The 115343-nt window shown below is 61.3% G+C and carries 103 protein-coding genes (1 of these 103 running past the window's edge); 40 read left to right on the forward strand and 63 right to left on the reverse strand.

Translation table 11 applies throughout. The features are described 5' to 3' along the window. The first annotated feature begins 227 nt into the window (after positions 1-227). The 4 genes from EV286_RS15625 to EV286_RS15635 all read left to right on the forward strand — a co-directional run bounded on the left by EV286_RS15625 (position 228) and on the right by EV286_RS15635 (position 3428). Positions 228-515, forward strand: a complete 288-nt coding sequence (locus EV286_RS15625; protein ID WP_132958077.1) for a DUF1330 domain-containing protein — start codon at positions 228-230, stop codon at positions 513-515. A gap of 57 nt (positions 516-572) precedes the next feature. Then, the gene (locus tag EV286_RS31985) at positions 573-743 is read left to right on the forward strand and encodes a hypothetical protein (protein WP_165932859.1); all 171 of its coding nucleotides are present in this window, start codon (positions 573-575) and stop codon (positions 741-743) included. 15 nt (positions 744-758) lie between these two features. Next, positions 759-1601, forward strand: a complete 843-nt coding sequence (locus EV286_RS15630) for a GNAT family N-acetyltransferase (protein WP_132958078.1) — start codon at positions 759-761, stop codon at positions 1599-1601. A gap of 354 nt (positions 1602-1955) precedes the next feature. Then, positions 1956-3428: a sugar porter family MFS transporter gene (locus EV286_RS15635; RefSeq protein WP_132958079.1), complete on the forward strand. Its 1473-nt coding sequence runs from the start codon at positions 1956-1958 to the stop codon at positions 3426-3428. Between the two features lie 67 nt (positions 3429-3495). Here EV286_RS15635 and EV286_RS15640 read toward each other — a convergent pair whose 3' ends face one another. The 12 genes from EV286_RS15640 to EV286_RS15695 all read right to left on the reverse strand — a co-directional run bounded on the left by EV286_RS15640 (position 3496) and on the right by EV286_RS15695 (position 14527). After that, positions 3496-4476 carry a zincin-like metallopeptidase domain-containing protein gene (locus tag EV286_RS15640; protein WP_132958080.1) on the reverse strand — a complete coding sequence of 327 codons (981 nt, stop codon included), beginning with the start codon at positions 4474-4476 and terminating at the stop codon, positions 3496-3498. A 649-nt stretch (positions 4477-5125) separates the two neighbouring features. Continuing rightward, positions 5126-6028, reverse strand: coding sequence for a PD40 domain-containing protein (locus EV286_RS15645; RefSeq protein ID WP_132958081.1), 903 nt, complete (start codon positions 6026-6028; stop codon positions 5126-5128). Positions 6029-6049: 21 nt separating this feature from the next. After that, complete coding sequence (locus EV286_RS15650; protein ID WP_207909846.1) at positions 6050-6631, reverse strand: sugar phosphate isomerase/epimerase; 582 nt, start codon at positions 6629-6631, stop codon at positions 6050-6052. A gap of 178 nt (positions 6632-6809) precedes the next feature. Continuing rightward, positions 6810-7568, reverse strand: coding sequence for a sugar phosphate isomerase/epimerase (locus EV286_RS15655; RefSeq protein ID WP_132958083.1), 759 nt, complete (start codon positions 7566-7568; stop codon positions 6810-6812). 14 nt (positions 7569-7582) lie between these two features. Then, positions 7583-8407 (reverse strand): DUF1080 domain-containing protein, encoded by an 825-nt coding sequence (locus EV286_RS15660; protein WP_132958501.1) that lies wholly within the window; start codon positions 8405-8407, stop codon positions 7583-7585. Between the two features lie 11 nt (positions 8408-8418). Beyond that, positions 8419-9237, reverse strand: coding sequence for an aldo/keto reductase (locus EV286_RS15665; RefSeq protein WP_207909850.1), 819 nt, complete (start codon positions 9235-9237; stop codon positions 8419-8421). 60 nt (positions 9238-9297) lie between these two features. Beyond that, complete coding sequence (locus tag EV286_RS15670; protein ID WP_132958084.1) at positions 9298-9774, reverse strand: VOC family protein; 477 nt, start codon at positions 9772-9774, stop codon at positions 9298-9300. 25 nt (positions 9775-9799) lie between these two features. Further along, the gene (locus EV286_RS15675) at positions 9800-10279 is read right to left on the reverse strand and encodes a VOC family protein (RefSeq protein WP_132958085.1); all 480 of its coding nucleotides are present in this window, start codon (positions 10277-10279) and stop codon (positions 9800-9802) included. A gap of 54 nt (positions 10280-10333) precedes the next feature. After that, on the reverse strand, positions 10334-11584 hold the full coding sequence (locus EV286_RS15680; protein WP_132958086.1) for an ABC transporter substrate-binding protein: 1251 nt from the start codon (positions 11582-11584) through the stop codon (positions 10334-10336). 31 nt (positions 11585-11615) lie between these two features. Then, a complete protein-coding gene (locus EV286_RS15685; protein ID WP_132958087.1) occupies positions 11616-12728 on the reverse strand; it encodes an ATP-binding cassette domain-containing protein in 1113 nt (370 codons plus the stop codon). A gap of 3 nt (positions 12729-12731) precedes the next feature. Further along, positions 12732-13664 carry a carbohydrate ABC transporter permease gene (locus EV286_RS15690; RefSeq protein WP_207909851.1) on the reverse strand — a complete coding sequence of 311 codons (933 nt, stop codon included), beginning with the start codon at positions 13662-13664 and terminating at the stop codon, positions 12732-12734. Next, complete coding sequence (locus tag EV286_RS15695) at positions 13661-14527, reverse strand: sugar ABC transporter permease (protein ID WP_132958088.1); 867 nt, start codon at positions 14525-14527, stop codon at positions 13661-13663. Before EV286_RS15695 ends, EV286_RS15690 begins: the two co-directional genes overlap by 4 nt. A gap of 132 nt (positions 14528-14659) precedes the next feature. Between EV286_RS15695 and EV286_RS15700 the strand changes: the two genes are divergently transcribed. Both EV286_RS15700 and EV286_RS15705 read left to right on the forward strand, forming a co-directional pair. Then, entirely contained in the window at positions 14660-15679 is a 1020-nt protein-coding gene (locus EV286_RS15700; protein ID WP_245500719.1) for a LacI family DNA-binding transcriptional regulator, read from the forward strand. A 114-nt stretch (positions 15680-15793) separates the two neighbouring features. Further along, entirely contained in the window at positions 15794-16015 is a 222-nt protein-coding gene (locus EV286_RS15705; RefSeq protein ID WP_132958089.1) for a hypothetical protein, read from the forward strand. Positions 16016-16246: 231 nt separating this feature from the next. Here EV286_RS15705 and EV286_RS15710 read toward each other — a convergent pair whose 3' ends face one another. Continuing rightward, entirely contained in the window at positions 16247-17137 is an 891-nt protein-coding gene (locus EV286_RS15710) for a LysR family transcriptional regulator (protein ID WP_132958090.1), read from the reverse strand. Positions 17138-17421: 284 nt separating this feature from the next. Between EV286_RS15710 and EV286_RS15715 the strand changes: the two genes are divergently transcribed. After that, positions 17422-17658 carry an Arc family DNA-binding protein gene (locus tag EV286_RS15715; protein ID WP_132958091.1) on the forward strand — a complete coding sequence of 79 codons (237 nt, stop codon included), beginning with the start codon at positions 17422-17424 and terminating at the stop codon, positions 17656-17658. 270 nt (positions 17659-17928) lie between these two features. Here the strand turns inward: EV286_RS15715 and EV286_RS15720 are convergent, their stop codons facing one another. After that, on the reverse strand, positions 17929-19197 hold the full coding sequence (locus EV286_RS15720) for an ATP-dependent helicase (protein ID WP_132958092.1): 1269 nt from the start codon (positions 19195-19197) through the stop codon (positions 17929-17931). After that, positions 19194-21008 carry an AAA family ATPase gene (locus EV286_RS15725; protein ID WP_132958093.1) on the reverse strand — a complete coding sequence of 605 codons (1815 nt, stop codon included), beginning with the start codon at positions 21006-21008 and terminating at the stop codon, positions 19194-19196. Before EV286_RS15725 ends, EV286_RS15720 begins: the two co-directional genes overlap by 4 nt. A 573-nt stretch (positions 21009-21581) precedes the next feature. On the opposite strand from EV286_RS15725, the gene EV286_RS15730 reads away from it, so the two are divergent. Beyond that, positions 21582-22472: a hypothetical protein gene (locus EV286_RS15730; protein ID WP_132958094.1), complete on the forward strand. Its 891-nt coding sequence runs from the start codon at positions 21582-21584 to the stop codon at positions 22470-22472. Further along, complete coding sequence (locus EV286_RS15735; protein ID WP_132958095.1) at positions 22469-23347, forward strand: hypothetical protein; 879 nt, start codon at positions 22469-22471, stop codon at positions 23345-23347. Before EV286_RS15730 ends, EV286_RS15735 begins: the two co-directional genes overlap by 4 nt. A 564-nt stretch (positions 23348-23911) precedes the next feature. Here the strand turns inward: EV286_RS15735 and lpdA are convergent. The 8 genes from lpdA to repA form a co-directional block, all read right to left on the reverse strand. Further along, positions 23912-25309, reverse strand: coding sequence for a dihydrolipoyl dehydrogenase (lpdA, locus tag EV286_RS15740; protein ID WP_132958096.1), 1398 nt, complete (start codon positions 25307-25309; stop codon positions 23912-23914). A 4-nt stretch (positions 25310-25313) separates the two neighbouring features. Continuing rightward, complete coding sequence (locus EV286_RS15745) at positions 25314-26585, reverse strand: dihydrolipoamide acetyltransferase family protein (protein WP_132958097.1); 1272 nt, start codon at positions 26583-26585, stop codon at positions 25314-25316. Between the two features lie 3 nt (positions 26586-26588). Beyond that, a complete protein-coding gene (locus EV286_RS15750; protein WP_132958098.1) occupies positions 26589-27602 on the reverse strand; it encodes an alpha-ketoacid dehydrogenase subunit beta in 1014 nt (337 codons plus the stop codon). A 1-nt stretch (position 27603) separates the two neighbouring features. Continuing rightward, on the reverse strand, positions 27604-28836 hold the full coding sequence (locus EV286_RS15755) for a 3-methyl-2-oxobutanoate dehydrogenase (2-methylpropanoyl-transferring) subunit alpha (RefSeq protein ID WP_132958099.1): 1233 nt from the start codon (positions 28834-28836) through the stop codon (positions 27604-27606). 70 nt (positions 28837-28906) lie between these two features. Further along, the gene (locus EV286_RS15760) at positions 28907-30034 is read right to left on the reverse strand and encodes an acyl-CoA dehydrogenase family protein (protein WP_132958100.1); all 1128 of its coding nucleotides are present in this window, start codon (positions 30032-30034) and stop codon (positions 28907-28909) included. Between the two features lie 304 nt (positions 30035-30338). Further along, positions 30339-31106 carry a 3-hydroxyacyl-CoA dehydrogenase gene (locus EV286_RS15765; protein WP_132958101.1) on the reverse strand — a complete coding sequence of 256 codons (768 nt, stop codon included), beginning with the start codon at positions 31104-31106 and terminating at the stop codon, positions 30339-30341. A 981-nt stretch (positions 31107-32087) separates the two neighbouring features. Then, positions 32088-33077 carry a plasmid partitioning protein RepB gene (repB, locus tag EV286_RS15770; RefSeq protein WP_132958102.1) on the reverse strand — a complete coding sequence of 330 codons (990 nt, stop codon included), beginning with the start codon at positions 33075-33077 and terminating at the stop codon, positions 32088-32090. 235 nt (positions 33078-33312) lie between these two features. Then, positions 33313-34536, reverse strand: a complete 1224-nt coding sequence (repA, locus tag EV286_RS15775) for a plasmid partitioning protein RepA (protein WP_281041090.1) — start codon at positions 34534-34536, stop codon at positions 33313-33315. A 579-nt stretch (positions 34537-35115) separates the two neighbouring features. Between repA and EV286_RS15780 the strand changes: the two genes are divergently transcribed. Beyond that, positions 35116-35691, forward strand: a complete 576-nt coding sequence (locus EV286_RS15780) for a DedA family protein (RefSeq protein ID WP_132958103.1) — start codon at positions 35116-35118, stop codon at positions 35689-35691. Positions 35692-35769: 78 nt separating this feature from the next. Here the strand turns inward: EV286_RS15780 and EV286_RS15785 are convergent, their stop codons facing one another. Further along, positions 35770-37353 (reverse strand): DHA2 family efflux MFS transporter permease subunit, encoded by a 1584-nt coding sequence (locus EV286_RS15785; RefSeq protein ID WP_132958104.1) that lies wholly within the window; start codon positions 37351-37353, stop codon positions 35770-35772. Between the two features lie 23 nt (positions 37354-37376). Continuing rightward, complete coding sequence (locus EV286_RS15790) at positions 37377-38573, reverse strand: HlyD family secretion protein (protein WP_132958105.1); 1197 nt, start codon at positions 38571-38573, stop codon at positions 37377-37379. A 121-nt stretch (positions 38574-38694) separates the two neighbouring features. On the opposite strand from EV286_RS15790, the gene EV286_RS15795 reads away from it, so the two are divergent. The 4 genes from EV286_RS15795 (at position 38695) to EV286_RS15810 (ending at position 41113) form a co-directional block, all read left to right on the forward strand. Continuing rightward, entirely contained in the window at positions 38695-39342 is a 648-nt protein-coding gene (locus EV286_RS15795; protein ID WP_132958106.1) for a TetR/AcrR family transcriptional regulator, read from the forward strand. Between the two features lie 164 nt (positions 39343-39506). Continuing rightward, positions 39507-39932 (forward strand): transcriptional regulator, encoded by a 426-nt coding sequence (locus EV286_RS15800; RefSeq protein ID WP_132958107.1) that lies wholly within the window; start codon positions 39507-39509, stop codon positions 39930-39932. Positions 39933-40195: 263 nt separating this feature from the next. Beyond that, positions 40196-40342: a DUF1127 domain-containing protein gene (locus tag EV286_RS15805; RefSeq protein WP_132958108.1), complete on the forward strand. Its 147-nt coding sequence runs from the start codon at positions 40196-40198 to the stop codon at positions 40340-40342. Positions 40343-40873: 531 nt separating this feature from the next. Then, positions 40874-41113: a hypothetical protein gene (locus tag EV286_RS15810; protein WP_132958109.1), complete on the forward strand. Its 240-nt coding sequence runs from the start codon at positions 40874-40876 to the stop codon at positions 41111-41113. Positions 41114-41212: 99 nt separating this feature from the next. Here the strand turns inward: EV286_RS15810 and EV286_RS15815 are convergent, their stop codons facing one another. The 15 genes from EV286_RS15815 to EV286_RS15885 all read right to left on the reverse strand — a co-directional run bounded on the left by EV286_RS15815 (position 41213) and on the right by EV286_RS15885 (position 55370). Further along, a complete protein-coding gene (locus EV286_RS15815) occupies positions 41213-41416 on the reverse strand; it encodes a hypothetical protein (RefSeq protein WP_132958110.1) in 204 nt (67 codons plus the stop codon). A gap of 259 nt (positions 41417-41675) precedes the next feature. Continuing rightward, positions 41676-42224, reverse strand: a complete 549-nt coding sequence (locus EV286_RS15820; protein ID WP_132958111.1) for a nuclear transport factor 2 family protein — start codon at positions 42222-42224, stop codon at positions 41676-41678. A gap of 71 nt (positions 42225-42295) precedes the next feature. After that, positions 42296-43099 (reverse strand): SDR family oxidoreductase, encoded by an 804-nt coding sequence (locus tag EV286_RS15825; protein WP_132958112.1) that lies wholly within the window; start codon positions 43097-43099, stop codon positions 42296-42298. A 63-nt stretch (positions 43100-43162) separates the two neighbouring features. Continuing rightward, on the reverse strand, positions 43163-43558 hold the full coding sequence (locus EV286_RS15830) for a heme-binding protein (protein WP_132958113.1): 396 nt from the start codon (positions 43556-43558) through the stop codon (positions 43163-43165). Positions 43559-43723: 165 nt separating this feature from the next. Then, positions 43724-44614 (reverse strand): AraC family transcriptional regulator, encoded by an 891-nt coding sequence (locus EV286_RS15835; protein WP_132958114.1) that lies wholly within the window; start codon positions 44612-44614, stop codon positions 43724-43726. Positions 44615-45170: 556 nt separating this feature from the next. Continuing rightward, positions 45171-46187 carry an SIS domain-containing protein gene (locus EV286_RS15840; protein ID WP_132958115.1) on the reverse strand — a complete coding sequence of 339 codons (1017 nt, stop codon included), beginning with the start codon at positions 46185-46187 and terminating at the stop codon, positions 45171-45173. A 2-nt stretch (positions 46188-46189) separates the two neighbouring features. Further along, positions 46190-47170 (reverse strand): hypothetical protein, encoded by a 981-nt coding sequence (locus tag EV286_RS15845; RefSeq protein WP_132958116.1) that lies wholly within the window; start codon positions 47168-47170, stop codon positions 46190-46192. Further along, on the reverse strand, positions 47170-48123 hold the full coding sequence (locus EV286_RS15850; RefSeq protein ID WP_165932860.1) for a carbohydrate kinase family protein: 954 nt from the start codon (positions 48121-48123) through the stop codon (positions 47170-47172). Before EV286_RS15850 ends, EV286_RS15845 begins: the two co-directional genes overlap by 1 nt. Continuing rightward, complete coding sequence (locus EV286_RS15855) at positions 48120-49097, reverse strand: ABC transporter permease (RefSeq protein ID WP_132958117.1); 978 nt, start codon at positions 49095-49097, stop codon at positions 48120-48122. Before EV286_RS15855 ends, EV286_RS15850 begins: the two co-directional genes overlap by 4 nt. Further along, positions 49097-50077: an ABC transporter permease gene (locus EV286_RS15860; protein ID WP_132958118.1), complete on the reverse strand. Its 981-nt coding sequence runs from the start codon at positions 50075-50077 to the stop codon at positions 49097-49099. Before EV286_RS15860 ends, EV286_RS15855 begins: the two co-directional genes overlap by 1 nt. A 64-nt stretch (positions 50078-50141) precedes the next feature. Beyond that, complete coding sequence (locus EV286_RS15865) at positions 50142-51125, reverse strand: autoinducer 2 ABC transporter substrate-binding protein (protein WP_132958119.1); 984 nt, start codon at positions 51123-51125, stop codon at positions 50142-50144. A gap of 61 nt (positions 51126-51186) precedes the next feature. After that, positions 51187-51939 (reverse strand): ATP-binding cassette domain-containing protein, encoded by a 753-nt coding sequence (locus EV286_RS15870; RefSeq protein ID WP_132958120.1) that lies wholly within the window; start codon positions 51937-51939, stop codon positions 51187-51189. 2 nt (positions 51940-51941) lie between these two features. After that, positions 51942-53141 carry a PfkB family carbohydrate kinase gene (locus tag EV286_RS15875; protein ID WP_132958121.1) on the reverse strand — a complete coding sequence of 400 codons (1200 nt, stop codon included), beginning with the start codon at positions 53139-53141 and terminating at the stop codon, positions 51942-51944. A 498-nt stretch (positions 53142-53639) separates the two neighbouring features. Further along, positions 53640-53969, reverse strand: a complete 330-nt coding sequence (locus EV286_RS15880) for a hypothetical protein (protein WP_132958122.1) — start codon at positions 53967-53969, stop codon at positions 53640-53642. Between the two features lie 354 nt (positions 53970-54323). After that, a complete protein-coding gene (locus EV286_RS15885) occupies positions 54324-55370 on the reverse strand; it encodes a hypothetical protein (RefSeq protein ID WP_132958123.1) in 1047 nt (348 codons plus the stop codon). Positions 55371-55995: 625 nt separating this feature from the next. On the opposite strand from EV286_RS15885, the gene EV286_RS15890 reads away from it, so the two are divergent. Then, positions 55996-57471, forward strand: a complete 1476-nt coding sequence (locus EV286_RS15890) for an ATP-binding protein (RefSeq protein ID WP_165932861.1) — start codon at positions 55996-55998, stop codon at positions 57469-57471. Between the two features lie 59 nt (positions 57472-57530). After that, positions 57531-57740: a cold-shock protein gene (locus tag EV286_RS15895; protein ID WP_132958125.1), complete on the forward strand. Its 210-nt coding sequence runs from the start codon at positions 57531-57533 to the stop codon at positions 57738-57740. A 733-nt stretch (positions 57741-58473) separates the two neighbouring features. Here the strand turns inward: EV286_RS15895 and EV286_RS15900 are convergent. From EV286_RS15900 to EV286_RS15915, 4 genes are all read right to left on the reverse strand, one after another. After that, positions 58474-59619 carry an FAD-dependent oxidoreductase gene (locus EV286_RS15900; protein WP_132958126.1) on the reverse strand — a complete coding sequence of 382 codons (1146 nt, stop codon included), beginning with the start codon at positions 59617-59619 and terminating at the stop codon, positions 58474-58476. 212 nt (positions 59620-59831) lie between these two features. Next, the gene (locus tag EV286_RS15905) at positions 59832-61151 is read right to left on the reverse strand and encodes a nucleotide disphospho-sugar-binding domain-containing protein (RefSeq protein ID WP_132958127.1); all 1320 of its coding nucleotides are present in this window, start codon (positions 61149-61151) and stop codon (positions 59832-59834) included. A gap of 580 nt (positions 61152-61731) precedes the next feature. Further along, positions 61732-61869 (reverse strand): hypothetical protein, encoded by a 138-nt coding sequence (locus tag EV286_RS32500; RefSeq protein WP_245500722.1) that lies wholly within the window; start codon positions 61867-61869, stop codon positions 61732-61734. A gap of 250 nt (positions 61870-62119) precedes the next feature. Continuing rightward, positions 62120-62590 (reverse strand): MEKHLA domain-containing protein, encoded by a 471-nt coding sequence (locus EV286_RS15915; protein ID WP_132958128.1) that lies wholly within the window; start codon positions 62588-62590, stop codon positions 62120-62122. A gap of 265 nt (positions 62591-62855) precedes the next feature. Here EV286_RS15915 and EV286_RS15920 point away from each other — a divergent pair, with 265 nt between their 5' ends. Then, the gene (locus EV286_RS15920) at positions 62856-64373 is read left to right on the forward strand and encodes a cyclic nucleotide-binding domain-containing protein (protein ID WP_132958129.1); all 1518 of its coding nucleotides are present in this window, start codon (positions 62856-62858) and stop codon (positions 64371-64373) included. Positions 64374-64441: 68 nt separating this feature from the next. Here EV286_RS15920 and EV286_RS15925 read toward each other — a convergent pair whose 3' ends face one another. The 6 genes from EV286_RS15925 to EV286_RS15950 all read right to left on the reverse strand — a co-directional run bounded on the left by EV286_RS15925 (position 64442) and on the right by EV286_RS15950 (position 71400). After that, complete coding sequence (locus tag EV286_RS15925) at positions 64442-65011, reverse strand: SRPBCC family protein (RefSeq protein ID WP_132958130.1); 570 nt, start codon at positions 65009-65011, stop codon at positions 64442-64444. A 309-nt stretch (positions 65012-65320) separates the two neighbouring features. Beyond that, on the reverse strand, positions 65321-66817 hold the full coding sequence (locus EV286_RS15930; RefSeq protein WP_132958131.1) for an MDR family MFS transporter: 1497 nt from the start codon (positions 66815-66817) through the stop codon (positions 65321-65323). 247 nt (positions 66818-67064) lie between these two features. Beyond that, a complete protein-coding gene (locus EV286_RS15935; RefSeq protein ID WP_132958132.1) occupies positions 67065-68459 on the reverse strand; it encodes a PLP-dependent aminotransferase family protein in 1395 nt (464 codons plus the stop codon). Positions 68460-68604: 145 nt separating this feature from the next. Continuing rightward, complete coding sequence (locus EV286_RS15940; protein ID WP_132958133.1) at positions 68605-69078, reverse strand: nuclear transport factor 2 family protein; 474 nt, start codon at positions 69076-69078, stop codon at positions 68605-68607. Positions 69079-69322: 244 nt separating this feature from the next. After that, a complete protein-coding gene (locus tag EV286_RS15945) occupies positions 69323-70798 on the reverse strand; it encodes a carboxypeptidase (protein WP_245500745.1) in 1476 nt (491 codons plus the stop codon). A 212-nt stretch (positions 70799-71010) separates the two neighbouring features. Beyond that, on the reverse strand, positions 71011-71400 hold the full coding sequence (locus EV286_RS15950) for a phasin family protein (RefSeq protein WP_132958135.1): 390 nt from the start codon (positions 71398-71400) through the stop codon (positions 71011-71013). 396 nt (positions 71401-71796) lie between these two features. Between EV286_RS15950 and EV286_RS15955 the strand changes: the two genes are divergently transcribed. Further along, entirely contained in the window at positions 71797-72981 is a 1185-nt protein-coding gene (locus EV286_RS15955) for an acetate/propionate family kinase (RefSeq protein WP_132958136.1), read from the forward strand. 23 nt (positions 72982-73004) lie between these two features. Here the strand turns inward: EV286_RS15955 and EV286_RS15960 are convergent, their stop codons facing one another. Continuing rightward, positions 73005-73988 carry a zinc-dependent alcohol dehydrogenase family protein gene (locus EV286_RS15960; protein ID WP_132958137.1) on the reverse strand — a complete coding sequence of 328 codons (984 nt, stop codon included), beginning with the start codon at positions 73986-73988 and terminating at the stop codon, positions 73005-73007. A gap of 158 nt (positions 73989-74146) precedes the next feature. Here EV286_RS15960 and EV286_RS15965 point away from each other — a divergent pair, with 158 nt between their 5' ends. Both EV286_RS15965 and EV286_RS15970 read left to right on the forward strand, forming a co-directional pair. Next, positions 74147-74608: an NUDIX domain-containing protein gene (locus EV286_RS15965; protein ID WP_132958138.1), complete on the forward strand. Its 462-nt coding sequence runs from the start codon at positions 74147-74149 to the stop codon at positions 74606-74608. Between the two features lie 230 nt (positions 74609-74838). Then, a complete protein-coding gene (locus EV286_RS15970; protein ID WP_132958139.1) occupies positions 74839-75735 on the forward strand; it encodes an NAD(P)-dependent oxidoreductase in 897 nt (298 codons plus the stop codon). 51 nt (positions 75736-75786) lie between these two features. Here EV286_RS15970 and EV286_RS15975 read toward each other — a convergent pair whose 3' ends face one another. From EV286_RS15975 to EV286_RS15985, 3 genes are read right to left on the reverse strand one after another with little or no spacing between them, the layout of a single operon-like run. Beyond that, a complete protein-coding gene (locus tag EV286_RS15975; RefSeq protein ID WP_132958140.1) occupies positions 75787-76896 on the reverse strand; it encodes a DSD1 family PLP-dependent enzyme in 1110 nt (369 codons plus the stop codon). A gap of 20 nt (positions 76897-76916) precedes the next feature. After that, entirely contained in the window at positions 76917-78050 is a 1134-nt protein-coding gene (locus tag EV286_RS15980) for an amidohydrolase/deacetylase family metallohydrolase (RefSeq protein WP_132958141.1), read from the reverse strand. Positions 78051-78077: 27 nt separating this feature from the next. After that, complete coding sequence (locus EV286_RS15985; RefSeq protein WP_245500723.1) at positions 78078-79049, reverse strand: LysR substrate-binding domain-containing protein; 972 nt, start codon at positions 79047-79049, stop codon at positions 78078-78080. Positions 79050-79175: 126 nt separating this feature from the next. Here EV286_RS15985 and EV286_RS15990 point away from each other — a divergent pair, with 126 nt between their 5' ends. Together EV286_RS15990 and EV286_RS15995 are read left to right on the forward strand one after the other, a co-directional pair. Then, positions 79176-80054 carry an NAD(P)-dependent oxidoreductase gene (locus tag EV286_RS15990; RefSeq protein ID WP_132958142.1) on the forward strand — a complete coding sequence of 293 codons (879 nt, stop codon included), beginning with the start codon at positions 79176-79178 and terminating at the stop codon, positions 80052-80054. A gap of 121 nt (positions 80055-80175) precedes the next feature. Beyond that, complete coding sequence (locus EV286_RS15995; RefSeq protein ID WP_132958143.1) at positions 80176-80595, forward strand: heme-binding protein; 420 nt, start codon at positions 80176-80178, stop codon at positions 80593-80595. A gap of 1 nt (position 80596) precedes the next feature. Here EV286_RS15995 and EV286_RS16000 read toward each other — a convergent pair whose 3' ends face one another. Continuing rightward, the gene (locus EV286_RS16000; protein WP_165932862.1) at positions 80597-81709 is read right to left on the reverse strand and encodes a lactonase family protein; all 1113 of its coding nucleotides are present in this window, start codon (positions 81707-81709) and stop codon (positions 80597-80599) included. A 123-nt stretch (positions 81710-81832) separates the two neighbouring features. After that, entirely contained in the window at positions 81833-82888 is a 1056-nt protein-coding gene (locus tag EV286_RS16005; protein WP_132958145.1) for an L-idonate 5-dehydrogenase, read from the reverse strand. A 341-nt stretch (positions 82889-83229) separates the two neighbouring features. Here EV286_RS16005 and uxaC point away from each other — a divergent pair, with 341 nt between their 5' ends. Further along, positions 83230-84645, forward strand: coding sequence for a glucuronate isomerase (gene uxaC / locus EV286_RS16010; RefSeq protein ID WP_132958146.1), 1416 nt, complete (start codon positions 83230-83232; stop codon positions 84643-84645). Then, on the forward strand, positions 84642-86111 hold the full coding sequence (locus tag EV286_RS16015; protein WP_132958147.1) for a mannitol dehydrogenase family protein: 1470 nt from the start codon (positions 84642-84644) through the stop codon (positions 86109-86111). Before uxaC ends, EV286_RS16015 begins: the two co-directional genes overlap by 4 nt. Before the next feature lie 207 nt (positions 86112-86318). Here EV286_RS16015 and EV286_RS16020 read toward each other — a convergent pair whose 3' ends face one another. The 4 genes from EV286_RS16020 to EV286_RS16035 form a co-directional block, all read right to left on the reverse strand. Then, a complete protein-coding gene (locus EV286_RS16020) occupies positions 86319-87320 on the reverse strand; it encodes an acyltransferase (protein ID WP_132958148.1) in 1002 nt (333 codons plus the stop codon). A gap of 86 nt (positions 87321-87406) precedes the next feature. Beyond that, positions 87407-88669 (reverse strand): O-antigen ligase, encoded by a 1263-nt coding sequence (locus EV286_RS16025; protein WP_132958149.1) that lies wholly within the window; start codon positions 88667-88669, stop codon positions 87407-87409. Positions 88670-88679: 10 nt separating this feature from the next. Further along, the gene (locus tag EV286_RS16030) at positions 88680-89951 is read right to left on the reverse strand and encodes a polysaccharide biosynthesis/export family protein (protein WP_132958150.1); all 1272 of its coding nucleotides are present in this window, start codon (positions 89949-89951) and stop codon (positions 88680-88682) included. A 95-nt stretch (positions 89952-90046) separates the two neighbouring features. Next, the gene (locus EV286_RS16035) at positions 90047-90727 is read right to left on the reverse strand and encodes a sugar transferase (RefSeq protein ID WP_132958151.1); all 681 of its coding nucleotides are present in this window, start codon (positions 90725-90727) and stop codon (positions 90047-90049) included. Between the two features lie 837 nt (positions 90728-91564). On the opposite strand from EV286_RS16035, the gene EV286_RS16040 reads away from it, so the two are divergent. Together EV286_RS16040 and EV286_RS16045 are read left to right on the forward strand one after the other, a co-directional pair. Further along, positions 91565-91861: an exopolysaccharide production repressor protein gene (locus EV286_RS16040; RefSeq protein WP_132958152.1), complete on the forward strand. Its 297-nt coding sequence runs from the start codon at positions 91565-91567 to the stop codon at positions 91859-91861. Between the two features lie 156 nt (positions 91862-92017). Next, positions 92018-93031 carry a glycosyltransferase family 2 protein gene (locus EV286_RS16045; RefSeq protein WP_132958153.1) on the forward strand — a complete coding sequence of 338 codons (1014 nt, stop codon included), beginning with the start codon at positions 92018-92020 and terminating at the stop codon, positions 93029-93031. A gap of 55 nt (positions 93032-93086) precedes the next feature. Here the strand turns inward: EV286_RS16045 and EV286_RS16050 are convergent, their stop codons facing one another. Then, positions 93087-94034, reverse strand: coding sequence for a polysaccharide pyruvyl transferase family protein (locus tag EV286_RS16050; RefSeq protein WP_132958154.1), 948 nt, complete (start codon positions 94032-94034; stop codon positions 93087-93089). A 104-nt stretch (positions 94035-94138) separates the two neighbouring features. Next, positions 94139-95098, reverse strand: coding sequence for a glycosyltransferase family 2 protein (locus EV286_RS16055; protein ID WP_132958155.1), 960 nt, complete (start codon positions 95096-95098; stop codon positions 94139-94141). A gap of 120 nt (positions 95099-95218) precedes the next feature. Here EV286_RS16055 and EV286_RS16060 point away from each other — a divergent pair, with 120 nt between their 5' ends. The 9 genes from EV286_RS16060 (at position 95219) to EV286_RS16100 (ending at position 106652) form a co-directional block, all read left to right on the forward strand. Next, a complete protein-coding gene (locus tag EV286_RS16060) occupies positions 95219-96703 on the forward strand; it encodes a lipopolysaccharide biosynthesis protein (RefSeq protein WP_132958156.1) in 1485 nt (494 codons plus the stop codon). Between the two features lie 438 nt (positions 96704-97141). Next, entirely contained in the window at positions 97142-98236 is a 1095-nt protein-coding gene (locus EV286_RS16065; RefSeq protein WP_132958157.1) for an acyltransferase, read from the forward strand. A 3-nt stretch (positions 98237-98239) separates the two neighbouring features. Beyond that, positions 98240-99037 carry a glycoside hydrolase family 16 protein gene (locus EV286_RS16070; RefSeq protein ID WP_132958158.1) on the forward strand — a complete coding sequence of 266 codons (798 nt, stop codon included), beginning with the start codon at positions 98240-98242 and terminating at the stop codon, positions 99035-99037. A gap of 109 nt (positions 99038-99146) precedes the next feature. Next, the gene (locus EV286_RS16075; RefSeq protein WP_132958159.1) at positions 99147-100352 is read left to right on the forward strand and encodes a glycosyl transferase family 1; all 1206 of its coding nucleotides are present in this window, start codon (positions 99147-99149) and stop codon (positions 100350-100352) included. Next, positions 100349-101347 carry a glycosyltransferase family 2 protein gene (locus EV286_RS16080; RefSeq protein ID WP_132958160.1) on the forward strand — a complete coding sequence of 333 codons (999 nt, stop codon included), beginning with the start codon at positions 100349-100351 and terminating at the stop codon, positions 101345-101347. Before EV286_RS16075 ends, EV286_RS16080 begins: the two co-directional genes overlap by 4 nt. Continuing rightward, positions 101344-102285 carry a glycosyltransferase family 2 protein gene (locus EV286_RS16085; RefSeq protein ID WP_132958161.1) on the forward strand — a complete coding sequence of 314 codons (942 nt, stop codon included), beginning with the start codon at positions 101344-101346 and terminating at the stop codon, positions 102283-102285. The genes EV286_RS16080 and EV286_RS16085 overlap by 4 nt, the downstream gene beginning before the upstream one ends. Further along, complete coding sequence (locus EV286_RS16090) at positions 102282-103304, forward strand: glycosyltransferase family 2 protein (RefSeq protein WP_132958162.1); 1023 nt, start codon at positions 102282-102284, stop codon at positions 103302-103304. The genes EV286_RS16085 and EV286_RS16090 overlap by 4 nt, the downstream gene beginning before the upstream one ends. A gap of 4 nt (positions 103305-103308) precedes the next feature. Next, entirely contained in the window at positions 103309-104214 is a 906-nt protein-coding gene (locus EV286_RS16095) for a UTP--glucose-1-phosphate uridylyltransferase (protein ID WP_132958163.1), read from the forward strand. A gap of 89 nt (positions 104215-104303) precedes the next feature. After that, on the forward strand, positions 104304-106652 hold the full coding sequence (locus EV286_RS16100; protein WP_132958164.1) for a polysaccharide biosynthesis tyrosine autokinase: 2349 nt from the start codon (positions 104304-104306) through the stop codon (positions 106650-106652). 21 nt (positions 106653-106673) lie between these two features. On the opposite strand, the gene EV286_RS16105 is transcribed toward EV286_RS16100, so the two are convergent. After that, positions 106674-107675, reverse strand: a complete 1002-nt coding sequence (locus EV286_RS16105; protein WP_132958165.1) for a LacI family DNA-binding transcriptional regulator — start codon at positions 107673-107675, stop codon at positions 106674-106676. 185 nt (positions 107676-107860) lie between these two features. On the opposite strand from EV286_RS16105, the gene EV286_RS16110 reads away from it, so the two are divergent. The 5 genes from EV286_RS16110 to EV286_RS16130 all read left to right on the forward strand — a co-directional run. Continuing rightward, positions 107861-109786 carry an ABC transporter substrate-binding protein gene (locus tag EV286_RS16110; RefSeq protein WP_132958166.1) on the forward strand — a complete coding sequence of 642 codons (1926 nt, stop codon included), beginning with the start codon at positions 107861-107863 and terminating at the stop codon, positions 109784-109786. Positions 109787-109871: 85 nt separating this feature from the next. Continuing rightward, the gene (locus EV286_RS16115; protein WP_132958167.1) at positions 109872-111980 is read left to right on the forward strand and encodes an alpha-amylase family protein; all 2109 of its coding nucleotides are present in this window, start codon (positions 109872-109874) and stop codon (positions 111978-111980) included. A gap of 102 nt (positions 111981-112082) precedes the next feature. After that, complete coding sequence (locus tag EV286_RS16120; protein WP_132958168.1) at positions 112083-113069, forward strand: ABC transporter permease; 987 nt, start codon at positions 112083-112085, stop codon at positions 113067-113069. A 9-nt stretch (positions 113070-113078) separates the two neighbouring features. Further along, complete coding sequence (locus EV286_RS16125; protein ID WP_132958169.1) at positions 113079-114269, forward strand: ABC transporter permease; 1191 nt, start codon at positions 113079-113081, stop codon at positions 114267-114269. 10 nt (positions 114270-114279) lie between these two features. After that, positions 114280-115343 carry the 5' portion of an ABC transporter ATP-binding protein gene (locus EV286_RS16130; protein ID WP_132958170.1) on the forward strand. It continues 646 nt past the right edge of the window, so the window shows 1064 of its 1710 coding nt (coding positions 1-1064); its start codon is at positions 114280-114282; its stop codon lies beyond the right edge, outside the window.

The following is a 115343-nucleotide window of genomic DNA, read 5'->3' on the forward strand; positions in this document are numbered from 1 at the left end:
GGGCTTGCCGGAACAAGCTTCAAGCACGAGCATCTCGCCGCGATTACCGCGGAAGGCCCGCAGCGCGGCTTCTTCGAAGTCCATGCCGAAAACTAACGCCGCCTGTCTGCAGCAAAGCAACGGACAAGTGTGTCCGATCTCGCATGACCGGCCACAGCTGCCGGCGCCCTCAATGAAATAAAGTCAACGGAGTGCTGAACTCCATCTGCCCAACGAAGGGATTTATCATGACCGCATTTGTTGTGTTTACCAGGGAAGAGATACTCGATCAGAGAGAGCTTGATGAATACTCCGCGAAGGTCGGAAAGACATTCGATGGTCATCAGGTGAAGGCCCACGCAGCCTATGGGACGCTCGAAGTGCTGGAAGGTCCGCAGATCCTGGGCGCGGTCATTCTCGAGTTCCCCGATATGGACGCCGCACGGAATTGGTACCACAGTCCATCGTATCAGGAGGTCGTGCAGCATCGATTTCAGGGTGCAAACTACCGCAGCTTTATCGTCCAGGCCCTGTGATTGCGGGATCACCGAAAATGTCGTCACGCCACTTTATTGTCGGCCCCGACGGTGATCGTGGCGGCCGACCAGATCAAGTTGGCGGCGATCCCACAGATCGAACTCGACGATCCGGATGCCTTCAACGCCATAGCCGCGCATCCCATAGACCAATCGCTGCTGCCCAGGCGATCGTCACAAATCTCGGACCTCTGTGCCAAGCCGCTCGCGCGCGGGGATTATCGTTAAATTGAGAGGAATATTATGCCAAGAAAGCACGTCATTGGTCCCTCGCCTTCCGCCGTGGAGTGGATCGAGCGGGAAGCATGGATCGACATATATGAGGCGGCTCCTGCAGCGGTGAACACGGCGCTCAAGTTGCACTCGACCCTAATTGGAGAGACGCCGGTTTTCGCCTGCCTCGGCATACCAATATCGGAGCTCAATCGGGCGTTTATGCTGGACGATCTAGCTAAGCCGAAAATTGACGACGCGGCCCAGTGGCTCGAGGACATTGCAGCTCCCAATTTTGCACTGCAAATCGCAGCAAACGACACGACTGCCGAGTTGCAGGCGTGGGCCAGGCGAAATCATTTTGAACCCTTCGGCAATGGCTGGTCGAAACTCACGAAAAATATCGCTTTTGACGAAGAAGGCGATCTTGTCCAAAATGAGCGGATCTCTTTTACGACAGATCCGGATCCGGCTTTGTATGGCCGCCTCGTCGTCAGTGCGATGGGCCTGCCAGAGGCGGCACAAGCGTGGTTTTCCGCCTTGGTCGGTCGACCAAATTGGACAACGATAGTTGCTATGCTGGACGGCGAGCCCGTGGGATCGGGAGCGCTTTTCGTCAAGGATACGTGGGCTTGGTTCGGTATCGACGGGACGATTGATAGTGCTCGCAGACAGGGGGTCCAGGCAGCGTTGATTCAATTTCGTATTCGGTCTGCGCGAAAGTTAGGGGCATTTTATCTGACGGCGGAAACCGGCCGCCCCGAAAAGGCTGATGGCAAGCATACCTCACGTCAAAACTATATACGCAATGGTTTCTCCGAGGCCTACCACAGGCTTAATTTCAAAACGAAGACGGAGGATGGAGCGTCCTGAGGACGACAGCGTCTGCGAGGCCTGCAGCGCGCCACCGTGATTGCCCAAGCACTAGCTGAGTTGGGAGTCGATCCAGGTCTCGTAGAAGTCGGAAGCCTTGGGGCAGAGCGTCCAATGCCAGATCGAGATCCGGACAGCCCCTAAAACGATTGAGTAGAGATATCGGTGGAATAGTGCCGGCGAGACATATCGCCGGACGATTTTAGCTGGCAGCTATACTCAGCTGCTCCAGGAATTTCGGCTCCTCTGAACGCCGCTGTTGCCCGAGGCTCTCGCGCCGTTCAAGATGCTGGGAATCCGAACAGGGGATGGATGTTCGGCTCTCTACCAGCACCGAATGGCTGATCCATAACAGTGGACAGTCAAATTGCCGTCGCATGTCGTCGCGCTCTGGAGGAAACACCGATGAATTTGGAACCAACCGACTCAACCGGAGATTCGGCGCCACCGGCGGAGAGCCTGACATTCTGGCTTGCCGTCGTGATCGTGGTCGTCATCTTTGCCGGCGGCCTGTTTGGCTACGACCAGGGTGTAATTTCCGGCGCGCTGCCTGGGATCAAGGAAACGTTCTCGCTCAGCGTCTTTATGCTGCAGGTAGTGACCAGTTGGGTGACGTTGGGCGCGCTCGCCGGATCACTCATGGCTGGCAGCCTCGGTGATGCGGTCGGACGCAAGCGCACCATGCTCCTTGCGGGCGCGCTGTTCACGCTGGGCGCAGTTGTACAATCCTTGGCGCCCGGAGAGCTAGTACTGGTTGCCGGACGCCTCGTTGTTGGCATCGGTGTCGGCGTCGCCGCCGTTGCGGCGCCGCTCTACGCGGCAGAACTCGCACCGGCGAGCTTTCGCGGCCGCTTTATCTCGAGCTACCAGCTTGCGATCACGGTCGGAATTTTCCTAGCCTATCTCGTCAATGCACATCTTTCGGAGAGCGGCAACTGGCGAATGATGCTCGGAGCGACAGCCGTCCCTGGGCTCGTACTGTTTCTGGTCGCCCTGGTAGCACCCGAATCTCCTCGCTGGTTGATGATGAAGATTCGCCGCGCCGAGGCGCGCGCGGAAGCCCACAAGGTCTATTCTGACATCGACGTGGAGACACATCTGAATGCCATCGAGGTCGCTCTTCGCACCGAGGATAAGCCCGCCCCGTGGAGCGAACTATTTCATCGCGAGTGGCGAAATCCGCTGGTCGTGGCGATCGGGCTGGCGATCTTTCAACAGATCACCGGCATCAATGCGATTATATACTATGCCAATCAGATATTTGCGTCTGCGGGATTTGCATCGCCAGAGTCTCAGGCGATCGTAACCACTTGGGCGATCGGCGGCGTCAACGTGGTCGCAACCTTGTTCGCCATCGCCTTCATCGACAACGTCGGGCGTCGCAAATTACTGCTGACCGGCCTCGTGGGGATGGGCGTGAGCTTGATTGCGGTCGGCGTTGCCTTCCAGTTCATTGGCGTCCAAGGTCAAGCTCCGGCAGCGGTCGGCCCGACGCTGGCGGGTATTGCCACGGTCGCCGCCCTCATCGTCTTCATCGCCAGTTTCGCCTTTTCGCTGGGTCCCGTAGTTTGGACCGTGATCAACGAAGTGTTTCCTGCGCGCGTGCGCGGTCGTGGCGTCGCGCTGGCAACCGCCGTCAACTGGGGCTCAGCCTATCTCGTGAGCCAGTTCTTCCTCTCGCTCGTCAATGCCATCGGTAGCTCTTTGACGTTCTGGCTGTTCGCCTTGTTCTGTGGGATCGCCTGGCTTTGGATCTATCGCACTGTCCCGGAGACAAAGCGGCAATCGCTCGAAGACATTCAGCGGATGTGGTCGCCGCAAGAATGATCTGTCCCACGAGTTCAGGGTTCTGCATAGTCGCCCTGGATCGGGACCGGAGGCGCGATCCGGCGGCTTACGCCGCCACCTCCCCGTGGTTATGGTCGCCATCATCCTCGCCATGATCAGCGTCGAGATCCGGCTGCAGATGATGCAGGTAGTCGACAGCGCGCTGTGCGTGGGCGGCAGCGGTGAAGATGGCGCGCCTGTCGCGGCCGAGGACCTCGAGCCAGCTGGCGAGATAGCTCGCATGATCCGGGCGTGGCTGAAGTTCAGGGACGATGCCGAGATCGGCGCAGAGGAAGCAGCTGCCGAGTTCGGCAATCAGCTCCTCGCGGGCGCGTTCGCTCCTGTCTTTGGCATAGCGGCTGAGATCGCGATCGAGCCGATGCGGCGATGCCGTCCAGTGGGTCATCTCGTGACTGAGTACTGCGACATAGGAACCGTCATCCGTGAACGCATCGAAGGCTGGCATCTGGATATAGTCGCGGGCCGGCACGTAATAGGCTGCCGTTCCCCCATGGCGGATCATCGCCCCGGTATTGGCAAAGAAGCGGCCGGCGTCGCCGATGCGGATCAGCGGATCCTCAACCGGAACCGGGGCATTGGCGATGTCGTCATACCGGTCGTCGAGGCCGGCGATCTGGTCGCGGTTGAAGACGGTGTAGCTCTTCAGGAACGGAATATCCTGTTCCAGCTCCTCGCCGGTCTCGGACGTTTCCTTGCGCATGAACGAACTGGCGAAGAGGACGGTCGTCCCGGTCTCGCCCTTGCGGACCGCGCCGCCAAGTTCGATCGCCTGGCGGAAGGTCATCCAGGTCGACGAGGCAAAGCCGCGGGCGATCGCCTCGGACCAGAGAAGCAGGACATTGATGCCCGAATAGGGCTGGCCATTGTGGCGCAGTGGCCGGGTGATCGCGCCGGTCGCGGAACCAGAGTTCCATGGCCTGGTCCATGGTCTGACCCAGGGCCGCACGCCCTGCTCGAGCTCGGCGATGATCGTGTCGGTGATGCGGCTGTAGAGATCGGCGCGTTGATTGGACTGCTGCCTGCCCATGTTGGAACCTCCGTTTTGCGGTCGCGGCCATCGCGACCTGCTACGGCGGTCCCGAAGCCAGGCGGCAAGCAGCGCCCGCACCCGAAGGGCCGCAACGCAGTGGAGGACGGCAAGGCCGTTGCGAGCGATGCGCGCCTGGCAGGACCAGAGCCGCAGCAGGGCGCGATGGCGGCAGTCGCACGGAGATGATCGGCAAGGCAGGATGCGGCAGGGGCAGAGACGTTGAACGATTGTACGGCGGACGCAGACAGCAGCAGCCGCCTCCCCTCACCTCACCTTCCCGACCGTGGGAATGAACTGTTTTCGGGCACCAGGGCGAACATTGCCGCGAATGGCGGACTCTGTGAACGTTGCGCAGAGACTAGAGTCACTCAACAAGCAGTACGGGACGAGTTGCCTGGTGAGCGGCGAGACGGCGACGACCGTTGGCAATAGTTCACGCCTAAAATACTTGGGATCGACGATCCGTTCGCAACAGGCAGAAACAGGTCGACCTGCATGTGTTGGCGGATTGACTTCATCTGCTGAAATGCTCTTTGCACAGCCAGTCACGTGGGCATCTGGTTTTGCGCTCGGTGCTGCGGCCAGGAACAGGCCAAAAACCCGCTCTGGCCGCAATGCGAACGATAGCGCGTCACCTATCGGTTTCCTATTTGGGTTTCCCAGACGGATACCGGACATAGGCGAACGACTTCGAGTCCGGCGACCACGATGCGACATTGATGCTTCCTTGCCCACCGTTGAAGCGATCGATGTCGACTGTCGCGCCGCCTTCGGGCCTCATGGTCCGGATGATTACATCCTTGTCAGCGGGATGACCGACCGTCCCTTGCGGGAACGCGATATAGGCGACGATGCTGCCGTCCGGCGACAAGTGCGGGAACCAGTTGACCAGCTCATCATGTGTCAATTGCTGTAGGTCCGACCCATCGGGCCGCATCCGGAAGACCTGTGCATGTCCAGGCACCTTCGCGGCCGCTTCCGAGTTGAAGTAGATCCAGGCACCGTCCGGGCTATATTCCGGCCCATCGACCGGGCAGGCTCCATCTGTCAGAACGGTGTCCGGTCCGCCGGCCGAGGGAATGGTGCATACACGCGTGATCACCTTGCCGCCTTCGAGCTCGAGACCGACATAGGCGAGAGTTTCCCCGTCCGGCGAAATGCCGTGAAGATAGTATCGAAATCCACGGGACGGATCCTGTTCGTTCGACACACGCTCTGGCGTGCCGCCATCGATACCGACCCGATAGAGGTGGCCGTCGTTAGCGCTGATATAAAGGTGCTTCCCGTCGGGCGACACGACATGGTCATTGTTCAGATCTTCGATCGGCGCGGTGTTGATGCGGGAAGGACCGACTGTGCCATCCGGAGATATCCGGAAGAGGCGGCCGTCACCGTTGTAGACGAGCCACTTCCCGTCCGGCATCCAATTCGGTGCTTCGATGAGCTCGGTCGTTTCGTAGATGACTTCGACACGGCTGCCGTCGCGCGAGGCGACAACGAGCTGGCTGATCTGGCCGTCATGCAAACGGCGCGGCGACTTGGGGCGCATGGGTTGCCTTTCTTTCTAGGTTTACGCGATGGCGGCCGATGTCATCCAGCCGTCGAGAAAATCGATTGATCGGTTGAGGAAGCCCGAAACGTCCTGAGCGTGGTCGTGCTCCATGACCAACAGGTCTACGCGGGTCTGGTTCAGCGATGCGCGGATCGCTTTCCATTCGAGCACGCCGGATCCAATGTCGGCACCGCCTTTTTGTTTCGGATCACCTTCCGGACCGGAAACGTCCCGCATATGGAGGGCGGTAATTCGGCGTCCGTTGGTCCTCAGCTCTGCGGCCGGATCAACGCCAGCCGATGCGAGCCAACCGAGATCGCACTCCCACTCGAGCTCCGGAACCGACTCAAGGAGGAGATCGATCGGACGCTCCCTCGCAGCGATCGGTACAAGCTCTGCACCGCCGTTGTGCCAACCGAGCCGTAGCCCTTCGGCCTTCATCTGATGCGAAAGTTCGAGGAGCTCGCGTCCGACATCCAGGCATCCGCCCCGACTTGATATTCTGTCGGCCTCGATGCCCGGAACAATGAAGCGGCGAACCTCGAACGCCCTGGCAACCTTTTGGCGGCGATCCCTGTCTTTCAAGTGCGCTAAAGACATATGGGCGCTCGGCATCGTCATATTCCGCGAGGACAGACTGTTGGCGAGCCCTTCTATTTCATAGATCGCGTCCCAGCCTTCAACGCGAGATACACCTCGCCGAACCAATAGATCTAAAAGAGGGTCAAGCTGGGCGACATCGCGCGCTGTATAGAGTTGGAACGACAGGTGCATGAATTTAGTCCTTCATGCTCTTGATGAACTCGATCGAACGCTTGGCCGTCTCGAACCAATCCTTGGGATCGTCGTGTTCGACGACGACGTGATCGGTGCGCGTCGTCGAAAACAGCGGCCAGAGCCGGGACCAGTCGATAATGCCGTCGCCCATCGCAGCCCATCCGGCCTCTTCGGTCACGCCGGCAGCCTTTGTGTCTTTGACTTGAATCGCCAGAATTCGGTCAGCGTGACGTTGAAGGGCTTCGACCGGATCGACGCCGGCCCGGGTCACCCAAGCAAAGTCGGCTTCGAAACCGACACCCGGTCCGGCCGCCTCAAGCAGATGGTCGATCGGGTAGGCACCGTCAGGAAGTGCAACGTACTCGAAGTCATGATTGTGCCAAGCGAGCCGTAGCCCCTGCCCCGCCAGACTGTCCGCGACCTTACGGAGACTGGCGCCGATGCGACGCCAGCCGTCGGCGTCCTGCGGTCGCTGCTCCGGTGCCAGCCATGGCGGTATCAGGAGATCGGAGCCAAGAGTGTGGGCAATATCGGCGAAGCGTGCCGGATCGGCAACGAGCTCGTCGTAGGGGAGATGAAAGCCAAAGCACTTCAATCCCACATTGTCGAGTTGCGCGCGAAACCCCGAGGGATCAGCCTCGTAGTTTGGAAGGAAGGGTTCGACGCCGTCATGGCCAAGCGCCGCCAGCTTTTCGAGCTGTGGTTCAACCGGTGGAAAATTGCGGGAGGAATAGAGTTGAAACGCGATCTTGTAGGTCAATTCAGTTCTCCTGATCAGAGCGTGCGGATGCGGATGTTGCGCCATCTGCACGCTGCCGCCCGTCCCCATCGCTCGTCGCCGATGTTGGGGTCGTTGTCGTGGACTTCGAAGGCTATGTGTCCGGATCTGCCGAGGAGCGCCTTGGTGGCTTCTGGATCGAAAACCGAGGGAGGAAATGCCGCAGCGTCCATCTCGGCGATGCGCGTGCCGTTGATCACCGTAGTGATCATAGGAAGTTCACCCCTGACCGTGACACGGAACTCGTTCCAGGCATCCCATTTCCATATGCGCATGAACTCCCCGCCAGTCGCAGCGCAAGACAGAAGCGAGCGCTTGAGATCGCTGATCGGCTCGATAGTCGTCTCCGGATCCTCCAGCTTGATGCCGATAGGATTGCCCGCGGCGTCTCGATCGACGTCGACCTGGAAATTGATCGCGTGGAACCTGCCGATCCCGTTCCCGTAGAAGCCGCCGATGTTGCCGGATTTCCGGTGATCCAGGAGGATCTGATAGCCCTGCGAGCCAATCGCGCTTGCCCGCACCATGATCCCAGTATCTGCGGGCCAGTCGGGTCGGGCTTCGAAGATCAGTTCGAAATCCTCGTAGGTTTCATCGCTGACGAGATATGCACCAAGGCCGCAACCCGGCGGATCCTGCCGTCCGACGATTGCGCCGTCCTCGATCGTCCACCGACCAGAGTGCGCCTTGATCCGGCTGGCCTCAGGCTCCGAAATGTCGGGCATCGGTTGCGTGGGCCATTGCGGCGCCACGGTGCGCGGAACCGCATGCCAGCCCGCGATCGTCCTTCCATCGAAAAGTGAGCGTTCAGAATTTGTCATCATGCTTCCTGTCAGTCCCAGTCCGGAGCGATTGCCTCGGGATCAATGATGCGGTGGCCGCGATCCAGCGCGGCAATCGCCTGGAGCTCGTCGGGGTCGAGGCGCAACTCTCCTGCTGCCAGGTTTTCCACGAGGTGTTGCCGGCTGCGAGAGGACGGAATGACGGTCAGTCCTTCGTGGACCGCCCAGGCAATGGCAACCTGTGAAGGCGTTACTCCGCGGCTTGTTGCTATGCTGCGGATCGTCTCATCATCGGCAACAGCCCCGCCTGCAACGGGCATGTAGCCTGTAATGCCAATGCCGTTGTCTCCACAGAACGAACGAAGTGCTCTGTTCTGGAGAAAGGGGTGAACCTCGACCTGATTGTCGAAGATCACATCGGATCCAAGGATCTCGATAGAGCGCTTGAGCAGTGCGATGCTGAAGTTCGACACTCCAATCTCGCGCGCCATGCCTTTATCCTTCGCCGACCGCAGGGCTTCGAGATAAATTGGCATCGCCTCATGATCTCGATGGGGCCAGTGGATCAACACCAGATCAGCGTAGTCCGTGCCGAGCGCTTCGAGACTTTTCTCCAGGCTCTCTGCAACGCGTTCAGGCTTCAGGTTCTGATAGTCGATCTTCGTCGTAAGATGGACATCGGAGCGCCGCAGCCCGCCTTCTCGCACTGCCCTTCCGACGTTGGACTCGTTGCCATAGCCCTGAGCCGTGTCGATCCGGCGGTAACCCGCCTCAAGGGCGGAAAGCATCGCCTCGCAGCCGATGTCACCGCTCTTGCCAAAGGTTCCCAAGCCAATCCTTGGCATGGGATTGCGTCTTCCGTAGTCCATTATCTCCCTCCTCAGGCAATGAGGGGCCGACAGGCCCCGCACGGGTAAGCGAACTCGACCTCACGCCATCTCCGCATGGAGCCTGCGGATCGCCTTGTACTGAATGCAATCCTCGTTCATCTCCATGAGCTCTATGCGGTTGCCATCGGGATCCTCAAGCCAGGAACCGCGATTGCCATCGAGGCCGTGGCCGATCTGCGGCTCATCGACGGTGACCAGTGCGCCGTCCTTCCAAGCGACCAGCCGACCACCGTTTTCCTTGACGCGCGCGAGCATCGGCTCAAGCTTGTCGACAGTCAGGCAAAGGTGATGAACGCCATTGGCCGAAAGACCGGGCGCGCGGTCGGTCTCAGCACCGGGGAAGATTTCAAGGAATGCGTGGTCGGTGATCCTGATGTAGATCAGGAAGAGGCTGCCGTCGTCGTGATGCAGCCGAAGCATCTCGGGCAGCTCGAGAACCTTGTTGTAGAAATTCATGGACGCGTCGACGTCCTTCACCTTGATCGCAATGTGGCCCAGGCCATTGATGTGTTTCATTTGAATTCCCTTTCGGATTGCTGTTTTAGACGGATTGAGTGGGGGTGCGGTCAAACTCGAGGAGTTCGATCAATGCGCCGAGCTGCGAGTTCGTGTCGAAGTAGGCATAGCGCCCTCCTCCGCCGTCGAATTCGCCGCTTTGAATGAGCGGATGACCTTTGCCTGTCAGGTAGGCTGCCTTGCCTGTCATGTCGCTGGTGCGGAAAGCGATGTGATGTAGGCCGGGTCCGCGCTGCCCGAGAAGATCGCGCCACGCGCTTGGCTCGGGTCCCGGCTCGAGGAATTCGAGGTCGATATTTCCGAAGCGCATGAACTTGATCTTGCACGACACGACCGCGTCCTTGCCGAGGTATTTCGCCTTGGCGACTGCAGGATCTGCTGCCTTTGCGGTCGTGATATCGCTCCGGCCGATGAGATCACCAAACCATGCAGCAGTCCGCTCGACGTCGTCGGTGACAAAGCATAGCTGCATGATCGCGTCTTCTTCGAGAAACGCGTTCTCCATGTCAGGTCCTCTTTCAGTGATGGCGATGCGCCTTGCGCGCATCGCCGAAGGATCTCAGAAGATCGAGCTATACTGATTGCGCAGCTCTTCGATCGCCTGCTCCGAAGTCATGTTCGGATCGTTCCAGAAGTGGTCGATCACCTGCCCCGTCGCCTGATACCAGTCTGCGTCGGCGGTATTGTTCGGGTTCGGATGCTGCTTGGCCGGATCCGCAAGTTGCTCGAGCACCACCTTGTTGCACTGATCGAGCTTGTCGGTCGGTGCATTGAGAACTACAGGTGTCGAGCCCTTCGCAGCGGCGAAATCTGCATTCACCTTCGGATCGACCTGCGTCGCAGCCATTACCTCTTGAGCCTTGGTCACCGCCTCGTCCTTCGACTTGACGAAGCCCCAGGCATCAACGGTGACTGCGACACCCGTTGCGCCGGGGATCATGATGCAGCCGAAGTCCTTGCCTGCGACCTTGCCAGCGTTGCGGAACTCGCCCTTGATCCAGTCTCCGTGGATCTGCATCAGTGCCTTGCCCGTGATCACGAGGTTCGTCGTATCATTCCAGGGACGATTGGTGGCGGCAGGATCGGCATGCTGCTGGAACTGACGGACGAGATCGATCGTCTGCTTCAGGCCGGGATCGTCGAAGACGGTTTCATCGGGCTTTTCCGCATAGAACTTGTCGTAGACATCGCCATGGAACCCAGCCATGAGCGCGTGCAGCAGATAGCGCTCCTGCCATTCCTGGGCGCCGATTGCCAACGGAATGAAGCCTGCGGCCTTCACCTTGTCGAAGTCCTTCCAGACATCGTCCATCGACGTCCACTTCGTCGGGTCAACACCCGCCTTCTGCGCGACATCGAGATTGTAGTAGAGCATGCCATCGATCTGGACGCCGATGGGAACCTTGACCATCTTGCCATCGACGGTGATCGCCGACTTCACTGCAGGCGGGAAGTTCGCGGTCGCCCCGGATTTGTTGAAGACGTCGTCCATTGGTACGCCCAGCCCCATCCCCGCCAGATCGCGATACAGGCCAGGAATTGAATCCATGAACGCGTCAGGTGGCGTCCCACCGGAGACCATGTTCACCACGGTCACGTTCGCCCCGGTATCGTGGGCAATGACGTTGAAGTCGGACCACTTGATGCCTTTGGGCTTGAGAGCGTCAATCAGCACCTTGATTGCCGCCGTTTCGGACGGAGAGGTCCAGGTGTAGTTGACCTTGAGCTCAGTTTCCTGAGCCACGACGGGCGAAGCCAATGCGGTCGTCAAAGCGAGCGCTGCGGCAATTCCATAGGACTTTGCTTTCATTACGTCTCCTCCTCCACAAGGTGGGCGCCGCTCAAAGTCGGCGACCAGTTTCACGATTGAATAGATTGAGCACGCCTGCCGGAACGTGCACGGTGGGCGTCTGCGAACCGTTCAGGCGGCCCATGACACCGGGATCCGACCGCACAGCGATTGTCTCCTTGGGTGAGAATGTCAGGAACGCCGTCGACTCCGCGCCGGAGCGCTCGACCATCTGCAATGGCAGCGTCAGCGCAGTGCCTTGGCCCCGCGCGCCTGCCTCCCCAGGCTCGACTGAAATCGATTCTGGCCGGAAACCCAGGGTTACGCGTGCGCCGTCTCCCGGCGTCTCGCTCCAGCCGTAGGACGACAGATCAAAGCGCGCGTCCGCGTGATCGGCTGCGGCGACCGGGCGTCCTTGATCGAGCTTGATCGTGCAGTCCAAGAAGTTCATGCCCGGCGAGCCAACAAAACCTGCAACGAAGACACTTTCCGGACGATCGTAGATTTCGGTCGGTGTGCCGATCTGCTCGACGAGTCCCTTGTTCATCACGGCGATCCGGGTGGCCATCGTCATCGCCTCCACCTGGTCGTGCGTGACGTAGACGATGGTGTTTTTGAGTTCGTTGTGCAGCTTCTTGATCTCAATACGCATCTCGTTGCGAAGCTTCGCGTCGAGGTTCGAGAGCGGTTCGTCAAAGAGGAAGAGCCCAACCTGCCGCACCAGTGCACGCCCGATGGCCACGCGCTGCCTCTGGCCGCCGGACAACTGCGCGGGCTTGCGGTCGAGCAGGTGTTCGAGCTGCAGCATCTTTGCGGCCCAGGCAATCCGGCGGTCGATCTCGTCGGCAGGAAGACCACGTGCAGTCAGCGCGAACCGCATGTTCCCGCGCACCGTCTTGGTGGGGTATAGCGCGTAGGACTGGAACACCATCGCCAGGCCGCGGTCTCTCGGATCAAGATCCGTCACGTCGCGACCGTCAATTATGATCTCGCCATCCTGAGGCTCGATCAGTCCAGCAAGAAGGTTGAGAAGCGTAGTCTTTCCGCAGCCTGAAGGGCCGAGGAGAACAAGGAATTCCCCGTCATCGACTTTGAGGTTGAGGTCCTGCAGAATGACCAGTGCACCGTAGGTCTTGAGGATATTTCTGAATTGAACGACGGACATGTTTCAGCCTTTCAAAGCGCCGGCAGTGATGCCCTGCACGAAGAGTTTGCCCAAGAGGAAGTAGATCAGCAGCGGTGGCGCGGCGGTCAGAAGCGCGCCTGCCATGATGACGTTGTAGACGGCGCCCGAAGTCGTCGTTGAACTCATGTTGTTCAGCATGACCGTCATGGGCTGCCCCGTAGCGCCGCCGAAAGTTGCGCCGACGAGAAAGTCATTCCAGATACCCGTCACCTGCATGATCAGAACGACGATCAGGATATTGCCGGACATCGGCAGGATCACTTCGCGCAGGATGACCCAGAACGAGCCTGAATCGATCATCGCGGCCGACATCAGGTCCGACGGCAGGCCGCGGAAGTAGTTGGTGAAAATCAGCGTGAGGATCGGCAAGGCCAGTGCGGCGTGTACCAGTGCGACACCCCATACGGATCCAAATACGCCGAGTGTCGACGCGATCTTGATCAGCGGGAACATGATGACCTGGAACGGAACGAAAGCGCATACGAACATTGTGAAGAGGAGACCGTTGGCCCACTTCACCTTCCAGACCGCCATGGCATATCCGGTAACCAGGGCGACCCCGATCGACAGGATCAGGCTTGGCGCCAGGATGTAGAGGGAGTTGAAGAAGCCCATAGACAGCCCGGTGCAAACGGTACCCGAGCAGGCTTCGAACATCGCGTAGTGCCAGCCTTCGAAAGTCCATGTCTGCGGAAGAGAGAAGATGTTTCCGAGCCGGATTTCGTCCATCGATTTGAATGCGGTGACGATGATCACGTAGAGCGGCACGCAGAAGAAGGCGGCTGACATCAATAGGAAGGCGAAAATTGCCAGCTTTGGGCCAAAACCCTTTCTCCTTCGGCGTCGTGCTGTGGGTGCTACCGTCGCCTTCGAGACAGTCGTGGCCTGTGTCATTGTTTCGATCCCAGCACTCATGATGCGGACCTCCGACGCAGGAGAACGAATGGCAGGAACAGCAGGCAAGTGATGACCAGCAGGGATGTTGCCGCGGCACTCGCGTATCCCAGGTTCTGTCTTTGCCAGTAGCTGTAGATCGCAAAAAAGGCCGGCACGAACGAACCGCCACCGGGCCCGCCGTTCGTCATCGCCACGATCACCTCGTATGCTTTGACGACACCGATCGACAGGAGAAGAATCGATGTGATGAAGGTCAGCTTCATCATCGGAATGATCACTTCGATGTAGAGACGCCACATCGGGATGCCGTCGATGCGAGCGGCCTGCCATATCTCACTGTTGATATTCTTCAGCCCGGACAGCATCAGCGCCATATAGAAGCCCGTGCTTTGCCAGATGGAGGCGATGATGATGCCGTACATCACCGTTTCCTTGGAGGAGAGCCAATCGAGGTTGAGGCCTACGAGCCCGAACGATTCAGCGGCGTGCTGCAGACCGAGAGACGGATTGAAAAGCCACTTCCAGACGATCCCGGTTACGATGAGCGAGACGGCCAGCGGATAGAGGAAAATCGTCCGGAATAACGATCGGCCCAGAACCTCCTTGTCGACGAGAACGGCCAGAACGAAGCCTATGAGAATGGACAGCAGGCTGCCGATCCCCAAGATCACCATGTTCTGAAGAGACAGCGCCCACGCGCTGTCTCTGAACAGACGTGCGTACTGAACGAGGCCGCTGAACTCGTAGCTGGGAAATCGGCGGCTGTTGGTGAACGACAACATGATCGTCCAACCGACGGATCCGACAAACGCGAAAGCAGTTACGGCAACAGCAGGCGTAAGGGCGAGCTGGGGCGTAATGCGACTCCAACGGGTCGACATTCGGAAATCCTCCACTTTCTTCGCTGCAAGAGCCCTCCTCGGCCCTGTAGTAACGCTGCGACACTTGCTGTAGTAACGTTACTCCTGCATTGATGCAAGGGGAATTTTGGAAAACTTACGAGATCGGACCGCATGTCGATGACACCACGGAAAGTCACACTGGCCGACATAGCCGCCAAGACGGGCTATGGAACCAACACGGTGTCACTGGCGCTGCGCGGCAGCACGCGCATCTCTCAGCCTGCCAGAGACCTAATCCGTCGTGTCGCTGCGGAAATGGACTACGTCCCGAACCAAATCGCGCAGTCGCTGGTATTGAACCGAAGCAATACGATCGGACTGATCCTTCACGAAATCACGAACCCGGTCCTCACCAGCGTCGCGCATATGGTTCAAAAAACTCTTGGGAAGCATGGCTATAGCGTCCTGTTCGCGTCCTCAAATGGCGACCCAGAAGAGGAACTACGCGCGATTGCAGCGTTCCGTGCGCGAATGGTTGACGGTCTTCTCATTTATCCGATCGACCATTCGAAGCTCGATCATCTCAAGGCACTACGCCGGAATCACTTTCCGACCGTTCTTCTCATCCATACCGACGCTGATGACATCGATGCAGTCGGCATCGATGAACGACGTGGCGCATTCGATGCCACGATGCACCTGATCGAGCGCGGTCACCGCCGTATTGGAACGCTCGGCCCGGGCTTCACCGCATCGATTGGCAATGTCGGAAAGCTTCAGGGGTATCGCGACGCCATAGAGAAGGCCGGGCTCACCTATGAAGCCGAACTGGTAGCAACCCCATTCGATCACTCGATCGCGGCTGGAGTCCGGGCGATGGAGGAACTGATGGGACTCGAAAACAGACCCACTGCGGTATTTGCAACAAGCGACCTGACCGCTCTGGCAGCGTTGCGCTGGGCCGCCAGGACCCACACCAAAATCCCGGATGAACTCGCAATCGTCGGCTTCGATGACACCGATTATGTCGCTCAGGCATCTATTCCGATTTCGTCGATTCACAACGACGTAGAGAAACTCGCAACTGAAGCTGTGGATCGACTTCTCCACCTTATCGATAACAAGGAAACGTTGCCCCCTGCTCGCTCCTTGCCCACGCCCGGACAACTGATCGTCCGGGAGAGCTCGTGATATTCCGTTGCCTCCAACACGCACTTAGTCCCAGATGCGGGGATATCGGTAAGCCGAGTATGGCCAATATTCCAGTTTCTGGTATCGTCCCGCTACTTGTGGGGAGTAGGCGTTATGAAGAGTTTGGTGCCTGAGGCTTTCTATTGGGCAAGATCGGACAATCACACGTCCGGGAGGATGACCATCGTTCAGATCTCGACGATCTTCGGTGATAGTCCGGATTACTGGACGATCGCGGTTCCCGGTTCCGATCAGCATCATATGATCGGCGACTTTGAACTGATTGCCTTGGTCGAACCGCTCGATGGCTACCCCCTTCGTCAGGCAGCCGAGTAATCACGTTCCAAAGCCGGCTGTTCGCCTGTTGTCAAAGAATCAACTCATGATTTGCGGCTCGCGGTGAACCTCGCAGCTGACAGCTGAAATGCGCGCGATCTCTGCATTAGGCAATGCGGCCCACTAGGAGCTTGTACTCTCCGGCTTCGAACGCCCAGCAGGATCTGCCCCCGGGAGGTTTCCCCTATTGATGTAGATTTGCGTCGCGGCAACAACCAGAGCGTTGTCCCCTCACCTTCCCGGCCGTGCCAGCGAGCGGGCGATGTCGATGATGTCGTCGCGGGCGGCCGTCGGGTCTTCCTTGTTCCAGGCAACGCCGAGCCCGATCTTCAGATCGATGCCCCTGACCTTCTTCAGCTCGAAATTGCGCTCGGGAAGATTGGCCGTCCATTCCGGCGCAAAGCCGATGCCGAGCCCGGCAGAGACCAGCGACACCAGCGAGAAGGTGTCGTCGCAGCTATAGGCGATGTTGCCGCTCAGATCATGCTCGTCGAACAGCGAGGCGAAGTAGCGCTCGGTATAGGACAGGTTCGCCCGTGAGAAGGCGATGATCTTCTGGTCCTTCAGGTCCTCGACCGAGATCTCCTCCATCTTCGACAGCGGATTGCTCCTGGCGACGGCCAAGAGATAGTGCTCCTGGGCGATCGAGAAGAAGCGCAAGGTGCCGATGTTCTCGACCGGGCGGATGAAGCCCAAATTGATGCGGCCGGTCTCCAGCTGGCGGATGATATCGTCGCTGGTGCCGCTGGTGATGTGCAGGCGGATATCGGGATACTTGCGGGCGATCCTCGCCAGGAAGGCCGGCAGCACGCTTCTGGTTGCCGGATGCACCGTGCCGATCTTGATCTGGCGGATACTCTTTCCCGCCGCCGAGCGGGTCACCTCGGCCGACAGATCGATCTCGCTGAGGATCCGGACGCAGCGGTCGTAGAACACCGCCCCTGCCCTGGTCAGTTCCACCCGCCTCGTCGAGCGGTTGAACAGCTGCACGCCAAGATGCCGCTCGAGCGCCTGCACCTGGTTGGAGAGTGCCGGCTGGGCGATGTTGACCCGCATCGCGGCACGGCCGAAGTGGAGCTCCTCGGCGACCGCGACGAAGTAGGAAAGCTGGCGCAGTTCCATTGGAAACCTTCATTTTATGAGGCTCTGTGTACTTGCCGACTAGGCGCGGGTTTGCAATCCGGGGTAATCCTCGGCTATGCTTCTCGTGACTCATTTTCATAGAACGGAAATGCCGGCTCTAGCGTGCCAGCAGCAAGTTCCCATCGATGCCGAAAACCCTTGAATACTGATCCTCTGAAGTCTGATCCTCGTGCCAACGCGAAAATTGAGATGACGCACCGTGCGTCATTTCTCTGCGTAGCACACCGTGCGTCATATTTTCAAGCAAAAAGTGTGGTGACCCGATGAGTAGAGACGATCCTCATTTCAGGTTGCGCATTCCGGAACATCTCAAAAAGGAGATCGAGGCGTCGGCTCGTGAGAATTCGAGGTCAATCACGGCAGAAATAGTGCATCGCCTCGAGCACTCATTTCTTCTGAGCGATTCCGACAAGAAGAACCTTCTCGACGAAATTGAGCATCTCCGGACGAGGCTTGCCCAGCTGAAAACTCATATCGTCGACCGCGGGTTGGACGTCTGACCCTAAAGGCGCAGCCACTCTGCTTTTATTTGCTCTTGAAGGGATTCGAACTCGCGGCCCCCCCATTTGTCTGGAATTCTCTCGCCAAACACCAACTTGCCCGGCTGGAATGACTGATTTGGGGCCGTCTGCGGACGGGCAGCTATCGGCATCAGATCGCGGATAGCGGACATAAGCCTAGTTCGGCGGTCGAATCGCTAAGACCCAACCACGGAGGTCAGTCCATTCTCGCCCATTCTGACGACCGGACCGTCGTTCGGGGTCCAGCCATCAGGCAAACGGCGCGGCAGCGAGAATATTCTGGCTCTGGACGATGACATTACACCATCGCTTCGCCCGGGTGATCGCGTTGTAGAGCAGGCGGCGCTTGTGTTCAGCATCACCGCCAACCTGATAGGGCCAAATGACCACGACGCCCTCGAACTCCCTGTTCTTGGCCTGCTGTACCGTCATCGCCGTTAGTTGATGCGACGCACCCGCACCATGCTGCCGTCGCAGAGAAACCTGCCGCGCAATGACAATCTCAATCTCCGCACGGGTAAAATTGGCCCGTCCGCAGGCGTGAACCTGGTTTTCGATCCATGAAAGTGTCGCACGCACGGGCCCGGTCCGCGGCAATGCCCGCAACGCTGCGCAGGCCGCCGCCGCTGGCGCATCGGCCGCAAGATCGAGACCGGCGATGATCGCCTGCGCCTCATCGTGGTCATTTCCTTCCCAATGGACGGTGTAAGGCCCGTTGTTATGTTTGCCGCACGGCCCTTGAGCAAGACGGGCGACCACTGAGGCGGCAAAGCCGCCTTGCAGCGCAGGTGTAATCACCGCAACATCGCCGCCCTGCCGCCAGGCTATAGCATTCGCGAGCAAGGTCGTGGCCAGCGGCACGCTGGCGCCCGGTGGCAGCAGCTTGAATCCGACGCTGTTGACCGGTGCATTACCCGCGCGGATCGCGGTCGCTGCCGCTAGTAGACCCGGTGAATTTGTGCGGCGGACCTGCACCAACGTTTCTGGCTCGGCGTCCTGTTGCAGCCAGGCGACCAGCGGGTTGGGGCGAAGCGTCTGGTCGAGACACTGGAACTCGTCAGCGGCGACCAACGCATGGACGGCGCCCGCGAGCGCCTTGAGCATGCGCAGGCGCTCGGGCTTAAGATCCTGACCTTCGTCGACAAGCACGATCGGGAAACTCGACGCAGCCCAGGAGCAAACCTGTGGGTGCTCCAGCATCAATCCGGCTGCCTCGCACACGCGATCGAACTCGCCCTCGGTCGCAGGAGCGATAGCGAGCGCTCCTGCGAGTCCCCGCCACCGGCGATAGATCCGCCACGCAAAGGCATCAATCGTGCAGCAATCCACTCGACCACGCAGGTTGGCGACCGAGCGCAGCCGCTCGGACAGGCGCCGCCGCGACCCGTGCATAAAGGTCAGGGCGAGGACGCGCTGTCCGTCGTTCAGCGGATGGGTTTCCAGTCGTTCCGCCAGCATCTCCATTAGCCGGTACGTCTTCCCGCACCCGGCACCGCCCTCGACGGCCTGAACGGTCACGGCGTGAAGACCTTGATCGTCGGATGGTCCAGATCCGCCACGAAAAGCGGATTATCGATGCCCTGGGCGGCCTCCGTGATGGCGTTGAGGAGCGTCCGCGCGCGTGCGCAACACGCCTCGTTCGCGCCAATCGCGCCTGCAATCGCCTCGTAGCTCGAACTGTCCTTCTTGAGCCCGCCTGTCGCCCGTACCTCGTCCTTGAGGCGCGCGACGAGATTGGCGACATTTCCGGGAGGATTATCGATCGAGATGGCCGGCAGGCAGGCGGCCGAATCGGCATCGATGATCCAGCCGATTACATCCTCGAGCATCTGGCCGTCGGCCCAGCGCAGGATGATCCCCGAATTCGGGGCGCCGACCGTAGCGAGAATATTGGCGTAGCCGATGCCCTCGGGATCGCCATCGACCAGCGCGACCACGCGCGGGTGAAGCGGCGACATCGCTGCAACCGTGCGCACGACAGAGCCGTCGTGGGTCGGAATGACGCCGACAAAAGCGTCGAACCGGCATTCATCGGCGGCGGCCCAGCTCTGATGGAGGTCGACGGCTCGGACGAGCAGACCGAGCCATTCATGATCGGTGCGGCCCTCGGGGATCAGCACAAAGTCATGCATTACCGCCGCTATCGTCTCGACGCGATTCACCTGGAACAGCTTGCGGATGCTGTTGGGTGTGTCAGCCGGCAAGGTCGATTGCAGCAGCGGCACCGAGGTCAGAGTGCCGCCCTCGTTGCGCAGGACCGCAACGCCGGCGGGGTCCGCCAGCGCCGCTACCATTGGCGAGTGGGTTGAAACCAAGGTCTGACGGGAAAGCGACTGGATGCGGTGCACCAGCCGCCGCTGCAACGCCGGCGGGACATGCAGTTCGGGCTCCTCCAGCGCCATCCAGAAATTCTCGTCGGCTTCCACTCGCAGTCGACCGAATTGCAGGAGCAGCAACAGATGCTGGAGTGACAGCAGCCCACTGCCATGTCGCTTCGCCGGGAGCGGCACGTCTGCGCCGTCATGGGCATAGTGCGACACGACGGATTCGAGCAGCCCGTCGGAATCGGTGGGCGTAACTCGCAAATGCAGTGTGGGGTTCGTCCGGAAAAAACCGCGCAGCTCCTGATTGAGCCGGGCAACGATCGGTGACAGACGTTCGTCCTGCTCGAGCATCGCCTCCGGCGCGCGCAAGCGGTCGCGTTCGGCGAGAACCGATTCCGAGGGCTGTCCGTCGCCCGCCGCCACAACGCGGCGGAAAAGCTCGGAACCAAACGATACAGTGCGGTCCCAGGTCCGCGCAGCAGGCACGAAGAAGAAACCGAGTTCGCGGATCAGACGGGCGGGAAGTGGTGTCACCGTCTCATCGTCGAACACGTCGCCGACACTGTCGTCGTCGTGGAAATAGCGTAGCGTCTCGACTTCGAGCGAAGGTCGATGGAACCTTGCCGAAAAGGCAATCTGGCAGGCCAGCTTCCATTGTGGTTCTGTACGTGCTGGATGCACGGTTCCGGTCGTCGGATTCCACCATTTGACGATGCCCCGGTCGTCGCGAAACCAGTCCGGGTGCTGGGACGGATCGTCCTCATGGAAGCCGATCACTGTTGCGGCTAGGCAAATACGATCGGGTGGCTGCGGATTGCTGCCGTGAAAATCATGTTCCGTGAGTTGGCGTATCATCCGATCGCGACCGAACAGCAGCGCCAGCGCCTCGATCACGGTTGTCTTACCGCAATTGTTTGCACCAACCAGCACCGTATGCGGCGAGAAGCGGACCATGCCGTCTCGCACACCCCGGAAATTCTCGATCTTTAGGCTGGCAATCTCCATTCCATCCCCCGTCCTCTATTGGATAGCTATCGGAAACAACTAAGGCTGTCAGCAAGAGATCGGTCTGTTCAGGTCGCGTTGGTCGTCTGTTCCTCAGGAACAGTGTAGGTACGATGGTTGACGGTCGTGCAGCGGATCAGGGGTCGCCTTCCTCTGCATGGCCATAAGCATCGCCTTGCCATTCGGGATCGGAGATTGGCCTCGTGTCTATCCCCCAGATACGCGCAATCCATTGGCGCCGTCGGTCGCGTCGAGCAAGCGCGCGCGCCCGCCAATGCTGTCACACCAGCGCTCCGCAATAACTGCGACCACGTGCCCGGGCTTGGAAATCGGAGAGCGCACAAGACCCGGCAATCCGCGCTCGATCCTCACCATGATCAGACGGACGCCTCAATCGACATTACGCGGTGTCCCGTGCTCGCCACCAAAGTCGATCACGCGCGGGAACATAACTACGCTATCTCGACAAATCACGTGACACATTATATTTACGTTCTTCAATCACTTCACGTAAGGCCAATCTCAATGGAATTCCGCTCCCCCACGGTCGCCCTACAGCAGAATGCTAAGGCGATGACTTACCTTACCAAAAGCCTGACCAATCCGGATGCCGGCCGTGCGATGGTCGAGCAACTCATCGAAGAACTCGGCAATGCGGTCGACTATTATCCCGACTGGCACCCAATTCTGACCGCGCCGCCGCGCAACGGCGCCGAGCACATCAGCAGTCTGTCGCAGCTAAAAACCTACGAGGAGCTCGATCACACGACCGAGTTCGTTCGTGGGTTCGTCACCTGCCCCTATTCGGATGTTGGGGCTGACAAGCTGGTGTCGGCGGTAAATCAGGTGCCGGGCCTGTACGCGTATCGCCTCGAACAGCCGCTTTACGCAGAAAGAGCGCATCCCGTTGTTGTCGTCGCTAACGCCGTCGAACTCGAGGCCGATGGCACCATCCGCAGCCGCGATGCCCTCGCCTGGTTCGTGCAGCAGGCGGCACAAGAAGCGAGGAGCGCCCAGGTGGCCGAGAGCTGGTGGAATATTCGTTCGAACCTGCTCGGTGGCCCGCATGGCTCGCGCTCGTCGCTGTTCGCCAACCAGCATACTGGCAAGCACATGCGCAAGATTCTTGAGGCGATGAACGCCAGCGGGATGTTCGGACCGGTCAAGGAGTCCTCGCTCGATATGCTGTCACAGAAAAAGCGGGACATGATCAGCGAGACGCTTATCCGCACCGCCGTGGCCGAATGGGAGAAGGAAAAGCGTGAATCTTTCTCGTTCGAGATGCGCGGGGAAACATGTCAGGCGTCGGTGCGCGATACCTGGGATGACAATCACGAGCTGTCGGTGCGGGTGCAGATTCGCGAGTTCGATCTCTACATCACCGGCTTCTACTATCCCGAGGATCGCAGGATGACGCATTCTGATCCCCGCGGGAAGCGCGAGCTGGCGGAGAAGTTCTTGTGACGAAAGCCATCGACAAGGAGTTCGTGCGCCAGCGCGACGACGAACTGATCGCGCAGGGCTTGAAGCTGCACCAGCGGCCGTTTCACGTCGCGATGGCCTGGATTAAGGCCGAGGGCATTTCCGGCGACCTCTTCGACAAGGCGGTGTGGGACCCGCTAATGGTGATCTACCATGGGCTCTATCCCGCGGGTGATTTCTCGACGCCGGCGATGCTTAGGGGCGGCGTGGCGCTGCGTGACCAGATGTACCCAGTTCGAGTCGCCGTCGCTTTCGGCACCGTCTCCGTGAATCCGATTGACTGCATAGAGATACCACGCGAGGAGCTGGAGCTTATCTTCAAGCACTATCCGGAACAGGGTTGGCGCGCCTTTTACAGCGTCGCTGACCTGTGGGATTTCGCCTATGGCGTCAGTGATCTGTCGCATGGCAGCGGAGATGCGCCGCAGCTTTTCGCCAACGCGCGCTCGTCTCTCGCGGCAACCGCTCGTATCCTCGCCGGTGACATCGATATTGACTCGGCCGTACAGACGATCTGCCTGACGGCCGAGCTGGCGCTCAAAGGGGCACTTGCCGCGCGCGGCTGGCGTGAGTCGCAATACCGCAAACTGTCGCACCACCTTGACAAGCTCGCCGAGGCGTTGATCGGCGAGGTCTCGACTGCGCGCGACGATCACCTGCGGGGCGCAGTTGCGCACTTCCCTGACTATGTCGGTACCCGCTATGCATCGCACGGCATGACCCGGGCCGAACTGATGGTGCTCGCGATGCGCGCCCAGTTTGTAGCAGCCGAGGCATTGCGCCGTGTATCTGATCGCGATCTCGCGTCGAAGTTGGAAGCTGATCCGAACACCTGGCCGCGACCACCCCTTTGGTAGCGGCGAGGTTGTGCGCAGCTTGCAGATGGCAGCGGTCAAGCTACAGCTTATCTGAACGAACGTCCGCTTTTGGGGGAACCCCGAACAGCGGGGAAGGCCGATGCGAGGGCGCAAAGCAGCCGGTTCTCGCCAGTCAATGCGCGAGATTTGTACCGCCGGCGCTGTGAGAAAACGGCGATGCATCGAACCCGCAGTTCAGGTGACGTTCACAAGGCCAGGCCTGCCCTCAAGCCGGCTCGTGCCGGCGAGGGCAAAGTCGCCGCACCACGAGCAAATTCAACTTCCTATCTGGAGGCACCGCCGCCGAAAACGAAATAGGACGGCCGGCCTTTACCGCTCACAAATGCAGAACGCCCGCTGGCCGTTCTATCTGGCTGAGACGGTGTTTGTGACCGCTTCGACAATTTCGGTCGCGATCTCGAATTCCGGATTCGCATGGCTGAGCTGGCCGGATCGGCTACCTTTGCGCAAAGCGTCGCAGTTGTAACCGGCGGTTCGAAAGGTATCGGCGCTGCGATCTCCAGCGGTTCGAAGGCGATGGAGGGTAGCGTGGGGGACAAAGGCTCAGATATGGAGGGCATGGCCAAGCGCTTTCAACGCGGCTTCCTGGAAGCCTTCGCCGCGCGTCGGATGGGCGTGGATCGTTGCGGCGATGTCTTCGAGACGGGCGCCCATTTCGATGGCCAGCGCAAAGGCGCTCGACAGTTCCGAAACGCCTGCGCCGACGGCCTGCACGCCGAGAACGAGGTTGGTATCCGTTCGCGCGACGATGCGAACGAAACCATCTTCGGAGAGCATGGTCATTGCGCGGCCGTTGGCGCTGAAAGGAAAAATCCCGACCCGGATCTCGTACCCTTGGGCTCGCGCCTCGTCCGGCGAAAGGCCGGCAGTGACGATTTCCGGGTCGGTGAAGCAGACGGCCGGAATGCAGCGCTTATCCCATGTCCGCTTCTTTCCGGCGACGATCTCGGCCACCATCTCCCCCTGCGCCATGGCGCGATGGGCAAGCATCGGTTCGCCGGTGATGTCACCAATGGCATAGACGCCGCGCATCGATGTCCGGCACCGCTCGTCTATACGCAGGAATTTGCCAGTGCGGTCGAGATCGAGCTCGTCCAGTCCCCATCCTTCGGTGCGCGGCTTGCGGCCGACCGTCACGAGAATCTCGTCGGCTGGAAGCCGCTGCTCCTCGCCTTCGTCGGTTTCGATCATGAGGGCCAGCCCCTCCTCTGAAAGCCCCTTGGCCTTGGCGCCAGTCAAGACGCGAATGCCCAGCTCTCCGAGCCGTTTGGCGACGGGCCGGACCAATTCAGCATCATATTGCGGAAGGATCTGCTGCATCGCTTCGACGACAGTTACCTCCGAGCCCATCTTGGCAAAGGCGGTTCCGAGTTCCAAACCGATATAGCCGCCGCCGACAACCACCAGATTCTGCGGCACCGTCTTCAGCGACAGCGCTTCGGTGGAGGAGATGACAGGTCCGCCGAAAGGCAGAAACGGCAGTTCCACGGGCTCGGAGCCGGTAGCGATCACCACGGTCTCGGCGCGGATGACCTGCATTCCTGTTTCCGTCTCAACCTCCACAGTCTTGCCGTCGCGGAATTTCGCTTTGCCATGCACGATCTTGACCTTGGCCTTGCGCAACAGGCCGAGCACGCCGCTGTTCAGGCGGCCGACGATGCTGTCTTTCCAGGCAACAGTCTTTCCAAGATCGAGCTTCGGCGCCTCGACCGTGATGCCGAGCGGGCTCTTGGCGCTCGCCATATGGCTGACCTTCTCGAATTCCTCGGCCGCATGGATCAGCGCCTTCGAAGGAATGCATCCGACATTGAGGCACGTGCCGCCCGCCTTGACGGCCTCGACGATGACGGTATCGACCCCGAGTTGTCCGGCGCGGATGGCGCAGATATAACCACCGGGTCCAGCGCCGATGACGAGAAGTTTGCAGACGATCTCTTTCATGCGGTCAGCCTTCGATAAAAATCAACGCAGGGGTTTCAAGCAGGGTCTTGATCCGCTGGATGAACGTTGCTGCGTCCCACCCATCCACGACTCGATGATCGAAGCTCGACGACAGGTTCATCATCTTGCGCGGGATGAACTGGCTGCCATCCCAGACCGGCCGCGTCATGATCTTGTTGACGCCGACGATCGCCACTTCCGGATGGTTGATGATCGGCGTCGTCGCGATCCCGCCCATCGCGCCGAGCGAGGTGATGGTAATGGTCGAGCCGGAGAGTTCCTCCCGCAACGCTGAGCCCGAGCGGGCCGCTTCCGACAGCCGCACCAGTTCGGCCGCACAATCCCAGATGCCACGTGCTTCCGCATGGCGCACCACCGGCACGGTCAGGCCGGCGGGCGTCTGGGTGGCGATGCCGATATGAACGGCCGCGTGGCGGCTGATGATGCCGGCGTCGTCGTCGAAGGTGGCATTGATGCCGGGCTGTTCGTCAATTGTCTTGACCAATGCCCGCATCAGGAAGGGCAGGATCGTCAGCTTCGTTTGGTCCGGCTTGCGGCTGGCATTCATGGTCGCCCGCAGGTCTTCCAGATCGGTGACGTCAATCTCCTCGACATAGGTGATATGTGGAATGCGCGAGGTGGCGAGTACCATTTTTTCAGAGATCCGACGGCGAAGGCCGGTGACCTTGATTTCCTCGACAGCGGTTTTCCTGGCAAGACCGGTGGGCGACGGTTGCGGTTGCGCGCCACGGGCCAGAAACTGGTCGAGGTCGTCATGCGTGATGCGCCCGGCCGGTCCGGTGCCCGCCACTTGGCGCAGGTCGATGCCACTTTCCTGTGCCTGGAGACGGACGGCCGGCGACGCGAGCGGCTTGTCCGCAGCAGGCTGTGCGGGAGCTTTGGCAACCGGTGCGGGCCCGATGGATTTCTTGGTTTCGGCCGGAGGCGGACTCGCCATCTTTTCAACGGGGTATTCGACAGGCTCGATCGTCACCGTTTCCGCCATCGGGACTGCGGAGTCTTCCCCCCGGTCGCCTTCCACCTCTATACGCACCAGCGGCGCCTTGACGGCAACCGTGTCACCGATCTCGGCACCCAGCCAGAGGACAGTGCCCGTAACCGGAGATGGAATCTCGACCGTCACCTTGTCGGTCATGACGGCGGCGAGCACCATGTCCTCCCGCACCGGGTCGCCCGGCTTCACATGCCATTCGACCAGTTCAGCTTCCGCCACGCCTTCGCCGACATCCGGCATCCTGATAACAAATTCGCCCAATGGTCAGGCCTCCATCACTTCGGCAAGCGCGCGGCCCACGCGGCCGGGTCCGGGGAAGTAGTCCCACTCCTGCGCATGCGGGTAAGGCGTGTCCCAGCCCGTGACCCGAGCCACGGGAGCCTCCAAATGATAGAAGCAATGCTCCTGCACCAGTGCCGCGAGCTCTGCGCCATAACCGGAGGTCAGGGTCGCCTCGTGCACGACGACACAGCGGCCGGTCTTGCTGACGGATTGCACGATCGTGTCGAGATCGAGCGGCAGCAGACTTCGCAGGTCGATCACCTCGGCATCGATGCCGATCTCCTCGGCGGCCGCGAGCGCGACATGAACCATGGTTCCGTAAGCGACAACTGTCACAGCAGAGCCTTGGCGGCGGATTTCGGCCTTGCCGATCGGAATGCTGTAATGGCCTTCCGGCACCTCGCCCAGTTCATGTTGGGACCAGGGCGTGACCGGCTTTTCATGATGCCCGTCAAAGGGACCGTTGTAGAGCCGTTTTGGCTCGAGGAACATCACCGGGTCAGGGTCTTCAATGGAGGCAATCAGCAGGCCCTTGGCGTCATAGGGATTCGAGGGTACGACCACTTTCAGGCCGCAAACATGGGTGAACAGCGCCTCCGGGCTCTGGCTGTGCGTCTGCCCACCGAAAATGCCGCCGCCTGTTGGCATGCGCAGCACGATCGGGCAGGTGAAGTCGCCGTTCGAGCGATAGCGAATGCGGGCGGCCTCTTGGGTGATCTGGTCGTACGCCGGGTACATATAGTCGGCGAACTGGATCTCGACGCAGGGCTTCAAGCCGTAGGCGGCCATACCGATCGCTGTGCCGACGATACCGCTCTCGCTGATCGGCGCGTCGAAACACCGCGTCTTGCCGTACTTTGCCTGAAGCCCCTGAGTGCAGCGAAAGACGCCGCCGAAATAGCCGACATCCTCCCCGAAGACGACGACGTCGTCGTCGCGCGCCATCGCGACGTCCATGGCGCTACGCACGGCCTCGATCATTGTCATTCTGGCCATGTCAGTATCCTGCGTTCTGCCGCTGGCGACGAATATGGGGCGGCATCTCGGCATAGACGCCTTCGAAAATGTCGCGCACGGAAGGCTTGCCGCCGGCATGCAATGTGCCGTGCGCTTCCGCCTGCTTCTGCGCCTGGATCACCTCGTCGAGGATTTCGGCTTCAGCCTGAACATGCCGTTCCTCGGACCATGCACCCTTGAGGATCAGGTGCTTTTTCAGGCGAAGGACTGGGTCGCCGAGCGGCCAGGCCTCGGATTCGGTCTTCGGGCGATAGGCACTCGGATCATCCGAGGTCGAATGCGCGCCGACGCGATAAGTGACATATTCAATCAGTGTCGGCCCGAGATTGCGCCGAGCGCGTTCGGCCGCCCAACGCGAGACGGCATAGACGGCGAGATAGTCGTTGCCGTCGACGCGTAGTGCCGGGATGCCGAAGCCGAGGCCGCGCGCTGCAAACGTGCCGGAGCCGCCGCGGGCGATGCCCTGAAAGGTGGAGATCGCCCACTGATTATTGACGATATTGAGAATGACCGGCGCCTTGTACGTCGAGGCAAAAACGAGAGCCGAATGAAAATCGGATTCCGCCGTGGAGCCGTCGCCGATCCACGCGGCGGCGATCTTGGTGTCGTTCTTGATGGCGGACGCCATGGCCCAGCCGACAGCCTGGACATATTGGGTGGCGAGATTGCCGGAAATGGTGAAGAAGCCATGCTCCTTGGAGGAATACATGACCGGCAATTGCCGACCACGCAGCGGGTCGCGCTCGTTCGAGAAGATCTGGTTCATCATCTCGACCATCGGATAGTCGTCGGCGATCAGAAGGCCCGCCTGCCGGTAGGTCGGGAAGTTCATGTCGCCCTTCCTGAGCGCCTTGCGGAAGGCGCAGCTGACGGCCTCTTCGCCCAGATGCTGCATGTAAAACGAGGTTTTCCCCTGCCGTTGCGCCATGAGCATGCGCGCGTCGAAGGCGCGCAGCTTCATCATGTTCCGCAGGCCCATCAGCAATTCCTCATCCGACAGCAGACCCGCCCACGGGCCGACGGCTTCGCCTTCACGGTTCAATACGCGAATGATTGAATAGGCAAGATCGCGGATGTCTTCCGGCGCGGCATCGACCGCGGGGCGCGGCACCGAGCCGGCCTTGGCAATATTGACGTTGGAAAAATCCGGCTGTCCACCGGGCCGAACGGCCGGCTCCGGAACATGCAGACTCAATTGCGGGAACTCGGTCATGCCGTGCTCGTCCTCCCCGTTTGGACCCAAACTCTCCTTGCTCACTCCCGGAAAGTGGGGGTCTCTTGCCCTATAGACTACGCGCAATGACGATGCGCTGCACGTCGCTTGTTCCCTCATAGATCTGGCAGATGCGGACATCGCGATAGATGCGCTCGACCGGGTAGTCCACCATGTATCCGTAGCCGCCATGGATCTGGATCGCGTCCGAGCAGACCTTCTCGGCCATTTCCGAAGCGAAGAGTTTTGCCATGGAGGCTTCCGTCAGGCAGGGTTCTCCCGCCTCTTTCAGTTCGGCGGCATGCAACACCATCTGCCGCGCCGCCTCGATCTGCGTCGCCATGTCGGCAAGACGGAATGCGACCGCCTGATGTTCGATGATCGGCTTGCCGAAAGCGATGCGCTCGCGGGCATAGTCGCGGGCCGCATCGAAGGCAGCGCGGGCCATGCCGATCGCCTGCGACGCAATGCCGATGCGCCCACCTTCGAGATTGGCAAGCGCGATCTTGTAGCCTTCGCCTTCTTGCCCGAGCCGCAGATCGGCGGGGATGCGCATGTTGGTGAAGGCGATTTGGCAGGTGTCGGACGAATGCAGCCCAAGTTTATGCTCAACGCGGACAACCTCGTAGCCGGGCGTGTCGGTCGGCACGATGAAGGCCGTAATACCCTTCTTCCCAGCGTCGGGAGCGGTCACGGCAAAGACGATGATCACATTGCCGTTCTTGCCCGAGGTAATGAACTGCTTGGCGCCGTCCAGCACATAGTGGTCGCCGTCACGCCGTGCGCGGGTGCGGAGGTTCGACGCGTCGGATCCCGCCTGCGGCTCGGTCAGCGCGAAGCCGCCGATCCACTCGCCTGAGGCCAGTTTCGGCAGAAACCGCTGTTTTTGCTCTTCCGTCCCAAATGTCAGGATCGGAACGCAACCGACCGAACTGTGCACGCTCATGATGGTCGAGCAGGGTCCGTCTCCGGCAGCAATCTCCTCCAGCGCGACGGCATAGGCGGCGGTGCCGGTGTCGGAGCCGCCATAGGCCTCCGGTACGAGCATGCCGAGAAAGCCGAGCTGCCCCATTTCCTTCAGTTGGTCCTTCGGAAAGGCATGGGAAACGTCGCGCTCGGCGGCACCTGGTGCCAGGCGCTCGCGTGCGAACTCACGAGCCATGTCACGAATCTGGATTTGCTGTTCAGTCAGGATCATCTTTCGGTCTCCTCCCCTGCCCGGTCAATGCCGCTCGACCGCGAGGGCCGTCGCCTCGCCGCCGCCGATGCAAAGTGAGGCCATGCCGCGCTTCAATCCATAGCGTTCGAGGGCCAAACACGTGGCCAAAGACTACCTTCGCGACGGAATCAGTGGGAGCCGTGGCTCGCTCCAAGGCGGCGCGGATCGCCGTGGCCCCGAGCTCGGATGCGGCCGCATCCTTCAAGTCGCCCCTGGCCATGCAGGCGGAACCGACAATGACGATTGGATCATGCAGTATCATTTCGGCCACCCGCAACCAGCCTCAACGCGGACCCATGCGGAGGGCGCCGTCCAGTCGTATCACCTCACCGTTGAGCATGCTGTTTTCGCAGATGTGCCGCACCAGTGCGGCGAATTCGGCCGGGCGCCCCAGTCGCGGCGGAAAGGGCACACTCTTGCCGAGTGCTTCCTGTGTCTCGGGCGGCATGCCTGCCATCATTGGCGTTTCGAAGATGCCCGGGGCAATTGAAACGACGCGGATGCCCAAACGGGCGAGTTCGCGCGCGATCGGAAGTGTCATGGCCACCACGCCGCCTTTCGACGCCGCGTAGGCAGCCTGGCCGATCTGTCCGTCGAAAGCGGCAACCGACGCCGTGTTGATGATCACGCCCCTTTCTCCTTCACTATCCGGCTCCTCATTCTGGATAGCGGCGGCGGCAAGGCGGATCATGTTGAAAGTGCCAATGAGATTGATAGCCACCGCTCTGCTAAAACTCTCAAGGCGATGCGGGCCGTCGCGTCCGAGCACTCTTTCGCCCGGCGCAATCCCGGCACAGTTCACCAAGCCTTGAAGATGGCCGAATGCCTCGACAGCCTTAGCAACGGCAGCGGCGCCTTCCACTTCGCTTGTAACGTCGGTGCGCACGAAACGTGCCGATTCACCAAGATCGTACGCGACCGCTTCACCTGCGTCGACATTGACATCTGCGATAACGACGCGAGCACTTTCTGCTGCGAGCATGCGCGAAACTGCGGCGCCAAGGCCAGAGCCCCCACCTGTGACAACGAAGACCTTGTCGCGAACCAGCATAATGATCTCTCCTCGATTGCGGCAACTGCCCCGTGACGCTTCGATGCACCGCAGAAGCCCTCACCAGGAGCATTTTCCAACCTGTCGTCTCGCAGAACTTAATTCTGCCGCCACATGCCCATGGCGCAATAGTTCTTCGGACTGTTTTGCCACATAAGGACGCGACGTGACGGCGGAAACCGACCGACAAATGACACGCCGATCCGTCAGTTTTACGGTGTCAGCTAAGCACTTCCATGCCAGTACGGATCGATGGCCGTGCGGTAAAATGCGACATTCGCATCAAAAACCGCACCGCTCGTCGCTAGCAGACCATGTCCGATAATTGGCTTATCGGACATTATCCATTTGTTCACGCAAGTCAGCGAACAAATGGGCTGGATGTCCAGTATCAGCAGGCCTCGCATGCCGGTCGTATTTCTCGGTCCATTGACGGCCAGCCTTTATCGCACAGCCTGATTATCTCGAAGTAAACACCCAGTGCCAGCCAACATTGAGTACTTGTCGCCCCGGATACCAGCACACTTTTCGCTTCTCTTCAATAAGCCCTCCCCTACTGGCTACATGGCGCACGCGATGTGTCAGCAACTCTCCTGGCAAACGTTCAATTTCTCGGCCGTGCCCGTGGGCCTCAGTCCTCCAAATCTTAATGGGGCCTGTGAAGACCCATGCGGACGTCACCTGCCTCAGACGCGGTGGCTTCAGTCGTCCCGCGTCGTCGGATCGAAGCTGCGCCGGAATACCGAGTGAGAAGTCGAGTTTGTCTCCAACGACCACCTCTGCAGGCTGCCAGCTTTCAGACCCGCAGTTGTCGAACAGAACGCGTGAGCACCCTCCCCGCCGCAAGGCCCAACTTGCGACACGTGCCGCCTTACCGGGGCTCGCATCATATCGCCGTCAGAGGTCGGGTATGCCATCTCGTATCCTTCGAACGTGGTTCCTGCATCACCTCCCGGACCACTGGAGCGAAGGCTCTGCACGTTACCGATCCTTGCCACCAAACTCCTCAAAGAGTTCACCGAGCCTAGAAGCCAAGTAGGACGCGAAGTCTGGCACGATGCGCTCGTCGAACACGATGCGCGTCGTCTTTCCCGACTGCTCGATCTGGGCTGCCTTGCGCCCCCTCGGATCCTTCCAGACCTGTGGAGCGCGCGGCTTCGCCTGTTTCTCGGTCACGGACGCTAGCACTTTCTGAAGCCGCTCGTCGCTCGCAAGCGACGGGAAGCTCTGGTCAGCGACAGCCTTCCTCATCTTTGCCCCAGCGCTTTCCGCGCGATCGGCAAGGGCAAGCCACCGCGCCCGGCCCGCTCGCGGTGCCGGTCCGATTGCCCGGATGATCTCCTCCGGAATGCGCCTTGCCACAGATATGTAGCGACTGAGATCCGCCTTCTCCGTGGAAAGCGCGGCGCAGATGATATCCCTCTGATAACCCGCCTCCTCTAGCCGCCAGGCGAAAAGCGCCTTTTCGACGAAAGAAAGATCCTGCCGGTCAAGGTTTTCCTTGCCTTGAGCGATCACCAGTTCGTCGTCGGTCAGACTGCGGACAATCGCCTTGACCTTGCGACCGAGCTTGGCAACCGCCCTTAGTCGGCGGCGACCGTAAGCAATCTGGTAGCGATCCTGACGCTCGCCGCTTGCGGGCCGCACCAGGATCGGAACCTGCTGGCCGTGCTTTGCGATGCTGGCCACAAGCTCGTCGAAAACCGGATCGTTCTCAATCGCGATGCGATCGCTGACGGATGAATCGACGATCTGATCCGGGTCGAGTTCGATGACCACGTTCCCGGCTGCCAGTTGCTCCTGCAGCCTCGATGCGACCTTTGCGTTCTCGCTCATTTCCTGCAGCGATGCGCCCATCGCCGAAACGGCACCCGACCGGACACGCTCCGGGTTTTTCTCGGCGCCGGCGGCCGGGTTGGGAGCTCCCAACTTGTTAAAGAATAGCGAGTTGACCGTATCTTTTCTGCTCACTTGAATTCTCCTGCAGATGCCGCACGCAAGTCCCGCCGATGGCCGTGATCAAGCCTATGTGAATCGGCCACTACACATCTGCCACCGGCAGAGGCCGATTTGATGGCGCCCATCGAATCGCGTGGCGCCGCGGCATCATCGCCGCACGCCGCTTCTATCCGCGCGATCAGCTTTGCGCCAGCGGGCGTTCGGCATTCGGTTGGGAGCTCCCAACAAGAGGCGTCCAGGCGCAGGCTCATGTCCGCCCCCAGGCCTGCTTGATCAGGGATTCGATCTCCGCGTTCACGGCGTCCAGCGACTCCATCGCACGGTCGTAGGTGGAGCGCGTCAGGTTCTCCCGGCCGATCTCGTAGAGCGTCTGTTTCGTCAGGCCGGCATCCGACACGGCTGCAGATTTCACCATCGGATTTGTCATCACGTGGTCGTCGAAGAGGTTTCGCAGCAACGCTGCCACCTTCGTCTGTGGCGCATCCTGTGGTTCGAACCGCGTGAGCAGGTAGCGGATGAAGTCGTACCGAAGTTCGCCGCCGGCATCGCGGACCACCGCGAGCAGATCATGCGTCATCAGCAGGAACTGGCTCATGGAGGCAATGTCTAGCATCTGCGGATGAACGGTCACGACCATCGACGTCGCCGCGCAGAGACCGCTCAAGGTGAGGTAGCCGAGCTGGGGAGGGCAGTCGATAACGACCACGTCATAGTCCTCGGCGACCTCGTCCAGCGCCTTCGCAACCCGCGTGAAGAATATGCTCTCGCCGCTCCGCGCGCCGCCCATCATTGCCCTGGGCGTCGTGTGCTCGAACTCCATAAGCTCCAGATTACCAGGGACAAGATCAAGGCCATAGAAGTAGGTCTTGCGCACCACGTCAGACAAAGGCCGGCGCTCCTCGTCGTATCGGATTGCCGCATAGAGCGTTTCGTTCGACCGCACATCCGTCTCGGGCAACACGCCAAGAAGCGCCGAGAGGCTCGCCTGCGGGTCGAGGTCAACCGCGAGGACCCGGTAGCCATGCAGGGCGAGGTATTGCGCCAGATGGACCGAAGTCGTGGTTTTCCCCGAGCCCCCCTTGAAGTTGGTTACCGCGATCACCTGAAGATGGTCGTCGCCCTGGCGCCGGGGGAGGATGTCATGCGAGCCACGACCACGCGTGGATGTCGCGAGGCGATGGCGCAATTCATTGATCTGCGACAGCGTATACAGCCGCCGCCCGTTCGAGGTGATCTCCGGTTGCGGGCCTTCGCCTGCCAGCGTCATCTTCCTGAGCGTCGAATCCGAAACGCCGATGAGCTTTGCCGCCTCGCCAGAGGTGAATCGGCGCAAAATCTTGCTGGCGGAAGGGGGAAAGATCGCCTCACTGATCGCCTGCAGCTGAGAACTGATAATTGAGGCGTGCTCGCCAATCATCTGATCGACGGTCTTCGCCGACGGGGGAGGGGAGGCGCGTTCTACCTTGCTCACGTTCAAATCTCTCGTCACGGAAAAAAGCTGCTTTCAGCCAACTAACCGTGACGATTGCGGAAACAAGCGATTCGGGCAAGGATTTAATGGTTAACGACCAGCTACTCGCGGGACGAGACCGGTGCGGAGGGCGGGACGCCGTCCCGATCATTCTCCATTCGTTACAATGTGTTAACCGAGTGGATAGCGATCGCCGCGGTACCAAACGTCGATAGGCCTGCGACCGAAAAATTGTCTTTCCGCAGCCAGTGTTTAGGCAAATGGCGCAGATCGATCGTTCTCTACACCCCGACCCGTCCGTGGTCGCCAGCGCAGAGGCAATGGCAGCCTAAGCGGAGGGGAGGGGAGGGGAGGGGGCTGCGTTGGTAGCCAATGCAGCCGCCGTCACCGTCAATTCAGTTCCACTCCCACTATCAGCGACGCGGCCGACAACGATTTCCCAACATGAGCCGAATAGGGCAGGGGGCCCGCGGCACCGGGGGAGTCTGACCGATATCTGACAGAAAGCGCCATCCCGCGGTTGACGATAGGCATCCACCTCTCCAGATTTGTCGCAACCGAGCGCGGGGTCAGCCACTTTTGTCATTAGAAGAATTGATCGCACATTATGGGGCCTGGGCCGTCTTCTTCGGCGCAGCCATCGAGGGAGAAACCGCTGCGTTTCTCGGAGGCATCCTCGCCCACCGTCAGCTGCTATCCTACCCGGCTGTGGCTGTGGCAGCGGTTCTAGGCTCCTTCGTGGCGGACCAGGCGTGCTTCTTCGCTGGACGGCATGCCGCGCATCTCAAGTTTGTTCAGAGGCTGATCGCCGGGGCGGCCGCCACGAGGGTCAAGGAACTGTTGGAGCGCCATCCCACGGGGTTCATTCTGGCCTTCCGGTTCATATATGGCATCCGCACGATCGGGCCGATCGCGATCGGGCTGTCCAATGTCAGCGCTCTCAAATTCGCCTGCCTCAATGCGGCTGCAGCAACTGTTTGGGGCGTTGCCTTCACGGCAGCGGGATATCTCTTCGGAAATGCCGTCGAAATGCTCTTCGGACACCTGTCCGTTCACAGGCATCTCGCGATCGGCATCGCTATCGCTGTTGTCGCGGTGGTCATCCTGGCCACCGCCTGCCGCCGGATGCTGAAGCTTGGCATCCGGGGCGGCTGACAAGTCTGATGAGCACGACAGGCGCGAGGTAGCGGGGAATAGGTACCCGGCCGCGCTTCGTGTGCCGGCGGTCCGAACTCAATGTGCCCCGGCGCCACCGCCAGCACTCGGCCTTTGCGTAAAGAGCAGCGCGACGGCCGCAATGGCGAGGACCACGCCGATGACGGCGAAGGTGTCGCTAAAGCCCATGATGAGTGCCTGACGCTTGACGACCTGGCCGAGGGCAACCACGGCCTTCTGCGCGGCTACGGCGTGATCCGAGATGCCGTGCGACATGAAGTAACCGGTCATCTGGTTCAGGCGGTCGCGCACTTCGTCGCGCGACAGCGTCACCGATTGCCCGATGATATTCGAATGGAACTGCTCGCGCTTGGTGAGGATCGTACCGAGCGATGCCGTGCCGACAGCGCCGCCAAGGTTGCGCAGCATATTGGTCAATCCCGAGGCTGCAGCAGCGTCGACGGGCGCGATGCCCGCGGTGGTGATGGCCGTAATCGGAGTGATGACCAGGGCCTGGCCAATGGCGCGCACGATGTTCGGGATCCAGAACTGGTCGCCGGCATTGTCGAACGATAGCGTGATGTTCATGAAGCAGCTGATTGCAAAGATCGATATACCCAGGAAGCCGATGTAGCGGACGTCGAAACGCTTCATCATCATCGGAACGAGCGGGATCAGGAGCAGTTGCGGCAAGCCCGTCCAGGCGAGCACGTTGCCGATCTGCTCGGCGTTGTAGCGCTGCACCTGGCCGAGATATTGCGGCAGGATGTAGACGCTACCGAAGAGCGCAACGCCGATCAGGACATTCACGCCGACGCCGATGCCAAAATTGCGTTGAGTCAAGAGGCGCAGCTTGACGAGGGGCTTCTTGACGGTGAGCTCGATCCAGATGAAGGCAACGAGGAATACGAAGGCGACGATGCTGAGCTTGACGATGAAGGGGGAGGAGAACCAGTCGTCCTTGTTGCCTTCTTCCAATACGGTCTGAAGCGCCGAGAGGCCGATTGCCATCGTGACGATGCCCGCCCAATCGCCTTCCCTCAGCAGACGCAACTGCATCGGCTGCTTCTCCAGCGTCAGGGCCAGCGCGACGGCCATGACCGCGCTCGGCAGAGCATTGATGAAGAAGATGGTCTGCCAGCCGTAATTCTCGGTGAGATAGCCGCCGATCGTCGGCCCGATAGCCGGCGCAAAGGTGACGGAGAGGGCAAAGATGGCGAGGCCGAGCGGCTGTTGGGCTTTTGGCAGCTTGGTCAACACCATGGTGAAGGCCATGGGTATCAGCACGCCGCCGGCGAAACCCTGCAGGCCACGCAGTACGATCATCGTGCCGAGGTCATGGGCGAATGCGCAGGCGATGGAGAAGATCGGAAAGAGGATCGAGTTGACCAGAATATAGCGGCGGAAGGAGAAGACGTTGCTGAAATAGGCCGTCAGCGGAATGACGACGATCTCGCCGATCAGGTAGGAAGTGGAAATCCAGGCCCCGTTGTCGACACCCGTTCCGATGCCGCCCTCGATGTCGAGGAGGGAGGCATTGGTGATCTGGATGTTGAGGATCGCCATGAAGGCGCCGATCATGCCGGCGAGAACAGCGATCCATTCCTTGGTGCCGGCGCGCGGTTGCGGGATGGCGACAGCAGTTGCGGCAATGCTGGACATGACGAAATCTCCTCGCTCCGCGCCTAGTTGCGAATTGCATCGGCCTTGGTGTCGATGCTCGGCTGGACGGACATGCCTGGGCGGAGGTCGCCGTTGGCAGCGTCACCGTCGAGCATGATCTTGACCGGGATACGCTGCACCACCTTGGTGAAATTGCCGGTGGCGTTGTCCGGCGGCAGCAGGGCGAACTCCTGTCCGCTGGCCGGGGCAAGGCTGTCCACGTGACCGTGGTATGTGCGACCGGGGAACATGTCGACCTCGAGATCGACCGGCTGGCCGGCATGGACGTCGGTAAGCTGCGTTTCCTTGTAATTGGCAATCACGTATACGGCCTGCACCGGCACGACCGACATCAGCTGCGTGCCGGCCTGGACATATTGGCCCGTGCGCAGCGTGCGATTGCCGATTGTGCCGTCGACCGGAGCGGTGATCGTCGCATAGGACAAGTTGAGTTCAGCCTGGTGCTCGACCGCCTGGTCATGGGCAAGAGTTGCCTTGGCCTGCGCCACTTCGGCGTTCAACAGATCGACCTGCTTGCTGGCCGCGTCGAGGGCCGCGCTATCCCGCACGATGGTGGCTTGGGCGGCGGCGATCTGCGAAGCGGCCTGCTGTGCCGTCTGGACCGGGGCATAGCCGTTGGTCGCGAGGTTCGCATAACGCTTGTTGTTCTGCTCGGCAAAGGTCTCATTGGCCTTGTCGACCTCGACCGTCGCGCGGGCCGCAGCGATGGTCGACTGCTGGATGTCCAGAGCGGCCTGCTTGGCCTTCAGCATCGCCTCGGCGGCAGCAACATCGGCCTTTGCCTGGTCGAGGGCGGCGCGGAAGTCACGGTCGTCGATACGGGCCAGCGGCTGGCCTGCCTTGACGGCCTCGTTGTCACCGACGAGCACTTCGGAAATATAACCTGAAACCTTGGGGGCGATCGTGCTGCTGTCCGCCTTGACATAGGCATCGTCGGTCGAGACTTGGAAGCGGCCGACTGTCCAGTAGTCGTGGCCGTAGTAGGCGCCAGCCGCGATCAATACGAGCGCCGAGGCTCCCAACAGCAGGGAGCGGCCCGTGCGCCTGCGAGCGGGCTGTCCCGCGGCGGCAGCTGGCGCTGCCTCCGCGACACGCAGAGGCTTGCCGGCTTCGAGCGTTTCCGGAACCTGCCCCTCGGCCACTTCAGTGGCTGGAGCGACATTGTTGTTATTCAGGGCATGCAGCTTCTTGATAGTCATTGTTGTCTCCGGATCGTGGTCGCGGTCCCTAGGCTGCGGCCTCTGTGCATAAATAGGAAATTTGACGTTTTCCAAAATATTCCTTATAAAATGGATGTCAATAAGAATTTGGAAAATGGAAATGGTCCAAAAGCAAGCAATCGAGAAAAGGCCGCGCGGCCGACCGCAGATCCGATGCGACGACGACACGAAAAGCGTCATCATCGAAGCGGCAAACAAGCAGTTTCGCGAAAACGGATATGCCGCGGCGAGCATCGCGGCGATCGCGCAGGAAGCGGGCGTCTCCACCAAGACGCTCTACAGACTGTTCCCGGCCAAGACCGACCTGTTCTCTGAAATGATTTCCGACCGCATCGGCCGATTCCTGCTTGCGCTCGATTTGAGCACGCTTGCAGAGGCGGGCTTGCGGCGCGGCCTGGAGCGCTTGTTGATGGCCTACGGCACGCTGACGCTCTCTGAGGATACCGTAACCATCACGCGCCTCGTCATCGGCGAATCCGACCGATTTCCGGAGATCGCCACTTCCTTCTATGAGCAGGCGATCGTCCGGACGAACGCACTGTTGGAAACTTGGCTGCGCCGGCAAGCCGACCACGGCCTGATCGTGCTGGAGGATCCGCATGCGGCCTCAGGCATGTTGCGCGGCATGATGGTCATGGAGCCCCAGCGGGCTGCGATGTTGCGCCAGTTGCCGCCGCCGAAGCTCGAGGAGATCGCGACGCGCGCAAGAATGTGCGCCGACCTCTTCCTCAAGGGCTGCGCCGCTTGATGCTTCGCTGACGTCTCGGCAGCACCAGCCGACCGTCGCAGAAGACCTATACCTAGGTTCATGACTTCACAGCAAACAGCCTAAACTATTGAGACCGCAGCACGATCGCCTGACCCTTCTGCATTGGATAGCTTGGGGTCATCAGACAAACGACGGAGGAACACATGCACTGGACCGGCACCACCACCGAAATCGCCTACAACCTCAACGCCTTTCTTTGCGCAACGAATTTCAAGCATGGGCTTATGGACGACCCGCCGGAGGCCTATGTGTTTGACGATTTCGTCCTGTTGCCGCAGCAGCAGCGTGTCAAGAAGGACGGCAAGGTCCTTCCGATTGGTGGGCGAGCCTTCCTGATCCTGCAGGAGCTCGTAAAGCGGGCAGGCGAGCTTGTCAGCAAGGAAGAACTGATCGAGGCCGCATGGCCGGACACCTTTGTCGAGGATGGGAACCTGAACGTGCAGATCTGCGCATTGCGCAAGCATCTCGCAACCGACGCATCCCGCACGCCTTACATCGTGAACATTCCCGGCCGCGGCTATCGCTTTACCGGGTGTGTACGACACGGCTTCGAAGCCACTGTAATGTAATGGGTATGACCCGCACGAAACCGCGCGGTGGGGAGGGGTGTCGCTTGGCGCAGATCAGTGCACAGTGTCGTGCCCGGACCGACGCATGGCGTCTCGGAAACCCCGAAGCGGGGAGGGGGCCTCATTATGCAATTAGCGCATAGCTGAGCTGAAGTCTTGGCGCTGCAAACAGTACGTGACCCGTCTTATATGAGGTTCATCGAAATGAACTGAGCGCCGCTGATGGCTGCACGGTTCCAGAGCCCAAGGAAAGGGGATTACCGATGAACGTAGCACGCACTTTCAACAACTGGCGCAAGTATCGTCAAACCGTTGCAGAGCTTGGTCGCATGTCGACCCGCGAACTCAACGATCTGGGCATTGAACGCGGCGACATCCGCAGCGTTGCTCGCGCCGCAGCCGGCCGTTAAGCCAAGCTGAAATAGTGATTTCCGGAGCGCCCGTTGCCCAGCAGCGGGCGCTCTTCTTATTCCGCTGGGCGCCGGTCGGACGCATGGTGCTTCCTGCATACCCCATGGCTGATCATTGCAGAATTGCCTAGATGCTGGGCAATTTTCCCGCCCACCTCTTTCAGGCTTTGGCTGAACGATCACGTACCTCTCGGCAGCGTCCGCAAGACGTTCCACAGGATGTTGATGGCGAGCGCGAGCTACGGCAATCTATCAAAGAAGCTCCACGCGGTCTGGACGGCTTCCTAAGGCAGTCGACGGCGGCCATGGGTTTCATCCCAAGATGTCTTCTTGATTTTGGTCGGCTGCTTGCGGCGCCGAATGCACATTTCGCCGAGTACATATCCGGAAGGTGCATCTGAAGACGATCCTTCATCACAGTTTGGTATCCGCGGCGACAGGACCGACGCCAACGCATTAATATTAGACCAAACTAATATCGTGTATTGTCTTAGCAGGCTCAGTGGTATGGGCGAAGCGCTGGAGGGGCGGATGAACAGGGCATTCATGCTTGGAATGCTATTCGGGGTGTCGCTGCGTTTTGTGCGGGCGTGGGTGGACCATCTGGTTGCGGGCACGGGGCTGCCGCGAATAGAATCACTGCCGACCTTCATGGATGTCGTAGTCCAGGCTGTCGGCTTGGGTCTGGGATGGGGCATCGCATTCTGCGTGCTGCTCTATGTCGCCAGGCTGCTGGGTCGCCATTTGTCGCGACGCCCGCGGCGCGGGTGAATATGGTGCGACGCTATCGGGAGATTGTTCCTGTACAATCTCCCGGGGTCATGCCGAACATCCGCCGGCGTCGCTCGCTGAGGTTGACGCTCGTCACGATCAGCGTTCAACAGGCTCTCTCAATGCAGCAATATCCGCGGCCGTCAGGCCAAAATCCAGCAATCGAGCATCATCCATTTCGCTGAACCAGGCTCTTATCCGCTCCTTGGCTGGATCGTTCCGCGCACGGACAAGCCTCCGCACCAGTGCCGAACTTACCGACATGTCCGAGATGGAGATCGCTTCCGCCTTGAGTACCGCCAATGACATCTTTCAATCCTAGAACCGAGACCGGGTCACGAATTGACGCCTGATTAGTCAATCCGCACATGATTTATGCATCGGAAGATGATGTTTTAGGCGGACAGCTTGATTTCAAGGCAACGCCTCAAAGGCTACATCTGTAACCTGCGGGGAAGCTGCAAAAACGGAGGAAGGACCGGAGCGCATTTCCTTGAAATGCCGTCGGCCGGTGCTGACCTTGCCCCCAAGTTTCTCTTTGGAACGGTAAGTTGGTACCGGCCTATTCGGACGGCGTTACGCGCGTCCAGAACTCGTTGAATGCGACGGAGTCGAAGAAGGCCGAGGCGCGGACGATGCGGCCGTCGCGCATGTCCAGGAACCAGGCGTAGGTGTTGGTGTAGGGCACCCCGTCGCGGGCAATGCCGCGAGCGTCGAAAAAGACGATCACGGTGTCGCCGTCGGCATAGACGTTGCGTATCGCGGGCTTCAGCGGCGCCTTCATGCGGGCATTGAACGGCCGGATCACCTCGCGCAGGAACGCCTCGCGACTCGGATAGGTCTTCGATGCCAGCGAATAGCCCTCGATCGTCCAACGGGCATCGTCGGCAAGCAGGTCATAGGGGCTGCCTGTACCGGCCGCCCAGGCATCGAAGCCAGCCTCGACGGTCGTCTTGTTGCGGCGTTCGGTTTCGGTCAGGCTCTCGGGCGCGGCACGTGCTTCCAGCCCGGTCAGGGCCAGGATGGTGGCGGCCACGCCGAGGGCCGCGTTGAAGAAGCGACGGGCATAGGGTTTCAGGCTGCCGGCAGTGGCGCTTGCGGTTGCGGACATGGCTTCCTCCAAGGACTGGGTTGGTGGCGCGGCACCCGCTTGCTGGTGCCGCTTGTAGCGCTATGTGCAATTCAGATCTGGTTTTCCCAGGCCGCCAGTTGGTGGTTCTTCAGCATGTCCTCGATCTTCTTCGGGACCACGTTGCGGAACCTGCCGGTGTCGCCCGGCACGATCTCGATCATCCGATCGACCATCTCCTGCGGGTCCATCTTGCCCTCGGGCGTCGCAAAGAAGTCGTCAAAGCCCTTGCGCAGGTCGGCACGCTTCGTGAAGTGCTTGCTGTCGTCCAGCCAGCGGAAGGGATTGTCGGCCATGGTCTCGTTGTAGCCGGTGTAGTAGGCGCCCGGATTGATCGTCTGGATCTTGATGCCGTAGGGAGCGAGTTCCTGCTGCAGTGCCTCGGCGATCGATTCCAGCGCGTGCTTGGTCGAGACATAGGTCCCCCAGTTCGCCGGCGTGAACAGGCCACCCATCGACGAGGTGAAGACCACCTTGCCCCTCTTGCCCTCCGAAACCCAGCGGCGCACGACGCCCTGCGTCAAGGTCAGCGGCAGGAAGACATTGACCTCGTAGTTCTTGCGGACGATGTCGATTGGGATCTCCCAGACCGGGCCCGCTTCGCCCATGCCGGCATTGTTCCACAAGACGTCGAAGTCCCACGACTGCGCCTGGGCGATGTCATAGGGGTCGGTCAGGTCGAGGCGCTCGACCCGAAAATTCTCGAGGCCCAGTGCCTTGGCCTCCTCGCGCAGCGGCGTGACCTGTGGCGAGACCTGCACGGTCGCGATGATGTTGTGGCCGTTCCTGGCCATGCCGATGGCGGCTGCCTTGCCGAAGCCGGAACCGGCGCCGGTGATCAGTATGGTCTTGGACATGTTCGTTCCCTTTCGTTGATCTACGTGCGGTCAAATTGCCTGGTCCGCCTGCGGGACCGGTGGTCAGAGGGCAGCGGCCGCCGCCTCGGCAATGTCGAGATCTTGGGCGACCGCACCGCCGGAGACGCCGACTGAGCCGATCAGGATGTTGCTTTCATTGGTGAGGGGGATGCCGCCAGCGAAGACGACGAGGCCGCCATTGGTCTGCTCCAGGCCGAACGAGGTGCCGCCAGGTTTGCAGAATTCACCGATCGCTTCGGTGCGCATGGAAAACAGCGCGGCCGTGCGGGCTTTGTTGACCGCGATGTCGATGGAGCCCAACAGGGCTCCATCCATGCGGACAAAAGCCTTCACATGGACACCGGCATCAAGGACGGCGATATTGACCGGAACACCTATCTCTTTTGCCCGCGCCTCGCCTGCGGCGATGATCCGGCGGGCGTCGTCAATGGTAATCATCTCCCTGTCTCCTCCTTTCGTTCGGGGATTGGTGCTCCCGTTCGATGAGACAGATGTATGCCGGAAAGGGCATTGCAGTATTTTCAGCTCTTGCTGCGCTCTTTGCAGATCTTGCGCTCTGGCGTGCCTTGCGCGGGAACAAAGAGCGCCTTTGGCAGGCGCATACTAGTGTCCGGTGACGAGCGCGCGGTACTGGCCGGGCGTCAAACCGGTCGCTTTGCGGAAGACGCGCGTGAAATTGGCCTGCGATCCGAAACCGGTGTCGAGCGCGATGTCAACAAGGGAGGACCGCGCGAGCCGCAGCTTCTCCTTGGCCGCCTCGACCCGTCGCTCGGTGACGTAGCGATGCGGGGGCAGACCGGTGGCCGCCCGAAACATCCGGGAAAAATGAAAGGGGCTGAGGCACGCCTCGGCGGCGAGGTCATCCAGCGAGATATCCGCCGCGATGCGGGCTTCGATGAAATCGAGGACGCGCTTCAGCCTCTTCGGATCGATGGTCGGTCCTCGCGTGGCCGGTCGCCAGCGGGTAGACGTATAGGTTCCCAGCAAATGCCCCGCCAGCGCCAGTTGGATCCCGTCGAGGAACAGCCGGTCTGTCGTTTCCAGCTTTCGATTCAACAAACCGCGAAAGAGCTGGCCGAACTGCAGCACCATGGGATCGGGGACACCGCCCGCATAGGCGAGTTGAACCCTGGCCGGATCGATGTCAAAGTTCGAAAGCGCGCTCTCACCGACGAGCGACGGCGGCACGAAGATGTGCAGGGACTCGGGCATGGTGCCGATGATTTCAACATCGCTCTCATGAACACCGGCGGGACATATCCAGGCGACGCCCGGACGAGCGATCGCCTCTCGCTTGTGACCGTCACCGGTCCACCTGATCTTCGACTGGCCCGAGAGCAGGACAGCTATTTCCGTGCATTCAAGTGTCAGGTCGACCTGCCAGCCCGGATCGAAACGCCGGAGCTCGACCTGCAGCGACGAGCATTCAACGAGCCCGCCCACTCGCTCGCTGGTCCGATACTTTCTGTCTCCCTGCGATTCCACGAAAGTCATGTCGCACCCTCGCCGTGAATATCAGTTCGAGATTTTGAATTTCTAGCATCAGTGGGCCGATTGCCACCCCACGCGACTGTCAATCTGCAATCGCCTTCGATTTACGGATGAATGGTTCCCGACGTAACGGAATTTCTGTCGGGGGCGTGCACATTGCAGTCGGGATTTTGGCGAAAGTTCACGCAAGTGCAAGTGCTCGCCTAAGCCCGAGTCCCACCGCGAGGGCGAAGGAAATTGGCTGAGCGCCCAGCAGCACCGGAGATAGCACTCCAATGAAGGCGGAAACTAGATGCCCGGCAATGACGGGTTTCATGCGGTTATCCGCCTCTTGGCGGAGGCCTGCGATTCTCCCGGACTGTCAGGACAGGACTGCGAAAGTTGATGCCACGTTCTTCGGACGCGCCTCGACTGTCTCGACAAATGGCGCCCCAGTGTATCAATACGGCGAGCAGTGCGGTCGCGCTCCCGTATGAGCCTCCCGACCGATGACAAAACGCCGATCCGATTTGACCGCGACGCCGGTCATCGGGCTTGAAGCAGCGCCCGGTTATTTTGCCTAGCGCGCCATGAGCATGGCCTGGATGGCTGCGTGGGCATCGCCATGGTCTCTGCCGGCTCTAGGCAACTCGAGCGCTAGCTTCCTTCTCTCGGCGATCTCCAAGCACAGGTTTTGGATTGTGAATGTCTGGGAAAGCACGCTCCGAAACGATTCCTCCCAAGTGCTGGTCACGCCCGGGCCGATTATCTCGGCACATGTCACAAAATGCGAAAAGCCCTCGACAACTTGGGCACCCCGCGCCGCACCAGCCGCGTTGCCTCCGAGGACGAGTAGCGTGTCCTGCTGCTCGACCATGAAATTCATCCCATGGATGAAGTTTTCCGTCTCCGCGGCAATCGCGACGAGACCACCCGCCTCATGGAATTTTGCAGCACCATATTCCGCCGATCCAAGGTCCGGTCCGGCGCCGAGCAGGAAAAGCTTGCCTGCCGGTTCCATACGGCTTGCGATGTCACGGGCACGGGCGGCGGCAACGGCGAGCATGGAAGGGATATCATTGAAGAGCGGCAGCACCTTTTCCGGCGGCATCGATCTCCAGGCAAGGGCGAGCTCCACCAGAGCCGCCAATGTCACGGCGTAGTCGAGCGTATGCGGCGTCTTGCGCGACAAAGGCGTGAACGGCAGAAGGATCGTGTCGGTGGCCGTCTGGTCGAGCGCGCTTGCGCTGCCGCAGGTAATCGCGATCACCCGGGCGCCCGCAGCCCGTGCCGCCTGCGCCGCCTCGACGGTCCGCTTCGTCCCGCCCGAAATCGAGGAGAGGATGACCGTGTCGTCCTCGCGAAACTGCGTGAAGCTCGCAAGCGTCATCGAGGTTGCGGGTACAACATCGACACCAAGCGCAGCAAAGACGCCACCGAGTGCCGCTGGCGCGAAGGCGGAATCCCCGCATCCACCGGCAAATATCCGGCCCTCAAGTGGCAAAATGCGGCGAACCTGGGTGGCGATCGGTTCGACGCATTGAGGAAGGATCTCGGCTTGGGCGGCAATCTCCCGCGACATCATTGTATTGATCATCTTCAATTCTTGCTGCCCATGAATGTTTCCTTGCCAAGCACCCAGATCGCTTGCGGCGGCACCATGCCGTGTTCCGTCAACAGGCCGGTGATCAGATGTGCCGGGATGACCTCGAGTTCCGGCGCACGCGTATCCGCAAGCTCGAGGCCCTTAATCTTCAGGCCGTCGAGCAGCGGATGATCGTAGCTCCTGACGGTCGGCGCCGGCCGGTGGCCCTCATAGCTACGCGTATCCAGTTTGAGCAGGTCGGTGCAGCCATAGACCTCGACGCCCTGGTCGCGGGCGAGACGGGCGATCATGCGGCTGCCGATCGTGTTGAGGAAACTGCCGTCGGCGCGCAGGGTTTCCACGCCGAGGAGAACTGTGTCGCACCACGCGAGCCCGTGTTCTATCGCGGCATCTGGGATGAACCGCACCGGCAGCCCGGCCGGCAGGAACTCCTCGAGATAGCGGGCGCCGCCGGCGATCGTCCGGCTTTCCGGAACCACGACGACAAGGTCGGATCTGGCGTTCGCGAGCGCAAGGATTATGGCTGCGACGGTGCTGGAATAGTCGAATGCCATGATGCCCTTGGCGCCGGAAAGGTGGCGGACGGCGCTGCTGACCAGCGCCTGCTTGCGCGCCGCAGCCGCCTTCGTCCAGTTACCGATCCGCTGCCGCAAGACATCGGCCTGCTCGTGCGCCGGGACCTCGTCGAGACCGGCAAGAAGAAGGGCCAGGCTGTTGCCGATAACCGGCGTGTCCTGGCCCCGGGTGCGCGAAATGAAGCCGGCGGCCAGTCGGGCACGGAGCAGCGCCTCACCCCTGTCCGGCACCGAATTGAGTATGTGGAGCAGCAATTCATTGCCCAGCGCCACATGTCTGCTGGCGCCGAGAACACCCTCATCGACGATCTGCCAGAGATAGTGCAGGGTCACGTCGTCAGGGCCAGACAAGCCGGCATTTTCCAGGTCTTCCCGGTGTTCGAAACGCCTTTCGGGCATCAGCGGCTCCTGCTCAGCACGTGCTGTTTTGCGATAGTCCGACCGGAGGAGGCAAGAAAGTCTTCCACGTCCTGCCGTTGCGGCATGGCAGCCTGCGCGCCGTAGTCCAGTGTGGCGAGCGCGGCAGCGGCATTGGCGAAAATCAGGCTTTCCTCGGCATCGGCGCCCTCCAGCCGGCGGGCGAGATAGGCGCCGGCAAAGCAGTCGCCGGCACCCGTCGTATCAATGGCCTTCACGGCGAAGCCGGATGCCTCAAGCGTGCCGTCGCTGGAAAGACGCCGGCAGCCGGCAGCACCCAGTGTCACGATGATCTCGCCGCCGGCTTTCAGCATGCCGGGTTCCAGTCGCCGTCCAAGGGCATGCGAGGCTGCCTCGAGGGCTTCACTGTTCAGAAACAGCGTATCGACCAGCTTCAATATCTGGGAGAGTCTTTGCGGCTCCCGGCGAACATCCGGCGGTTCCAGATCGAGAGACACCGAGATGGCGCGCTCGGCCGCCATCTGGAAAGCGCTTAGCGTGAGCTCCGCCGAGCCATAGGTCGCGTGGACGTGGCGCACATTCTCGAAAGCGGCGGATACCAGATCCTCCGGCCTTGGGAGATAGGCGTCGGTTTCGAGCTTGATCAGGGATTTCTCGCCGGAAGGCGAGAGAAGGATCACGCACATGAACGTGTTCACGCCCGCGACTTCCTTCACGAATTGCAGGTCGACGCCGTTCTCCTTAAGCTGTACGCGCGCTTCGCGGCCGGCGGCATCGTCGCCGACAGCCGCGAGAAGACGGGTGCTGCGACCGAGCCTTGAAAGGGCAACGGCGGAATTGGCGGACATGCCTCCCGGGCGCTGCCCCAGATTGCGACCCGCGACCTTCTGGTCGAAACCGGGAACGGCGGGCACGGAAATGAAAAGATCCACATCGAGATCGCCGATGCAGAGAACATCTATTTCGGTATTCACTGATTGATGCTCCAAAGTCTGCGCAGGTTCCCCGCGCGCGAGACCGACGCGATCAGCATCACGCCGATGATGCCAAGCTGCCAGGCAGGCGAGATGTTGGCCAGTTGCAAGCCGATCTGAAGGGTCGTTACGATCAGGATGGCGATGATCGTCCCGGGAATGCCCCCCGTACCGCCGAAAATATGGGTACCGCCCAGAACGGCGATCGTCACCGCCAGAAGTTCCATGCCCTTGCCGGCGTCCGGGCGGGCCGCGAGAAACCAGGACAGCGAGATGATGCTGCCGAGTGCCGAGAGAAAGCCGCTCAGCACGTAAAGCCCGACGCGCAGACGAACGACGTTGAGACCGGAAAGGTGTGCTGCGCGCTCGTCGTTGCCGCAGGCAACAATATGTCGACCGACGGTTGTGCGCTTCAGCATGACGTGGAGGACAAACGCCACCGGCAGAAGCACGAAGAGGAAGGCGTTCGGCATGCCAAGCGTCGTTCCCTGGCCGAGCCAGCCGAACGCCTGCGGAAAGCCACCGATCGGCGTCCCCTGCGTGGTCGCCAGCGCCACGCCGCCATAGGCGAACATCGTCGCGAGCGTCGCCATCAGCGAGGGGATATTGAGAACGTTGACGAGAATACCGTTCACAAGCCCGAGCAGGCCGCCGAAAAGCAGACCCGCGATGCAGGCCGGCCAGACGCCGAGGCCGGCCGCAACCAGAGCGCCGATGAAAACGCCGACCAGCGACACGATCGAGCCAACCGAAAGATCGATGCCGGGGCCGCCGGCCAGGATGATCAGGGTCTGGCCGAGGCCGAGCAGCCCGAGAATCGGCACGTATTGCAGCAGGTAGGGCAGGGTGCTCGCCTGAAGGAAATACGGTGACAGCAGGCTCATGGCGATGAGTGCGACCAGCCACAGGCAGAGCAGAAGCACCAGCCGGGCCTTGAGTGGGTCGCCCTGAAGGCGTGTCAACAGATTGGACATCAGAAACCTCTCGCTCGCTTTCGGTTGTGGAGTGCGTCTGCGGCGAGCACGATGATGAGCAGCGAGCCGATGATGACCGTCTCCCAGAGAGACGAAACACCGACCAGAACAAGCCCGTTCTGGATGACACGGATGAATATCACGCCGAGCAGCGTTCCGACGAGGCTGCCCACGCCGCCGCGTATGCTGGTACCCCCGAGGATCGTAGCGGCGATCGCTTCAAGCGCGATCGTGGTGCCGATATTGATCTCGACGTTGCGCAGGCGCGCGACATAGAGGAGGGCGGCGAACCCGGCGAGGCAACCGAGGAGGGCATAGGCGGCAATCTTCGTGCGATCAACGTTGATGCCCACGAGCCGCGCCGATGGCTCGCTGCATCCGATTGCGTAAAGATGCCGTCCGAATGACACCTGCCGCAGAAGCAGCCAGCAGACCGCATAGACGCAGGCGATGACGATCGCCGCGGCCGGGATGGAAAAGACCGACCCGTTAATCATCGGCGAGAGCGTGCCGGGCAGGCCGGAGATCCAGGCTCCGCCAATGACGAGGAACATCACGGCCGAGAAGATATACATGGAGCCAAGCGTCGCAATGATCGGCGGCACCTTCAGCTTGGTCGCGAGGAAACCGTTCCAGCTTCCCAGGAGCGTGCCCGTCAGCAGGCCGAGCGGGGCAACGACGATCGAGGGTAGCCCGGCCTGGTAGCCCTTGCCGATGATGATCGCCGACACCGCAAGGATGCCGCCGACACTGACATCGATGCCTCCCATGATGATCACCAATGTCATCCCGGCGCTGACGATCGCCAGTTCCAACGCCGTCCTTAGCATCTGAATCAGGTTCAAGGACGTCAGAAAATAGGGAGAGGCGAAAGAGAATGCCGTCCCCACAACGAGGATGGCGATCAGAAGAGCCAGTTCGCGCGTGGCAGTCGGCGAGGCCAGGCGCAGGGCCGGGCGGAGGGCGGTAGCATCTTGCATTGTCACGGCTTCCGATTTCTCCCGGCAAAGCGACGTGGCTTTGCCGGGATGACGACGGGTTGGATCAGAAGTTGAAGTCGGCGATGTTGTCCTTGGTGAAAACCATCGGCGCGCCAAGGAGAAGGATCTTGTCGTCGGGCATCCACTTCACATCCGCGTCCAGTCCGTCAACCTTCGGCGAGGTGTCGAACTTGGCGCTATCGGCGATCTGCTTACCCGCCCACACGGTGAGGTAGCCGAGGTCGGAGGGGTTCCAGAGGACGGTGTAGGTCATCGCACCGCTGGTCACATAGTCGCGCACCGTGTTTGGCGAGCAGAAGCCGGTGGTGACGATTGTGCCTGTACGGCCGGCAGCCTCCACGGCCTGGCCAATGCCGGGGCATGTGGTCGAGGCGATGCCGATGATACCCTTCAGATCCGGATTGCGGGTCATGGCGTCCGTCGCGAACTGGAAGGCGCGCGCGGCCGTGCCGTCGGTATGGTCGACGGAAACGATCTGCAGATCTGGATAGGTCGACTTTGCGCGCTCCTGGATCGCGGCGATCCAGTTGTTGAGGCTAGCAATCGTCGGCGCATCCGAGATGATGGCAATCTTGCCTTCCTTGCCGACGCGTTTGACCATCTCGTCGAGGATCGTGTAGCCGAGATCCTTGTCCATTGCCTGAGCGACATAGAATTCGCGGTCGCTGCCGGCGGCATCGGCATCGGACGTGATGACGTGCACGCCCTTCTTTGTCGCCGCCGCGATTGCCGGCTTCAGGGTTTCGACATCAACCGGCGAAACGCCGACGACGTTGAAGCCCTGGTTGACGAAGCTTTCGAAAATGCGGAGCTGATCAGCGGAATTGGTCGTGGTTGGCCCCTGCTGGACATAGTCAACGCCGAACTTTGCTGCGGCCTTCTTCGCTCCTTCCTCCATCGCGACGTAGTAGGGAATACCCTGGATCTGCGGAACGAAGGCCACCCGCACGTCGGCGGCATGGGCGCTCAGGATGACAGCAGCATTCGCGGCCAGGCCGATGAGGGCGGACTTGATGATATTCTTCATGTTTCAGTTCCCTTTGTTTTTTGTTGCGGCGAACCGGCGGACCGGCAATGCTTTCAGCGCCTCATGAGGCAGCGGCGCGGACTTCATGGGCCCCCGTGATGAGGCCGATGATTTCTTGGGGTGTGGTTTTGCGGGTCTCGCGCACAGCGATGCAGCGTCCGTGGCGCATGACGGAAATGCGATCCGAGACTTCGAAGACGTCCTGGATATTGTGGGAGATCAGGACGACGGACTTGCCCTGCCGGCGCAGGCGAACGACGAAATCGAGAACCTTGCGGACTTCTGCGACGGCAAGTGCCGCGGTCGGTTCGTCCATGATGATGAGGCGGGCATCCATGTTGAGCGCACGGGCGATTGCCACACCCTGCCGCTGTCCCCCGGACATCGATTCCACCCAGCTGTCGATGCTCGGCACATGCACGTCGAGCTGGTCCAGGAGTTCGGCGGTACGCTTGCGCATGGCCGGCAGGTCGAGAAATGGAATGCCGAAGCGCGGTCGCTTGATTTCACGGCCGAGGAAGATGTTGTCGACCACGGTCATCTTTCCCGCTAGCGCCAGTTCCTGGTAGATCGTGGCGATGCCGCTTTGCCAGGCATCCTGCGGCGAGCGGAACCGGACGATCTCGCCGAGCATTCGGATCTCACCCTCGTCCGGCGTGTGTGCACCTGACATCGTCTTGATAAGGGTGGACTTGCCGGCGCCGTTATCGCCGACGAGCGCCATGACCTCGGAATCGGCGACTTCGAAATCGACGTGGTTGAGCGCGGTCAATCCACCGAAGCGCTTTACGATTCCCGACATCTTGAAGACCATATCTATCCCCTGTTTTGAGCTGGCGTTCTTGTTTGCGCCGCGGCTGAGGTGAGTGCGGCTTCGAGTTCCGCGAATGTTGAAATGCGACCCTGTGCTCCCTCGGCAGTGGTCGCCAGGCTTCCGGCAATAGCCGCGTGGCGGGCAGCATCCTCAAGCGAGGCGCCGTGGAGCCAAAAGCTTAGGAATACGCCGGCAAAGGCATCGCCGGCGCCGGTTGCGTCTACCCTTTCGACTGGGAGGGCGGGAACCTCGATCTGCGGTCCGCCGCCCTTGCGGAAGACGACTGCGCCGAATTCCCCGAGCGTAAGGACCACGTCGCCACGCTGTTTGACGCGCGACAGCAAATCGTGGGTCTGCTGGATCATGGTCGCGACCGGGGTGCGGAAGTCGAAGATTTCCCGCAGCGTGACATCGTTGATGAAGGTCAGATCGATGTGTCTGACCAGATCCATGAACGCCTCCGGCGTCCTGGAACTCTCCGGCAGACCCGTGGAGTGCAGGCTGATTTTCCAGCCGGCATTATGGAAACGCTCGATCGAGCCGATCATGCGCTCGTAGTGGTAACCCTCGACGTGAAGGCAGGCGGGCCGCGCTTCGGGCAGCACCTCCATATTGGCAGTGAGGTCGACTTCGCTTAGCTCAAAGGGCTCGTTAATGATCGTGCGACTGCCGTTGAGCTCTATGATAACGATCGCCCGCGACAGGCGATTGTTGAGCGAGCGGCGGATGGGGAGTGCATGGACGCCGCGTCCCGAAAGCTCGGCCAAGGCCCAATCGCTGTCGGGATCATCGCCGACGGCTGTTGCAAGTTCGACATTCAATGCGAAGGGTGAGCCGACGCCGGCGGCGGCGACCGCGACGTTTGCCGCCGGTCCGCCCAGCGCCTTTTCGATGTGGCGCGCGGTGATGCGATCGTCGCGGTGGGGTAGGACGCTGACACGGCAGAGATAATCGACACTGATGTAACCGACGACCAGGAGCCTCGGCAAGCCTGCGATATCGCGCGACGTGCCGGCGTCGCGACCTGAAAGCGAGCGCGCAACGGCGCTCGGCCTGTAGGTGAGTGCTGCGATGGCCTTTTCGATGCGCGCACGCGTTGTCTCTCTAACGACCGCCGTGCCGTTGATGTAATTCGACACCGTGCCGATGGAAACGCCTGCGGCGTGTGCGACATCGCTAATGGTGGGGCGCTTTCGTTGCATTAAGGCAATCCAATTGAAGCGCTTCAACGTTAGCCATCAGTCGTCAGAGCCTCAACAGATTCATATTCTAAATATCCCACGCAGCGACCTTCTGGCATCGAGATGCCAAGCCCCGAGCAGGATTCGATTGCTAATGGCGCAAGATTTTTGAATTTTTTTCAAAGCGAAAGGCGCCCGTCGGTGGCCGCGAGTGCTCAAATCGCAAGCATCGGAATTCCTGCCTAGAAAATGGCCTTAGTCAAATGTCAGGAGGGCCCAAGACGCATTGTAGCTCTCTCTCGACATCCTCCTGGATGGCATTCACGGCCATGACTATGTCGACCGTCTTTGATGCCATCCGGTTTCTTCGGCCAGCTTCCCGATGTCAGCAATGTGATCCGCCACCGCCGTCCTTGCCCAAGATACCGATCGTATTCGATCAGGTGAATGTTCGAGCGCGTCTGCCTTCCGCTCCGCGCTCCTCAACAATCTTCTGCACGCTCACATGCTTCCCGACGATCAGTAGCATACCTCTATCCTGACGGGATGGCCGAGGCTGTTGCGGGTCCATTGCCACTGGCATTGGTCATAGTAATAGTCGTCGTCATCGCCAAAGAAGAACGGCCTGTGGTCGCGGAAGCGGCCAGCAAAGTGATCGCCACCAAACGAGCGGTTTCCCCCTCCGCCGAAGTGACTGCTGCTCATACCAAATCCGCCCTCGTGCCCGCCACCACCGTGGCCACCGCCGCCACCGCCATGGGCTAGTGCGGGTGTTATTGATGCCATGGAACCGACTGCGAGTGTCAAAGCGATCAGACTTGTCGCTGCGATCTTACGAAGCGTGGACATGATGTTTATCCTTCAGAGAGGCTGTATGTAGCCACCCAATATATGGGCAGCGGCAAGGGCATCTGCTCGCCACAATCCAGTGGTTTCGTTCACTTCTGTTCACGTCTCGTCCCCGCGAAAAATAGCGTCGGTGATTGCTCGCGATTGGGCCCGCACGCTCACCTATATGTATTGTCAGCGGAGACGGTAATGAACGAGTGCTGAGTTCAGCAGTCCACGACCGGAGCGCAAACTTTATACAATCCTCGTTACAATTCATCCCCAGCCCGCTGACCCGAACGGCGAGTGAGCCGCCAAAGGTCGCTTTGCCGATTCACCGTTGCCTGGCCGTGACCCGAGGCACGCACCACACAACTACTGCAGAACCTTGACCAAGCCTTCCCAGGAATTGACACTCAATGCCCGGTATATGGCTTTCAGATGCTTCTTCATCGCTTCCTTACTGATCCCGGTAGTGTCCAGATAATCGGCGCGTGAGCCGCCTTCTGCTGCGAAAAGCGCTATTGATCGTTGCAGAGGCGAAAGCGAGAGACCGAGAATATCCTGGATCGTTCTCAGGCGTCTGGGCAGTTCCATGGCGAGTGAGATAAGAATCCGATCCTCTGCGCCTGCGGAGGTTCCGTTCATCGGCGTAGCGATCAATCGCAATCGGCCCAAGGGAATGTCAAGGACATCCTCGGCCGTCGTCGAAGTCTCAAGGCGGCGACAGAGTTCTTGCGCAAAGCGCGGCGGCAGCGTTGTCGATCCCGAGCGGCGTATGTCCTGACCAATGATTGCGCAGGCCTCCAGGAGCCGGGGGGCTTCTCCGGACATGGCAAACAGCCTGCTGCCGGTAGGATCGACGAGCATGTGACCGGGGAGATTCGATCGTTCCCATCGACCGTCAGGCAACTGGGACTCGATGGCACGTTGAAGATGGGGCTGAGCCTCCATCAGGTAAGCTTCATCAGCGTGCGTGAATGGCTTCCGCCGTTTACGAAACAACACGACAACCGCTCGGGGACGATTTTCGACTAGGACCTTCATGTTCAACTTGGCGAGGTGCTCACCCGCCTTCATCAGCAGACTAAAGGTCTTTGCGCAAAAATAGTCTCGTCGGGGATTCATCAAAACACTGGCGGGCCGATCCTTCTCCAGCGAGAACGACACGCCGTCTTCGAAAGGATTGGCAAAGAACCGCTCATAGCCTTCGCCAAACAACTGGGCCGCACAATCCGGCGTGCTTTCGTGGAACAGGCCTGCGGGCAACCCCTCTTCGTCCAACCAAAACAGCAACACGGCTTCTGCCCGCAGCAATTCGCGCAGTATCCCGCATACCGCAGGAGCAATCGGTCCAAGGCCTGCGCCGGCGCGGCAGAGGAGATCAAGTTCCTGCCATCTGCGTTTGCTTCGATAACTCATGAGCCTTACCCAAGCTGCAATGAGCCAATTGCGGACACCACGCTTCGTCGCAACAGACTCGTCTATGATGTTGAAGAAACGATAGAAAGGCGGAGATTCACGATCAATTCACGATGTTAAGAATGACATATATTTGAGTATCTGAGGTCGCACGCGTCCCAGCGAAATATTGAGGAAAGGGGCCTCAGGTTTCAAAGCTGACTTCCCCCTGAATCCAGGTACTTCGCGGTCGAAGTCACATAGGGTCGCCGTCGAATCTCGCGATCGGTCGAATGCAATTCCCTCCCAACTCGGGGAATATTCTCGACGGCGAGAAAGCAATAAAAACTACTTTCAAACGTTCAACCGCGACGCCCCCTCGTCGATAACGCGATTTTCATCAGCTGGTCTCGGCCTCTCATACTTTGTTGCTTGTAATTGGAGCCCTTCGCCATGTCGCCAGTCATCGCCCCGCGCGCGATACGGGTTAGAGTATTCAAAGCATGGACTTTGATGACGTGTGCCGCGGGCTTGACGTTGTCAGCTAAGGCGCACCGGTCGCCTCCCATTTGCCCATTCGGGCGACGCAATGGGATGTCGAGCCATAAGCGTCAAGTGTGACATTGCCCAGAGTTTGGAGACGTTGATGCTTGTGACCTCACGAGAATCCGACACAGTCTCTGTGCCCGAGACGAATGGTGCACGATATGGACTAACGGTGCTCGCGGTGGCGCTGACCCTGCCGGTAGCGATCGCTCTGGATCGTCAAGGGATTCCCACGGCCTTTGCCCTTATGTTGCTCACCACCATGTTCGCGGTCTGGAGATTCGGCATCGGACCTGGTCTGCTGGCGGCCGTGCTCGCGATTTTCTGCATCCGGTTCTTTTTTCTGGAGCCCCGTCATACGATAGACCCACGCCTCCTGGCCGACGAGGGGCTCAGACGCTTCTTGCTCTACTCGGAGTCTATCCTGCTGCTCTGGTTGCTCGGATCGGCCCAGCGACGCGCGCAGGAAAAATTGAAGAGAAGCGAGCGGTTTCTTACGGACGCCCAGATGCTCAGCCGAACGGGAAGCGTCAGCTTCGTTGCTCCCGAAGGAGATGTCTTCTGGTCGGCGGAGACCTGCCGAATTTTTGGCTTTGGGTCTGAAACCTCGCCCACGGTACAAAGGATGCTCGATCGCATCCACCCGGACGACATAGCCAAGGCACGACGCGTCTTTTACGCGCCGTCCGAGCCCAGCGACGCCATCGAACTTGAGCACCGGATCATTACGCCGAGTGGATGCACCAAGCATCTGAGAATATACGGTACGGCAGTGCGCCATCACGACGGGCGGATTCGGGTCTTGGCCGCCATGATGGATGTTTCGGAAAGCAAGCGCATGAGCGAATCTCTCCGGAAGGCTCAGGCCGAGCTTGCTCACACCGCAAGGCTTACCACCATGGGCGAACTCGTCGCCTCCATCAGCCATGAAGTCAACCAACCGCTAAGCGCCATGAAGCTCAGTGCGCAGGCGGGCTTGCGGTGGCTTGATCGTGAATCTCCGGATTTGGAGAGGGTCGGCGCAAGCCTCAACCGGGTCGTCGAAAACGCAAGGCGCGCCGAAGACTTGATCTCGAAGCTTCGCAACATGGCAAGAAAAGGTGAAGTTGCAGCGACACCGCTGGACCTCAACAAGATTGCCGGGGACGTCGTGGAACTGCTGCATGGTGAGGCTGCCGAGCGCGGTATTGCATGCCTGACCGATCTCGAGCCGAATCTGCCAGCCGTAAAAGGTGACGAAGTCCAGTTGCAGCAGGTCGTCGTGAATTTCATGATGAACGCCTTTGACGCAATGGCAGCGGTCACTGGCGAGGATCGCCAGATAACCATTCGATCGCGTCGTCGCGCCGCCAGTGTTGAGCTTGAAGTAACAGACGGCGGCCCGGGCATAGAAGCCGGCATGCAGGATCGGCTCTTCGACGCCTTTTTCACGACGAAGAGCCACGGAATGGGCATGGGCTTGTCGATCTGTCGCTCAATTGTCGAGGCGCACGACGGCAAAATCGAGGCCTTCAATAACGAATATCGCGGAGCGACGTTTCGGATTTCCCTGCCACAGATGTCGGTGGGGAATTAGTGGTTGCCAGCACGTACGGCAACGATCAATGCAACTAGATGAGCAATGTGAGGTGAACATTGGCGACAGGCAAAGTTAAGTGGTTCAATCAGGAAAAGGGCTTCGGGTTCATTACACCGGATGACGGAAGTTCCGACGTCTTTCTGCACATCACAGCCGCGCACCGGGGCGGCATCGACGCTGTAACCGAAGGAATGCAGCTAGCGTTTGAGGTTGCGCAGGATCGCCGCACCGGAAAGACGTCAGCGGACAGCGTGCGAGCAATTTGACGGCGACTTGGGTTTCCAGAATGAAGCGGCCTTTCACCCAGATGGGCCGCTTCCCTCGGCAACACGAGATGCGCGTTGCGCCAGCGACGATAGGTCGGATGGAACCGCAGAAGATCGGTCAAAGCCCAGATCGTCGACCTCGACCCACTTATTTGATCATGGCCGCGTCAAAATTTTCGATTCGCAATGCCATGCAATGAACTGTTGACGGCGCAAGCGAAATCACGCGACCGCCGCGCCCCCAATCCCGCAAAAGGGGTCATCGGATCGGCGCCGCGAAGTTCGTGGTTTTCATGCAGCGGACCATCAGACAAACCGCAAAACGCACCAATGGCTCGGCAACGAGGCTGACAATGAATCCGAAACTATTATTCATACTTGTACTAACCGTGACCCTTGGCAGTGTCGCTGGAGCAGCGATCAGCATGGCCGACCTGCTTCACGTTTCATGGTGACGCAATAGACGTATCCCCGCCGTCGCTTGATCGACGACTTGGTTTGCACGCGTAGCGGGCCGCGATGCAGTGGCCACGCCGCCAGCGAGGGACTGATGAGGGAGAATATGCATCTTAGGCTTCCTTCTGTTCGTTCTACGTCAGCTTTTAGGAAGCGACGAATTGCGATGACCGCGGTCGTTTCAATGAGCGGCCTTTATGGCGGCCGACAATGGTTTGCCGGCCGCTTGCTTTGATCATTGAGGGAGATTGGCCCCTAGCGGCTGAGCGACGTGATGTTACCGCTCTGCCTCAGACGTTCTCGAGCCTGAGGACGGCGGCAGAAGCGCACGGGTCAACGGTGCGTATGTCTTGCGATACAACGCGTTACCGAACAGTCGCAGCACTGCATTCCGCAGGGCGCGTGAACTGTTCCTAAGCTTGTCGCGGTCTTGCGACTTCTTCTGCACCCATGCGATCCGTTCGATACGCGCGTCGTGAAACCGTTGGAGAGCCTCTTCAATCTGTCCCGGCCGCGACAGCATCTCCGCCAGCACAATCGCGTCTTCGATAGCCATGCCCGCTCCCTGTGCCATGCTGGGAGAGGACGCATGGCCGGCGTCGCCAATAAGAATAAGGCCATCCTTGATCCAGCGTTTTGCTGGGACTTCCTGCAACTTGGCGCGATGGATGCGGGTCTCGGGATCAAGGGCGGCGACGACTGCGCCAAGTGGACCGCGGAAATCGCAGAAGAGGCGCTTGAGGGTGGCGAGGGAGCCGTCGCCGAACTCGTCAGTGCCGCAGTCCGCGTAGATGTATGTTTCGCTTTTACTGATCGGTATGCCCAGCAGCGTGCGCCCTTTGCCGAGCATCGCCGTCCAGCCGACAATCTCGCCATTGTTCGGAACGACGAGCCGCCAACAGGAGATGCCAACCTCGCGAGCTTCATCGGCGCCGAACGCCATGTTTCGAAGCAGCGAGTTGACCCCCGCCGCACCAATTACCAAATCGTATTTCTCTTCACGACCGTCGGAAAACCGAACAATTCGCCTGTCCGCGCGAGAGGCGATCGAGGTGACCTCCAGGCCGTACCTGACGGCGCCCGGATCCAATGATTTCTGCAGGACGTCAACCAGTGACTGTCGTGAAAGGGCCAGACACGGACCGCAGTTCTTCCACACGTCGTCGGTGCGCACGTGGTTGAGAACGGCTCCTGACGAGGACAAAATCCGTTGCGTCGCAATCGGATAGGCGAGGGACCTTGTCTCGTCCAGCAATCCCAGGTCGCCGAGCGCCCGCGAGGCGTTCCCGAGGAGGAAGATACCTGCTCCTTCCGTCGGAGGCTCCTGCCGCCGCTCGATGACGTCGCATTCCAACCCCTTCAGCGCCAAGGCCCGCGCCGTGGACAATCCAGCTATTCCAGCACCGACAATCAGTATTTTCATCGACAATTCCTGCGTAGGTTATTCGCGGTTGAGTCGAATCCGCGCATCTGGGTCTTTAGATGATCCGAGCCGCTTCCCGACGGTCAGCTCGCGCGCTAAACGGGATTTTCCGGTTTCAAATGCAACACGAGGCCTTGCCGGCAGATAAAGCTCCTCAACGAACCCTGTCGCAGCGGAGCTCGCCTCAAATCGATGTGGGGCGGGCGACGGCGCTAGACTGTATGTCCCGCCCGCGCTTCTTCTTTTTGTGCCACGACGGTTGCAAGGCTTCTCTCGATCCTCGCCATACCGTCGATCCTGCCAAACTCATCCTGCAGCGCCTGTGCTCGGTCTCGGAATGTGCTTTCGGCAAAGATACGTCGATACGCGTCCCTGATAGCCTGCGGCGTCGGGGAGCCGGTCTGAAGGTTGATGCCCACTCCTGACCACGCAATGCGGGCGGCGACCTCCGGCTTATCTTCGGTCGATCCGGCAACAATGATCGGCACGCCGGCCGCTAGCGCCTGAGTGACTGTTCCATAGCCACCGTTCGTGATCAGCAGGTCGATTTGAGGCAGCAGCCAATCGAATGGCAGATAAGACGCAATGCGTGCGTTGCGTGGAATGTCACCGCCGATTGCATCGGCGTTGCGGCCGCCGGCCGTGACGATTACCAGGGTATCGGGCTCATCCGCCAGAGCATCCAAAGTCGGTTGAACGAGCGCCTTGAAATCCTCGTTTGCCACCGTTCCTTGCGTCACGAGAACAACACGTTCGAACTGAGCGACATCGCCCGCCCAAGACGGCAATTGTGTATTCGACGGAACTTGCGGGATCGCGCCCGTAAAGATTATGTTGGTTGCGGCAACGTCCTGCGGGTATTCGAATGACGGGACTGTCATCTGCCAGTAGGCATCCGCTCTTAGCGTTCCGACATTGCCGAAACTTGTGCCCGCCGCGTCGATGCCGAGTTTATCGAGCTCTCGAGCATACAGGTCCTGGAGCGGCTCACGGGCCTTGGCTACGCTGGGCAGCGCCTCGTTTCGGTAGGACAATCGAGTCGCTTCATCGGTCGCAAAGGGCAGGGCGGGACCATGGGGGGCATGATCCTGACGTGGTGTGGTAAGGAAGGTAATGCCGCAGCCGATTAGGGCTGGACGCTCGTATCGCGGTTGGAACAAAAACGGGATCGCGCCAAAAAATAGCTGCTCGTAGACGATCGCATCCGCGTCGAACGCCTCCAGCACCTGTTGCAGGCGATGATAGTGGCTCGCCATTGGACCGATGAAGAACGAGGTAAAGTCGAAAACGACTCGCTCGATGCCAGCCGAACGCTGTTTCCTCTCGGGAAAGGCGCGATCTAGATCGCTTGCATCGAAATCAACCTCTGAAGGAAACGCGAAAGCGTCTATGCCCGACTGCCGCACGGTTTGAAGCATCGCAGTGCCCGTATAGAAAGCGGCATCGTACCCGCGTTGGGAAAGTTGATGGGCAACGCCAAGCAGGGGATTGACGTGGCCGCCAAAGGGCGCTGCAGCGAAGAGTATTTTCATGGAAATGTTCTCTCTGAGCTAAATTCATTTTACTTGGAAATCGCAGGCACCCTGGGTGCCATGGGTTGTCTTTTAGCGAGGAACGAGACCGTTAAGATTGTAGAAGGCATCGGAAATTTCGGGCGTTATGCGCAAATACCCAGTGGGCTGGCTCTGGGAAGGCAGGCACGATTATTGAGAGCGAGCCTTCTGCGTATGCTTCCACGGATGGCAAACCAGCGTGACCGCGAGCTAGTCCTCGGCGTCGCGCCCGCTTTCCCGGCGACGACCAACAGCCAGATCACGCGGGGCCATGGCCGATGCCAGGCACACTCCAGAGTTGGCCACCTAGTAAAGGCGTCGCCCAGCCGTTCCGACGCACCTGGGTCATTCTCGTGATGCGTCCCGACGGCGGCGGAGTCGGTTCTTCTGAGGGCCGACAACCGCCGCCGCACGATGCCCATTTCTTCGCTTGAGCTGCGACGCTTTCGGCGTTTCGGGCGGCGTCCATGATCACCGCTGCAACCCGTTTTGGACAAGCTTCAAACACATCATGGCCGACGCCATCGATGATGGTCGTGTGACTGTTGGCGCGAGCATATTACCAGCGCTCGAGATCGGGATTGATGATCTTGTCATCGGCGGCAACGATTGCCCAGCTCGGCTTTGTCTTCCAGGCGGCCGCAGTCAGCGGCGTGGTGAAGACTTGGACTGCAGCCGGCACCTGGGAGCGCGCCATGAACTCTGCTCGCGCGGCCGGCAGGTTCGGCGCAAACAGTTTCCGAAACAAAGCTGGGTCCAGATAAGTGAAATTGTCGGGTGTCTGCTTGATGGAAGCGGGGCAGGATCAAATTGGCTCGCCAGTTCCATAATAAACCTTACGCGACTTCGACAAACATCCGAGGTCGCACCGAACGGGAAATATAGGACAGCTGTGGCAAATGCCCGGCGAACACATCGCCGCCTGACGCCGGTCTTCGGCCATCGACCTAGATATCGGTCCACGATGAAAAGGTAGCCGCCTGGCCGTGGCGCTTGCCGTCCTCGTCGATCAGCTGCCAGACGATGCCGTCCTCCATCCAGAAATGCCGTCCCGACTTCTTCACGCGCAAGACGCGACAATTGGCAATGAAGCCGTCGCGCGTAACGCCATCGAGCAGCCTCTGCCGCTCCTCGCGGTCCGGAGCCTCTGCGGAGAGTCTGGACGGCAATGTGACGAACTCGTCCCACGGGTATTCGAACCGTCCCTGGGCCGCCTTGTTGGCATAGATGAAGCGCGGATCGGCATCGATATTGTGCGCAAGGACGACAAAGGGCGCCTCGTTGTAGAGCCACGAAGGTCCCTGGCCGGCGCTCACGAGCGGCCGGCCGACAAGGCGGGCGAAGCTTCTGGTAATCAGGTCGAAGAATGCCCTATCCGTGGAGAGGTCGGCGGAATTCTGTATGCTACTACTGGTCATGATATCCTCGATGTCAGCCCCCGGGCGTACGGGCAAGCTTAACTAGCGCAATCCGCCGAAACTTGAACAATATGCGCAGGATCTGGCGACAGGTGCGGCTGAAAGGTCGCAGGGAAACTGGCGATCTCACGGCGGATATTGATTTCGCGCCTCCCTGCGTCATTATTCTGGCGCTCCTCGAATGCGGGAACTTTGGCCTCGGCGGCCCTTCCCGCAGCTTGGTGGCACCTCTAAGGCAGTTGCCTTTCACCAACGCGAAGCGGACATGCAAACAGAACTTCTCAGCGATCCGATCACCCAGTATTTCCTGCTTTTCTCCGTCGGGTTGATCGTCGGCAATGTCGTCCTTCGCCATTACCCGGCGCTGCGGCTTACCTCCCGCATTTTGTTTTTCGCCGCTCTCACGCTGCTTCTGCTGCATCATGGTATCGAGCCCTATGCCTCGGACCCGTCGCATGCGGAAGACGTCTCGCGCCGCGTTCTCGTCGGTCTGGCGAAAGCCGTATGGTGGATCGGCGGGGCGCTGGTGCTGGTCAGCTTCGTACGCCTCTTCCTGATCTTCGAGCGCAAGCCGCGCGAGGGCCGGCTGCTGCAGGACCTCGTTGTCGGGTTGATCTACCTGGGCGCGTCGCTTTCGATCGTCGCTTACGTCTTCAGCGTGCCGGTCGGCACGCTCATTGCCACGTCCGGTGTGTTTGCCGTCATCCTTGGCCTTGCGCTCCAGAGCACGTTGAACGACGTCTTCTCCGGCATCGCGCTCAATCTCGGCCGCCCCTACACGGTCGGCGACTGGATCGTGCTCGACGACGGCGTCCAGGGCCGGGTCGTGGAGACCAACTGGCGAGCGACCCACCTGCTCAACGGAACGAACGATCTCGTCATTATCCCGAACAGCGGGCTTGCGAAATCGCGCCTCGTCAATCTGAGCAGCCCCGACGAAACCCACGGCATCTCGCTCACCGTCAAGATCGTGCCCGTTCGTCCGCCGGCGGCCATCGAGGAGGTCATGCGTACCGTGCTGCTCAGCAGCAACACCATCCTCAAGAACCCGCCGCCTGCCGTCACGATCAGGGCGCTCGACAACCAGGTCGTCGAGCTCGAGCTTTCCTGCCGGGTAAAGGACATCTCGCTTACCACGAGGGCCACGAACGAGATCTACGATCTTGTCTTCCGCCACTGCAAGGCCGCCGGCCTTCCGCTCGCAAGCCAGCCGGGCGTGGCCGCCTCTCCCGTCGTCGACAAGTTGCTCGAGCCCCTCAACGAACAGCAGGCTGGAACGCCCTGGCGGCTGCTGAGCGCGATGCCGCTCTTCGCACCGCTGACGGATGACGAGAAGGAGGCCGTCGCCGTCCACATGACGCGCAAGACCTACCGCCAGAATACCGTCATCGCCGAACAGGGCGAGAAGCTTGCGTCGCTGATGGTGGTGCGCAGCGGCGTCGTCGTCATCAGCCGCCGGGAGGCCGGAAGGGAGATCGAGCTCACGCGTCTTTCGCCGGGCGACTGCTTTGGCGAAGGCGGCGTTCTGGTGGACGCCGAGGAGGCTGGAACCGCACGCGCGCTGACCTTCGTCGTCGTCTACGAGATCAAGCAGGATTTCCTGGCCGGCCTCATGCATGACCGGCCAATCCTGGCCGAGGAACTCGGCCTGCTTCTTTCCCGCCGTAGCGAGGCGGAGCGCCATCTGATCGGCCTGGCCGACGGTCTTTCCAACGGCCGCCATCTCGGCTCCTTCGCCTCGCGCATACGTCACCTGTTCCAGCTGCAGCACGACCAGGTCTAGGCGGCGAGAACTCCGTGCGGCTCGCGCAATCGGCCAGGCTGGCCGGCCGCCCTCCGCCATAGATCGCTTCAGCGCTCGGTAATCTGCTTCATCATTCGCAGCCAAAGCTCATTGCTGCGATGGAGGACCGCGGCGTCGGAGCGACGAAGCGCAACTGCCATGCGGCCTCTGGCCACCTCCTCGACGACGAGGCGGCAACCGGCATCATCGGGAATGAGATACCAGGTCTGATAGCTGCTCAGCTCCTGCGCATCACTGAACCAGGCGATGCGGCTATGCGACACGAATTCATAGACGCGGTTTTCCGTCTCCAGGCCGAGCCGCTGGCATGAGAAGCCGACTCCGGCCGCCAGCAAGCCGTCATCGGTGCCGGAAACGTCGACGTCGCTAACGTTCGGATACCAGTCGGTCCATCTCTCCGCATCGACAAGATGTTGCCATATGCGTTTGACGGATGCCCGGATGAATAACTCGTTATGGGCAAAGATATCCGCATCCACAGGCGTCAGCCCGTTCGGCCAATGAATCTCGGGCGATCGTGCCTCCCAATCTCCGATAGCACCCGGCGCGGGACGCGCATATGTGAGCGCGGCGGCGGCTCTGCGGGTGCCGATGCGTGCTGGCCTTATCAAACTCATCACTCTGTCTCCTTCGGCAAAAGAGGAGTTTCGCAAACGCGCGTGCGGGTCGGAAACCGGCTGTCGGGGCCGCTACGGCGTTCGGCGCTCTCCTTCTGAATTCCGGATTCTTGTTGATCCGGACAGGCGGAGTGAACGCCCGAACAGAGCTGGCGGCAACCTATACACAAGGCTACCGCCACCAAGACGCCTTTGTAGTCGGAAGCTGCACTTCGCGGCAGTTTTCTGCAATTATTACAGTATGACACAACCGTCGCGCGGGGCTGAAAGGCGGCGCAGCCACACCCTGTGGCCGCGCAGGTCATCCCTTCAATGCGACGCCGCCTCGGACGCCTCGACGCGGCGACGCATGCCATCGCCGCTCTTGCCTGCGACCGGGATCAGCCAGGTGCTGACGAAGGCGAGGATCGCAAGCACCACCACGCCCAGGAAGCTCCAGTGCAGCGCGTGATCGAAGACCAGCCTGACGTCCGGATGGGAAGCGAGCTCGGCAAGGCCCTCCGGCTGGTTCAGCACGTCATGGACGCCTGCGGCCAGCTCGCCGCTGCCGAAATGGGCAATACCGATGTTGAGGATCGCACCGAGCACGGTCGCCCCCAGCGTATTACCCAGGCTGCGGGCGAAGATGAGCGAGGCCGTCGCACTGCCGCGCATGGACCACTCGACGCTTTCCTGGACCAGGATGATGCTGGTGAGGCTGATGAGCCCCATGCCGAAGCCCATGAAGAACGAACCGACGCCTGCGACCGCCGGATGGCTCTCCGGGGTCAGGAATATCAGGAAGGACGCGCCGAAGGGGAACATCAGGCTGCCCACCCTCAATGTCCTGCGGATACCGAAAGTCCTGTAGAGACGGCTCGACAGCATCACGGCGAGCGGCCAGCCGACGACCAGCATGGTCAGCGTGAAGCCGGCGACGAGCGGCGACCGGCCGAGCACGCCCTGGACATAGATCGGCAGGATCGTGGTGAGGCCGATGAGCGCCATTCCGGCGAGGAGCGTGGCGGCATTGCTGGTGGCGATCAGGCGTCGCCCCCAGAGCTCGATCGAGATAATCGGTTCCGCCGCACGACGCTCCTGGCGCAGAAACAGCCAGCCGCTGCCGACGAACAGCACGCCAAGGGCGGCAAGCGGCCACAGGCCTCCGTTGGTTTCTGTCAGGATGATCATCAGCGAGGTGACGGAAATGGAGAAGAGCACGGCACCGAGATAATCGATCCGCGCCTGCCGCGGTTCGATAGATTCGTGCAGGAAAAGCATGAACCCGATCACGGTCAGGATGCCGAAGGGGATGTTGATCCAGAATATCCATGCCCAGGAGAAATTGTCGACGATGAGGCCGCCCGCGAGCGGCCCGACAACCGCCGAGGTTGCCCAGACGGTGGCGAGCAGACCCTGGATGCGCCCCCGCTCCTCAAGCTTGTAGAGGTCTCCGACAACAGTCATCGTCACTGGCTGGATCGCACCGGCGCCGAGGCCCTGAAGCAGGCGAAAGACGATCAGCGACATCATCGACCAGGCAAGGCCGCAGAGGATAGAGCCGACGAGGAAGACCAGGATGCCGCCGATCAGGATCGGTTTGCGGCCGAATATGTCCGAGAGCTTCCCGTAGATGACGGTCGTCGTCGACTGCGCCAGCAGGAATGCAGAGAAGACCCAGCTGTAATACGCGAAGCCGCCAAGCTCGCCGACGATGCGCGGCATGGCGGTTGCGACGATGGTTGCCTCGATGGCGACCATGAAGGTCGCAAGCATGATCGAAGCGATAACGAGCGGACGCCTCGACGGTTTGACGGCACTGGACATGGTATTCCTTCCGGTAAAGCCGGCTGCCCCGGAGAGCGTATGAAGTGGAAACTGACCTGCAGGGCGCTTGGAAGCTGAAATGGCATAATTGATATGAGCCGGCGGATCGAGGCGCTGCCGGTGACGCGCCATGGCGTAGAACGTCGCCACCGCCGCATTTCATCCCCGATGCCTCTCCTGTCAACCGTGGGCGCTGGCAAGGACTGTGAACTTTTCGTGTAGGGTCACGCCAAGGCGATAAGATAGGTCAGACGACGAGCGAGGAAAGCGCAGGCGCCTCGTTCAGGAGATCGGTCGCGATGTGCAGGCTGCGGGTCAGATCCTGCCGGGTAGCCGCGCCGCCGAGCCCGATGCGAACAGCTTCCGGAGCGGCGCCAAGCGCAAAGGCGTCGCTTCCGACGACACCGATTCCTGCCGATCGTAGCCGGGAAGCGAATTCGCTGCGAGTCCAGGGCGATGGCAACAGGAGCCAGAGATGGTAGCCGTGGTCCTGCATCCGATAGCAATTTGGAGGCAGTTGGGCGGCGGCGATCGCGCGCCTTGCCGTAGCCTCTCGCGCAATCGCCTTGCAGACGGAGGCTGCGGTGCCATCCTCGATCCAGCGGGTCGCAAGCGCGGCCGTAATCGGGCTCGCCATGCCGGCGGTCGCCCGGATTGAGCCGGAGACACGCACGGCCGCGCGCACGTCGGGCACCACGAGATAGGCGATGCGCAGCGCCGGAGACAGGCTCTTGGCGAGGCCCGCGATATGGTAGACGATGTCGGGTGCGAGTGCCGCGAGCGGTGCCACGCCCGGCACGAGCGCTCCATAGGCGTCATCCTCGATGATCGGCACGTTATGCTCGCGCGCAATGGCGATGATCGCCTCGCGACGGGCGGGCGACATTGTCGCCGTCGTCGGATTGTGCAGCGTCGGCGTGCAGTAGAGCGCCTTGGGACTATGCTTGCGGCAGGCTGCCTCGAAGGCATCCGGCAGAAGTCCCTCGCCGTCCATGGCGATCCCGGCAAGCTGAATCCGCAGATGGGCGGCCAGCGAACGGAAGCCGGCATAGGTAAGGCTCTCCGTACAGATGACCTCCCCGGGGCCTGCAAGGAGGCCGGCAACGGCAAGAAGCGCCCCTTGCGCACCAGGGCATACGACGACCCTGTCGGCCGAGATGTCAGGGATGCGGCCGGACAGCCAGTCGGCACCGGCACTGCGGTCGGCATGGGCACCGCCGGGCTCCTGGTAACGCAGAAGCAGATCGAGGCCGCCGCTTTCCTCCAGCGAGCGAAAGCCTGACCAGAGGCGCTCGGCGAGCGCCGGTTCGTCAAAGGCGGGCGGCAGGTTCATGCTCATGTCGATGAGGCCGCCGGACGATGCCGGGGCGGCGGACGATACCCTCCGCCGCACGAAGGTCCCCTGCCCGACGAAGGCATCGACGAGGCCGCGGCGACGCGCTTCGGCATAGGCGCGGCTGACGGTGGTGAAATCAATTCCGAGGGCGTGGGCGAGAGACCGCTGCGGCGGCAAGCGCACCCCGGCGGAAAGCTTGCCCGAGGCGATGTCGGCAGCAAGGGCGTCGGCGATCGCCTGGTAGAGCGGCCCGGCATCTTTCTGCAGGGTCGGCTTCCACGTCGCTTCGTCGGCTACCCGATCCATTTTCGCTCTTTCATGCAATGCCCTCTGACTAGACTTCGCGCGGGCTCGCTTGACCATCCTAGCGGTCGACATTGTATGCAGTCAATGCAGCAGCAGGAGTTTCCCCTGGGAAAGAGGCGGCACCATTGGCGCCGCCCCGTGGCAGTCAGAGTCCAAGGTCGCTCAGGCTCGGATGGTCCGCGGGGCGCGGGCCGCTACGATCCCAATGATACTTCCGCTCGGATTCCTTGATCGGCAGTTCGTTGATGCTGGCGTGGCGTGCGCGCATCAGGCCGTTTTCGTCGAACTCCCAGTTCTCGTTGCCATAGGCACGATACCAATTGCCGGAATCGTCGTGATACTCGTAGGCAAAGCGCACGGCGATGCGGTTGTCGGTAAAGGCCCACAATTCCTTGATGAGGCGGTAGTCGAGCTCGTGCTTCCATTTGCGGGTCAGAAATTCGACGATCTTCTCGCGGCCCTGAAAGATTTCGGCGCGGTTACGCCACTTGCTGTCCGTCGTATAGACGAGCGATACGCGCTCGGGATTGCAGCTGTTCCATCCATCTTCCGCACCCCGGACTTTCTGAATGGCGGTCTCGCGGGTGAAGGGCGGAAGCGGCGGGCGGGTCTCTGACATGTCTGCGTCTCCTTTGCTGATATTTGTTGGCGCCCGGTACTACGCACTTTCGCGCCACACCGTGCTAGCAAGATCGTGCTGCAATTATGATTGCATGCAATATCCAGCAATAAAATCATAATGTATGCATTCAATAAAGACAAATTGTCGCGAGCGGCCTTCGCACAATTGGCGGAGACACGCACCGGCGCCGCCGCGTTTATCGCGACGGAGAGCGGTAATGCTCCAACGTGGAGGGAGACGCCTAGTCCTGTGGCGCCGTCTGATTGTGGCCGCGAGCGTAGAACGCCTTGGCGTCAGCGCTGAACTCGATGCGCGAGTTATCGCGCGTATAGAACATGTGCCCGCCACGATAGAGATTGAGAGCGACACGATCGGCTGCAAGCTTCGGCGGCAGGTGGTCGACCACGTATCGGTTTATGGAATAGGGTGTCACGATATCGCTGTAGCCCTGCGCTACCAGCAAGCGGAAGGAAGGCGTCAGCGAGAGGAGATCGCGGATATCATCGGTCGCACTCGCCTGGGATCGCGATCCACCACCGCGCTCGCCGCCCCATTCCCAGCGGCTGTTCACATCGCCGGAAAGAAGCGTGTAGGTCATCTCCGTCTTGAAGCCCAGCTCATTGCGGGCGTAGTTGGCGAAGCTGCCGGCATAGGCGCGGGTGAACCCGTCGAGGACAGGATCGTCGCCGCGATCAGAACCGGATTCCGGGTAGGCGTCCGGAACGGTGAAGGCGGCATCGTAGGGACTGACCACCCTGTCGCCATCGATCGAATGCTTCACATAGGAGTCACTCAGGAAACCCCTCCCCTTTGCCACGACATCGACGGGAATACCCGTGAGCTCCGACACCTTCGTGTAGAAGCTGCGCGCCGCTTCGCCGGTGGGGGTGGGCCCAGCAAGCGTCGTGAGATAGTCGGTCATCGCAAATTTTTCGGCTTGCGCGACGGCCTCCTCGCTGAAGGCGTTTCGCCGTTCCAATTCAGCCGCGGCAAGCGACGGCAGTTGGAACGCGGCGCCGAGGGCAAAGCGGTTGGCACCGAAGAGAAGCTGCCCCTCGATCAGCGGGGAGACCATGACGATGCCCGATGTGAGGATGCCCTGACTGTCCTTCAGTGCAGAAGCAACCTTGGCCGCGCGGAAGCCGCCATAGCTCTCGCCGAGGATGTATTTCGCCGAGGAGGCGCGATTGTTGTGGGTGACATAGAGCGCGATCGCCTTGGCAAGGCTCTCGGCATCCTGCCGCACGCCATAGAAGCTCGAGGCATCATCGGCCTTCGCCGGACGGCTCCAACCGGTTCCAACGGGATCGATCAGCACGAGATCGGTGAAATCCAGCCAGCTCTGCTTGTTGTCGACGAGCTTCGCCGCAGTTCCATCATGGCCGTCCGGGCCGAAATCGAGAATACGGGGTCCGACCAGACCAAGATTGAGATAGGCGGAAGCCGCGCCCGGCCCGCCATTGAAGGCGAAGGTCAGCGGCCGGTCGGCCGCCCCATCCTTGGCGACATAGGCCGTGTAGAATATTTTGGCGGAGACTGCGCCATCCTGGCCGTAGAGGCTGAGCGTGCCGGCGGTTGCCGTGTAGGAAATCGTGCGGTGGCCGGTATCGAGCGTGTGCTCCGTCACCGAATCCTCCGGCAGCAGCGATAGCACGCCGGCACCCGGGCTCTCTTCCGCTGCGCTAGCAACGGTTGCTGTGACAAAAACGGGGCAGATGACCGCAAGGGCCAGCGCAGCACGGCGAAAATGCAAGGTCGTTTCTCCTTCGGCGGGGGAAGCTGAGCGTGGTCGAGAGGGAGTATCCCAGCTACGGGACGCACAGAGAATTCAAGAGAAAGTGATCAACCGAGCATCACCTTGGGTCATGCCCTTAGGCGAGATCACATGCGAACTGAGATTCGCGGCGAAAGACCACGGCCGCTCATGCTTCAGGCTGCGGTTCGCACTGCCATGTCATCGACGACCGCATCGGCTTCCTCTCGCACGAAGCTTGCCGTTTCGGCCGAAAGCGCCGAGGCGATCGATGCAACCTTGCCCGCCTCGCCCGTGTAGTCGGAGACGGCGTTCTGCCAGAAGCAGCTGACAACGTCGATGGCGTCATGCGTCTCTTCCGTCGCCGTCAGGTCGTCCAGAAACTTGATGTCCTTCTCGTAGCGCCGCTGGAGAAAAGAAAGCGCCTCGATCTGGTAGCTCAGCACGGCCTTCATTGCGTGCGCCTGCAGCCGTGCGGATGAATAGAGGAGCCTCGTCGCATTCGCCAGGCCCGGTGCACCGGCCAACGGAAAGTCGGCCTCTGGTCGTTTGCTGTGCTTTTCCATCTCCAGATACTCCCATTCGAGAGAACCGCTCCGGGCCGGTGACGGCCGGACGCCCTCTCTGCGCGGTTCGCCGCGGATTTGCGCGCACATGTCGCCTTCTATAGTCAGACTAGCAGCGGCGGCCGTTCGTTTCCTTGACGCACGTCAAGGCCGGGGCAAAACGACGCTCGTAGACGGAGAAGGAGGAAGTCACCGACGATGATCCGTCCCCGCTTCCGGGATGCATGGCAGCTGGGGTAACATCCCCATCGGTGCAACCAGACGCCGCGCGGCTTGCGACGTGGAGCGCATGCCGATTGAATGGGGGTTGCGAGTGACTCTGATGCGCAAAGGGGCGTTCGCAGGTCGTGCGACATGCGACATCTCGCACAGGTCGATCAAGGAGACAGACGCTCGATGAAAAACGATCTGCTGCTCACTTTCAATACCGGTTCTTCGACCGTCAAGATCGGCATCTTTGCGCTGGATGGGGCATCTGCGCATCGCATCGGCAAGGGGGTTATCGACTTTCGCCGGCAGCCGCTCACCTTTCACCTGACGGAGGGGCCTTCCACCTTCGACATCGCCCTGGCCGCAACGGATGGGGAGGACCTTCGCAAGGTGCTGTCGGAGACCTTCGGCCATCTTTCCGACCATTTCGACTTCTCGACGGTCGTTGCTGCCGGCCACCGCGTCGTTCACGGCGGCGATGTTTTCGACGGGCCGGTCCGGATCGACGACGATACGATAGCGGCCATGAACAGGCTGACGCCGCTTGCGCCGCTGCACCAGCCGCAGGCACTCAGGCTGATACGGGCATTGAGCGCCCTGCATCCGGATATCAAACAGACCGCCTCCTTCGACACCGCCTTCCATAGCTCGGTCAGCGACATGGTGCGCCGCTTCGCGCTGCCGCGTGCACTGCACGACCAGGGCATCAAGCGCTATGGCTTTCACGGGCTCTCCTACAAGTTTCTGGCCGCAGAGCTTTCCCGTCGGGCGCCGGAGATCGCCAGGGGCAAGGTCGTGGTGGCGCATCTCGGAAGCGGCGCGAGCCTATGTGGGCTGCACGGCGGGCTGAGCCGGGACACCAGCATGGGCTTTTCCACCCTAGACGGCATTCCGATGGCGACACGTTGCGGGGCACTCGATCCGGGCGTCATTGTTCATCTGCTTCAACAAAGGAAAGAGTCGCCCGACGCCATCGAGGATCTTCTCTATCATCGCGCAGGGCTTCTCGGCGTTTCCGGGATCAGCGCTGATACCCGCGACCTCGCCGAGAGCAACGCGCCGGAAGCGCGCGAGGCGCTGCAGCTCTTTGCCTTTCGCATCGCCGGCGAGGTGGCGCGCATCGCCAACACGCTCGGCGGGCTCGACGCACTCGTCTTCACCGCAGGTGTCGGCGAACACCAACCCTATGTGAGGGAGGATATCGCAAGAAATCTTGCCTGGCTCGGAGTGGAACTCGAAGCGCAGGCGAATGGAGCGAATGCCGAACGGATCAGCAGCAAGCAAAGCCGCGTCGCCGCATTTGTCATCCCGACTGACGAGGAACAGGTCATTGCCGAGGAGGCACTCTCCTTGCTTCAGGACAGGAGCTAGCCAGTACGCACGAACCGGGGCAACTAGGGAACGAGCACAGCGGCACCGCTCAGCCGCCCGGCCCGCAAATCCTCCAGCGCCTCGTTGGCCTTATCGAGAGGATAGGTCGTGGTGTGGGTCCTGACCCCGGCCTGACGGGCGAGCGGAAAGAATTCCGCTGCATCCCCACGGGTGAGGTTTGCGACGGAGAGTAGCTGGCGTTCCTCCCAGAGGATCGCATAGGGCATGGAGGGAATGTCGCTCATGTGGATGCCGCCGCAGACGACCCGGCCGCCCTTGCGCACCGCCTTGAGCGCTGCCGGAACAAGCGATCCGACGGGTGCGAAGATGATTGCTGCATCGAGCTCGACTGGCGGCTTTTGCTCCGAGCCTCCGGCCCAGGCAGCGCCGAGGCCAAGCGCGAAGTGCTGCGCTGCCTCGTCGCCTGAGCGGCTGAAGGCATAGACCTCCCTGCCCTGCCAGAGGCAGACCTGCGCGATGATGTAGGCTGCGGCGCCGAAGCCGTATAGCCCGATCTTTCTTCCCTCGCCCGCCTTCTTCAGGCTCCGCCAGCCGATGAGACCGGCGCAGAGCAACGGTGCGAGCGAGACCGGATCCGCCTCGCCGTCGAGATCGAAGGCGAAATCGGCATCGGCAACCACATGGCTCGCAAATCCGCCATCGCGCGTGTAGCCGGTGAATTGCGGCCGGTCGCAGAGGTTCTCCGCGTTCGACCGGCAATAGGGGCACTCGCCGCAGGTATGGCCGAGCCAGGGAACGCCGACGCGGCGGCCGATCCGTGCTGTGTCGACGCCCTCGCCGACGGCATCGACGATGCCGACGATCTCATGGCCCGGCACCAGCGGCAGATGCGGATCGGTCAGGTCGCCGTCGACCACATGCAGGTCCGTGCGGCAGACGGCACAGGCCTCGACCACCAGACGAAGCTCGCCGCGGGCGGGCGTTGGATCCGGCCTTTCGGCGAAGACCAGCGGTTTTCCGATTTCCTGCAGAACCATCGCGCGCATCGGTCGTCTTCCCTCCGGGTTGAGGCGCCGCCCGGTGCGCCATTGTATCGCCCTCGCGCCAGCGGCACCATTCTCCACCGCGCCACGAGCGGGACGCATTGATCTCGATCAGGATTGCTGGATGATAGAGGCAAGGCAGTCCGGCGGAGGAATGGCAGATGAAGTTGAGCGCCGGCATCCTCATGTACCGAAAGACGGACGGCGAAATCTTCGTCCTGCTCGTCCATCCGGGCGGTCCCTTCTGGGCAAAGCGTGACGATGGCGCCTGGTCCATTCCGAAAGGCGAGCACGACCCGTCGGAGGAACCGGAGGCAGCGGCACGCCGCGAATTCGCCGAGGAGCTCGGCCGCGTGGCCGAGGGCAATCTTTTGCCGCTCGGCGAACTTCGCCAGAACAGCGGCAAGCGGGTCACGGCCTTTGCCGTCCAAGGCGATTTCGACGCCTCGGCCATCAAGAGCAACATGTTCGAGATGGAATGGCCGCCACACAGCGGCAAGCTTCAGCCCTTCCCCGAGGTGGATCGAGCTGGCTGGTTCAGCCTTGCCGACGCCCGTCGCAAGATCATTGCCGGGCAAGCCCCGTTTCTCGACCGCCTGGAACAGCTTTGCCGCGACGATTAAGCGCTTGGATCGCTTAATGTTATCGATACATTCAATTTGACAGCTTAAAGGCCGCCTCGTTATCTATCGCGAGGAGAGGAGAAAGAGCAGCGCTGCGGCAGGCTGCACGCATCGAGGAGCCAGCCAGCCATTGCAGTGATGCCGGTCGAATGTGCCCCGTGCAAAAAGGGCCGCGGGCGCTAGATACTTCCCCCTGTTTCATTTCCCCCCGAGAATGAGGAGCCCCATCCATGAGCAAGCGTATCGTTTTCACCGGCGGCAGCGGCAAGGCCGGCCGGCATGCCGTTCCCTACCTCCTGAGCAAGGGGCACAAGGTCCTCAACCTCGATCTCGTGCCGCTCGATTGCCCGGGCGTCAACACGCTCTTCACCGACCTGACCGATAGCGGCCAGACATTCAATGCGCTCTCGATGCATTTCGGCTTCGACGGCTACGAGACCGGCAAGGGGCCGGCGCCGGTCGATGCGGTGGTGCATTTCGCCGCCGTGCCGCGCGTGCTGCTGAAGCCTGACAATGCGACCTTCGAAGCCAATGTCGTCTCCACCTACAATGTCATCGAGGCGGCGGTGAAACTCGGCATCCGCAAGGTCATCATCGCCTCAAGCGAGACGACTTACGGCGTCTGCTTCGCCGAAGGCGACAAGGATTTCCACTCCTTCCCACTGGAGGAGGATTACGACATCGACCCGATGGACAGCTACGGCCTTTCGAAACTGGTCAACGAGAAGACCGCCCGCGCCTTTGCCATGCGTACAGGCGCCGACATCTATGCGCTGCGCATCGGCAACGTCATCGAGCCGAATGAATACGACCGCTTCCCGGCCTTCATCGCCGATCCGCCATCGCGCAAGCGCAATGCCTGGAGCTATATCGACGCCCGCGACCTTGGCCAGATCGTCGATCTCTGCATAAAGAAGGATGGCCTCGGCTTCCAGGTGTTCAACGCCGTCAACGACACGATCACGGCAAACGAACCGACTGAAGCCTTCCTAAAGCGCTACGCGCCGAAATCACCGATCACGCGTCCGCTCGGCGAGCGCGAAGCACCGCTTTCGAACCGCAAGATCCGCGAAGTCCTCGGCTTCAAGGAAGAGCACGACTGGCGCAAATACGTGCCCAAGGCCTGACTTCGAAAGCAATGCCGCCCTCCGTCCGCGCCCTGCGGGCGGAGGCCACCATCAACTCATCATGCCGCGCGCGGCGACCGGCCAGACCGTCTCGACCCGCCCGTTTCTGACGCCGACATACCAGTCGTAGCGATCGACCGTCGGGTCGCAGTGGCCCGGCACGAGACGCACGGGTTCGCCAATCTTCAATGGTGACGCCGAAGCCTCCAGAATCAGCATGCCGTGCTCGTCCGAGGGGCCGGCATAGGAAATGCCGGGACGGCCGTGGACGAGCGGCAGGCCGCTGTCGATGGCAATGCCCTTGTGGCCGCAATCGACGACGGCGAGCCCGCTGCGGGCCGCACTCATCACCGTCGTCAGCACGAAGAGCGATTGCCTGAAGGATGGCGCAGGTTCGTTGCGCCCATAGTCCGCATCCATGAAAATGTAGGATCCGGCCTGGATCTCGTTGAAAGCGCCGCTCGCGGCTTCTAGCGGAAAGGTACCGGTCCCCCCGCCACCAACAATCGCGCAGGCGAGCCCCGCGCGGTCAAGCGCGTCGACGGTCATCCGGGTTACCGCGGCCACGGCGGCAATTGCGACCTCGCGCTCCTCGAGCCTGCGCAGATGCTGCGCCCGGCCGTGATAGGCCTGCAGTCCGCCGAACACGAGATGCCGGCTCGCAGCGATCCGCCGCGCGAGCGCAACTGCCTCGTCGCCGGGTTCGACGCCGCAGCGTCCAGCCCCGACATTGATCTCGACCAACACCGTCAGGCGGCAGCCTGCCTGCTCGGCAATCGACTCGACCATGTCGACCACCGCCGCGTCATCAGCGCACAGCGAAACCTTGGCGATGCTGGAGAGGGCCGCAAGCCGGGCGATCTTCCTCGGCGTTACCACCTCGTTCGAGACGAGAATGTCCGGAACTCCGCCCCAGGCCAGCACTTCGGCCTCGCCCACCTTCTGCACGCATTGACCGACGGCTCCCCGCGCCATCTGCCAGTGGGCGACAACCGGCGACTTGTGCGTCTTTGCATGCGCCCGCAGGCCAACCTTGTTCTCGGCGCAGAAGGCTGCCATGCGGTCCATGTTCTCCTCGAGGGCATCGAGGTCGACGATGAGCGCCGGAGTATCAACCTCGTCCTCGCGCATTCCGGCCTCGGCCGGAGGATTCTGCAGCATCTATTTCAACTCCTGGATGGCTATTCGTTGGATCCGCACCAGCGCCCGCCGAGCACGAGGCCGGCGCCAAAAATCCGCTCCTCGGCGGTGACGATCTCGCCGCGCACGTCCTCCAGCGCGAAGCTGTCGCGGCGAAGGTCGAGCACGCTGGCGTCGCCGACGCTACCGGGCTTCAGGGTACCGAGCTCGGGGCGGCGAAGCGCCCTCGCTGCGTTGACCGTGGAAGCGGCAATCACCTCGGCAAGCGGACGTCCGAGCGCGAGAAACTTCGACAGCGTCGTGACCTGATCATAGGCCGGCCCGTTTATGCAGAGCGCATGCACGTCGGAAGAGATCGTATCCGGCAGGAAGCCTTCCGCGATCATGGCGCGGGCCGTCTTCCAGGAGAACGAGCCCATGCCATGGCCGATATCGAAGAGCACGCCGTGCTCGCGCGCTTCGATGATCTCCCGCTTGACCTTTCCCTCGCCGGTCACCGGCGCGTTCGGGAAGGGCCGGAAGCAATGGGTGAGGATATCCCCCGGGCGAAGCTGCGAGACGACCGCCTCATAGGATGGCGGAGGCTCGTCTATATGTGCCATCAGCGGCAGACCGACCTCGTCGGCAACCTGCAGTGCGACGTCGAGCGGCGCAATGCCCGCGGCCCCGCTAGCATGGCGGCCGATGCGCACCTTGATGCCGACGATGACGTCACGGTTGGCCTCGACGACCTCCACGGCATCGCGGGCGGCAAGCAGGCGCATGTCCTGTCCCTCCCCGACCGAGATATTGTGGCCGAAACCGTAGATACCGGCGAAGGAAACATGCAGGAAGGCGAGGATGCGAACCTCGCTCTTCTCGATCACGTACTTGCGGAAACCGGGAAAATTGCCGGGGCCGGCGCTGCCCGTATCGACGCATGTCGAGACCGAACTCGCGCGCGCGAATGCATCCGCGTCGATGCCGAGCGAGGTACCGCCCCAATAGACATGGGTATGGAGGTCGATCAGGCCCGGCGTCACGATTCGACCTGTGACATCGCGCGTCTCGCGACCGGTAAGCCCCTCCCCGATTGCCGACACCTTGCCATCGGTGAACGCAACGTCGGCGATCCTGTCGATATTCTGCGAGGGGTCGACGACGCGGCCGTTGCGGAGGACTAGATCATGGGTCATGCGGGACTTCTTCCGGTTCTGGGAAATTCATGCCAAGCGGGCTTCGGAGGATGCGGCCTCTACCCGGCCCGCTGCGGTCAGAAGGTCGAGGAAGGCTTTCGGGGCGGCGTCGGCCGGGCTCATGCGGACGGTGTCGGCGCCGGCGCAGACAACCACCAGTTCCCAGCATATTTCAGGCTCCGCGAGCCTTGCAATGCCGAGCGTCGCCTGTTGCGCCTCCGCGATCGCCTCGGGAACGAGAGCGACGCCGAGGCCGCGGGCGACAAGCTCCAACTGCGTGCCTAGGTCACTCACTTCGAAAGCGATGCGGCGCTCGATGCCCGCTTCCGCAAAGCCGCGATCGACAAGCTGGCGGGTGCCCCAAGCCGGCTCGAAATCGACGAAAGCCTCCTCGGCAAGCGCTGAAAGCGGAACGTCCTCACGCCCGGCGAGCGGATGGTCCGGCGGGCAGACGGCAACCAGCGCCTCGCAAGCGATCATGGTAGCGGTAATGCCGGCGGGCGGGTCGCAGAGGGGCACGATGGCAAGGTCAAGCTTGCCGCCGCGCACCTTTTCGAGGAGATGCTGCGAACTGCCCTGGCTGAGGCGCACTTCTATTCCGGGATAGAGCGCATGGAAGGAAGCCAGAAGTGAAGGCAGGTCCAGAAAGGCCGGCAGGCTCTGCACCGTGCCGATGCTGAGCAGCCCGCGCGAAAGACCCTGGACCGCCGTCACCGCCTCGCGGGCGTCGCGCACCGCGTCGAGCGCAATGCGCGCCTTGTCCAGAAAAACGCGGCCGACGGAGGTGAGGCGCACCTGCCGCGTGTTGCGCACGAAAAGCTTTGCGTCGAGTTCTTCCTCAAGCGCGCGGATCGAGCTCGAAAGCGCAGATTGCACTACGTTGACACGCTGGGCGGCACGGGTGAAGTGCTGCTCTTCGGCTACCGCGACGAAATGCTGCAATTGCCGCAGTTCCATGATGCTCCATCTCGGCCAAGTGATCGCAGGGATCAATATCACCGCGATTTCCAGTTTGAAAGGTGACGGCCTGCGCCCCGTAACCGCGGGACGAATAGAGGTTGGATCAACCCACCGCCGAGGCCCTCGTCCCTTATTGCAATCAATCCCTGAGAACGGATCAATGCTATGAAGATCGGCTTTATCGGAATAGGACAAATGGGCTCAGCCATGGCCGCAAACCTCTTGAAGGCCGGCCTCGAGGTGACTGTCTACAACCGCACTGCGGAAAAGGCAAAGGCGCTCGCCGACAAGGGCGCTAAGGTTGCAACCACGATCGCCGGGGCCTGCAAGGGCGATGCCGTCATCACCATGCTGGCAAATGACGACGCGCTCGAAAGCGTCGTTTATGAGGAAGGCGGATTGCTCGCAAGCCTCGGCAGGCGCGCGCTCCATATCTCCTCCAGCACGATCAGCGTGGCTCTCGCCGAGAGGCTTGCCAGCGACCATGCCGCCGTCGGACAGCGCTTCGTAGGCGCTCCCGTCATCGGCCGTCCCGATGCCGCCGCGGCCGCCAGGATCTTCATCATTGCCGCCGGTGCGTCGGAAGCCATAGCGGATTCAACACCTGTCTTCGATGCCATAGGGCAGCGGACCTTCGTTGTCTCGGACACGCCGAAAGCTGCAAATCTGGTCAAGCTCAGCGTCAACTTCCTCATCGGCGCGGTCATCGAGTCCGTCGGCGAAGCCATGGCGCTCGTCGAAAAGGGCGGCATCGACAAGCATGCCTATCTCGACGTTCTGATATCGACCCTTTTTTCGGCTCCAGTCTATGAGATCTATGGCCCGTTGATCGCCGGCGACAAGTTCGAGCCTGCCAGCTTTCCGGCGCCGCTCGGCCAGAAGGACATCCGCCTTGCGCTTGCGGCCAGCGAAGATCTGCGCGTGCCGATGCCGCTCGCAAGCCTGCTGCGCGACCGGTTGCTGACCTTGCTTGCCCAGGGCGGCGAGAATCTCGACTGGTCCGCGATCGGCGCGCTCGCGGCGAAGGACGCCGGCAAGCGATAGTTGCAGCAGCGTCACCACTTGTTCCGGGCGCGAAAAACATCTTTTCGCGGTTTCGGCGTTGAGGGCTGTACGCCCGGAACCTTAGACTTGCCCATCCCAAGGCGTGAGGAGGAATGACCCGATGGCTGCAACCCGCGAAACTTTGAGCATCACCCATGAGGGCGCACTCCAGGCGCTTTCCGCCGCCGTCGCGCATGCCGGGAAGATGGGTGTGCCGCAATGCGTCTTCATCGTGGATAGCAGCGGCGAGACGATCGCCTCGATCCGCATGGACGGCGCGAAATATCTCAGCATGCATACGGCCCGCGCCAAGGCGCGTACCGCCGCGTCCATCAACGCGTCGACCGGGGCCATGGCACCTGAGTTCGGCGTCGCCGCGGGCCTTGCCTCGCAGGGCAGCGTGACGCATCTGCCCGGTGGACTGCCCATCCGTTTCAACGGACGGATCGCCGGCGCAATCGGCGTCGGCTCGGGCACCGGCGACCAGGATTTCGAGGTTGGCCGCGCGGCCCTCGCCGCAATCGGCGCGGACGCCGTCTAAGCTAGCTTTTCGTCGGGATGATCCGCACGGAGACCGGCGTTCCGATCGCGTGCGAGCCGGTCTTGGTGAGCAGGCCGGTCTCCTCGTTCCGGGCAAAGATCGTGAGGCTATTGCCGTCTTGGTTGGCGGCAACAATGTGCCGGCCGGACGGCGTGAGCGCGAAACTGCGCGGCGTGCGGCCGCCGGTCTCGGCATGACCGAGGCTTTGCGGGATGCCCGTTTCAGGATCGATCGAGAAGATTGCAATCGAATCATGGCCGCGGTTGGAGCCATAGAGGAAGCAGCCGTCCGTCGACAGGTGCAGGTCCGCCGCATAGCTCGTACCGGAAAAGGAAGCAGGCAGGCAGGAGCGCGTATCGATGACGCTGAAACTGTCGCCCTTGCGCGCAAACGTCGAAACCGTCGAGTGAAGCTCGTTGATCGCATAGACGAAGCGGCCGTTCGGATGCAGCGCGAGGTGGCGCGGCCCGGCGCCGGCGGCAAGGCCGGCATGGGAAAGCGGGACGAGCCTCAGCCCTTCTTCCAGCCCGATCAATTCGATCCTGTCGGTTCCGAGGTCGGTGACGGCAAGGATCGTACTGCCGGCAGCGTTCTTCAGTTCGACAATGCAATGCGGATGGCTGCGCTCCTGCCGCTCCGCGTTCGGGCCGGTGCCATGCGCAAATTGCAGCGAGGCGAGCGGCGGCGTCAGCCCGCCATCCTCGCGGATGCCGTAGACGATCAGGCTCTGGTCAGGCCCATCCCCGCCATCGATTGCGTAATTGACCACATAGAGGTGCTTTCCATCGCCCGAGATGCGGCTATAGGCCGTGCAGCAGCCAAGCGAAGGCTGCACGTTGATATAGGCGAGCGTGTTCCTGGTCCCGTCGAAGCGCCATGCGCTGACCAGACCCTCGCGCCATTCATGCACCTCGGTGTTGGCATAAACGACGCCCTTTTCGGCATCAACCGTCAGGAAGCAGGGATTGTCGACGTCGCTGCGGCGCGCGACGAGTTCGATGGCGCCAGTCGCCTCGTCGAAGGACAGGATCGAAATACCCTCGCCTTTCGGCTCGCGGCAGAACGAAACGGGCCTGTTGAGACTGCCGATGAAGAGATGAACCTTCTCGTGCATGATTTGCATTCCTCCCTGTGCCGCAGCCGGAACAAAGCCGTGTGGCAAATGACGGCGACTCGCTGGAAAGCGGGATAGCCCGGCTGCACCATCGCGACAAGATAAAGAAAGCTGGGAAATGCCCTAGCCCGGACGCCCTGCGGAAAAGGTCAGCTGCACCTTGCAGGCCGCCGAGCGGTCGCTTGCCTTTTCGAAGGCGGCGGTGACCTCGTCGAGCGCGAATTCGTGTGAGATGATCGGTCGCACATCGATCTGGCGGTTCGCGATCAGCCGCACCGCGACCGCGAACTCGTCGTGGAAGCGCTGCGTGCCATGGATGCGCAGTTCCTTGGCGACGATCATGTTGAGCGGGATGGTGATGTCACCGGTTACGCCGACCTGCACGATCGTGCCGCGCGGCCGGACGGTCGCCATGGCGACACGGATTGCCGCAGCCGCTGCCGAGCACTCGAAGACCACATCGAACTGTCCCTTGTCCACCTCGAAGGCGGCGAGTTCAGCCGCATCTCGCCCGACATTGATCGTCCGCGTCGCGCCCATGGCGGCGGCCCGCTCGAGTGCGGCGTCGGAAAGATCGGTAGCAACAATCTCGCTCGCCCCATGATGCTTCAGGGCGGCCACGACGAGGGTTCCGATCGGTCCGGATCCGGTCACCAGCACGCGCTTTCCCTCGACATCGCCGGCATTCGCGACCGCGTGGAGGCAGACGGCAAGCGGTTCGGCGCAGGCCGCTTCGCCGGGCGAGACGAGATCGCCGGCCGGCACGCATTGCCTGGCCGGCACGACCATGGCATCACGGAACATCCCCTGCTCGTGCGGCAGGCGCATGGCGCTGCCCATGAAGCGCATGTTCAGGCAGTGTATCGGCAGGTTCTTTTCACAGTAGAGGCAATGGCCGCAAGGCTGGCTCGGATTGACGGCGACAAGCTGGCCGATGGCAAGGCCGGAAACGCCCGCGCCGAGCCTGGCGACGAAGCCGGAAGCCTCGTGCCCGGGAATGATCGGCTCGCGTACTCGCACCGGCCCGAAGCCGCCGTCCTTATAATAATGAAGGTCCGAGCCGCAGATGCCGCCGGCAGCCATATGGAGCAGCACCTCGCCCTCCCCCGGCTCGCTAACATCCATCCACTCGAGCTTGAGATCACGCTCGCCGTAAAGGCGCGCAATGCGCGTTTCCATGAACTTCATTCCTCCTCAAGCAACGTGGGAACGACGGTTGCCACGCCTCCGCACGACACAATGCCACTTTGTCCGCCGCCGTCCAGCCCTTCCCGATTCCCGGGCGCGCCTGCGACATTCGTGCCTTCCCGATCGCGTTGACTTCCGTATACTAGTATACTAGTTCTGGAGCTGGAGGATCGCCCGCCGAGGAGGTAGCCGAATATCGGCACAGGCGATCGGGTTCCCATCCCATTATCTTCACGAAGAGGGTCTATGGTCGGGGTGTGGCAATCGGCAGCCTTTCGGCTTCGCCGGGCGCGATGAAAAGACCGGGGCGAAAGCCCCGACGGGAGGAGCTTATGGACGTAGGTGACGGAATTCTTCACGCGGATCGACTGTTTCCGACCGATCCTTCGACACGATCGATGGCGCGCGACCTCTATGCCGCCGTGCGCAACTTGCCGATCGTCAGCCCGCACGGGCACACCGAGCCTTCATGGTTCGCCGACGACCAGCCCTTCCAGGACGCGGCCTCGCTTCTCATCATCCCGGATCACTATCTTTTCCGCATGTTGCACAGCGTCGGCGTCAGCCTCGACGATCTCGGCGTGCCGCGCCTCGATGGCAATCCCGTCGCGTCCGGGCGAGACATCTGGACTACCTTCGCGGCGCATTATCATCTATTCCACGGCACGCCCTCCAGCCTTTGGGTCGACCACGCGATGTCGGCGGTGCTCGGCTGCGAGGAGCGGCTGACGCCGGAAAATGCCGATGCTCTCTACGACCATATTAATGCGCAGCTCGCAAAGCCGGAGTTCAGGCCGCGCGCACTGCTCGAGCGCTTCGGTATCGAGGTGATCGCAACGACCGAAGGGGCGCTTGACCCGCTTTCCCACCACCGGAAGCTCGCGGCCGACGGCCTGATCGGCAAGGTTCGCACGACCTACCGCCCTGACGCAGTGACCGACCCGGAGGCGCCCGGCTTCCGCAACAACCTGTTGCGTTTCGGCGAGATGACCGGCACCGACGTCGCCCAATGGTCCGGCATGATCGAGGCACACCGCCGACGCCGCGCGGAATTCCGCCAGTATGGCGCGACTGCGACCGACCACGGCGTGCCGAGTGCGTTCACTGCAGACCTGCCCCTGCCGGATAAGCAGCACTTGCTCGACAGCGCGCTCAAGGGTTCGCTGACGGCGCAGGCAGCCGAGCTCTTCCGCGGCCAGATGCTGACGGAAATGGCGAGGCTTTCCATCGAGGACGGAATGACGATGCAGATCCACGCCGGATCGCGCCGCAACACCGACCCGCTGCTCTTTGCCGCCCGTGGCCCCAACATGGGCGCCGACATTCCCGGGCGCACCGACTGGGTCGGCGGCATGCAGGCGCTCCTCGGCAAATACGGCAACGAGGCCGGTCTGCGCATCATCCTCTTCACGCTGGACGAGACGACCTATGCGCGCGAGCTCGCACCCATGGCCGGCTTCTGGCCGTCGCTGATGATCGGCCCGCCCTGGTGGTTCCACGACAGTACGAACGGCATCCGCCGCTATTTCGACCAAGTCGCCGAGACTGCGGGCTTCGCGAACCTCGCGGGCTTCAATGACGACACGCGGGCGCTGCTTTCGATTCCCGCCCGGCACGATGTCTGGCGCCGCGAGGTCTGCTCCTATCTCGCGCGGCTCGTCGGCGAGCACCGCATCTCCAAGCAGGATGCCGAGACGGTGGCAATCGACCTCTCCTACACGCTCGCAAAGAAGGCCTACAAGCTGTGAGCCGGCGCCTCGACAGCCTCTCCGGCCTGGCATCGACAGCCGTGGCTCCATCATACGACCGCACTGCGTTGAAGCCCGGCATCATACATCTCGGCCCCGGCGCGTTCTTTCGCGCCCATGCCGCGCCCTTCACCGACGACGCGCTTGCTGCACAGAACGGAGACTGGGGGATCGAGGTCGCGAGCCTGCGCACGGCGGACGTCGCAACTCATCTCAACGAGCAACACGGCCTCTACACGATGCTGGTGCGCGACACGGCGGGCACGACGGCACGCGTCATCGGCTCGGTCCTTGTTGCTTATGTCGCGACGCGCGACCGCGCGAAATTGCTGGCGCGACTGGCCGATCCGGCAATCCGCATCGTCAGCCTGACGGTCACGGAGAAGGCCTATGGCCTCGATCCGACGACGGGCGGCCTGGATGAGAAGCATCCCGACATCGCGGCCGACCTCAAGAATCCGCAGGAACCGCGCAGCGCGGTCGGCTATATTGTCGCCGGGCTCGCCCTGCGGCGGCGAGCGGGCATCGCGCCCTTCACGCCGCTTTCGTGCGACAACCTGCCGAGCAACGGCGCCGTCCTGAAGCGCCTGGTCCTCGGCTTCGCCGAACGAACCGATCTCGAGCTTGCGCGATGGATCGAGGCGAACGTGCCCTTCCCGTCCACCATGGTCGACCGCATCACCCCTGCGAGCACCGAGGAGACCTATCGCGACGCGGAGCGGCTGACCGGAAGGCAGGATCTCGCGGCCATCGAGACGGAGCCGTTCACCCAATGGGTCATCGAGGACCATTTCGCGGCCGGTCGCCCGGCCTGGGATGCCGTCGGCGCACTGATGGTCAAAGACGTCTCCCCCTATGAGAAGATGAAGCTCAGGATGCTGAACGGCGCGCATTCGCTGCTTGCCTATCTCGGCTTCCTCCACGGCTACGAATTCATCCGCGACGTGATGGAGGACAAGGCGCTGGCCGCGCTCGCCCGCAGGCACATGGACGTGGCAGCCAAGACCCTCGATCCCGTTCCCGGCATCGACCTCGATGACTATGCGGGCGACCTCATCGCACGCTTCGCCAACAAGGCGATCGCACACCGCACCTACCAGATTGCCATGGACGGCACCCAGAAACTGCCGCAACGCCTGCTGGAGCCAGCCTCCGAGATCGTTGCGAAGGGCGGACGGGCCGGAACCTACGCCCTCGCCGTTGCGGCCTGGATGCGCTATGCGCTCGGCATCGACAGGAACGGGAACGCATATGAACTGCGTGATCCCCGCGCCGGCGAAATCGCTGAACGGCTTTCGGGTGTTCCGCGCAACGGACAGGCGGTCTCAGCCGCGCTCTTCGCCCTGCCCGGTCTGTTCCCGGCAGCTTTGACGTCAAACGCAGCATGGACCGGCACGGTCGCGGCCGCGCTCGATATACTCATCCGGAACGAAACGCTTCCGGCTGAGATGATAGCGGCGGACTGACGTCCGCCCAAACTGCTGAAGAAAACGATAGCCAGAGAACCGAGTTCTCCTGTTTCGTCGCCCCGGACTTGATCCGGGGTTCGGCAGCGCCGCGTCTGCGGCGCGGAAGACTGTCAATGCGTGAATCTTCTCGGCTCGCCGACGTTCGCCGGCTGGATTCCGGCTCAAAGCCGGAATGACGACGAGGTTGAGCAGTCTATCGGAAACTCAGGCCGGCGACGGGCGCGAACGGCGCCAGGACGCGCCCTTCAAGAGCGCGCGCAGCGGCTTTTCGACCGTTTCGAAGGCGATGATGCCAAGCATCGTGCCCGAGACGGTTGCGACCAGCAGGCTGACGAGGAAGGGCAATCCCAGGATAGTGGCGACCTTGGCGACGACAGAAATTGCGAGCGTGTGCCAGAGATAGATGGAATAGGAGCTGTCGCCGAGATAGGTAAGCAGCGGCAGATCCGGCAGCTTGCCGCCCTTTTCCGCCATGATGACCCCGAGGACGAGCAGCAGCGCAAGCGGGCCGCAGGTGAACTCGTCGAAATCGAGCCCGAGCAACTGGATCGCAGCAAAACCACAAAGCGCCGCACCGGCGAAGGCGTATCCCATGCTGCTGCCGGCGATCTTTCCGGAGAGCCAGACACGGGCAAGGATGGCACCGGCGACGAATTCCAGGATGATCGGACGCGTATAGGTCGCAAGGATCGGCGATTTCGTTTCGACGAGCATGCCCGCCAGCACCAGGAGTACGAAGATCGCAGTCATGGAACCGAGCTGGAAGCGGCGCGGCAGGAAGAGCGTGGCCGCGAAGATCGCGTAGAAGAGCATCTCGAAGTTCAGCGTCCAGCCCTGCACAAGCACAGGCCAGATCTCGCCGTTGCTCGGCGAAGCGGTCGGGATGAAGAACAGCGAGCCGAGAATATGGCCTATGGTCAGCTGCATGTTGGGGAAAAGCCCGACCATGGCACCGGCGATCATGATTGCGGTCACGATCCAGTAGGCCGGCGCGATGCGCAGGATACGATCGAGCATGAAGCGGCCCGGCGTCACCGGCCGCCGCTCGCTCATCACCCACATGATGAAGCCGCTGATGACGAAGAACACATCGACGCCGGCGGCACCGATGCGGAAATGCCCGCCCGTCTTTTCGGCGGCATGGAAAATGACGACGGCGAGCGCGGCAAAGGCACGAAGATACTGGATTCCGGTAAGCGTCTTCATCTGCGACTTCCGATTTTCTATGCGGAGGGAGGAGCCGGTAGCGGCATCGAACCCTGCCGCGGCAACGTCATCCCTGCGCGGCACGGTCATCTGGCGAGCCTCATATGGTCGTAATAGACGAGTGGCGTGATCTGCTGGACGGGACGCGCGAGAGCGAGTTTTCCGGCCGTGAAATAGAGGAGGAACGAACCGACATGATAGGGATTGAGGATGTCGATTTCGACGAAGGCGCGCACGACGAGCAATGCCGCGACGCCGAAGAGGACATAGGACTCGTCGTTCCGGTGATCGCCAAGCAGCCGGCCGATATGACCGCCGAAGGCAATAACCAGCACCGACACGAGCAGCAGGAGGCCAATGAAGCCCGTTTCCACCGTGGTCTCGATGAAAGTGTTATGGAAATGGAAGCCACTGCGCGAGCCGATGAAAAACTCCTCCCACAGGCGCTCCGGCTCCGAAAAGCCCTGTACCCAATAAGCTTGGTAGCCGACGCCGAAGAAGGGATGCTGCGCCGCCGCCTCTATGCCCTGTTCCCAGAGATAGGTGCGTCCGGTCAGCGTCGAATCCTTGCCGAAGAGGCCGAGCACGAGATCGACAGCCCCGAGATAAACCCCGGCAACGGCTATGATGACGCCGAAGACGGCCGCGCCGATGAAGAGCATCTTACGGTGGTGTGGCGACAGGAATAGAATGACGCGCATGCCGAGCGAGAGGCCAACGATGACTGCCGTCGTGAGCACCGACGTGGCCGACTGCGAGGCGAGCAGGCAGTAGGCCGCCAGAAGGCCGACGCCTCCGCAGGCGAACATCCACAGGCGACGCTCGCCGAGAATGATCACCGCGGCATAGGCGAAATAGATGCCGAGCGAGGCGTAGAAGCCGAGCTGGTTCTTCGACGCAAAGGCGCCGACAAAACTGTAGGTGCCGTCGAGCGTGTCATACTGGTAGTAGCCGAACAGGATCGAATAGATGAGCACGATTCCGACGCCCGCCACTCCGCCGAGCGTCAGGGTGCGGATGTCGATCACGCGTACGGCAATCAGCGCGCAGACCACGTGCGTGAAGTACTGGATCGCAGCGCGCGCAGTAACGGAAGGTGCCACCGACCAGAAGATCGACAGGATGGTGAAAACCGCGAAGGCGAAGAGCCACAGATATTTAACATAATTTCCGAGGACGCGGCGATAGTCGACCAGCACCAAGGGAAACCAGAGCGCATAATAGAGCAGGATCGAGGCCTGCCCAAACCGCGCCGAATAGGCGAAGACGAGAAAAGACAGCGCGATCGCCACCACGCCGTAAGGCATGTTGGTACCCGGTTGTACGAGTGTCGATCGCGCTATCCTCATAGGTTCACTCTCACTGCACGTAGACGCCGGCAGTGACCTTGATCAGATCGCCGGGCAGAACCACGGTATTTTCCTCAGCCGGCACTTCCTTCGAAGTGCCGTTCTCCTCGCGGACGATCGAATAGGCAACGCTGACCTGTTGGCCGTCGCTGCCAAGGCGGGCGGCATCCGCCGACTGGGCGACAGCCTCCGCCATCAGGGACTGGCTCGTCGAGAGCTTCAGCTGCAGCGTTTCCAGTTCCGTGTCGGTGTCCTGCGTCTCCTGGGCAAGCTGGTTGTCCCAATCGTTGCGGAGCGTGATCTCGTCCTGGTTGGCCTTGCTGATGTCCTGCTTGGCCTTCAGCGATGCGGTGTCGATGTCGAGAAGTGCTGCCTCGAGGTCGGCCGCGCGCTGCTCCGACGCCATCTTGCGTGCGCTCAGCGCCAGTCCCTTCTCGGCAAGGTCCTCGACCTTGTCCCGGTCCTCCTTGGCGAGCACGAGCTGGCCGCCCTGCGTCTCGGTCTTCTTGGCAAGTGCCACGACTTCACTCTGGAGCAGCGCCTTGAGATCATCCAGCGCCTGGAGCTGGAGTTTCAGCCGCTTGTCGCGGGATTGCATGAGAGCTGCTTCGCTTGCCATCAATTCGGCTGCCTGCGGCAGCTCCTTGAGCTCCGCCGGCATCTCGATCCGTTCCTTGCCGGCCAGTTCCGCCTGCAGGCGGGCCCGGCGCATCAGGAGACGTCCGCGCTCCGCCAAGAAGACGGCTGCGTCACCCTTCGCGTTGATAAAATCGCGGGCGAAGCGCTGGCCGGCCTCGGCGCGGCGCAGGCCGCCGCTGAGGCTGACTGCCTTGATAACCGTCAGTCCGGGCGCATAGGGATATTGGCCGGGGGTCTGAACGTCACCCGTCATGTAGAGCGGACGATATTCCGAAAGTTCCACGGAGGCCGAGGGCCGATCGCGAAGGCCGAACTGCTTCTGCAGCGCCGCGCCTATCTGTTCGGCAATCTCGCCCGTCGTCTTGCCGGCCGCCGGCATATCGCCGACGAAAGGCAGCGAAACGGCGCCCGATGGCCCAATCGTATAGTCACCGCTGACGACCGACCAGTCGCGGACTGCGCCTTCCGCCGTTTGCCATTCGGCGACGCGGACGCGCAGCTTGTCCATCACACCGAGATGGTATTCGCTCGAAGCGGCATAGCTTGCGACGGGAACGGCGCAAAATGCGATCAACGCGAGCGCGGCGCAACGAAAGGACGCGATCGCGCCAACGGACTTCCCGGTTGGCAGGGCTTCATTCATAAAAGAGCTCCCTAATTCTTCATCATGCAACCCCGCCGGATTCGCACCGGCGGGGTTGCTGCCAAGGCATGTCGATAGTGGCTATCGGTCTCGTATTAATAGCTGCCGCGGGAGAGGCAGACAGCCGGGATGGTCTTGGCGATGATTACGACATCGCGGACCAGAGACCAGTTCTTCACATAATGCGTGTCGAAAGCGACGCGCGATTCGTAAGACACGTCGTTGCGGCCGCTGATCTGCCACAATCCCGTCAGGCCCGGGCGGGACTGAAGGTAATAGACGGCAGAGCTCTCGTACATCTCGAGCTCATCCTCGACCACCGGACGGGGGCCGACGATGCTCATGTCACCGCGAATGATATTGATGAGCTGCGGCAGCTCATCAAGGCTCAGCTTGCGCAGCACCGAACCGATCACCGTCACGCGGGGATCGTTCTGCAGCTTGCGCGTCGTGCGCCATTCTTCCTCGGCCTTCGGATTGGCCCTGATATAGGCCTGCAGCACGCGGTCGCCATCGACGACCATCGTGCGGAACTTCAGGCACCTGAAGGTTTGGCCGTTGTGGCCGATGCGTCGATGCCCATAGAAGGCCGGTCCCCTGTCAGTAAGCTTCACGAGCAGCATGAGCATCAGGAAGATCGGGCTGAGGAAAATCAGCGCGAGCAATGCCATGCTTACGTCAAAGCTTCTTTTCAGCCCCCCACCGATGGGCGGGGACTTGCCAGATTCTACGGCGCTGAAGAAAGCCGAACTGGCCGATCTCGTCGCAGACTTCATAGAGGTAACTCCATTGGTTTTTGGCGATTGGTCGTTTGCCCTCGGGGCGCCTTAGTAGCGCCATGCAGCGATGAGTGTATGTCCGGAATTTGTTTTTTTAAGCCAAATTTTGTGGCAGCCACATTTCATGGCCTCGTTTTGGCGTTGAGCGAGGCTACTTTACCAGTTAAGTGATTACTCATATATGCATCTATACTAGATTTTTGCTGATATAAAATATGAGGGCCACGCGCCTTTTCTTACTTTCGCCCGCCCGTCACCGATTATTAAAGAATAAACCGCCCCCAATACGCTTGTACTGTTCTGGACAATATATCCCGGGGTCTTGGAACAAACGGGGCAGGTATACCTATTTAATCGTTTTTATTGCGGTGCAGCATCCTATTGCGGCGCACATCCTGCTCCAGTAAAAGTTCCGACTTTGTAACAAAAGTTGATTAACTCGGAGGGTCTAGGACTGTGAAAAACAGACCCCCCGACATGATTAGCGGGGATTGCGCCCGATCCGCACAAATTCAATCCATGCGAGCGCCCCTCCATTGCTAGGGGGCAAAACGAGCACTTTGGCAGCGGCAAAAAGAATCACCTGCCGGCGTTTAACATCAAGGAATCATTAATGAAGTTAGAAATAAGCGGCAAATGCTAAAATTTTACGCAGCTTGGAAACCTAAAACTCATGAACGTGGCGCTAGAATTTCCCCATAGAATTTGAATGTGGCCCGTAGCTCAGTTGAATCTAACTGGCTCCTAAAATATAGTGGTTTCAGGGCCACTTGAGAGAAGGCGCGGAACTTTGGCTAAGTCCCTGGTAGACGAACAGCGCAGCGAGGTGATGTGATGTACGCCCCACGCTTCATCGTGAGCATGATAGGAGCCTTGTTGGCCTTCGCCATAGCGACCTATTTCATGACACATTCGCTGTCGACGACCCTCATTCAGACGGTCATATGCGCCATCCTGATACAGATCGGCTATTTCGTGGGCGTATTGCTCCTGGCGCACCGGGAAGCGCGCGCTCGCGGCAATTCCGCCGGCGGCGGCAACAGCCGGATTGTCGGTCTTGCGCGCAAGGTTGACGAGCCCGTCGCCCTCCCCGTCTCGCCGATGAATTCGTCCGAGCCGCTCAATCGCTGAGCGCTCGGTTCGCCTCAGGGCGGCTGGACATGCTTTTGCCCATATGATCCGTCCATTTGCGGCCGCCGAAGGGTGGCCGTAACATCTTGTGAGCAAGCGATGGTTGCCCGACGCCTCCCGGCGTCATAAGTCTTCGGCACAACGATGGAGATCGACGTGACAGAGACGGCAACGAACAATGTATGTGTGATCATCGCCGCCAAGAACGCCGCCGATACGATCGGCGCTGCGGTGATTTCCGCCCTTCGCGAGGAAGAGGTATCGGAAGTCGTGGTCATCGATGACGGTTCCCAGGACGATACCGCCGGTGCCGCGCGCGCCGCCGACGACGGCAGCGGCCGCCTCAACGTTGTCCAGTTCGAGCGCAATCGGGGGCCTTCGGCGGCCCGCAACCATGCCATCGCCATTTCCAAGGCGCCGCTGATCGCGATCCTCGACGCCGACGACTTCTTCTTCCCCGGCCGTTTCAAGCCGATGCTTGCAAACGACGACTGGGATTTCGTCGCCGACAACATCGCCTTCGTCGATGCGGATACCGCGCCAAGCGCTCACACGCGGCTCGATCATTTTGCGCCCCATCCGCGCTTTGTCGACCTCGTCGCCTTCGTCGAGGGCAATATCAGCAAGCCCGGCGTGCGACGCGGCGAAATCGGCTTCCTCAAGCCGGTCATGCGCCGCTCTTTCCTTGAGGCGCACGGCCTGCGCTATGGCGAAGAGCTTCGCCTCGGCGAGGACTACGACCTCTATGTGCGGGCGCTGGCAAAGGGCGCACGCTACAAGATCATTCACAGCTGCGGCTATGGCGCAGTCGTGCGCAGCAATTCGCTGAGCGGCCGCCATCGCACCGAGGATCTGCGCCGCCTCTACGAGGCCGATCGCGCGGTGCTTGCGGCTGGCGGCCTGTCGCCCGCCGCCACGGAGGTGCTGCGGCGCCATGAGAAACACATCCGCGACAAGTACGAGCTGCGCCATTTCCTGGACATCAAGTCCCAGTCAGGGATCGGGCGGGCCTTCGCCTATGCGCTAGCGCATCCGACCGCGTTGCCCGCAATTGCCGGCGGCATCATCGCCGACAAGATGGAGCGTTTCCGCAGCCCCGGCGGCACGCCGGTGGCCCTCGCAGGCGCAAAGGGCCTGCGCTACCTACTGCCGGCACCCGTCGAAACCTGAAAGGCCGCGCGCTCTTCCGAGCGCACGGCCTTTATGGCGAATTCCGGATGGCGCGTCAGAGATAGTCGCGCCGCACCCCTTCGATGACATCCATGAACTGCTGCTTGCGGCTCGCCAGAACGCTGTCCGAGCTCAGCTGCGGCGTTGCCTTGCTCGCCTGCCAGAGGGCGAGGGCCGAAGGCATGGCAAGCGCCTGCTTGGCCATGACCCGCAGCGACGTCTGGCGTGGCGCCGCGATCGTCATCGTCTCGCCGGCGATTTCTCGCTTATTGGGGTCCTCGTTCGGATCGTCGTTGCGCTCAAACTCCACGCCCCAGAAACGAGCGCCCTTGGCGATCGCCTCGGCGCGGGTCGACACGGGAACATGCTTGGGCGCGTAGGTGACGCCAACAGTGCGTGCCCAGTCGTTCCACTTGAAGCTGTTGATCGAGCGCGATGTGCTAACCGCGATCCACGGCACCCGGAAGGCATCCGCAAGGATGGCGCCGTGCATCGATTCCGCGACGATCAGCTCGGACTGGGCGATCTCGCGGATCACCTCAATCGCCTCGCCGCGTGGATCGAGGTAGGAGAGGCCGACCGTCTTGCATATCCCGGACCAAACGCCGGCGGCGGCCGATTCCCAGTGCGGAATGAAGGTGCGTCGGTTCGTCTTTTTCAGATTTTTGAACGCCGGCATCTCCGTGACCATCACCGCGGGATCGATGATCCCCTTCTCGGGCGGGAGGCCAACCTTCTCCGCCGTCAGCGGCCCGCGCACGCAACGGATGTCCCACTGGCTGCGGTCGCTCAGATCCGGCAGGCTGCCATAGCCGAAGCCGCTGCCGATCACGAGCTTGTGGCCCGTCGGCGGCAGCAGCGTCTTGTTGAGCACGGTGCCCACCCCGACGAGAAGGGTTTCTTGATGCACGTCGCGGAAGCCGGGGAGCAGGAAGTCCCAGAGCCAGAGATTGAGATCGTCACCGAAATTGCCGTGGGCCGATTCCCAGTAGTACGGCTTCATGGAGCATTGTCTCCTTGCTGTTTTCTTGGAGAGGCGAGGCACAAATTTCATTGCGCCGGGTCTTGTTGGAACGTCGCCTCGGTGAAATGCTGCAGGTGCGAAGGTTAGCGGGATAGCTTGCCGACGGCAAGCGCCACCACGCTCTGCAGGATGGCTGGGTCACGCAAGGCCCACTTAGCAAGCAGGCCAAACTGCGGCATTCTGCGGTGCTTTATCTGCCGGGCCTGGCTCCAGAGAGCCTGCCTGCGCGTCGTATTTTTGTATGAACGGATCGATGCAACATCCTGCGGCCGCCGTGAAAAACGTGTTTCCAGCGTGTCGAGCGCAACCCAGGTGTTGAACTGCTGCTTCAGGAACTGCGGCGAGTCGTTGTCGATGCTGTGAAAAATATTTATGCCTTCGCCGCGAAGGGCGCCGTCTTCGTCGCACAGCAGCACCCGCTTGGCCGCAAGCATGCTGTCGCAGAAGAAAAGCACGTCCTCTGCCGCCAGCCTGAGTGCGGCCTCGAAGCGGACCTTTTCGAAGAGCGGCCGCCCGATCACCATGCAGGAAAGATGCAGGAAGCTCCAATTCTTCAGCATTACACTGGCGATCTCGGGGATCTCCATGATCAGCGGCTCTTCCGAAAGGCGCGCGACCTTTTCGGACTTCGCAAGCTCGGCCATGCTGAAATGATAGTAGAACTCCTCGCCGCCATGGATCGAGGCAAAATAGCAGTCGGCCTCGAAACGGGTCAGGCCGTCATAGGCATTCTGCAGGTGGTTCGGCGTCCAGATGTCGTCGGAATCGAGGAAGGCCGCGTAGCGCGTCGAGGCCGGGATGTTGTCGAGGCCGGTGTTGCGCGCGCCACCCGGCCCGGCGTTCTTCTGGCGGATGACCTTGATGCGCGAACGCTGCTCCTCGGTCAGCGACTTGAGGTCGCCGTCCACGGATACGGGAGACTCGTCGTCGACCACAAGAATGTCGAAATCTTGGAACGTCTGTTCGAATATGGAGGTAAAAGCCCGGTTCAGAATTCCCGACTGCTTCTGATAAAAGGGAATGATAATCGTAAACGTCGCCATTTTTTCGCCCCTGCAATTTTCAAGAAAGGGTTTTTGCGGTCTCCGAGAGGATCTCGCTTCTATCGTTTTTCGGCAGCTCTTTCGTCGATCCTTTGCCGCCAAATCAGTTAGGAACTCCGTATGTCCTCCACAGTTAGCGTGAAATCAGTCACAAACAATGTCGGTTGGAGCATCTTATCCAAGACAAGCACATTCGGGCTGAAGTTTGTCACGGTACCAATTCTTGCGAGAATCCTCACCCCCGAAGAGTTCGGTGTGGTTGCAGTCGCCTACACCGTCGTGCAGTTCCTGACAATGATCGGCGGGGCAGGACTGACCTCTTCGCTCGTGATCCAGCAGGAAGAAGACATGAAGACCGTGCACTCGGTTTTCTGGGTCAATCTTGTCGTTTCTTCGGCGATGGCGCTCATTCTCTTCGTCTTCGCCGATTTTTTCGCACGCCTTCTCGGCGCCGAGGAAGCAGCCTACCTGCTCCGCATCATGGCCTTCATGATCCCGATCCAGCTCGGCGGCGACGTCGCCTACTCGATCCTGGCGCGGCGGATGAACTTCAGCAAGGATGCGATCTGGAGCATGATTTCGGAGTCCCTCGGCGCGATTATCGCCGTTGCGCTCGCGCTCTTCGGCTTCGGCGTCTGGTCCCTCGTCGCCCAGCTTTTCGTCTCCGCCGTCGTGCGCCTCGTCGGGCTCTACAAGGTCGCGAACTACTTCCCGCGGCCGGTCTTTTCCTTTTCCCGGGTGCGTGGTCTGACCAAGTTCAGCTTCGGCATGATGGGTTCGGAAATGGCGAACTTCGTGACCTTCCAGTCGCCGATGGTCATCATAGCCCGTTCGCTCGGACTTGCGGATGCCGGCGCTTATTCGGCGGGCAATCGCTTCGCCAGCATCCCCAACCAGGTCGTGCTCTCCGCCGTCATGGGTGTCCTATTCCCTGCCTTCAGTCACATGATGCATGACCGCAAGCGCCGCTCTGACGCGCTGATGTTCAGCACCCAGGTGACGACGGTCTTGCTTGCACCGATGATGTTCGGGCTGTGGGCTATTGCCGAACCTGCCATGCTGGTGCTCTTCGGGCAGAAATGGGCTTATGCCTGGCCGGTGCTCGGCCTCCTTGCCCTGTCGAAGGCAATCCTGACGCCCTGCAGCACCTTCATCCCCTATCTGAAGGGTGTCGGACGCGGCAACGTGCTGTTCTGGTCGGCGATCGTGCGTGCGATCATCACCACGGTGGCCGTTGCCTGGGGTGCGTCGAGCGGCAGCCTCGTCGAGGCAATGGTCTGGCTCTGCATCGTCAGCGTCATCACGCTGGTCTTCTATTCCTGGGCGGTCTTCCGTGTCGACGGCACCCCGTTCTTCAGAGGCTTCTACATCAGCAACCGCCCGATGATCACCGCCCTCGTCATGGCCCTGATCGTCCGCTACATGCTCGACCATATCAAGGACAGCCTGCCGAACGCGGTGGCCCAGGTCCTGGTCGGCTCGCTCGTCGGAGGGGCCATTTACGTGGTCTTCGTACTGCTGACGGAGGCGCAATTGGTGCGCAAGATTCTGGAGCTCGTAAGGGCCCGAAGAGCCCCGAAAACAGCCCCGGCAACCACCGGATGAGGGCCTTTTCCAGGAACCCATAAATTCATACTGCGCTGCCGCATTTTGTCCACTTTTGACCCGAAAAAATGCGGCGGCGCGGAAGAAATCTTCACCTTTCCGGAGAAATTTCGCAGAAAATCCACAGCACACCCTAAGGTGGGTTTTCACCTTATTCTACACTGCTTGAATGCGTTGCAGGTCAAGCGGTTCGAGGATTGCACGCCCTCGCCAGGCCGCCTTTTGCGGCCACCGATAATGGCACAAATGCCCGTTCCAAAACGGGACACAACCGAGTTTTTTGCTGCAGTGCCATATTTTTTTCCGTCAAACCGCCCTAGCTTAAACGGGTGGACGAAGGTCTGCTCATTTTGAATTGGCTACCCCGGGGGGAGTAGCCCAATAGGGGTGACTGACATCGTGAACGTTGATGCAAACGTTTCATCGCGGATCAATCTCATGCGCATTGTGCTCATTTCGGGCATCGTGTTCGTGCATATTCCGTTCGGACCGCAGTCCAGTCCGTTCCAGGGCACCTATGGACTCTTCGACTGGATCCGCGTCTTCCTGCGCGACAGTCTCTTTCGCGTCGGCGTTCCCTGCCTGAGCGCCATCTCGGGCTACCTGCTCTTCCGCCACGGCTCGACCGCGCTGAACTATGGCAAGACGGTCGCCCGCAAGGCAAAGACGGTACTGCTGCCCTTCCTCCTTTGGAACGGTGCGTTCTTCCTGATCGTGCTTGCGCTTCAGAGCGAAGGCATCGGCCAGGGTTATCTCCCGGATCTGTGGAGCGCGAATGCGCGCACGCTCGCAACGCTGCTGCTGGCGCTCCAGGATGCCCCGATCAACCTGCCTCTCTACTTCCTGCGCGATCTGTTCGTCTGCATCCTGCTGTCGCCGGTGCTCGCGTCCCTGATCGGCCGCTTCCCGATCCCGACGCTGGTCGTCCTGCTGGCGCTCGCAGTACTTCCGATATCGCTCGGCATCGTGCTCAGGAACTCTATCCTGTTCAGCTTCAGCTTCGGCATCTATGCGAGCCTGCACCGGATCGACCTGAAAATCCTCGATCGCTACGCGCTGCCGGTTTCAGTCGCCTTCCTGACGCTTGCTGCGGTTCTTGCCACTGGGCTCTACGAGACAGGTCCTGACTTTCCCGCCTGGCTCAACATCAGTCGCAACCTGATGGTTCTTGCCGGTATTCCGGGCTTCTGGGCGCTGTCAGCGATCCTCATCCGCAGCCGTGCCGGCCAGAAGCTCGCCAAAACCGGGGGCCTCAGCTTCTGGATCTTCTGCGCGCACTATCCAATGCTGCTGCTGCTGTGGATGATCTGGAACCGCACGGGTTCCGACCAGTACCCCGTCTTCTACGTGCTTGCCGCTGCCATCACGTTCAGTGTGCTTCCGCTGACCAACAGCCTGGCGAAGCACTTCCTGCCTTCGGTCTACAACATCCTGACCGGAAGCCGGGCGCGTCCCGCAACGGCCGCACCCGTCACCACTGCTGCTCCTATGGGCGAGGAGCGCAGCCGCAAATATTCATCACATCACAGGTGACCCATGACGAAACCCGCTTTCGCGCACAAGCTTCGCCTCGGTTCGCTCGCCCTCATCGGCATCGGCCTCCTTCCCCTCTCCGCTACGGCGCAGGAGGATCAGGCGAACGGAACATCATTCGTCGAGAATTTCGACTCCATCAGCCGTAGCTTCTGGTACGTCTCCGACGGCTGGAACAATGGCCCGCACCAGAACTGCACCTGGTCGAAGAAGCAGGTTGGCCTCGACAAGGGCGTCCTGCAGCTCGACTTCACGCAGGGCAAGACCGGCGAACGGGACTATGCCTGCGGCGAGATCCAGACGACGAAGCGCTACGGCTACGGAACCTACGAAGCACGCATCAAGGCGGCGACGGGCTCCGGGCTGAATTCGGCCTTCTTCACCTATATCGGCCCGACCGACAAGAAGCCGCATGACGAGATCGACTTCGAAGTGCTCGGGAAGAACACCGGTGAAGTTCAGGTCAACCAGTACATCAAGGCCAAGGGCGGCAATGAGAAGCTCGTGCCCGTCGCCGGTGGTGCCGATCAGGGTTTCAACGATTATGCCTTTGTCTGGGAAAAGGACCGGCTGCGCTATTACCTGAACGGAAAGCTCGTTCAGGATGTGACCGATCCCTCCAAGATTCCGACGCATGCCCAGAAGATTTTTTTCAGCCTTTGGGGAACCGACACGCTGGGCAACTGGATGGGCAAGTTTGCCTATTCGGCACCGGCACGGATGGAGATCGACCGCGTCGCCTTCACGGCACAAGGCGATCCATGCCAGTTCCCGGAATCGATTGCCTGCACTCTGAACTGACAGATTCTTACAGGTTCAAACTCTTACCTCGCGCTGCAACATTCATGTTGCGGCGCAATATCACAGAAGATAAGCTCGGCTCCGGCTGGGCAGGGAAACGGAAGTTTTCATGCTGCGTATATTGTACTTTGTCCATGACCTGGCTGATCCGGCGGTCCGCCGCCGGGTGCTGACGCTTCAGGCCGGTGGAGCCAAGGTAACGCTCGCCGGCTTCCGCCGCGATACGAACGAACTCGCCGCCATCCATGGCGTCACGCCGATCGAGCTCGGACGGACGCAGGATGCGCAGTTCGCGCAGCGCATCGTCGCCGTCGCGAAATCATCGATGCGCCTGCGCGCCACGCTGCGCCACGTCGAAAAGCCTGACGTCATCATCGCCCGCAATCTCGAGATGCTTGCGGTCGCAAATCGCGCGCGCTCCATCTTTGGCGGCGACACGCCGATCGCCTATGAGTGCCTGGATATCCATCGGCTGCTCCTGCGTGGCGATATCGCCGGCAAGGTGATCCGCACTGCCGAACGGCACTTGGGCAGCAATGCCGGGCTGCTGCTCACCAGCTCGCCTGCCTTTGTCGAGAACTATTTCCGCCGCCTCTCCAGCCTCGATCTCCCGGTGATGCTGCTGGAGAACAAGGTCATCGCGCTGGAGGAGAGCGCGGACGAAACCGCTGTCGCACCACGCGCGCCAAAGGAAGGCGAGCCCTGGAAGATCGGCTGGTTCGGAGCGCTGCGCTGCCGCAAGTCGCTGAAGCTGCTCGCCGAATTCTCGCGCCGCATGGAAGGTCGCTACGAGATCGTGCTGCGCGGGCGCCCCGCCTATACGGAATTCGAGGATTTCGACGGCTTCGTGCGCAACGAGCCCTTCATCAACTTCCACGGCCCCTACAAGAATCCCGAGGACCTACCGACAATATATAATGAGGTGCAGTTCTTCTGGGCGATCGATTTCTTTGAGGAAGGGTTGAACTCCAGCTGGCTGTTGCCGAACAGGCTCTACGAAGGCTGCCTGCACGGTGCGGTACCGATCGCCATGAGCGGCACGGAGACGGCGCGCTTCCTCGCCGCCCGCAATATGGGACTGGCACTGGAGCGGGCGGACGCTGCGCACATTGAATCGCGCCTCGGCGACATGGACGAGCGCCGCTATCGCGACGCGTTCGACACCGTCGCAGCGCACGACCGCAAGCACTGGATCACCGACCGCGCCGATTGCCTTGCCCTGGTGGATCGCCTCGCCTCGCTGGCGGGCGAGAACCGCAGGGCGTTACCGCTCAAGACACAGCAACAGCATCGCAACCAGGGTGGACTGCTATGAAGACCGACGCTTGCCCCGACGTTCGCAGCCTCATCATCATTCCCTGCCTCAACGAGGCACGCCACATCGAAGGGCTGATCGAAAAGCTCGGCGGCGCCCTTGACGAACTCGACGCCAGGATCGTTGTTGCCGATGGCGGCAGCACCGATGGCACGCGCGATATCGTGCGCCGCATCTCGGAAGCCGATGACCGTGTCCTGCTGCTGGACAATCCGAAGCGGCTGCAGAGTGCAGCACTCAATCTCGCGGTCGAGACACTGGGCGAAGGCTACGACTATCTCATCCGCATCGACGCCCATGGCGATTACCCACTCGACTATTGCCAGAAGCTGGTTGCCGAGGCGGTCGCGACGGAAGCGGACTCCGTCGTCGTCGCAATGCGCACGGTGGGCTTCGGCACGTTCCAGAAAGCGACTGCCATTGCCCAGAACTCCAAGCTCGGCAATGGCGGCTCGAAGCATCGCGAAGGATCCAAGGGCCACTGGGCCGATCATGGCCACCACGCCCTGATGCGCATCGCCGCGTACAAGACCGTCGGCGGCTATGACGAGACCTTCAGCCACAACGAAGATGCCGAGCTCGACTTCCGCCTCAGGAAGGCCGGTTTCCGCATCTGGATGACCGACAAGACCTGGATGACCTATTATCCCCGGTCGAGCGTCGGCCCGCTCTTCCGCCAGTATCTCGGCTACGGCCGCGGCCGCGCCCGCAATATCCTCAAGCACGGCAGCATGCCGAGCCTGCGCCAGATGCTGCCCCTCGCAGTGGTGCCCATTTTCATCGGCGCCTTTCTCGCGATCATCAGCTGGACCGCAGCGATTCCCTTCGCGCTCTGGGCTGTGGTCTGCATGGGCTACGGCTTCTGGATCGCCGTCGGACAGAAGAACCCCTATGGCCCCCTCGCGGCGATCTCGGCGATGGTAATGCATTTCGCCTGGTCGGCAGGCTTCTGGATGGAACTCCTGAGTTTCCGCAACCGACGGGTGGCGTCATGATGCCCACATCCGGCCACAGGACTGTCAAGGTCGACATCGCCGTCTGCACCTATCGACGGACGGAGTTGGACCAGACGTTGAGGTCCCTCGCGAAGCTTGCAGTGCCGGCAGGCGTCACCGTGCGCGTCATCGTCGCCGACAACGACGTGACGCCGAGCGCGCGCGAACGGGTCGACGCCCAGCGCGCGAGCCTGCCGTTCGAGATCGCCTACGTGCACTGCCCGGCATCGAACATATCGCTTGCCCGCAACGCCTGCCTCGACAACGCGACCGGCAACTTCCTCGCCTTCATCGACGATGACGAGACCGCGAGCGAAGATTGGCTGGCCGAGCTGATCGCAACTGCAGACGGCACTGGTGCCGACGCCGTGCTCGGCCCGGCCTATGCCGTCTATCCGCAGTCGGCTCCGGCCTGGATGCGCAGCGGCGACTTCCACTCCACCCTTCCCGTCTGGGTCGGCGGCAGCATCCGCACCGGTTATACGTGCAACGTGCTGCTGCGACGCAACGCGCCGTCGCTTTCAGGTCGCCGCTTCAATCTCGCGCTCGGCCGCAGCGGCGGCGAGGACACCGAGTTCTTCACCCACATGTTCCGGGCCGGGGGACGCATCGCCTATGCCCCGGACGCCGTGGTCCACGATCCGGTTCCGGAAAATCGCGCGGCACTCGCCTGGCTTGCCAAGCGCAGGTTCCGCTTCGGTCAGACGCATGGCCGTCTGCTGCAGGAAAACGCCACTGGTCTCGGCCGCTTCAAGCAGGTCGGACTTGCCGCTGCCAAGGCCGGCTATTGCTTGGCCGCCGGCACCGGAATGGCATTCATGTCCATCCCCCGCAACCGCTACTGGCTGCGCGGCCTCATGCATGCCGGCGTTGTCAGCGGCCTGCTCGGCGTTCGCGAGATCGTGCAGTACGGCGCATTGGAGACGAAATCGCAATGAGCGAATTCGTACCTGACGTCAGCTTCGTCATCGCCGCCTATAACTCCGAGGACACTCTGGAGCGGGCGATCGACAGTGCGCTCGCCCAGGGCGGCGTGAGCATGGAAGTCATCGTGGTCGACGACTGTTCGAAGGACCGAACGCGGGAGATCGCGGGCAGCCATCCCGATCCGCGCGTACGTCTGCTGGCGCTTGCCCGAAATGGCGGCCCGTCCGCCGCACGTAACGCGGGTCTTGATGCCGCGCGCGGCCGCTGGGTAGCGGTTCTCGATTCCGACGATGCCATCCGCCCGGATCGGCTGACGCGCATGATCGCGCGCGCCGACAAGGCCGAGGCACAGGTCGTCGTCGACAATCTCGACGTGGTGCGCGGCGAGGACGAAGAGATCTACACGATGTTCCCGGAGGCCATGCTGACGCGGCTGCCGGTCATAACACTCGCGGATTTCATCTCGTCCAACGTGATTTTCCGCTCCGAGCACAATTTCGGCTACATGAAGCCGATCTTCCTGCGCTCCTTCCTGGAAGAGCATCACCTGCGTTTCGACGAGACGCTGAGGATCGGCGAGGACTATATCTTCCTCGCTTCCGCCATGGCGCTGGGTGCGATCTGCGTCGTCGAGCCCTATGCCGGATACATTTATTATATACGCGAAGGCTCGATCTCACGCGTGCTGGAAATCCGGCATGTGGACGCGATGATCGCCGGCGACAAGACCTTCCTGTCGAAGTTCACGCTAGAGCCGGTCGCCCTTGCCGCCCAGCGCCAGCGCGAACGGAGCCTGAAGGAGGCCCGCTCCTTCCTGATCCTCGTGGAGAGCATCAAGAACAAGTCCGTTCCCGGCATCCTCAAGGTTGCCGTCACCAATCCGCGCGCCCTTCGTCATCTGAGGATGCCGATCGTCGCGCGTATGCACCGCCTTGCTGCGTTGCTGAAACGCAGCAGCGAAAAAGACGCCGGCCCCCCGGCAGCCAAACTCCCCACTTTGGGCGGAGGCCCTCACTCTAACAAAGGATAGAGCCATGGACCGTATCAAGAATGTGAGAAAAGCAGTCATCCCCGTCGCAGGAAACGGAACCCGCTTCCTGCCTGCCACGAAGGCAATGCCGAAGGAGATGCTGACGATCGTCGACCGCCCGGTCGTGCAATATGCCGTTGACGAAGCCCTGCAGGCCGGCATCGAGCACATCGTCTTTGTGACGAGCCGCAACAAGTCGGCCATCGAGGACCATTTCGATGACACGCCCGAACTGATCTCCTCGCTGCATCGCGCCGGCAAGACCGTCCAGGTCTCCGAGCTCGAACGCATCCTGCCCAAGGCCGGCTCGATGAGCTTCACTCGCCAGCAGGCCCCGCTTGGCCTCGGCCACGCCGTCTGGTGCGCCCGTGATGTTGTCGGCGACGAACCCTTTGCCCTGCTGCTGCCGGACATGGTCTGCCACGGTGCGCGCGGCTGCATGGCCGGCCTCGTCGACCTCTACAACGATGTCGGCGGCAACGTGGTCGGCGTCGAGGAATGCGACCCGGAAGAGACCTCGAAATACGGCATCGTCGGCCAGGGTGCGACGGTCGCGCGCGGCTTCGCCGTCACCAAGATGGTCGAAAAACCGCGTCCGTCCGAGGCTCCTTCCAACTTTTACCTTAATGGCCGCTATATTCTCCAGCCCGAGATCTTCGACATCTTGGCGCGGCAGGAACGCGGCGCCGGCAACGAGATCCAGCTCACCGATGGAATGCTGCGTCTTTCCGAGACCCAGTCGTTCCACGCCCAACCCTATGAGGGCCGGACTTTCGATTGCGGGTCGAAGCAGGGGTTCATCGAGGCAAACGTCGCTTTTGCGCTGGCGCGTGCCGACATCGGGAACCTCGTCTACGACTCGCTCAGGAACCTCGTGCTTTCGCATGAAGCGACCGTGAAGGCCGCGTAACGACAACTCGTCACCGGATCGGCGGCCCCGTGCCGCCGGTCCGGCCGGCACCAGACGGTAAACCAGGCTCTCCGGACAAGGCAGCTGTTATGCATCAGAAGAATTTTACATTTCACAGCAGTTTTCCGAAGGCGGAGCATTCAGACTCCTTCATCGACCTCGAAAAGCTTATGGCGATCGTTGTCCGCCGCGCCCGCACCATCGCGGCCTGCGTGGCCGTCTTCGTCGTGCTGGCCGTCGTCTACCTGCTCTTCGCAACGCCGGTCTATACCTCGATGACGCAGATCCTGCTCGACAAGGATCTCACCAAATATGCCGAAAGCGCGCCGCCCCAAGCCAATGCGCAGCAGGCGGACATGGAAATTTCGAGCGCCGTTGAAATCCTGAAATCCAGCGAGATGGCGCTCAGGGTCGTCGACGAAGCGGGTCTCGCGAGCAACGAGACGATCCTCAATCCACCCATGTCCCCGGCGGCACTGCTGAAATCGGGCGTGAAGCTGATAACCAGCGCCTTCACGCCGGCCGAACCGCCACCCTCGGAAGAGGCAATCCGCGAAGGTCAGCGCCAGAAGGCCGCAGCCATGCTGCAGAACAATCTGAGCGTGGAGCGCGTAACGCGAAGCTCGGTTGTGGCGGTCTCCTTCCGCTCCACCGATCCGCAGCTGGCGGCAAAGATCACCCGCGCCTATGCGAACGCCTACCTCACCGATCAGCTGAATGCGAATTTCGATGCGACGGAACAGGCCTCGGTCTGGCTGCAGGAGCGGCTGAACGACCTGCGCCAGCGCTCGCAGCAGGCTTCGCTGGAGGTCGAGAAGTACAAGGCCGACAACGGCCTCACCCAGGCCGGTGGCGAGCTCATGTCCGAGCAGCAGCTAGCCGACCTCAACAAGCAGCTGATCATCGCCCAGGCGGATTCGGCCAGCGCCGCCGCGCGCTACAACCAGTACAAGTCGATCATCGACCAGGGCCCGGACGCGGCCGTCAGGAACGCGACCATTTCCTCCAGTCAGACGGACAATTCCGTTCTGCAGCAGCTGAAAACCCGTTACCTCACCGTTCAGAAGCGCGAACAGGAAGTGACGCAGGATTTCGGCGCCGAGCATCCGCAGGCGGTCGCGCTCAAGGCCGAGCGCGAGGACGTCACACGCCAGATCTTCCAGGAACTGGAACAGCTGACCGCGAGCTACCGCAATGAATATGACGTTGCCCGCTCTCGCGAGGCCTCGATGCGGGAAAGCATCGACGGCGTCGTCGGCAAGAACTCGGAAGCGAACAAGTCGCTCGTTCATCTTAACGAACTCGAACAGCGCGCGACGGCTCTTCGCTCTCTCTATGAATCCTATCTCGGCCGCTTCGAGGAGGCCTCCCAGCAGCGGTCCTTCCCGATCGCCAAGGCCCGCGTGATTTCGCAGGCCGGCGTGCCGACCGCGCCGTCAAGTCCGAAGCGGACCATGGTGCTGGCACTCTCCGTCGTCCTCGGTCTGATGATCGGCGGCTCGCTTGCCGGTTTCCAGGAATTCCGTGACCGCTACTTCCGCGTGGAAGCAGACGTTCGCACGAATCTCGGCCATAAGTTCCTCGGCTATCTTCCCCTCATGGGGCGGCCGAACGGCGGCAAGCGCGGCTTCTGGAAACGTCAGACCCCGCCGGCACCGGCAACGGCTGAAGGCAGCGGCGATGGCGGCGTCGCCTTCGAACGGATCATGCGCATCGCCGTCGAGGCGCCGCGCTCGAGCTTCGCCGAAACGCTGCGCAACGCGAAGCTGGCAAGCGACGTGATGCTGCAAGGACATTCGAGCCGCGTCATCGGCGTGGTCTCGGCGCTGCCGGGCGAAGGCAAGTCGACGACGGCGGCGAATTTTGCCGCTCTCCTCGCCTCGAGCGGCAAGCGCACGCTGCTGATCGACGCCGACCTGCGCAACCCCGGCCTGACCCGCATGCTCAAGTCCTCGCCGCAGGTAGGCCTCATCGAGGCCGCGCTGGGTGAAGTGCCGTGGACGAGCGCCGTCAAGGTCGACCAGCGCACCAAGCTTGCGATCCTGCCGGTGGTGCTGCGCGATCAGCTCGCCCATACCAGCGAGCTCCTTTCCTCGCAGGGGATGCTCAACCTCATGGAAAGCGCCCGCAAGATGTTCGACTACATCGTCGTCGACCTTGCCCCGCTCGCGCCTGTTATCGACGCCAAGGCCTTCTCCCCGCAGGTCGATGCCTTCATCTACGTCGCACAGTGGGGTTCGACGCCGACGAGCGTGGTCAAGAACCTTCTGGAGCAGGAGCCGCACATCAACTCGAAGATCCTCGGCGTCATCCTCAACAAGACGGACATGTCCGAACTTACCCGCTATAGCGAGTTCGGCGGCACCGAGCGCTATCGCGAGAAGTACATCAGCTACTACACGGAGCCGGCAGCGCCGAAGGTACACGCCGAGGCCTGAGGCCGGCGTGTTCCCTGCCGCCTAGACTACGGCGGTCTTGCAGGGGCCGGCCGAGCGGCGCTCGACGATGCGCGAGGCGACATGAATGCGGCGTGCCGGGGAACCCGGCTGCCGCGGATTTTCGATGCGCTCGAGAAGCAGCCGCAGTCCGACGGCGCCGCATTCCTGCCCCTCCATCCGCACCGTCGTCAGCGGCGGCGAAATCAGCGTGGCGGCCGAAAAATCCCCGAAGCCGACAACCGAGACGTCGTCCGGAATCCTGTACCCCTGGCCGAGAAGCTCGGAGACGACCGTGAGTGCGAGCCCGTCATGGGCACAGAAGAAGGCCGTCGGCTTCGTGCCCCCCTGTTTCAGCGCGCTATAGGCCTCGCCGAAGCCGATCTGCTCCTCGTACTGCATAACATGCAGCGCAACATCAGGATAACGTTCGGCGATCTCGCGAGCGCCATAATAGCGCTCCCGGCGACCACGCAGGCCCGGCGTCCCCTGCACATAGGCGATCGAACGATGGCCGAGATTGATCAGATACTGGAGGACCGCCTGACCTGATTCATGGTCGGTGCCGGAAACCTGGTCGACCTGCTCCAGCGGATCGACCCAGCCGAAACGAACGACGGGCACATCCATCGACGCTGCCGCCTCGATCGTCTCGCGGTCATGCGGGCCGACAAGAAGTAGGCCGGCGCACGCACGTGCGATCTCCTTGAGCTGGCTGACGCTGTGGGTCCAGCGGACCCGCAATCCCACGCCAAGCCGATGCGCCTCCCCCTGAACCCCATTCTGGACCTGCATGTAAAGCTCGCTGTTGACGGGATCGACATCGTGGAAAACGACGGCGACTTCCGTTGGCGTGTGCTGGCTCACGGGCTTGGCATAGCCGAGGCGGCGCGCCGTCGTCAGGATCCTGTCGCGGGTCTCGTCGCTCACGCCGCTCTTGCCGGCAAGGGAGCGCGAAACGGCGTATTTCGAGAGGCCGACCTCCTCGGCAATCCTCTGCAATGTCACGCGTCCCTTGGTTCTCATCGTCGGTCCTTTGTCCTGTCGGATTCCCTGCGGTCGGTACCAATCCAACAGCGGTCGGAATGCAAAATTCTCCTAAAGACAAACATAACGCTTTACCTAACAATATTCAAAACATACTTTACCGATATCCAAACAAAAGAGCTCGAAGAATTGGCCGGAGGTTTGGAAACTGGAGGAGAAACCCTATGATCAAGCTGAGACGTCGTGCGTTTCTGGCCGGAACTACGGCCGCCCTTATTCTGCCGGCTCTTCCCTCGTTCGCCCTGGAATACCAGGAAGCGGACGTCCTCAAGGAAAAGGTGAAGTCCGGTGCCCTTCCGCCCCTGAAGGACCGCCTGCCTGAAAATCCGCTGGTCGTCACACCCATCGAAAGCGTCGGCAAGTACGGCGGTGACTGGAACATGGCGCTTGTCGGCGGCGGATCGCTGTCGATGCTGTTCCGGTACCAGGCCTACGAGCCGCTGGTGCGCTACACGCCGGACTGGACGGGCGTCACGCTGAATGTGGCGGAATTCTTCGAAGGCGATGCCGATTCCAAAGTCTATACGATCCGGTTGCGCAAGGGGATGAAATGGTCGGACGGCCAGCCCTATACGACTGCTGACATCAAGTTCTGGTATGATACGGTCTTCACCGACAAGCGCGTCGCCTTCGTGGGTCAGGATCATTGGAAGTCCAAGGGCAAGCCTGCCAAACTCGAGATTGTCGACGAGCAGACATTCAAGGTCATCTTCGACCAGCCCAACGGCTTGTTCCCGCTGCAGGTCGCCTGGGCGAACCTCGACCAGACGACGCGTACGCCGAAGCACTATCTCGAGCAGTTCCACATCGACTACAATCCGAAGGCGGACGAGCTTGCCAAGGAGCGCGGCTTCGAGAGCTGGATCGCCTCCTTCCAGGCGGCAGCCGGCTTCCAGGACGACAACGCCTTCTTCCTGAACTCCTCGAAGAAGCCCAACCTCTTCGCATGGTCGTTCAGCGTCGCGCCGGGCGAGAATACCGAGCGGGCGATCGCCGAACGCAATCCCTATTACTTCAAGGTCGACACCGCCGGAAACCAGCTGCCCTACATGGACCGCATCGTCTACCAGATGGTCGCCGATCCGCAGGTTCTGCTCTTGAAGGCCATGCAGGGCGAGATCGACCTGATGGACCAATACATCGCAACGCCGAACAACAAGGCGGTGCTCTACGATGCACGCGAGCAGGGCGGCTACGACTTCTACACACTGAAGTCGACCGAAGCTAACGTGATGAACTTCATCTTCAACCTTAACCACAATGATGAGACGAAGAGAAAGCTGTTCCAGAACAAGAACTTCCGGGCAGCTCTTTCAACGGCACTCGACCGGCAGACGCTGATCGATGCGGTGCTCGTCGGCCAGGGCGCTCCGGCACAGCCCTCGATCAAGGAAGGCGATCCGCTCTACAACGAGCAGCTTGCCACCCAGTTCACGGCCTACGACGTCGACAAGGCAAACGCCATGCTCGACGAGATCGTGCCTAAGCGCGACGACCAGAACTTCCGCCTCGACGACGAGGGACGGCGGCTCACCATCATCTTCGAGATCGACCAGGCGCGCGCCGTCTTCCTCGACCTCTTCCAGCTGGTGATCCCGATGTTCCAGGCAGTGGGCATCGATGCCCAGATGCGAAGCATGGACCGCTCGCTCTGGGAGACCCGCGTCCGCCAGGGCCGCGATTTCGACGCGACCGCCCACCAGTTCGGCGCCAATGGCGGCATCGCCGCAATGCTCGACCCGCGCTACTACGCGCCGACCGACAACAACGCGATGTACGCACCCGGCTGGCAGCTCTGGTATCGCGACCGCAACAATGAAAACGCGGTCGAGCCGCCCGAAGAGACGAAGAAGCAGCTTGCCCTCTACGACAAGCTGAAGGCGACCTCGGATCCGGCCGGGCAGGCCGAGATCATGAAGGAGCTTCTGCAGGCGGCTGCCGAGAATTTCTATGTCTTCGGCATATCGCAGCAGCCCGATGGCTACGGCATCGTCAAGAACAACCTGAAGAACGTCACGAAGACCATGCCGAACTCGTTCGGCTGGCCGACCCCTGCTCCCACCATGCCGGAGCAGTTCTACAAGACCTGACAGGCTCGAAAGACCTGAAATCTGTGAAGTGCCGGCGCCTGCCGCCGGCGCTCCCGGCTCCCTTTTGCCCGCAAAGGACACGATCATGCTCGACGCCAGAAGACAGAACACCGATACGCTCCGCACGCCCGAATGGTTCAAGACCGCGACCCGCTGGACGCAGCTGACCTTCGTGGAGGACGATCCGGAAAAATACGATCCCGCCTTCTGGATCGACGTGTTCAAGCGGACGAAATCGAATGCGGTCTGCCTGAGCGCCGGCGGCTACATCGCCTACTATCCGAGCGACGTGCCCTATCATTACGTCAGCAAGTTCCTGGGCGACAAGGACATCTTCGGCGCGCTCGTCGATGCCGCCCGCAGCCTCGACATGCATGTCATGGCCCGCGTCGACCCCCATGCGATCCACGAGGATGCCGCCAAGGCGCACCCCGAATGGGTCGCGATCAATGCCGACGGCACGCCGCGCCGCCACTGGGCCTATCCGGACGTCTGGGTCACCAATGCCTATGGCGACTACAACACCGTCTTCATGCCCGAGGTGGTCAAGGAGATCGTCCGCAAATACGACATCGATGCCGTCTTCGCCAATCGCTGGCAGGGCCACGGTGTCGACTACAGCGAAGACAGCGCCCGTCGCTTCAAGGACATGTTCGGCCATGCCCTGCCGAAGAAGCCCGATGCAGAGGATCCGGCGTGGCAGGCCTGGGTGCAGTGGCGGCGTCGCGTGCTCACCGACATGATCGCCCAATGGGACGATGCGGTGAAGGCGATCCGCCCGCATGCGAGCTTCATTCCCAACATGGGCGGCGCCTCACTGATGGAGTTCGACCTTTCGGTCATCGCCAGGCATTGCCCCTTCCTCGTCGTCGACCACCAGGGACGCAAGGGGCTGGAGCTCGGCTGGTCGGCGGGCCGCAACGGCAAGCGCATCCGCGCCACCTTCCCGGATCGTCCGGTCGTGCTCATCACTTCGATCGGTCCGGAGGAGGAATATCGCTGGAAGGACGCGGTGACCTCTGGCGAGGAGATGCAGCTCTGGATCAATGACGGCACGGCCCACGGCCTTTATGCCTGGTTCACTAAGTTCAATGGCGTCGTGCCCGACAAGCGCTGGGTCGAGCCGGTCGCCGAATCCTTCGCCCTGCAGGCGGCGGTGGAACCGGTCATCGAAAGCATGGCGCCGACGGCCGAAATCGCCGTCATCGATCCTTCGACGACGCTGCGCCATTGGGCGCCGGAAGAACGGCCGAATGCGGAAAAGCACGATCTCGGCTTCTACCACGCCCTCGTCGAGGCTCGCCTTCCCTTCGAACTGCTGTCCGACCAGGTGCTGACGAAGGACAATCTCGACCGCTTCAAGGTCATCGTCCTTGCCAATGTCTCCTGCCTCTCGGATGCGCAATGCGACGCAATCCGCGCCTATGTCGATCGCGGCGGCAGCGTGATTGCCGCCTACGAAACCTCGCTTCGCGACGAGTTCGGCAAGAAGCGCAAGGAATTCGGCCTCGCCGACGTGCTCGGCGCCAAATTCGTCTCCGGCCCGCGCGGCATCGTCAAGAACACCTATGTCGCGCTCGCGGGCGATCATCCTGTGACCGAGGGTTATGAGGGTGCCGAGCGCATCATGGGCGGCACGCGCCTCATCGACGTCGAGCCGACAGCCGGCGCCGGGACACCCTTCCTCTATGTTCCTGACTTCCCGGACCTGCCGATGGAAGAGGTCTATCCCCGCGAGGAGCCGAAGGGGGCAGCCGTTATCGCCCGCGAAACCGGCAAGGGCGGACGCACCGTCTACATCCCCTGGAACATCGGTGAGATCTTCTGGGAGGTTTTCGCTGTCGACCATGCGCGTCTCATCGCCAATGCGGTGCGCTGGACGCTCGGCAAGACGCCCCGCGTTACCGTCGAGGGTCCGGGCGTCATCGATCTTGCACTCAGGGAAAGCCCTGAGGGCATCGCGCTCAGCCTTTTCAACCTTACCAATCCGATGATGATGAAAGGTCCGATCCGCGAAAACTTCCCTCTGGCGGCGCAGACCGTTTCGGTGGACATTCCGCAGGGGAAGTCCGTGGCAAGGGCATGGCTGGTGGTTGCCGACCGCGCCGCAAGTTTCAGCATCAAGGACGGCCGGGCGGAGGTCGTCGTGCCGGCAATAGACAGGCTGGAGGTCGTGCACCTCACCTGGAAATAACGGGAGTGAAACAGGAGGGTGGCTTCCGGCCCCAGCGGGCCGGAAGCCGGAAATGATCCGAGGAGGCGCTGTGGAGAGCGCCGTCGACGGGAGGAGAATCCGATGCTTCGCTACATATTGAAGCGCGTACTCTACATGATACCGACGCTGTTCGGCATGTCGCTGATTTCGTTCATGATCATCCAGCTTCCGCCGGGTGACTACCTGACATCGATGATCGCTACCATGAGCGACAGCGGCCAGACCGTGGATCCGGCGCAGATCGAACGGCTGAAGCAGATCTACGGCTTCGACGATCCCTTCTATGTGCAATACATTAAGTGGATCTGGGGCATTCTCAGCCGCGGCGATTTTGGCTACTCCTTCGAATGGAACCAGCCGGTTTCGGGCCTTATCTGGGCGCGCATGGGCTCGACGCTGGTGATCTCGCTCCTGAGCCTGCTCTTCGTCTGGGCCGTGGCGCTGCCGATCGGCATCTATTCCGCCGTGCGCCGCCACTCGATCAGCGATCACGTCTTCACCTTCTTCGGCTTCATCGGCCTGGCGGTGCCAAACTTCATCCTGGCGCTGACGCTGATGTATCTCGCCTACAAATATCTCGGCCAGAGCGTCGGCGGGCTGAATTCGCCGGAATATGCCGAAGCGCCGTGGAGCCTCGCCAAGGTTGGCGATTTCCTCGCCCATCTCTGGATACCCATCATCATCATCGGCGCTTCGGGCACGGCGGCGCTGATCCGTGTGCTCCGCGCCAACCTGACGGACGAGCTGCACAAGCCCTATGTCGTCACCGCTCGCGCCAAGGGCCTTCCGGAATACAAGGTCATCCTCAAATATCCTGTTCGTATCGCGCTCAATCCCTTCGTCTCGGCGATCGGCTGGGTGCTGCCGCACTTGGTGTCGGGCGTCACGATCACGGCTATCGTGCTCAACCTGCCGACCGCCGGCCCGCTGCTTTTCCGGGCGCTCGTCTCGCAGGACATGTATCTCGCCGGCAGCTTCATCCTGCTGCTCTCCGCACTCACCCTCGTCGGCATGCTGTTGTCGGACCTGCTGCTTGCGCTGCTCGATCCGCGCATCCGGTTCAATTGAGGTGACGCCATGAGCACGCACGAAACTTTCGGAAATTATGCCGGTCCAGCCCACGTCGTCGCCGACGGCCCGTCGATCAGCCCGCTGAAGGAGGGAAAGAAGGTCTCTACCGCCGCGGTCGGCCCATGGCGGCTGGTCGCCGGAAAGCTCGTCCGCCAGAAGGTGGCCATGACGGCAGGCGTCATCATCCTGATACTATACCTCATCGGCCTCTTCGCCGAGTTCCTGGCACCGTCGCTGCCGGCAACCGCGAGGCCACAATATACCTACGCGCCGCCGCAGGGCCTGAGTTTCTTCGTGACGAAGCCGGACGGCAGCCGGGAATTCAACTTCCACGTCAAGGGCTACAAGGTCGAGATAGACAAGGTGGCGCTGCGGCGCACCTTCGTCGTCGACGATACGAAGGTCGTTCCCGTCGGCTTCTTCGTGAAAGGCGCGCCCTACAAGCTCTGGGGTCTCATCCCGATGAACCGGCACCTGATCGGCCCGGTCAATGCCAATGATCCCATGTATCTGCTTGGCGCCGATCGCCTCGGCCGCGACGTCTTCACGCGGCTCGTCTACGGCACCCGCGTCTCCATGTCGATCGGCCTCGTCGGCGTCGCCATGTCGCTCGTCCTCGGCGTGGTGCTGGGCTCGATCTCCGGCTTTTACGGCGGTTGGGTCGATACGCTGATCCAGCGCGTCATCGAGGTCGTCAGCGCCATGCCGACCATCCCGCTATGGCTCGGCCTTGCGGCGGCGATCCCACTCACCTGGTCGCCCGTCAGCGTCTACTTCGTGATCACCATCATCGTCTCCTTCCTCGGCTGGACAGGCCTGGCGCGCGAGGTGCGCGGCCGCTTCCTGGCGCTGCGCAGCGAGGATTTCGTCACGGCAGCCAAGCTCGACGGCTCCAGCGAACGACGGCTGATCTTCCGCCACATCCTGCCCTCGCTCACGAGCCACATCCTTGCGGTGGTAACGCTCGCCGTGCCCACCATGATCGTCGCCGAGACATCGCTCTCCTTCCTCGGCATCGGCCTCAAGCCGCCGGTCGTCAGCTGGGGCGTGCTGCTGCAGGACGCGCAGAATATCCGCACCGTCGCCACCGCCCCGTGGCTCCTGATCTGGCCTTCGCTCGCCGTGGTCATCGCGGTGCTCTCGTTCAACTTCTTCGGCGACGGCCTGCGCGATGCGGCCGATCCCTACGACAACTGAGGAGGCGGTGATGACCGAACTTCCGGACGATATCCTGCTGTCGGTGAGAAACCTCTCGATCGATTTCCGGCTGCGCACCCACATCCTCCACGCCGTCGAGAATGTCGGCTTTGACCTTCGCCGCGGCCAGACGCTCTGCCTCGTCGGCGAAAGCGGATCGGGAAAGAGCGTGACGGCCCGTTCGCTGCTGCAGATCGTCGACAAGCCCGGCCAGATCGTCGGCGGCGAGATATTGCTGCGCGATGGCGAGACAAGCACGGATATCGCGAGGCTCGACCCTCGCAGCCGCACCATGCGCTCGATCCGCGGCCGCCGCATCGGACTGATCTTCCAGGAACCGATGAGCTCGCTCTCGCCGGTGCACACCATCGGCTCGCAGATCATCGAGGCGATCCGGCTGCACAGCAACCTGGACAAGAAGGCGGCGCGCGAACGGACGATCGAGCTGCTGCGGCAGGTCGAAATCCCCAACCCCGACAAGATGGCCGACCGCTACACCTTCGAGTTCTCCGGCGGCATGCGCCAGCGCGCGATGATCGCCATGGCCCTTGCCGGCAATCCCGACATCCTGATCGCCGACGAGCCGACCACAGCACTCGACGTGACGACACAGGCGGAAATCCTCGACCTCATCAAGCGCCTGCAGGTCAGCCGCGGCATGGCCATGCTCTTGATCACCCATGACATGGGCGTCGTTGCGGAAGTAGCCGACGAGGTCGCCGTCATGCGCTTCGGAAAGATCGTCGAGCGCGGCCCGGTCGACGCCATCTATCACGCGGCCGCCCATCCCTATACGCGGCAATTGCTGGCCTCGACGCTGAAGCTTACCCATCACAGCAGCCGGGCGCCGGCTGCCGTCCTGTCGCCGAATGCACCGCAGCCGATCCTCACCGTCCGCAACCTCTCAAAGGTCTATGGCTGGCATTCGGGCGGCCCCAACACGCTGCGCGCCGTGGATAACGCCAATTTCAACCTCTATCCCGGCGAGAACCTCGGCATTGTCGGCGAGAGCGGCTCCGGCAAGACGACGCTCGGCCGGCTCATCCTGCGCACCGTCGAGCCGACCACCGGCAC

Origin of the sequence: Rhizobium sp. BK251, from assembly GCF_004345245.1 — a bacterium.
GTDB lineage: Bacteria > Pseudomonadota > Alphaproteobacteria > Rhizobiales > Rhizobiaceae > Rhizobium.

Coding starts and splice junctions, on each gene's coding strand:
- EV286_RS15685 (WP_132958087.1), bottom strand. CDS start 12,728: ATGTCCGTCGTTCAATTCAGAAATATCCTCAAGACCTACGGTGCACTG.
- EV286_RS16050 (WP_132958154.1), bottom strand. CDS start 94,034: ATGAAGCCGTACTACTGGGAATCGGCCCACGGCAATTTCGGTGACGAT.
- EV286_RS15965 (WP_132958138.1), top strand. CDS start 74,147: ATGAAGTTGAGCGCCGGCATCCTCATGTACCGAAAGACGGACGGCGAA.
- EV286_RS16055 (WP_132958155.1), bottom strand. CDS start 95,098: ATGGCGACGTTTACGATTATCATTCCCTTTTATCAGAAGCAGTCGGGA.
- EV286_RS16000 (WP_165932862.1), bottom strand. CDS start 81,709: ATGCACGAGAAGGTTCATCTCTTCATCGGCAGTCTCAACAGGCCCGTT.
- EV286_RS16120 (WP_132958168.1), top strand. CDS start 112,083: ATGCTTCGCTACATATTGAAGCGCGTACTCTACATGATACCGACGCTG.
- EV286_RS15715 (WP_132958091.1), top strand. CDS start 17,422: ATGAGTAGAGACGATCCTCATTTCAGGTTGCGCATTCCGGAACATCTC.
- EV286_RS16095 (WP_132958163.1), top strand. CDS start 103,309: ATGGACCGTATCAAGAATGTGAGAAAAGCAGTCATCCCCGTCGCAGGA.
- EV286_RS15835 (WP_132958114.1), bottom strand. CDS start 44,614: ATGACTTTCGTGGAATCGCAGGGAGACAGAAAGTATCGGACCAGCGAG.
- EV286_RS16115 (WP_132958167.1), top strand. CDS start 109,872: ATGCTCGACGCCAGAAGACAGAACACCGATACGCTCCGCACGCCCGAA.
- EV286_RS15935 (WP_132958132.1), bottom strand. CDS start 68,459: ATGGATCGGGTAGCCGACGAAGCGACGTGGAAGCCGACCCTGCAGAAA.
- EV286_RS15990 (WP_132958142.1), top strand. CDS start 79,176: ATGAAGATCGGCTTTATCGGAATAGGACAAATGGGCTCAGCCATGGCC.
- EV286_RS15880 (WP_132958122.1), bottom strand. CDS start 53,969: ATGTCCACGCTTCGTAAGATCGCAGCGACAAGTCTGATCGCTTTGACA.
- EV286_RS15890 (WP_165932861.1), top strand. CDS start 55,996: ATGCTTGTGACCTCACGAGAATCCGACACAGTCTCTGTGCCCGAGACG.
- EV286_RS15920 (WP_132958129.1), top strand. CDS start 62,856: ATGCAAACAGAACTTCTCAGCGATCCGATCACCCAGTATTTCCTGCTT.
- EV286_RS16020 (WP_132958148.1), bottom strand. CDS start 87,320: ATGAAGACGCTTACCGGAATCCAGTATCTTCGTGCCTTTGCCGCGCTC.
- EV286_RS15865 (WP_132958119.1), bottom strand. CDS start 51,125: ATGAAGAATATCATCAAGTCCGCCCTCATCGGCCTGGCCGCGAATGCT.
- EV286_RS15645 (WP_132958081.1), bottom strand. CDS start 6,028: ATGCGCCCCAAGTCGCCGCGCCGTTTGCATGACGGCCAGATCAGCCAG.
- EV286_RS15625 (WP_132958077.1), top strand. CDS start 228: ATGACCGCATTTGTTGTGTTTACCAGGGAAGAGATACTCGATCAGAGA.
- EV286_RS15695 (WP_132958088.1), bottom strand. CDS start 14,527: ATGTCGACCCGTTGGAGTCGCATTACGCCCCAGCTCGCCCTTACGCCT.
- EV286_RS15925 (WP_132958130.1), bottom strand. CDS start 65,011: ATGAGTTTGATAAGGCCAGCACGCATCGGCACCCGCAGAGCCGCCGCC.
- EV286_RS15870 (WP_132958120.1), bottom strand. CDS start 51,939: ATGGTCTTCAAGATGTCGGGAATCGTAAAGCGCTTCGGTGGATTGACC.
- lpdA (WP_132958096.1), bottom strand. CDS start 25,309: ATGAAAGAGATCGTCTGCAAACTTCTCGTCATCGGCGCTGGACCCGGT.
- EV286_RS16040 (WP_132958152.1), top strand. CDS start 91,565: ATGTACGCCCCACGCTTCATCGTGAGCATGATAGGAGCCTTGTTGGCC.
- EV286_RS15730 (WP_132958094.1), top strand. CDS start 21,582: ATGACTTACCTTACCAAAAGCCTGACCAATCCGGATGCCGGCCGTGCG.
- EV286_RS16110 (WP_132958166.1), top strand. CDS start 107,861: ATGATCAAGCTGAGACGTCGTGCGTTTCTGGCCGGAACTACGGCCGCC.
- EV286_RS16060 (WP_132958156.1), top strand. CDS start 95,219: ATGTCCTCCACAGTTAGCGTGAAATCAGTCACAAACAATGTCGGTTGG.
- EV286_RS16005 (WP_132958145.1), bottom strand. CDS start 82,888: ATGGAAACGCGCATTGCGCGCCTTTACGGCGAGCGTGATCTCAAGCTC.
- EV286_RS15970 (WP_132958139.1), top strand. CDS start 74,839: ATGAGCAAGCGTATCGTTTTCACCGGCGGCAGCGGCAAGGCCGGCCGG.
- EV286_RS15995 (WP_132958143.1), top strand. CDS start 80,176: ATGGCTGCAACCCGCGAAACTTTGAGCATCACCCATGAGGGCGCACTC.
- EV286_RS15900 (WP_132958126.1), bottom strand. CDS start 59,619: ATGAAAATACTGATTGTCGGTGCTGGAATAGCTGGATTGTCCACGGCG.
- EV286_RS15805 (WP_132958108.1), top strand. CDS start 40,196: ATGAACGTAGCACGCACTTTCAACAACTGGCGCAAGTATCGTCAAACC.
- EV286_RS15825 (WP_132958112.1), bottom strand. CDS start 43,099: ATGTCCAAGACCATACTGATCACCGGCGCCGGTTCCGGCTTCGGCAAG.
- EV286_RS15705 (WP_132958089.1), top strand. CDS start 15,794: ATGAAGAGTTTGGTGCCTGAGGCTTTCTATTGGGCAAGATCGGACAAT.
- EV286_RS15820 (WP_132958111.1), bottom strand. CDS start 42,224: ATGTCCGCAACCGCAAGCGCCACTGCCGGCAGCCTGAAACCCTATGCC.
- EV286_RS15940 (WP_132958133.1), bottom strand. CDS start 69,078: ATGTCAGAGACCCGCCCGCCGCTTCCGCCCTTCACCCGCGAGACCGCC.
- EV286_RS16100 (WP_132958164.1), top strand. CDS start 104,304: ATGCATCAGAAGAATTTTACATTTCACAGCAGTTTTCCGAAGGCGGAG.
- EV286_RS15840 (WP_132958115.1), bottom strand. CDS start 46,187: ATGATCAATACAATGATGTCGCGGGAGATTGCCGCCCAAGCCGAGATC.
- EV286_RS15795 (WP_132958106.1), top strand. CDS start 38,695: ATGGTCCAAAAGCAAGCAATCGAGAAAAGGCCGCGCGGCCGACCGCAG.
- EV286_RS15650 (WP_207909846.1), bottom strand. CDS start 6,631: ATGTCTTTAGCGCACTTGAAAGACAGGGATCGCCGCCAAAAGGTTGCC.
- EV286_RS16065 (WP_132958157.1), top strand. CDS start 97,142: ATGCGCATTGTGCTCATTTCGGGCATCGTGTTCGTGCATATTCCGTTC.
- EV286_RS15810 (WP_132958109.1), top strand. CDS start 40,874: ATGAACAGGGCATTCATGCTTGGAATGCTATTCGGGGTGTCGCTGCGT.
- EV286_RS15860 (WP_132958118.1), bottom strand. CDS start 50,077: ATGCAAGATGCTACCGCCCTCCGCCCGGCCCTGCGCCTGGCCTCGCCG.
- EV286_RS15630 (WP_132958078.1), top strand. CDS start 759: ATGCCAAGAAAGCACGTCATTGGTCCCTCGCCTTCCGCCGTGGAGTGG.
- EV286_RS15750 (WP_132958098.1), bottom strand. CDS start 27,602: ATGGCCAGAATGACAATGATCGAGGCCGTGCGTAGCGCCATGGACGTC.
- uxaC (WP_132958146.1), top strand. CDS start 83,230: ATGGACGTAGGTGACGGAATTCTTCACGCGGATCGACTGTTTCCGACC.
- EV286_RS15660 (WP_132958501.1), bottom strand. CDS start 8,407: ATGACAAATTCTGAACGCTCACTTTTCGATGGAAGGACGATCGCGGGC.
- EV286_RS16075 (WP_132958159.1), top strand. CDS start 99,147: ATGCTGCGTATATTGTACTTTGTCCATGACCTGGCTGATCCGGCGGTC.
- EV286_RS16125 (WP_132958169.1), top strand. CDS start 113,079: ATGAGCACGCACGAAACTTTCGGAAATTATGCCGGTCCAGCCCACGTC.
- EV286_RS15785 (WP_132958104.1), bottom strand. CDS start 37,353: ATGTCCAGCATTGCCGCAACTGCTGTCGCCATCCCGCAACCGCGCGCC.
- EV286_RS15765 (WP_132958101.1), bottom strand. CDS start 31,106: ATGCTGGTTCGCGACAAGGTCTTCGTTGTCACAGGTGGGGGCTCTGGC.
- EV286_RS15670 (WP_132958084.1), bottom strand. CDS start 9,774: ATGAAACACATCAATGGCCTGGGCCACATTGCGATCAAGGTGAAGGAC.
- EV286_RS16035 (WP_132958151.1), bottom strand. CDS start 90,727: ATGAAGTCTGCGACGAGATCGGCCAGTTCGGCTTTCTTCAGCGCCGTA.
- EV286_RS16030 (WP_132958150.1), bottom strand. CDS start 89,951: ATGAATGAAGCCCTGCCAACCGGGAAGTCCGTTGGCGCGATCGCGTCC.
- EV286_RS15760 (WP_132958100.1), bottom strand. CDS start 30,034: ATGATCCTGACTGAACAGCAAATCCAGATTCGTGACATGGCTCGTGAG.
- EV286_RS15690 (WP_207909851.1), bottom strand. CDS start 13,664: ATGAGTGCTGGGATCGAAACAATGACACAGGCCACGACTGTCTCGAAG.
- EV286_RS15980 (WP_132958141.1), bottom strand. CDS start 78,050: ATGACCCATGATCTAGTCCTCCGCAACGGCCGCGTCGTCGACCCCTCG.
- EV286_RS15960 (WP_132958137.1), bottom strand. CDS start 73,988: ATGCGCGCGATGGTTCTGCAGGAAATCGGAAAACCGCTGGTCTTCGCC.
- EV286_RS16090 (WP_132958162.1), top strand. CDS start 102,282: ATGAGCGAATTCGTACCTGACGTCAGCTTCGTCATCGCCGCCTATAAC.
- EV286_RS15905 (WP_132958127.1), bottom strand. CDS start 61,151: ATGAAAATACTCTTCGCTGCAGCGCCCTTTGGCGGCCACGTCAATCCC.
- EV286_RS15790 (WP_132958105.1), bottom strand. CDS start 38,573: ATGACTATCAAGAAGCTGCATGCCCTGAATAACAACAATGTCGCTCCA.
- EV286_RS15885 (WP_132958123.1), bottom strand. CDS start 55,370: ATGAGTTATCGAAGCAAACGCAGATGGCAGGAACTTGATCTCCTCTGC.
- EV286_RS15830 (WP_132958113.1), bottom strand. CDS start 43,558: ATGATTACCATTGACGACGCCCGCCGGATCATCGCCGCAGGCGAGGCG.
- EV286_RS15640 (WP_132958080.1), bottom strand. CDS start 4,476: ATGGGCAGGCAGCAGTCCAATCAACGCGCCGATCTCTACAGCCGCATC.
- EV286_RS15975 (WP_132958140.1), bottom strand. CDS start 76,896: ATGCTGCAGAATCCTCCGGCCGAGGCCGGAATGCGCGAGGACGAGGTT.
- EV286_RS16080 (WP_132958160.1), top strand. CDS start 100,349: ATGAAGACCGACGCTTGCCCCGACGTTCGCAGCCTCATCATCATTCCC.
- EV286_RS16085 (WP_132958161.1), top strand. CDS start 101,344: ATGATGCCCACATCCGGCCACAGGACTGTCAAGGTCGACATCGCCGTC.
- EV286_RS15950 (WP_132958135.1), bottom strand. CDS start 71,400: ATGGAAAAGCACAGCAAACGACCAGAGGCCGACTTTCCGTTGGCCGGT.
- EV286_RS15725 (WP_132958093.1), bottom strand. CDS start 21,008: ATGGAGATTGCCAGCCTAAAGATCGAGAATTTCCGGGGTGTGCGAGAC.
- EV286_RS15930 (WP_132958131.1), bottom strand. CDS start 66,817: ATGTCCAGTGCCGTCAAACCGTCGAGGCGTCCGCTCGTTATCGCTTCG.
- EV286_RS15915 (WP_132958128.1), bottom strand. CDS start 62,590: ATGACCAGTAGTAGCATACAGAATTCCGCCGACCTCTCCACGGATAGG.
- EV286_RS15855 (WP_132958117.1), bottom strand. CDS start 49,097: ATGTCCAATCTGTTGACACGCCTTCAGGGCGACCCACTCAAGGCCCGG.
- EV286_RS15710 (WP_132958090.1), bottom strand. CDS start 17,137: ATGGAACTGCGCCAGCTTTCCTACTTCGTCGCGGTCGCCGAGGAGCTC.
- EV286_RS15680 (WP_132958086.1), bottom strand. CDS start 11,584: ATGAAAGCAAAGTCCTATGGAATTGCCGCAGCGCTCGCTTTGACGACC.
- EV286_RS15800 (WP_132958107.1), top strand. CDS start 39,507: ATGCACTGGACCGGCACCACCACCGAAATCGCCTACAACCTCAACGCC.
- EV286_RS15665 (WP_207909850.1), bottom strand. CDS start 9,237: ATGGACTACGGAAGACGCAATCCCATGCCAAGGATTGGCTTGGGAACC.
- EV286_RS32500 (WP_245500722.1), bottom strand. CDS start 61,869: ATGGCGCGCTCCCAGGTGCCGGCTGCAGTCCAAGTCTTCACCACGCCG.
- EV286_RS16070 (WP_132958158.1), top strand. CDS start 98,240: ATGACGAAACCCGCTTTCGCGCACAAGCTTCGCCTCGGTTCGCTCGCC.
- EV286_RS16105 (WP_132958165.1), bottom strand. CDS start 107,675: ATGAGAACCAAGGGACGCGTGACATTGCAGAGGATTGCCGAGGAGGTC.
- EV286_RS15875 (WP_132958121.1), bottom strand. CDS start 53,141: ATGCAACGAAAGCGCCCCACCATTAGCGATGTCGCACACGCCGCAGGC.
- EV286_RS15845 (WP_132958116.1), bottom strand. CDS start 47,170: ATGCCCGAAAGGCGTTTCGAACACCGGGAAGACCTGGAAAATGCCGGC.
- EV286_RS16025 (WP_132958149.1), bottom strand. CDS start 88,669: ATGAGGATAGCGCGATCGACACTCGTACAACCGGGTACCAACATGCCT.
- EV286_RS15700 (WP_245500719.1), top strand. CDS start 14,660: ATGTCGATGACACCACGGAAAGTCACACTGGCCGACATAGCCGCCAAG.
- EV286_RS15955 (WP_132958136.1), top strand. CDS start 71,797: ATGAAAAACGATCTGCTGCTCACTTTCAATACCGGTTCTTCGACCGTC.
- EV286_RS15675 (WP_132958085.1), bottom strand. CDS start 10,279: ATGGAGAACGCGTTTCTCGAAGAAGACGCGATCATGCAGCTATGCTTT.
- EV286_RS15755 (WP_132958099.1), bottom strand. CDS start 28,836: ATGACCGAGTTCCCGCAATTGAGTCTGCATGTTCCGGAGCCGGCCGTT.